Origin of the sequence: Oceanispirochaeta sp. M1, assembly GCF_003346715.1 — a bacterium.
Taxonomy (GTDB): domain Bacteria; phylum Spirochaetota; class Spirochaetia; order DSM-2461; family DSM-2461; genus Oceanispirochaeta.
Map to the genome: position 1 here is coordinate 115,343 of NZ_QQPQ01000006.1, position 87,306 is coordinate 202,648.

77 protein-coding genes, 1 other RNA gene and 3 pseudogenes (1 of these 81 running past the window's edge) are annotated in these 87,306 nt (G+C 42.3%); 51 read left to right on the plus strand and 30 right to left on the minus strand.

The genetic code is table 11. The features are described from left to right. Both DV872_RS05625 and DV872_RS05630 read left to right on the plus strand, forming a co-directional pair. A protein-coding gene (locus DV872_RS05625) for a CoA transferase (RefSeq protein ID WP_114628875.1) crosses the window boundary here: on the plus strand, positions 1 to 2,318 show its 3' portion. 214 nt of this gene lie to the left of the window's left edge; the window shows 2,318 of its 2,532 coding nt (coding positions 215-2,532); the start codon falls outside the window, past its left edge; it ends in the stop codon at positions 2,316 to 2,318. A 47-nt stretch (positions 2,319 to 2,365) separates the two neighbouring features. Beyond that, on the plus strand, positions 2,366 to 4,354 hold the full coding sequence (locus DV872_RS05630) for an FAD-dependent oxidoreductase (RefSeq protein ID WP_114628876.1): 1,989 nt from the start codon (positions 2,366 to 2,368) through the stop codon (positions 4,352 to 4,354). A 596-nt stretch (positions 4,355 to 4,950) separates the two neighbouring features. On the opposite strand, the gene DV872_RS05635 is transcribed toward DV872_RS05630, so the two are convergent. The 3 genes and pseudogenes from DV872_RS05635 to DV872_RS05650 form a co-directional block, all read right to left on the minus strand. Further along, entirely contained in the window at positions 4,951 to 5,298 is a 348-nt protein-coding gene (locus tag DV872_RS05635; RefSeq protein ID WP_114628877.1) for a hypothetical protein, read from the minus strand. A gap of 11 nt (positions 5,299 to 5,309) precedes the next feature. Next, positions 5,310 to 5,969 (minus strand): annotated as a pseudogene (locus DV872_RS26930) (FAD/NAD(P)-binding oxidoreductase). 217 nt (positions 5,970 to 6,186) lie between these two features. Further along, on the minus strand, positions 6,187 to 8,109 hold the full coding sequence (locus DV872_RS05650) for a flavocytochrome c (RefSeq protein WP_114628880.1): 1,923 nt from the start codon (positions 8,107 to 8,109) through the stop codon (positions 6,187 to 6,189). 303 nt (positions 8,110 to 8,412) lie between these two features. Between DV872_RS05650 and DV872_RS26490 the strand changes: the two genes are divergently transcribed. Beyond that, a complete protein-coding gene (locus tag DV872_RS26490; protein ID WP_158546845.1) occupies positions 8,413 to 8,586 on the plus strand; it encodes a hypothetical protein in 174 nt (57 codons plus the stop codon). Between the two features lie 95 nt (positions 8,587 to 8,681). Here DV872_RS26490 and DV872_RS26495 read toward each other — a convergent pair whose 3' ends face one another. Beyond that, positions 8,682 to 8,858: a hypothetical protein gene (locus tag DV872_RS26495; RefSeq protein WP_158546846.1), complete on the minus strand. Its 177-nt coding sequence runs from the start codon at positions 8,856 to 8,858 to the stop codon at positions 8,682 to 8,684. Positions 8,859 to 9,314: 456 nt separating this feature from the next. Between DV872_RS26495 and DV872_RS05660 the strand changes: the two genes are divergently transcribed. The 4 genes from DV872_RS05660 (at position 9,315) to DV872_RS05675 (ending at position 12,592) form a co-directional block, all read left to right on the plus strand. After that, positions 9,315 to 10,010 (plus strand): hypothetical protein, encoded by a 696-nt coding sequence (locus DV872_RS05660; RefSeq protein ID WP_114628882.1) that lies wholly within the window; start codon positions 9,315 to 9,317, stop codon positions 10,008 to 10,010. A 2-nt stretch (positions 10,011 to 10,012) separates the two neighbouring features. Then, positions 10,013 to 10,204 (plus strand): fatty acid desaturase, encoded by a 192-nt coding sequence (locus DV872_RS05665; RefSeq protein ID WP_114628883.1) that lies wholly within the window; start codon positions 10,013 to 10,015, stop codon positions 10,202 to 10,204. 101 nt (positions 10,205 to 10,305) lie between these two features. Then, positions 10,306 to 11,823, plus strand: coding sequence for a YjjI family glycine radical enzyme (locus DV872_RS05670; protein WP_114628884.1), 1,518 nt, complete (start codon positions 10,306 to 10,308; stop codon positions 11,821 to 11,823). A 1-nt stretch (position 11,824) separates the two neighbouring features. Beyond that, positions 11,825 to 12,592 carry a radical SAM protein gene (locus DV872_RS05675; protein ID WP_114628885.1) on the plus strand — a complete coding sequence of 256 codons (768 nt, stop codon included), beginning with the start codon at positions 11,825 to 11,827 and terminating at the stop codon, positions 12,590 to 12,592. Between the two features lie 35 nt (positions 12,593 to 12,627). Here the strand turns inward: DV872_RS05675 and DV872_RS05680 are convergent, their stop codons facing one another. Further along, positions 12,628 to 13,305, minus strand: coding sequence for a Crp/Fnr family transcriptional regulator (locus DV872_RS05680; RefSeq protein WP_114628886.1), 678 nt, complete (start codon positions 13,303 to 13,305; stop codon positions 12,628 to 12,630). 284 nt (positions 13,306 to 13,589) lie between these two features. On the opposite strand from DV872_RS05680, the gene DV872_RS05685 reads away from it, so the two are divergent. The 15 genes from DV872_RS05685 (at position 13,590) to DV872_RS05755 (ending at position 33,818) form a co-directional block, all read left to right on the plus strand. Then, a complete protein-coding gene (locus DV872_RS05685) occupies positions 13,590 to 14,990 on the plus strand; it encodes an amidohydrolase family protein (protein ID WP_114628887.1) in 1,401 nt (466 codons plus the stop codon). Between the two features lie 90 nt (positions 14,991 to 15,080). After that, positions 15,081 to 16,913 (plus strand): aldehyde ferredoxin oxidoreductase family protein, encoded by a 1,833-nt coding sequence (locus DV872_RS05690; RefSeq protein ID WP_114628888.1) that lies wholly within the window; start codon positions 15,081 to 15,083, stop codon positions 16,911 to 16,913. A gap of 62 nt (positions 16,914 to 16,975) precedes the next feature. Next, entirely contained in the window at positions 16,976 to 17,371 is a 396-nt protein-coding gene (locus DV872_RS27240; protein WP_114628889.1) for a 4Fe-4S dicluster domain-containing protein, read from the plus strand. A gap of 1 nt (position 17,372) precedes the next feature. Further along, positions 17,373 to 18,722, plus strand: a complete 1,350-nt coding sequence (locus DV872_RS05700; RefSeq protein ID WP_114628890.1) for an amidohydrolase family protein — start codon at positions 17,373 to 17,375, stop codon at positions 18,720 to 18,722. After that, entirely contained in the window at positions 18,722 to 19,945 is a 1,224-nt protein-coding gene (locus tag DV872_RS05705; RefSeq protein WP_114628891.1) for a M20 family metallopeptidase, read from the plus strand. The genes DV872_RS05700 and DV872_RS05705 overlap by 1 nt, the downstream gene beginning before the upstream one ends. Then, positions 19,936 to 20,850 carry a dihydrodipicolinate synthase family protein gene (locus DV872_RS05710; RefSeq protein ID WP_114628892.1) on the plus strand — a complete coding sequence of 305 codons (915 nt, stop codon included), beginning with the start codon at positions 19,936 to 19,938 and terminating at the stop codon, positions 20,848 to 20,850. The genes DV872_RS05705 and DV872_RS05710 overlap by 10 nt, the downstream gene beginning before the upstream one ends. Further along, entirely contained in the window at positions 20,847 to 22,589 is a 1,743-nt protein-coding gene (gene ilvD, locus DV872_RS05715) for a dihydroxy-acid dehydratase (protein WP_114628893.1), read from the plus strand. The genes DV872_RS05710 and ilvD overlap by 4 nt, the downstream gene beginning before the upstream one ends. Further along, on the plus strand, positions 22,590 to 23,672 hold the full coding sequence (locus DV872_RS05720) for a 4Fe-4S dicluster domain-containing protein (RefSeq protein WP_114628894.1): 1,083 nt from the start codon (positions 22,590 to 22,592) through the stop codon (positions 23,670 to 23,672). A 19-nt stretch (positions 23,673 to 23,691) separates the two neighbouring features. Next, on the plus strand, positions 23,692 to 24,738 hold the full coding sequence (locus tag DV872_RS05725) for a BMP family protein (RefSeq protein ID WP_114628895.1): 1,047 nt from the start codon (positions 23,692 to 23,694) through the stop codon (positions 24,736 to 24,738). A gap of 42 nt (positions 24,739 to 24,780) precedes the next feature. Continuing rightward, positions 24,781 to 26,307 (plus strand): ABC transporter ATP-binding protein, encoded by a 1,527-nt coding sequence (locus DV872_RS05730; protein WP_114628896.1) that lies wholly within the window; start codon positions 24,781 to 24,783, stop codon positions 26,305 to 26,307. Then, a complete protein-coding gene (locus DV872_RS05735; RefSeq protein ID WP_114628897.1) occupies positions 26,300 to 27,418 on the plus strand; it encodes an ABC transporter permease in 1,119 nt (372 codons plus the stop codon). The genes DV872_RS05730 and DV872_RS05735 overlap by 8 nt, the downstream gene beginning before the upstream one ends. Before the next feature lie 14 nt (positions 27,419 to 27,432). Next, positions 27,433 to 28,368, plus strand: a complete 936-nt coding sequence (locus DV872_RS05740; RefSeq protein WP_114628898.1) for an ABC transporter permease — start codon at positions 27,433 to 27,435, stop codon at positions 28,366 to 28,368. Positions 28,369 to 28,372: 4 nt separating this feature from the next. After that, the gene (locus DV872_RS05745; RefSeq protein ID WP_158546848.1) at positions 28,373 to 31,153 is read left to right on the plus strand and encodes a molybdopterin cofactor-binding domain-containing protein; all 2,781 of its coding nucleotides are present in this window, start codon (positions 28,373 to 28,375) and stop codon (positions 31,151 to 31,153) included. Between the two features lie 15 nt (positions 31,154 to 31,168). Beyond that, complete coding sequence (locus tag DV872_RS05750) at positions 31,169 to 32,347, plus strand: YgeY family selenium metabolism-linked hydrolase (RefSeq protein WP_114628900.1); 1,179 nt, start codon at positions 31,169 to 31,171, stop codon at positions 32,345 to 32,347. A 73-nt stretch (positions 32,348 to 32,420) separates the two neighbouring features. After that, positions 32,421 to 33,818: an amidohydrolase family protein gene (locus tag DV872_RS05755; RefSeq protein WP_114628901.1), complete on the plus strand. Its 1,398-nt coding sequence runs from the start codon at positions 32,421 to 32,423 to the stop codon at positions 33,816 to 33,818. Between the two features lie 12 nt (positions 33,819 to 33,830). On the opposite strand, the gene DV872_RS05760 is transcribed toward DV872_RS05755, so the two are convergent. The 3 genes and pseudogenes from DV872_RS05760 to DV872_RS05780 form a co-directional block, all read right to left on the minus strand. Further along, the gene (locus DV872_RS05760; protein ID WP_158546849.1) at positions 33,831 to 35,216 is read right to left on the minus strand and encodes a sigma-54-dependent Fis family transcriptional regulator; all 1,386 of its coding nucleotides are present in this window, start codon (positions 35,214 to 35,216) and stop codon (positions 33,831 to 33,833) included. 515 nt (positions 35,217 to 35,731) lie between these two features. Next, positions 35,732 to 35,995 (minus strand): annotated as a pseudogene (locus DV872_RS27245) (transposase). Between the two features lie 423 nt (positions 35,996 to 36,418). Next, positions 36,419 to 37,405 (minus strand): tetratricopeptide repeat protein, encoded by a 987-nt coding sequence (locus tag DV872_RS05780; protein ID WP_114628906.1) that lies wholly within the window; start codon positions 37,403 to 37,405, stop codon positions 36,419 to 36,421. Between the two features lie 201 nt (positions 37,406 to 37,606). Here DV872_RS05780 and DV872_RS26500 point away from each other — a divergent pair, with 201 nt between their 5' ends. The 3 genes from DV872_RS26500 to DV872_RS05790 all read left to right on the plus strand — a co-directional run bounded on the left by DV872_RS26500 (position 37,607) and on the right by DV872_RS05790 (position 40,290). Continuing rightward, positions 37,607 to 38,125, plus strand: coding sequence for a hypothetical protein (locus DV872_RS26500; RefSeq protein WP_158546850.1), 519 nt, complete (start codon positions 37,607 to 37,609; stop codon positions 38,123 to 38,125). A 141-nt stretch (positions 38,126 to 38,266) separates the two neighbouring features. Beyond that, positions 38,267 to 38,935, plus strand: a complete 669-nt coding sequence (locus DV872_RS05785) for a response regulator transcription factor (protein WP_114628907.1) — start codon at positions 38,267 to 38,269, stop codon at positions 38,933 to 38,935. Between the two features lie 5 nt (positions 38,936 to 38,940). Continuing rightward, positions 38,941 to 40,290, plus strand: a complete 1,350-nt coding sequence (locus DV872_RS05790) for a cell wall metabolism sensor histidine kinase WalK (RefSeq protein ID WP_158546851.1) — start codon at positions 38,941 to 38,943, stop codon at positions 40,288 to 40,290. 209 nt (positions 40,291 to 40,499) lie between these two features. On the opposite strand, the gene DV872_RS05795 is transcribed toward DV872_RS05790, so the two are convergent. From DV872_RS05795 to DV872_RS05810, 4 genes are all read right to left on the minus strand, one after another. Further along, positions 40,500 to 40,982, minus strand: a complete 483-nt coding sequence (locus DV872_RS05795; RefSeq protein ID WP_114628909.1) for a ferritin family protein — start codon at positions 40,980 to 40,982, stop codon at positions 40,500 to 40,502. A 453-nt stretch (positions 40,983 to 41,435) separates the two neighbouring features. Beyond that, positions 41,436 to 41,817, minus strand: a transfer-messenger RNA (tmRNA) gene (gene ssrA, locus DV872_RS05800). Between the two features lie 76 nt (positions 41,818 to 41,893). Further along, positions 41,894 to 42,364 carry an SsrA-binding protein SmpB gene (gene smpB, locus DV872_RS05805; protein ID WP_114628910.1) on the minus strand — a complete coding sequence of 157 codons (471 nt, stop codon included), beginning with the start codon at positions 42,362 to 42,364 and terminating at the stop codon, positions 41,894 to 41,896. A gap of 9 nt (positions 42,365 to 42,373) precedes the next feature. Further along, the gene (locus DV872_RS05810) at positions 42,374 to 43,888 is read right to left on the minus strand and encodes an SUMF1/EgtB/PvdO family nonheme iron enzyme (RefSeq protein WP_114628911.1); all 1,515 of its coding nucleotides are present in this window, start codon (positions 43,886 to 43,888) and stop codon (positions 42,374 to 42,376) included. A gap of 90 nt (positions 43,889 to 43,978) precedes the next feature. Here DV872_RS05810 and lepB (DV872_RS05815) point away from each other — a divergent pair, with 90 nt between their 5' ends. The 8 genes from lepB (DV872_RS05815) (at position 43,979) to queA (ending at position 50,875) form a co-directional block, all read left to right on the plus strand. Further along, on the plus strand, positions 43,979 to 44,959 hold the full coding sequence (gene lepB, locus DV872_RS05815) for a signal peptidase I (protein WP_114628912.1): 981 nt from the start codon (positions 43,979 to 43,981) through the stop codon (positions 44,957 to 44,959). After that, positions 44,959 to 45,702, plus strand: a complete 744-nt coding sequence (gene lepB / locus DV872_RS05820; RefSeq protein WP_158546852.1) for a signal peptidase I — start codon at positions 44,959 to 44,961, stop codon at positions 45,700 to 45,702. Before lepB (DV872_RS05815) ends, lepB (DV872_RS05820) begins: the two co-directional genes overlap by 1 nt. Positions 45,703 to 45,708: 6 nt before the next feature. Continuing rightward, entirely contained in the window at positions 45,709 to 46,923 is a 1,215-nt protein-coding gene (gene hemW, locus DV872_RS05825) for a radical SAM family heme chaperone HemW (protein ID WP_114628914.1), read from the plus strand. Between the two features lie 103 nt (positions 46,924 to 47,026). After that, the gene (locus DV872_RS05830; RefSeq protein ID WP_114628915.1) at positions 47,027 to 47,767 is read left to right on the plus strand and encodes a YebC/PmpR family DNA-binding transcriptional regulator; all 741 of its coding nucleotides are present in this window, start codon (positions 47,027 to 47,029) and stop codon (positions 47,765 to 47,767) included. After that, positions 47,767 to 48,246, plus strand: a complete 480-nt coding sequence (ruvC, locus tag DV872_RS05835) for a crossover junction endodeoxyribonuclease RuvC (protein ID WP_114628916.1) — start codon at positions 47,767 to 47,769, stop codon at positions 48,244 to 48,246. Before DV872_RS05830 ends, ruvC begins: the two co-directional genes overlap by 1 nt. After that, complete coding sequence (ruvA, locus tag DV872_RS05840) at positions 48,243 to 48,842, plus strand: Holliday junction branch migration protein RuvA (RefSeq protein WP_158546853.1); 600 nt, start codon at positions 48,243 to 48,245, stop codon at positions 48,840 to 48,842. Before ruvC ends, ruvA begins: the two co-directional genes overlap by 4 nt. Before the next feature lie 13 nt (positions 48,843 to 48,855). Further along, positions 48,856 to 49,881, plus strand: a complete 1,026-nt coding sequence (ruvB, locus tag DV872_RS05845) for a Holliday junction branch migration DNA helicase RuvB (protein ID WP_114628918.1) — start codon at positions 48,856 to 48,858, stop codon at positions 49,879 to 49,881. After that, a complete protein-coding gene (gene queA / locus DV872_RS05850) occupies positions 49,856 to 50,875 on the plus strand; it encodes a tRNA preQ1(34) S-adenosylmethionine ribosyltransferase-isomerase QueA (RefSeq protein ID WP_114628919.1) in 1,020 nt (339 codons plus the stop codon). Before ruvB ends, queA begins: the two co-directional genes overlap by 26 nt. A gap of 158 nt (positions 50,876 to 51,033) precedes the next feature. Here queA and DV872_RS05855 read toward each other — a convergent pair whose 3' ends face one another. Beyond that, positions 51,034 to 51,654, minus strand: a complete 621-nt coding sequence (locus DV872_RS05855) for a hypothetical protein (protein ID WP_233516411.1) — start codon at positions 51,652 to 51,654, stop codon at positions 51,034 to 51,036. 47 nt (positions 51,655 to 51,701) lie between these two features. Continuing rightward, positions 51,702 to 52,298, minus strand: a complete 597-nt coding sequence (gene tmk, locus DV872_RS05860; protein WP_114628920.1) for a dTMP kinase — start codon at positions 52,296 to 52,298, stop codon at positions 51,702 to 51,704. Positions 52,299 to 53,181: 883 nt separating this feature from the next. On the opposite strand from tmk, the gene DV872_RS05865 reads away from it, so the two are divergent. Further along, on the plus strand, positions 53,182 to 55,008 hold the full coding sequence (locus DV872_RS05865) for a DUF262 domain-containing protein (RefSeq protein WP_114628921.1): 1,827 nt from the start codon (positions 53,182 to 53,184) through the stop codon (positions 55,006 to 55,008). Further along, positions 55,005 to 57,323: a DUF262 domain-containing protein gene (locus DV872_RS05870; protein WP_114628922.1), complete on the plus strand. Its 2,319-nt coding sequence runs from the start codon at positions 55,005 to 55,007 to the stop codon at positions 57,321 to 57,323. The genes DV872_RS05865 and DV872_RS05870 overlap by 4 nt, the downstream gene beginning before the upstream one ends. Before the next feature lie 800 nt (positions 57,324 to 58,123). On the opposite strand, the gene DV872_RS05875 is transcribed toward DV872_RS05870, so the two are convergent. Beyond that, positions 58,124 to 58,375, minus strand: a complete 252-nt coding sequence (locus DV872_RS05875) for a hypothetical protein (protein ID WP_114628923.1) — start codon at positions 58,373 to 58,375, stop codon at positions 58,124 to 58,126. 828 nt (positions 58,376 to 59,203) lie between these two features. Beyond that, positions 59,204 to 60,922 carry a phage/plasmid primase, P4 family gene (locus DV872_RS05885; RefSeq protein ID WP_114628925.1) on the minus strand — a complete coding sequence of 573 codons (1,719 nt, stop codon included), beginning with the start codon at positions 60,920 to 60,922 and terminating at the stop codon, positions 59,204 to 59,206. A gap of 640 nt (positions 60,923 to 61,562) precedes the next feature. Here DV872_RS05885 and DV872_RS05890 point away from each other — a divergent pair. The 9 genes from DV872_RS05890 to brxL are packed head-to-tail and all read left to right on the plus strand — an operon-like array spanning position 61,563 to position 76,271. Next, positions 61,563 to 61,748 (plus strand): helix-turn-helix domain-containing protein, encoded by a 186-nt coding sequence (locus DV872_RS05890; RefSeq protein ID WP_114628926.1) that lies wholly within the window; start codon positions 61,563 to 61,565, stop codon positions 61,746 to 61,748. Further along, positions 61,738 to 62,349 (plus strand): DUF1819 family protein, encoded by a 612-nt coding sequence (locus tag DV872_RS05895; RefSeq protein ID WP_114628927.1) that lies wholly within the window; start codon positions 61,738 to 61,740, stop codon positions 62,347 to 62,349. Before DV872_RS05890 ends, DV872_RS05895 begins: the two co-directional genes overlap by 11 nt. Then, positions 62,346 to 62,957 carry a BREX protein BrxB domain-containing protein gene (locus DV872_RS05900; protein WP_114628928.1) on the plus strand — a complete coding sequence of 204 codons (612 nt, stop codon included), beginning with the start codon at positions 62,346 to 62,348 and terminating at the stop codon, positions 62,955 to 62,957. The genes DV872_RS05895 and DV872_RS05900 overlap by 4 nt, the downstream gene beginning before the upstream one ends. Positions 62,958 to 62,974: 17 nt before the next feature. Then, on the plus strand, positions 62,975 to 66,496 hold the full coding sequence (brxC, locus tag DV872_RS05905) for a BREX system P-loop protein BrxC (protein ID WP_114628929.1): 3,522 nt from the start codon (positions 62,975 to 62,977) through the stop codon (positions 66,494 to 66,496). After that, entirely contained in the window at positions 66,493 to 67,617 is a 1,125-nt protein-coding gene (locus DV872_RS05910) for an ATP/GTP-binding protein (protein WP_114628930.1), read from the plus strand. Before brxC ends, DV872_RS05910 begins: the two co-directional genes overlap by 4 nt. Further along, positions 67,617 to 68,117 (plus strand): hypothetical protein, encoded by a 501-nt coding sequence (locus tag DV872_RS05915; protein WP_114628931.1) that lies wholly within the window; start codon positions 67,617 to 67,619, stop codon positions 68,115 to 68,117. Before DV872_RS05910 ends, DV872_RS05915 begins: the two co-directional genes overlap by 1 nt. Beyond that, positions 68,117 to 71,668, plus strand: coding sequence for a BREX-1 system adenine-specific DNA-methyltransferase PglX (gene pglX, locus DV872_RS05920; RefSeq protein ID WP_114628932.1), 3,552 nt, complete (start codon positions 68,117 to 68,119; stop codon positions 71,666 to 71,668). Before DV872_RS05915 ends, pglX begins: the two co-directional genes overlap by 1 nt. 11 nt (positions 71,669 to 71,679) lie before the next feature. After that, complete coding sequence (pglZ, locus tag DV872_RS05925) at positions 71,680 to 74,190, plus strand: BREX-1 system phosphatase PglZ type A (RefSeq protein ID WP_114628933.1); 2,511 nt, start codon at positions 71,680 to 71,682, stop codon at positions 74,188 to 74,190. A 14-nt stretch (positions 74,191 to 74,204) separates the two neighbouring features. Next, entirely contained in the window at positions 74,205 to 76,271 is a 2,067-nt protein-coding gene (brxL, locus tag DV872_RS05930; RefSeq protein WP_114628934.1) for a BREX system Lon protease-like protein BrxL, read from the plus strand. Positions 76,272 to 76,467: 196 nt separating this feature from the next. Here the strand turns inward: brxL and DV872_RS05935 are convergent. The 3 genes and pseudogenes from DV872_RS05935 to DV872_RS26505 form a co-directional block, all read right to left on the minus strand. After that, positions 76,468 to 76,623 (minus strand): annotated as a pseudogene (locus DV872_RS05935) (nucleotidyl transferase AbiEii/AbiGii toxin family protein); the annotation flags it as partial. Beyond that, positions 76,616 to 77,398: a type IV toxin-antitoxin system AbiEi family antitoxin domain-containing protein gene (locus tag DV872_RS05940; protein ID WP_114628936.1), complete on the minus strand. Its 783-nt coding sequence runs from the start codon at positions 77,396 to 77,398 to the stop codon at positions 76,616 to 76,618. The gene DV872_RS05940 and the pseudogene DV872_RS05935, both read right to left, overlap by 8 nt. Positions 77,399 to 77,495: 97 nt before the next feature. Beyond that, positions 77,496 to 77,633 carry a hypothetical protein gene (locus DV872_RS26505; protein ID WP_158546854.1) on the minus strand — a complete coding sequence of 46 codons (138 nt, stop codon included), beginning with the start codon at positions 77,631 to 77,633 and terminating at the stop codon, positions 77,496 to 77,498. A gap of 93 nt (positions 77,634 to 77,726) precedes the next feature. Between DV872_RS26505 and DV872_RS05945 the strand changes: the two genes are divergently transcribed. Continuing rightward, positions 77,727 to 77,969 carry a hypothetical protein gene (locus tag DV872_RS05945; RefSeq protein WP_114628937.1) on the plus strand — a complete coding sequence of 81 codons (243 nt, stop codon included), beginning with the start codon at positions 77,727 to 77,729 and terminating at the stop codon, positions 77,967 to 77,969. 61 nt (positions 77,970 to 78,030) lie between these two features. Here DV872_RS05945 and DV872_RS27250 read toward each other — a convergent pair whose 3' ends face one another. After that, positions 78,031 to 78,219 carry a response regulator transcription factor gene (locus tag DV872_RS27250; RefSeq protein WP_370446652.1) on the minus strand — a complete coding sequence of 63 codons (189 nt, stop codon included), beginning with the start codon at positions 78,217 to 78,219 and terminating at the stop codon, positions 78,031 to 78,033. Between DV872_RS27250 and DV872_RS26935 the strand changes: the two genes are divergently transcribed. Then, complete coding sequence (locus tag DV872_RS26935) at positions 78,136 to 78,453, plus strand: hypothetical protein (protein ID WP_230391434.1); 318 nt, start codon at positions 78,136 to 78,138, stop codon at positions 78,451 to 78,453. The two genes, DV872_RS27250 and DV872_RS26935, sit on opposite strands and share 84 nt — an antisense overlap. An 18-nt stretch (positions 78,454 to 78,471) precedes the next feature. Here the strand turns inward: DV872_RS26935 and DV872_RS26510 are convergent, their stop codons facing one another. The 5 genes from DV872_RS26510 to DV872_RS05970 all read right to left on the minus strand — a co-directional run bounded on the left by DV872_RS26510 (position 78,472) and on the right by DV872_RS05970 (position 81,516). Next, the gene (locus DV872_RS26510) at positions 78,472 to 78,612 is read right to left on the minus strand and encodes a hypothetical protein (protein ID WP_158546855.1); all 141 of its coding nucleotides are present in this window, start codon (positions 78,610 to 78,612) and stop codon (positions 78,472 to 78,474) included. Positions 78,613 to 78,818: 206 nt separating this feature from the next. Continuing rightward, the gene (locus DV872_RS05955) at positions 78,819 to 79,235 is read right to left on the minus strand and encodes a VOC family protein (RefSeq protein WP_114628939.1); all 417 of its coding nucleotides are present in this window, start codon (positions 79,233 to 79,235) and stop codon (positions 78,819 to 78,821) included. 83 nt (positions 79,236 to 79,318) lie between these two features. Continuing rightward, positions 79,319 to 79,768 (minus strand): SRPBCC family protein, encoded by a 450-nt coding sequence (locus DV872_RS05960; protein WP_114628940.1) that lies wholly within the window; start codon positions 79,766 to 79,768, stop codon positions 79,319 to 79,321. A 117-nt stretch (positions 79,769 to 79,885) separates the two neighbouring features. Next, positions 79,886 to 80,320 (minus strand): DUF1801 domain-containing protein, encoded by a 435-nt coding sequence (locus DV872_RS05965; protein ID WP_114628941.1) that lies wholly within the window; start codon positions 80,318 to 80,320, stop codon positions 79,886 to 79,888. 248 nt (positions 80,321 to 80,568) lie between these two features. Further along, positions 80,569 to 81,516 carry a VOC family protein gene (locus DV872_RS05970; RefSeq protein WP_114628942.1) on the minus strand — a complete coding sequence of 316 codons (948 nt, stop codon included), beginning with the start codon at positions 81,514 to 81,516 and terminating at the stop codon, positions 80,569 to 80,571. Positions 81,517 to 81,622: 106 nt separating this feature from the next. Here DV872_RS05970 and DV872_RS27100 point away from each other — a divergent pair, with 106 nt between their 5' ends. Continuing rightward, positions 81,623 to 81,748: a hypothetical protein gene (locus DV872_RS27100; protein WP_255525785.1), complete on the plus strand. Its 126-nt coding sequence runs from the start codon at positions 81,623 to 81,625 to the stop codon at positions 81,746 to 81,748. Positions 81,749 to 81,968: 220 nt separating this feature from the next. Next, positions 81,969 to 82,307, plus strand: a complete 339-nt coding sequence (locus DV872_RS05980) for a type II toxin-antitoxin system HicB family antitoxin (RefSeq protein ID WP_114628943.1) — start codon at positions 81,969 to 81,971, stop codon at positions 82,305 to 82,307. A gap of 149 nt (positions 82,308 to 82,456) precedes the next feature. On the opposite strand, the gene DV872_RS05985 is transcribed toward DV872_RS05980, so the two are convergent. Both DV872_RS05985 and DV872_RS26365 read right to left on the minus strand, forming a co-directional pair. Beyond that, a complete protein-coding gene (locus tag DV872_RS05985; RefSeq protein ID WP_114628944.1) occupies positions 82,457 to 83,113 on the minus strand; it encodes a response regulator transcription factor in 657 nt (218 codons plus the stop codon). After that, positions 83,110 to 83,310, minus strand: a complete 201-nt coding sequence (locus DV872_RS26365; RefSeq protein WP_147283109.1) for a hypothetical protein — start codon at positions 83,308 to 83,310, stop codon at positions 83,110 to 83,112. The genes DV872_RS05985 and DV872_RS26365 overlap by 4 nt, the downstream gene beginning before the upstream one ends. A 293-nt stretch (positions 83,311 to 83,603) precedes the next feature. Here DV872_RS26365 and DV872_RS26790 point away from each other — a divergent pair, with 293 nt between their 5' ends. The 3 genes from DV872_RS26790 to DV872_RS05995 all read left to right on the plus strand — a co-directional run bounded on the left by DV872_RS26790 (position 83,604) and on the right by DV872_RS05995 (position 85,039). Further along, positions 83,604 to 84,365 carry an ATP-binding protein gene (locus DV872_RS26790; RefSeq protein ID WP_199563434.1) on the plus strand — a complete coding sequence of 254 codons (762 nt, stop codon included), beginning with the start codon at positions 83,604 to 83,606 and terminating at the stop codon, positions 84,363 to 84,365. 75 nt (positions 84,366 to 84,440) lie between these two features. Further along, on the plus strand, positions 84,441 to 84,842 hold the full coding sequence (locus DV872_RS26795) for an AAA family ATPase (RefSeq protein WP_255566857.1): 402 nt from the start codon (positions 84,441 to 84,443) through the stop codon (positions 84,840 to 84,842). Further along, positions 84,839 to 85,039 (plus strand): hypothetical protein, encoded by a 201-nt coding sequence (locus DV872_RS05995; RefSeq protein WP_114628945.1) that lies wholly within the window; start codon positions 84,839 to 84,841, stop codon positions 85,037 to 85,039. The genes DV872_RS26795 and DV872_RS05995 overlap by 4 nt, the downstream gene beginning before the upstream one ends. A 459-nt stretch (positions 85,040 to 85,498) precedes the next feature. On the opposite strand, the gene DV872_RS06005 is transcribed toward DV872_RS05995, so the two are convergent. The 3 genes from DV872_RS06005 to DV872_RS06015 all read right to left on the minus strand — a co-directional run bounded on the left by DV872_RS06005 (position 85,499) and on the right by DV872_RS06015 (position 87,106). After that, positions 85,499 to 85,840 carry a type II toxin-antitoxin system HicB family antitoxin gene (locus tag DV872_RS06005; protein WP_114628947.1) on the minus strand — a complete coding sequence of 114 codons (342 nt, stop codon included), beginning with the start codon at positions 85,838 to 85,840 and terminating at the stop codon, positions 85,499 to 85,501. Beyond that, positions 85,830 to 86,063, minus strand: coding sequence for a type II toxin-antitoxin system HicA family toxin (locus DV872_RS06010; RefSeq protein ID WP_199563435.1), 234 nt, complete (start codon positions 86,061 to 86,063; stop codon positions 85,830 to 85,832). The genes DV872_RS06005 and DV872_RS06010 overlap by 11 nt, the downstream gene beginning before the upstream one ends. A gap of 458 nt (positions 86,064 to 86,521) precedes the next feature. Continuing rightward, positions 86,522 to 87,106 carry a tyrosine-type recombinase/integrase gene (locus tag DV872_RS06015; protein WP_158546856.1) on the minus strand — a complete coding sequence of 195 codons (585 nt, stop codon included), beginning with the start codon at positions 87,104 to 87,106 and terminating at the stop codon, positions 86,522 to 86,524. Positions 87,107 to 87,306: the final 200 nt, after the last annotated feature.

An 87,306-nucleotide genomic window follows, 5' to 3' on the forward strand; every position in this document is an offset into this window, starting at 1 on the left:
CCGGAGACCTCATTGCTACATCAGATGTGCTTATCGAAAATTTCAGGCCGGGAGTGATGGATCGCCTTCATCTGGGAGCCCGGGAGGCTCATAATATAAATCCTCGTCTCATCTACTCTTCTCTGCCGGGTTTTGCCAGGCATGATAAAGAGAGGGCTCATCTCCAGGCCTGGGAGGGGATTATCGCGGCGGCCAGCGGTCAGTTTACCGATATGGGTCTAAACCGAGTCCTCATGGGGGTTAATCCCTCCTTCTCACCCTTGACTCTGGCATCAGCCTATGCGGCCCTCCTGGCCGCAACTTCAATTTCGGCAGCCCTGCTGGCCCGGGAAGAGAGCGGTCATGGTGACTGGATTGAGGTTCCTATTGCCGCGGCACTTATGGAAGGGCTTGTTTTTAACTCCATGTATATTGAAGATTGTCCCGAGAGGTATCTCTCCCTGAGGGAACATGAAATAAAACGAAGGGGAACGGCAGGGCAGCCTCTGGACATGTCCTATGATGAAATCCAGGAGTATATGGACCCCTTCTACCGATCTTACTTCTGTAAAGACGGCCGTCCTATCTATCTTGTGGCAACCTGTCATGTCAGCCACTGTCATAAGACTCTGAAAGCCATGGGTTTGTATGAAGAAATGAGAGAGGCGGGACTGACGGAACTGGATGACTGGTATCTGCCTATAAGCCGGTGGCCTGCAGGGGTGGAGAGCCCTCTGGGACTCTATCCCCTGAATAAGAAGTGGAGCGATATTGTTTCAAAAAGGATGAAGGAGATCTTCCTCGAAAAAACCAGTTTTGAATGGGAAGCCTTTTTGAGTAAGGCAGGAGTGCCGATTTCTGTTCACAGAAAAACACAGGAGTGGATGAACAGCGAACATCCTTACTCTGTGGGTGTTATCCATGAAGTGAATGATCCTATCCATGGCTTAAAGCGTCAGGCAGGTCCCGTGGCCTGGCTGAGCAGCTCTGCAGATCTGGCAGGAACTCCTTCTCCGGCACCTCCTCTGGACGGAGATCGTGAACAGATATTAGCTTCTCTTCAGGAAAAATCAGAGAAGAACAGAAAGGAAGAAAAAAAGGCCGGAACAGTCTCTTTTACAGATGACAGATGCTGGCTCCAGGGAGTAAAGGTTCTTGATATGACAAATGTCATAGCCGGACCTGTGGCGGGTCATACTCTGGCCCGTTTTGGGGCTGATGTGATCAAACTGGATCCCATTAAACCCACATTTGATCCCTGGAACTCCATTATCATCGGATTTCAGGTTCTCCAGGGCAAAAAAAGCATCCTCGCCGACATCAGGAATGAGGACGGAAAGGTTCTTCTCCACAGACTCTTACAATGGGCCGATGTGATTACCTTTAACGGTATAGACAGGCAGCTGAAATCCCTGGGAATAGATCCAGATTCCCTTAAGGCTGTCAATCCCCAGCTCATTCTACTTCAGCTGGACTGCTGGGGAGGGCCAAAAGAGGGGCCTCGCAGTGGAGACCTGGGTTACGATGATCTGGTTCAGGCCTCAACGGGGATAATGTCCCGTTTCGGAGGGTCTATCCAGTCTCCCGAGGAACATGCACACCTGGGAACCATCGATGTTCTCACAGGCTTTGCAGGGGCTTTTGCCGTCACAACAGCCCTCTATAAAAGAAAAAAGACGGGAGTTGCAGATGTGGCAAGAACATCTCTCATCGCCTGCGGCCAACTCCTGCAGGCACCCTTCTGCTATGATTATGAGGGAAGGGCACCCTTTGATGAGCCCGGTGGTCCCGAGGCCAAAGGGGATGGACCGTTCTACCGCTGTTATCAGGCATCAGATGGGTGGTTTTTTCTGGCAGCCCCTGGTAAGACAGCCCGGGATCTTGAGGATATAGAAGGATTAAAAGGCTGTGGTGATCTGGCAGGAAATAAGCTGGAACAATTTCTTGAATCCTGTTTTGCCGGTAAGGGCATGGACCACTGGATAAAAAGATTTACATCTGCAGATATGGGGGCCGCCGCTCTTGAGTCTCTGTCTCTGCTGCGTGAGAAGAACGGCAGCGATTATGATACTGAATCCAATAACAGCTGGACGAGGGAGTCCACTTTTCAGTTTACAAGTCATAAAAATCATCCCAGTGGTCACAGGATAGATATTTTCTCTCCCTGTTCCATACGTCCTCAATATGCCAGCCTGCTTACCCCCACACCGGCCGAAAAGATCGGGACAAAGACCAGGACTGTTTTAAAGGATTTAGGTTATTCCCCGGAAGAGACTCAAAGGCTCTTTGAAGAGGGAGTGGTCTCTGAGAGCTGGAGTGATCAGTATCTTCCGGATTAATTATTATATAGCGACATATAGCGACATAAAAACAGGAGATTATTGCAGTGAGTGATTCCAAGGTACTTTTCCAGGCTCAGATGATAGGAAATGTCAGGCTTAAAAACCGCATCGCCATGGCCCCCATGGGGGTTGAGTATATGACAGAACCCGATGGAACACTCAACCGGCGTGTGGTGGATTATTATCTGGAGAGAGCCCGTGGTGGTGTGGGTATGCTTATCTGCTCTGTTTTCAAGGTGGAGAACCGGGTGGAACAACTGGAGGACAGTACTCCCATGATTCAGGAAGCCTCCCTGAACTACCTGGGAGAACTCTGTGATGCCGCTCATAGTTTGGGATGCAAAGTTTTTGTCCAGCTCAGTGCCGGATTTGGTCGGGTTACATCTCCCTCTGTCCTCAGGGGACCCTGCCGATCACCCTCCGAAAATACCAACTTCTGGGATACTTCTATTCTCTGCAAACCCCTGTCTGTCGAAGAAATCGGAGAAATCGTCAAGGCCATGGGGGAGAGTGCCCGCCTGCTGGCACTGGCCGGAGTCGATGGCATCGAACTTCATGGTCATGAGGGATATCTCCTGGATGAGTTTTCCTCTTCTCTCTGGAACAAACGGAAAGACCACTATGGGGGATCTTTAGACAACAGATTGCGATTTCCCATAGAGTGTCTTCAGGAGATACGGAAAAACAGCGGAGACAGTCTGGCCGTTATTTACCGTTTCGGACTCAAGCATTACTTGAAGAGTCCTGATCAGGGTGCCCTCCCTGGTGAAAAATATGAAGAAGTCGGACGGGATATTGAAGAGGGGCGACAGATGGCTCAAAAACTGGAAGAAGCCGGATTTGATGCCCTTCATGTAGATGCAGGCTGTTATGAGAGTCACTACTGGCCCCATCCTCCCATCTATCAAAAACATGGCTGTATGGTGGACATGGCAAAGAGGACCAAAGAGGTGGTCTCCATTCCTGTGATTGCTGTAGGACGCCTGGATGATGCTGAGATTGCTCAAAAGACTGTTGAAGAGGGCTGTGCAGATATCGTTGCCATAGGCCGGGGACTCCTGGCGGATCCCCTCTGGGCCAATAAGCTCAAGTACGGTGACCCTGGGGATATCAAACCCTGTATCGGCTGTTATGAAGGCTGTTTTGAGGCCTATTCCCGCTTTAAGAGTATCTCCTGCGCCGTCAATCCAGCCTCTGGAAGGGAGAGTGCCTACCGGCTGCAGCGTGCAGACATAGCTAAGAATGTCATGGTCATCGGCGGTGGTGTGGCCGGGATGGAAGCCGCCAGAGTCGCTGCCCTCAGGGGACACCGGGTGACTCTTTATGAAAAAACTGATGTCCTGGGAGGCATTGCCCGTCAGGCTGCGGTACCGGATTTTAAAAATGACCTTGTTCGCCTCTTAAGCTGGTATAAACGGGAGCTGGAGCAGATGGGTATCGCCATTAAGATGGAAAGCATTGTCAATGCAGAGACTCCGGGGCATGAAAAAGCCGATGTGATTCTTATGGCCACAGGGGCCTCTCCTATTATTCCGGGCATCAGGGGAGCAGAGGGAGAGTCTGTGTGTACGGTTGTGGATCTTTTAAAATCTAAAAGAGTTCCGGGAAAACGAACCATAATCATCGGGGGAGGGCTCACAGGTTGTGAGGCGGCCCTCTGGTTGAATAACATGGGAAAAGAGGCCGTTCTGGTAGAGATGTGCCCGCAGCTCATGACAGGAGGGGCCAAGGTCCCCTTTCAGGTGAGACGGATGACCCTGGACCTCATAGCCCGGTCGGAGGTCGAAGTTCTAACGGGAACTAAGGTCAGTCAAATCACAGCAGAAGGTGTCCATGTAGTCTGCCCTGATGGGAGCATCACAGAGATTCAGGGGGATAGGGTAGCCTTTTCTATAGGTATGAGAGCCAATTCCGACCTATTTGATGAGCTGGAGAAATCAGGGATTCCCACTTACAGGATAGGAGACTGCAGAGCCCCCAAAAACATCATGAATGCCATCTGGGATGCCTATGAGCTTACCCGGTTTATTTAAGACTTGGCAAAACATGAATAAATCAGGGGAAGTCCAGTCTCATCTTTTTTATGAGCCTTTAGGTCTCGTTCAGCTCAGGACTAGTGGCCTTAGATAAACGCTGATTGAACAGTAGCAATATAGGCACAATGATTAATAGAATTGCAATCAGCATGCCAAAGTTGATAACACCTACCAATGAACCTATAACCTGACAACTCTATAAGGCTCCATACAAGCTATTAGAATAGTTAAGCTGGGTCTAAAAGAGGAGAAGGATAATAATTATAAAAATGGGCCCCAATAGGGTCATAAGCAGTAAACGACCACCTCTTCTGGGGGGGCGTTTACTTTGAAAGATAGTTTCTAAATCTGTGATGATCTTTCCGAATAAACAGCACTGGCCCATGGGAGATATATCTAAAAGGGTTCCCATGGCAACTTAATGGCGCCGGAATAATCTGGACAAACTGCCGGAAGATAAGAATGCGGAGATCATTACCTACTGTAAAAAATCATTGCGGGGGTATGAGGCAGCCTGCTGCAAGAGGAATCTGACGGATTCAACAGGCAGGGTTAAACCGGTTGTTAAACCGGTCATTTAATCCTGCCTGCTATTATGTATAACCTCTTTCAACATCCTCTGCAGAAAGGACTATGGGATAAACTCCCGGTCCGCTTGTCAGTAGAGGTTGAGTTTCATACTGCATAATTGCCAGTTCTGTTGCTGTCATGGATTTTTGAATGGCAAGACCGAGAATATTGATCATCTCCACTGTAGATTTCCCCCCGATTCTCTGGGCACCCAGGATAACACCGCTCTCTGTTGAAAAAACAGCTTTTATGCGGATTGCTGATGCATCACTGATTTTACTGGGATGACGGTCAAAACCTTCACTGAAACCTACTGTAATATCAAAATCTTCCATTCCGGCCTGCTGTTCCGTGAGTCCGGCGGCACCCATGGAAATATCGTTTAATGAGGAAGAGAATATGGCACACTGCCTTCTGCTGCCACAGTAGATGCCAGCATCAGACGGGAGGGCTTTCGGGAAAAGAAATCCTTATGTTCAATACAATCACCCACAGCAAAAATATCAGCTTTGGATGTTCTCATATATTCATCAGTCCAGATTCCTCCGGTTGATCCCAGAAGCAGCCCGGACTCCTTGGCCAGCCTGGTATTAGGCCTATATCCAATGGAAAGGACAACTTAATCTGCCGGGATCGTTGAACCGTCTGCAAGTTCAATATGCGAAACCTTTCCATCCTTGCCGGCAATACGTGAAACCATGGCAGATTTCTGAACGTTAACACCGTGGTCTACCAGTTTTTCTTCTATTATTCCGACCATCTCTCGATCAAAGGCCAGAGGCAGAATGGAGTCCATTTCTTCAATCAGTGTCACATTGCCTGCTATGCCTACCAATTCATCACAGACTTCCACTCCGATAAAACCAGCTCCGATAATAACCAGATTATCCGCGGATCGTATATCTTCCCTTAAACTTTTCAATGTCGAACCTGCTTCGAGAAGATCTCCTTTTCTGATATCCACCTCTCCCTCTGCGATTCTGTTTAACAGATATGCTCTGGCCATATTTCTCTCATAGGTTTCCATGCTCATGAAAACCATGTCGCCGTATCCATTCTTGGTTACAAAGATAGGTTCATCCTTCTCATGACAGATAGGCGTTGCGTTTGATTGAACCGTGTTTGGTAAAATCCCCACAAGGGTAGTGTGCGTTTCGCGGAACAGAAGAACTTACAGGTTTATAGTAACAATAAAGGAAAAAAAGAGTCCCGGTTAAGAAATCCTAACCGGGACTCAAAAAGTGCTTTTACACTACTATTTAATTTGCAGGAACAAAATCGGGAACAGTACCGGAGGCACAAACCTGACCGGAGATGTATCCGTGAGAAACGGCATCGGGGATGGCGTTAGAGCCGAGACGGTTGGTACCGTGAACTCCACCAACTACTTCACCGGCAGCGTACAGACCGGGAATAACATTACCCCAGATATCCTGTACTTCTGTCTTGGGAGTAATGGCCACACCACCCATGGTGTGGTGGACTGAAGGCCACTGAGGAATGGCGTAGAAGGGTCCCTGATCAATGGTCATCATGACACCCTTGTCGATTACTTTACCGAAGTCAGGATCAGAACCGTTTTTCACATATCCGTTGTGGATACGAATGGTTTCAACAAGATCCTTGCCATCCATGTTGATGGTTTCTCCCTGGTAGGTTCTTTCGTTGATCATGGCAGCAAGTTCTTCCAGAGTATCAGCCTTGTAGATACGATCATTCTTGATGCCGTTAGCCAGCTGAGAAGGGGCGATAAATCCGCCGAACTTCACGATCTTCTCATCAAAAATGGAGAAAGTACTGAATCCCTGAGTGTCCTGAGCAGCCTTGGAACATACATCCCTTCGTTCGCCTTCGTTGACGTAACGTTTTCCGTAACGGTCAACATAGACGATACCAGAGCTGGGACCGCTGAAGGGGATAACCGCATAGGCATCTAAGCCACCGGTATTGGGGTTGGCAAAGGGATAGAGCTGTATGTAGCTCATGTGCAGGGTATTGGCTCCCACTTCCTGAGCCATTTGGATACCTTCTCCGGTGGCACCAACGTGATTAGTGGTGGGGAGTGCATCGGTAAGAGCAGGAACATGCTTGGAACGCATTTCAATATTCCCGGCAAAACCTCCGGTGGTAATGATAAGACCTTTTTTAGCCTCAATGTTTTTAATACCATCTTCGGTTTCTACACGAATACCCACGACCCGGCATTCACCTTTGGTGTCACGGTAGATCTCAGTCATCTTGGTCCTAACCATAACGGTTGCACCGGACTCCTTGACCATCTTCACCTGGACCTTAACTATATCACGGCCTACGCCGTTGATGGTGGTATAGGTTCTGTAACCGTAGTGACCACCGGGGCGGGTCAGGGTTTCACGAACCTTAAGACCGTTGTCCAGAAGAAGGTTGAAGTAGAAGGGACCACCGTATACAAAGTTTTTTACAAGCTTTATATCACTCTGGTAGTCTCCACCCATCATTACGTCTTCGATATGCTTTTCTGCAGTATCGGGGACGAGGTTGAGTTCTTTCTGAAGATCAGCCGCAATATTGCTGGTATAGGAAGCGTAAACACCACCATTGATCTGTGAATTTCCACCAACAAAGGGCATCTTTTCAATCAAGAGTGTATCGGCACCACTGTTTTGAGCACTGTGGGTTGCCGCAAGACCTGCAAAACCTCCACCAACAACAACAACATCATAGCTCATATCCCATTTTTTAGGAATGCTGGGAGAACCAAGAACGGGTCGGTCGGAAGTGGCAGAAGCCGTGTCTGCTTCAACATTCATGAACTCAGCAACCTTTCCGCCTGCTTCTTCAATTGCTGCTGATACCGCTGACAAAATACCCTTACTGGTGTAAGTCGCACCAGAGATGGTATCTACGGCAACGCTCTGTGCCTCTACGATCTTTGAGGGCATCTTTTCCAGGGCAACATCAGAAACACCGTCAGTTTCTGCGTGCTTTATGATTTTTACATCTTTAATTGCATTTTCTGTCAAGGTAACTTCAACAACCAAACCTTCGTGAATACCTTTTACTGTTTCAGTATAGACACCGGCTTTCATGGGGCTGATAACCGCTTGAGCGGATTTTACTTCCGATGAAGATTGACCACATGCAATGAGAGTAAAAGCTGATACCACTGCAAGCAACAAAAACTTAATTTTTTTTGTTTTCATTTTTTTTCCTTACTATTATTTAATATTTTAATTGTTGGAATGGACAAAATTAATTTAAAGGCTCCAACAAGAATTTCAAATGATAAATTTTCCAAAAAGAGAGTAACCAGATTAAATATATTAGTCAATATGTTTTTATCGATAAAAACATTTCCATATTGTTAATGTATTGTATAGTAAGGATATAAGGGGTTATTGTGAAAGAGTATCTATGCTGTAATCTATAAAGCTCCCAAAATGTTCGACAGGTCATGAATAAGATTTTATTTCATGTACTTACAACAATTTAGGAGTACAGAATGCATGGTTTCAGATAAACAAGTGAAAGAGTTAAGAACTATGGTTAACAGCGGAAAATCAGTTTATATTGCGGCAGTGAAAACGGGAATGTGTACAAACACAGCAAAAAAGTATTTAGAGTCCTCAAACCCCACCGAGTCAGATGAAAAAGGTCCATACATGGCGGACAAGGAATGATTCCTTTGAACAGGTTTGGGATGAATTGGAAGGAAAGACACTCTTTGAATATTTACAGGGACAATATTCCGGAAAATTTCAAGATGGCCACAGTATCAGTACGAAGCACAGTTTTCCCGGCTGGCTCTGGAGGTATTTACAGCAACTTCTTCAATCCAGGAGGCTTTATTCTGCATAAATCCGAAGTATTTCAAGTCCCAGAGAGTTGTTTTTTCCGTGTACTGGGCTTCTGCTTCTTGCTGTGTGTGGGGTCGGGCTTTCCAGCACTCCACTGTTGTTTCGGCCGCCTCAGATGCCCCCTGGGCAGTCTCCGGCGTCTGCTTCGCATGCTTTCAATCCCTCTTTAGATTCGTGTGTATTGATCTTTCCAAAGCAATGGGATGAGTTTTTATCCAACTTAAATTTGTTAAGATCTTGGCTCAAATGATAGCCATCAAGGGTAGGGGAACCTGTTTTTAGCCATGAAAACAGTTCTAAAACTGGATGGTTTAGCTGTAGAATTATATAAACTTTAGCGCTCACTTAAACTCCCCCCTTTATATTTGTCCATTAATGAAGTATCTATTAGTAAATATATTTGAAATAGTATTTTTGCTACATATTTCTTCAACTAAATCTGTTGATTCCATCCAAATTCTGAGTATTGTGTCCTTTTAACTGAATCAATTCCAATATATAATAGTAAACATATATTAAATGTGTATACACAAATAATATTGGAGGTGAATATGTCTGAACAGAAGGTATTGCCCTGGTACCAGTCACCAATTGAGAAACAACTGTTCAAGGAATTGACAAAAAGAAGTGATCTAAAAGCTTTAGCTCAGCTCGTACCTCATCTACTTTTGACTATCGCCCTTGGAACCATCAGTTATAGAGCGTTTCATACGCTTCCTCTGTATCTCAGTATTCCAATATATTATGTCTTTACTAATGTCTATAATTTTCTCGGTCTAAGTTCAGGCATTCATGAGATGAGCCATGGTACAGTTTTCAAGACAAAGGCACTGAACCTTTTCTTTATGAATGTCGTCTCTTTTCTTACCTGGTCTGATTATGTTTTCTACAGGACCAGTCATTATTTTACACATAGAACTTTTATAAGTTATTTAAGAAGAGCCTTTGGCATCATCAGGGGTGAATGGGAAGAGATGATTTTTCCTGAAGATTCTGTAGACAAAAGGAAGGAACTGATTCGTTGGAATCGTATTTTGGTGATTGGTCATCTTTTGATTGCATCCCTTATCGTCCTATCGGGAAATTATCTGTTATTGCTATTCATTACATACCCCATTGCATCCAGCAGTATTCTCAGCTATCTGGTGACAAAGACACAACATACGGGATTACAGGCGGATATTGCAGATTCGAGAAAATGCTGCAGATCCGTTAAACTGAATCCACTGTATGAATTCCTATACTGAATATGAATTATCACATTGAACATCATATGTATGCAGCGGTGCCTTTTTATAATCTGAAAAAGCTGAGCAGGGCATTGGAAGAGGACATGCCTAAAAGAGGGAATCTTCTAAAAAGCTATCAGGATATCATCCGGATTCAAAAACGTCAGCTGTATGAGCCGGACTATTATTTCGATGCGCCCTGTCCTGATTAGGATAATAATGGTGGTTTTTGGACATATGTCCTCGGCAGAGATGGGTTCAACAAGGTATATTCATCGTAGAAAAGTATATTGCTTATGAGAAAGAGGTAGCTATGGAATCGACAATACAGGATGTTCTGTCCATCGTAAAGAGTCCGAATATGACAGTTCAGCAGAAACTTATCGGTCTTGGCAATACAAGTGAAAGACTGTTTTCCCCAATTGAGCTACTTGGATATACAGAAGAAGAGATGAGCTATCTGAACAATCAGATGATCTGTGACCTGAATGAAGGTTATGCTCTCTACAGACCGAGATATATTGTACCGGATTATGGTGTGTTTATCGAAAAGGGCTGTGAATTTCTTGAGATTGACCCTCCAAAGGATCTGGATGAATGCCTCGATGGCTTATTGATTCTCTATACTCATGTCCCATCCATAACGTCATTTCCAGTATTCATCGGTCATCTGGATCGTCTGATGGAACCCTTCATGAGAGATGAAACTGAAGACTATGTGAAGATTAAAAGATTTCTGAATCATATAGACAAGACCATCACAGATTCATTCTGCCATGCAGATATCGGTCCCTATGAAACTACTGCAGGAAAATTAATCCTGAAGGCTGTCATGGAACTGAAGAATCCCACTCCTAATATGACCATTCGTTATGACAAAGATAAAACATCAAGAAGCTTTGCTGAACTGGCTGCAAAATCATGTCTTCTTGTATCTAAGCCCTCATTTTCCAATGATGTTTCTTATAACAAAGATGTGGGTGACCATGCGCTGTGCAGCTGCTACAATGCTCTACCTTTTGCCGGTGGCGCCTATACATTATTACGCTTACGTCTTGGCACAATAGCAAGAGCCGCAGCTTCCCTGGAAGTCTTGTTGAAAGAACTGCTTCCTGAAGTTGCTGGTCATATGCTCTCCATGATGGACAAAAGAATCAAATTCATTGTGGAAGAATCCAATTTCTTTGAATCAAGCTTCCTTCAGGAAGAAGGCTTCATCGACAAAGATAACTTTACAGCTATGTTTGCTATCATTGGCCTGGCAGATGCTGTCAATGCCATGCTCATAGCCGAAGGTCTTGATGAGACATTCGGTCAGTCAGCCCGTGGGGATATCATCGGTCATCAGATCATGCAGCTGCTTGAAAAATTAGTGAACAGCCATAAAGGTCAGTATGTTGAAAGAACAGGCGGTCATTACCTGCTTCATGCTCAAGTTGGTGCAGCTCTTCATGAAGAGGATACTATGAACACACCTGCTCACAGAGTAAAAGTCGGTCAGGAACCTATATTGATTGACCATCTTAAACATTCAGCGCCATTCCATCAGTATTTTCCTTCCGGAACGGGAGACCTTTTTGCCTTTGACCAGACTTATGTCGATCATCCTGACGCAGTTGTGGACATCATTGATGGTGCCTTTTCCAGCGGCTACAGATATATCACTACGTATATGAAAAATACTGACCTAATTCGTGTTACAGGGTACCTGGTGAAAAAGAGTGAAGTAGAAAAACTCCGTAAGAATCAAGTTGTTCTCAGAGATACAACAGTTTTCGGTATGGGGACAGATGACAATAATCAGGTCTTTGACAGAAAATTAAGGCAATAATATGCTGACTCTACCTGTACACCGAATCATCCCATTTTCTAATGTGGAAGGGATCGGTAACCGGACCAGTATCTTTGTTCAGGGATGTAATGCAAACTGTCTGTACTGTCATAATTCAGAGACCATACCCATGACCGCAGAAGGTATCCGTAACTATACAGTGCAGGAACTGCTTGATCTCATCAAGGGAAACATGCCTTTTATCAGGGGCATCACTGTTTCCGGTGGAGAAGCGACCATCTACCATGAATTTCTCACGGAACTGTTCCGGGATGTTCATAAGCTTGGTCTCACTTGTTATGTGGATACCAATGGTTTTTTCGACAGGCAAAAGATACAATCTCTTATAGCAGAAACGGATAAATTCCTCTATGACGTCAAAGGAATCGGTGAAGGGCTTAAGAGACTGTGTTTTACAGATGTGCTGCTTAACAACGATCATCGGGCCAAAGGCTTTCAACAGAGATTCATTGAGACAGAAGAGCATATGCTGAACCTGGAACATCTATTGACTGAAGGCAGGATTGAAGAACTAAGACTCGTTCACATCAAAGGCCTTTATGATGAAAAAGCTGTTGTCAGAAGAATTGCCGAATCCCTGTCAGCATATTCAGAAATACCTCTTAAGCTGATCAGAATGCATGTAAGAGGACTGCCGAAAGAACGGATACAATTTCTAAAAGGTACAGTACCGAAGGTCAGTGAATTTGATGCCTTAGCAAAGTATGCCAAATCTATGGGCATCGCGAAAGTGCTTACCATAGGGTAGGGCTTCAGAGAATTGTGTCAGCCATATTACCATCTTTATTCCATCTCTTCATTGAGGGCTTCAAGAGATTCTGTATCAAGTAGTTTAATATGCGCCTTTGTACGTGAAATGATTTCCTCTTTTTCCAGTTCAGAAAGAACCCGTCTAAGATGCCTTGATGTGACAGCAAAGTAGTCGGCAACTTGATCCACATGTATATGAATATTTTTTGTCCCTTGTTTATCTGATTGGTCAAGTATGAATTTTGCCAGTCGGGTTTTCAGTGGAAACAGTAGAGACCGGGAAAATCTGGTAGATGTTCTTTTCATTAAACCGGCCATATTTTCACATATAAAACGGTAGAAATGAATATTGCTACCGAGCTGCCGGGTAATCAGGCTTACTGGAATGGCAAGATATTTGCATTGAGTCAGGGCAACAACATTGTGAAAATAGGGGCTTGATGAGAAATACTCCATGTCTCCCACCACATCCATGGGCAGAATATATTCCAGAAATACCTGAGTGCCTGATTCAGAAGAAGGGGCTACCTGCGCTTCACCCTCCAGAACTAAATAAAGGTATTTGACTTCTGATCCTTCTTCTATGAATCGTTCTCCTTCATCAAACTGATGTATCTGAAGGTGATTTTGCTCAGAGGTACCAAAAATATTTTCCAGATTAAGTGAGATGATGATTGCTTTGAGTTGTTCCTTGTCTGTGATGATTTTCATAATGCTCCTGCTAAAGTATAACAATTATAAACTCCCTTATTAAGAGCAATAATTATTTCCATTATGACAATTATATAATCCTTTTTTTTCATAACGATATATATGCCGCCCAAAACTTGATAAAAATATCCCCAACAATATGACTGAATGCCATAAATTAGATCTCTACCCCCCCAGAATGGTATTTTAAAATAAAAAATCTTTATTTCGAAAGAAAATTAAAGATGGCACAGTAATTGCAAAAGTATCAGCAATGTCATCAAGTTCTACTTTCGGAGGCGATTTTGCTAGATCTACTGATTAAAAACGGCACCTTGGTAACGATGAATCCCAAAAGGACCATTCAAAAAAATAACATATATATAAAAGACGGCATAATTGTAGGCATTGGTTGTGAGGATTTGCCGGCATCAAAAGTGATTGATGCAAAGAACAGCGTCGTTCTGCCGGGGTTTGTGAATTGCCATACACACCTCTATCAGGCTCTGATAGAGGGTATTGGGTATGATATGCATTTTGAACCATGGAATTGGCGGTTTCTATTTCCCATTGTATCCCAGATGTCACCTGATCATTCATACCGTAGTACACGATTGGCATCCCTGGAAATGATAAAGACCGGCACTACGACGATTTGTGATCATTGGTATATGCATACAGATTTTCAGAATATTAGAGAGGCCACAAAAGCATTGGATGAATCTGGTATACGGGCAAAAATGGTATACGGATTGTTAGATAAGACCTTCGCCGGAGAAGAGTTGGACGAAGATAAGATGACTATGATCCATTCAAGAGATGATCTGGTTATTGACTTCAGAGACTACTATAAGCAATGGCATAATAAGAAGAACACTACAGTGGCCATAGGGGCTGGATCTACCCAGGACGCTTCGGAAGAGTTGCTGATAGAGTCCAAGAAAATTGCCGACGAATTGAATATTCAAATGTGTACACATGTCGCTGGTTGGCAGGATATCCTGGCCTGCAGCTATAGCAGATATGGTATGAGAGATGTCGAGTTTACTCACTCAAGAGGAATAACAGGAGAAAATTCTGTATTCATTCATACTGTATGGCTTACACCAGAAGAGATCTCAATATTAGCCGATTCAAAGACAGGATCAGTGCACTGTCCGGTTGCGAATTCGCAGCTGGGATATGGTATCGCACCCGTTGCAGAAATGCTTCAATCTGGAGTGAAAGTCGGTCTCGGTACTGATGGAGCTGGTAGTTATACATACGACATGTTTGAGCTTATGCGAATGACTGCATATCTGCAAAAACAGAAACATCAGAGTGCTGATGTATTGACTGCGGAACAGGCTCTGGAGATGGCAACCATCAAGGGTGCAGAAGTACTTGGTATGGATGATCAAATAGGTTCAATTGAGGTTGGTAAAAAAGCCGATCTAATCATAGTTGATTTTCAGCAACCTCATTTACTCCTGAGTAACAGGATTGTAGCAAAACTTGTTTATAGCGCTCATGGCAGTGACGTCAAGACCACGATCATAGATGGAAAAGTCGTTATGGAACAGGGAGAGGTCAAGACCATAAATGAGTCAGAAGAGCTTGTCTTTGCACAGCAATCATTGGATGAACTTCTTGATAATGCGGGTGATGAGACAACTCGTCTGCTTAATGCCCCATGGGGTGCTAGACGACCCTATTGGAGATCTTAAACGACAAATAAAAAAGCATGTAAAAAAGTAATTTGAAAATATAGAAAGCTTTAGATGGAAATTGATTGATACTGTCAAGGAGAGTTCTGCATGGCCTGGTGTAAAAAATTATTACGAATTGATATGAAACGCAGCTCATTTTCTTTTGAGTCCATACCTGATGAGATACTTCAGAAATATATAGGTGGAAAAGGATTAGGAACAGCCTATTTTGTTAAAGAAGTCCCACCAAAGACCGATCCGCTGGACCCTGAAAACTCTATCTATGTTGCTCCCGGAGCCTTTTCTGGATCTCCGGCCCCAGCGTCATCCAGATTTCACGTTGTCACTAAATCACCTTTGACAAATATCTATCTCGATGGCAGTTCGGGTGGTCACTTCGGTCCTGAATTAAGAGCTTTCGGGATAGATCTACTCATAATAGAGGGAAAAGCAGAGAAACTTACGGGACTCTATCTGCAGAATGATTCAGTTACCTTTCTTGATGTTTCAGATTATACGGGATTGGGAATATATGACACGGAAAAGCGTATTCGGGAACAGTTGAAAGATAGTCGTATTCGCGTGACTTCAATTGGAGAGGCCGGAGAACGTATGGTCAAATTCGCCTGTCTGGGAAATGATTTTTCAAGGAATATTGGCCGAGGTGGAGTCGGGGCTGTCTTTGGATCGAAAAATTTGAAATTGATAGCTGTGAAAGGTGCAAAGGATATTGTTCCATCACAACCTGAATATTTTATCTCAGCCATGAAAAAGACATCACAATGGATCGCATCCAATCCCTGGGTTCCGGGAACAAGAGCGAATGGGACACCTGGAAATGTTGATGCCATGAATGAATTGGGTATCCTGCCTGCCTGGAATTTTTCCGGTAAAGAGTTCAAAGGAGCAGAGAAGATAAATCATGTAGCGATCGAAAGTAAACTGGTTCGACGATTGTCTTGTGCAAACTGTCCAGTTTCCTGCTCAAAAGGGTATAGGGATTCAACATATACAGGTGGAGAGATGGAAGGTCCTGAATTTGAGACTCTATGCCTTCTTGGATCAAATATCGGATTGGATGATCCTCAGGGAATCGCTGCTCTTAACTATCTGTGTAATCAGTTTGGTATAGATACAATCACGACTGGTGCAATATCAGGTTTGGTTTTTGATGCGATACGAAGAGGACTTGTAGACAAAAAAATATTCGGTCTCAGCGATAGTATGAATCTGACCGAACAAGGAATGCATCTGATTTCAATCATGTGTAAACGGGAAGGAATTGGGGATATTCTTGCTCAGGGATCTAAGGTTGTGGCAGAGTATCTGAACATGGCCGGAGAAGCTCCTGAAGTGAAGGGTTTGGATCTGGCAGGATATGACCCGCGTTCGTCAACCGGGATGAGTCTTGCATATCAGACTTCTGATAGAGGAGCATGTCACCTCCGTAGTTTTCCTATAGGAAGAGAGTTGTCGGGGGTACTGGAACCAGGTGACAGTACAGTCGGAAAAGCTGCATTTGTCTCGACACAGCAGAATGCCAAAGCTGCCGAAGAGTGTTTAGGTATATGTCAATTCCCATATGGTATAGGTATTAACGATAGTTGTATTACAGAAATGCTCACTGCTTTTGTTGGGTATGAATATACTGTCGAGGCTCTGGTCGAGACAGGAGAACGAATCTGGAATCTATCGAGGCTCTTCAGTAACGCTTGTGGAATCTCACGAAAAGATGACTATCTCCCTGAAAAAATCACCAATAATCCAATGCAGTATGGTCCATCAAATGGACGACGGGTCACGCAGGAAATGCAGGATCAAATGCTGGACGAATATTACGAACTGCGAGGGTGGGACAATAATGGTATTCCAACGGCAGATCGGCTGGAACAGTTACTGATGACCAAAGAGGCTGAGATCATTTATGGCTTCAGTGATTGAGACCAGAGGGCTGTTGATCATTTGGTCAGAAAGCTGTTCGTGCCAAATACGGGAGATATGAGATGAGAGAGTATTTGTTTGTAGATAAGAGTAAGTGTACAGGATGTCGACAATGCGAGTTTGTCTGCTCTTTTGCTCATATCAAGGCCTATAACCCCGGCCGAACACGTATCCGGGTAGTGCGTAATGATTGTCTGGATTTTAAGACTCTGGTTTGTAATCAGTGCCCGGATCCTGTTTGTATAAAAGTGTGCCCTCAAAATGCGATAAGCTGCGTTGATGGGTTGGTTCAAGTGGATGAAGATCTGTGTAATGGATGTGGAGAATGCGTTGAATCCTGCAATCGAATATTTATGGACGAGCTTGCTGGTAAAGCGATTAACTGCGATTTGTGCGGAGAATGTGTGAAGGAGTGTCCGGAAACGGCTCTGAAAATAAAGACTGCAGGAGTGAAATGAGATGAAGAAAGTTATAACAAACGTGATGGTTGTGACACCGGAAGTTGAGACAGAACTGATCCGTGATGGTTTTATAGAGATCACTAATGACAGGATCACTGCAATCGGAAGTATGAAAGATCTTCCAGAATACAAGAATGACGTTGAGTTGTTTGATGGTAAGAAGAAGATCGCCATTCCCGGATTCGTTTGTGCTCATAATCATATGTACAGCGCCGTCGTAAGAAGTATACCCTATTCAGGTTTTGCTGAGGAAGATTTTTCATTTGCTTCATGGATGGAACGTTTCTGGTTTCAGAAATTGGAAAATAAGGTTAACAACAAGGACGTAATGCAGGGAACCCTGATCAATGCCATAGAGCATGTGAAACATGGTTTTACCACCACGACAGATACTGTTGAAGGACCTAATGCCCTGCCGGGTACATTATTCGCAGCAGGAGAGGCTGCCGAGAAGAGCGGAATCAGAGGTTTTCTCTCATTTGAGTCTACAGGAAGAATCAGTCACGAGAATTTTGAACTTGGTCTTCAAGAGAACCTGGACTTCTATCACGCAATGAAGAAAAAGGGTGGACGTATTAATGGAAGAATTGGTATTCATACGACCTATACAGTGACACCTGAACAGGTGAAAATGGTGCGTGCCGCCGCAGATAAACATGGTTGTGGAATCATGATGCATCTGAGTGATTCTCGATATCATACAACTGATTCAACCCTGAAATATGGAAAACGACCTGTTAAATGGCTGGAGGACCTTGGTTTTCTGGGACCTGATGTACTCTTCTTTCATGCATCCTATCTGGATATTCTGAGAGATCCCGAAATTTTAGCAAAGTATGGCTGTAAGATTTCTCATCAGCCTGTAAGTAATGCGATGTTTGGATTCTGGCCAAACATGGTTCCTCTTATGGCCGCCGGGATTCCTGTCGCTTTAGGTACAGATGGTATGACACAATCAATGTTCGAGATCATGCGGACAAGTCAGATGATCCATCGTCTGAAATATGAAGAGCTGGAATTAATGCCCGATAAAGAGGTCTTTAAAATGGCAACGATCAATGGGGCAAAGGCCATTCAGAAAGAGGATGAGATCGGTTCATTGGAGATCGGAAAGAAGGCCGATATTGTTCTATTGGAGAACAACAGTCCTGTGAGGGTATTTGAGGCGAATATTTGGAATTATCTTGTAAGTGTCGCTGACAGTGCTCATGTGAAGACGGTTTTTATTGATGGTGATCTGGTCGTAAAAGATGGTGTACATCAGCTTCTTGATGAACAGTCTGTAAGGGAAGAGTGTCAGGAACAGGCTACAGATTTCTGGAAACGAAACGATTGGGTAACGGCATAATGCAACAATCTGAGCTAATCACTTTGCTTGAGAAAATGATCCGAATAGAGAGTATCAATGGTAATGAAAAGAACCTTGGTGAGTTCCTGTATTCATTTTGTGAATTACAGGGACTGGGGGTCGAGAAACAGTACTGTACAGAGAATAGATTCAATGTGCTTATAACCTATCCGCCGACACCCCTTTCTATAAAGCAGAGTGAGAACCCTCAGTTTGGGCTTTTATTACATGGCCATTACGATACAGTTCCGGGATTGGATATGACCGATCCATTTGAACCTGTCATAAATGGTGATCTTATGCATGGTAGAGGTACTGTGGATCAGAAAGCCGGTATTGCAGCCTGTATAATCGCCCTTGTCAATCTGAGACGACAGGGTGTTGTGCTGGAGAAACCTGTATGTCTTGCAGCTGTTATTGATGAAGAGTCCGAACATCAGGGCAGTATGAAACTCGTGGAAACTGGTATCCGTGCTGAATATTCGATCATTACTGAACCGACGGGGTTGAATGCGGTCCTGGGATGCAAGGGGACTCTTCCTGTAAAGATAACAGTCATAGGTAAAGCTTCACACGGCTGTCGTCCCTGGTTGGGAGTGAATGCTGTAGAGATGGCAATGCCGATTCTGCAGAGGCTTTTTTCTTTCAATTTCGAGGAGAAGGATTTTGGTGTTGGACTGGGAGTTCTGAAGAACTCCATCAATGTCGGACTAGTGCAGGCGGGTACGGCATACAACAATGTACCGGACAAGTGTGAGATTTCACTTGACTGCCGAGTCATCCCCGGTGATACCAATGAAAGCATGATGGAGTGTATTCAAAATATTCTGAATGAAGCAAAGAGTGAAAATCCGACTCTTAAGGCCTCTTTGACTGTTGATAGACCCGACTGGAATTGGGAACCTGTAAAAGAACGTGGATTACGCTCGGCACAAACCTCGCGGAAGTCTCCGCTTTTTAAACTCATGAAAGAGGTCCATACCTGTGTGACCGGCAATGATTTAGGCAGCTATATTACCGATGGGTATACCGACATGGATTTTATCATCAATGATCTTAATATTCCATGCATTGTATATGGCCCGGGAAATCCCAGATTGTGTCATACATCAGCGGAGGAAATCTCTTTACACGAGGTTGAGACTTCTATGAGATTCTATGAAGAATTTATTAAAAAACAGTGTGCTGCGGCTGAAGAATTGGAAGGGAACAGATGTGTGTAGCAGATTTTAAAATAGAGGGAGTTGTCTCAGCAATGGTTACTCCCTTTACTGGAAATGGTGAGCTGGATCTTGGAGAATTAAAAAAACTGACCGCATGGCAGGCCGGGAAGGTGGATGCTCTTTTCCCGATGGGAACCTCAGGAGAGGGGCTACTCATGTCTCAATCCGAAAGAGAGTCGGCTCTGGAAGCAATTGTCGAAACCGTAGATGGGGAAATCCCTGTTATTGCACATGTTGGTGCTGTCACAACCAGGGAAAGCATCAATCTGGCAAGACATGCTCAAGACCTGGGTGTTGCTGCTATTTCGGCTATAAATCCCTTTTATTTCAGAGTTTCCGCTGCAGAGCAGATAGAACATCTTTGTACTATTGCAGATTCGGCAAAAAAGACGCCTTTCTTCCTTTATAACAATCCTGTAACAGCGGGGAATGTTGTGACTGAAGAAGTTGTTATTGCTATTGCAGAAAGGGCTGAGAACTTTACTGGAATTAAGGATAGCAGAAAGAGTCTCGATTCATTGCGAGAATATCGAAAATTATTGAGAGAGGATCAGACTCTTCTTGTCGGAGGAGACAGGATCTTTGCTTCATCCCTGGACACAGGAGTTCAGGGAGCCGTAAGTACAATCACTAATATTTATCCAGAGGTTTTTACTGAAATCTACAGGGCATTCAAGGTCGGTGATACGGGATTAATGGCTCAGATGCAGCAGCATGTGTGTGACATTCTGGATATTTTGACCATGGGACCCTATTTTACGGTGATCAAACAGATGCTTGAGTTCAGGGGTATAGGGATGTCTCCTACGTTCTCCAGATCTCCCATAGGACGAATTTCTCAAAATCAGAATGATGATATTCGGGGACGCTTACAGAAATTGAATATATTGGAGGGATTGGTATGAATCCGGATAAAATAAATATTGAGGGTCTGCGCAGTAGAAAGGCAGTGGGTGGGACCGGTAGAATTCCCTGGGCCGTAAATCTTCGTGCCTGCGGGTATACCGGAGAAGAGCTAGAACGTCCGTTGATTGCCGTTGCTAACAGCTGGAGCGAAATGGTTCCGGGTCATATGCATCTGCGGGAGATCTCGCAAGCTGTGAAAGAGGGAATCAGAATCGCAGGTGGAACCCCCTTCGAATTCAATACCATCGCTCTTTGTGATGCTCTGGCTCAGGGTCATGAGGGTATGCACTATATTCTTCCAAGCAGAGAGCTTATTGCAAATGGGATTGAAATGACGGTCCAAGCCTATCAGTACGATGCAATAGTTCTAATTGGGTCCTGCGACAAGATTATACCAGCACAATTAATGGCACTGGCCAGATTGAATATTCCAGCAATAATGATAACCGGTGGCCCAATGATTCAGGGTACATATAAGGGAAAGAAGGTTACTCCAACGGATGTGCTGGAGACTCTGGTTGACTTGAAGAATGGTGTTGTCTCTTCAAAAGAGTTGCAGCAGATTGCCGATGCCTCTTTTACCTGTGCAGGATCCTGTGTAGGTGCATGGACAGCTAATTCAATGGCCTGTATTACCGAAGCAATGGGAATGTCTCTTCCCGGCTCAGGAACTATTCCTGCCGTCTATTCAGAGAGACGACGATTAGCAAAGAAGACTGGTATGAAGATTATGGAGCTTTTGGAGAGAGATATAAAACCAAGAGATATCATGACAGAGGGTGCCTTCAGGAATGGTATCAAGATGGCTATGGCTATTGGCGGTTCCACGAATGTGTTCCTGCATCTTCCGGCAATAGCTGCTGAGGCAGGCTTGCATATTCCACTGGAACTTTTTGATGAGTTAAGCAGAATAACTCCAAAACTATGCACCCTGAGTCCTGGTGGGGAGCATGTTATTGAGGATCTCTATCATGCTGGTGGTATTCAGGCTGTCTTACACGAGCTGGAATCACTTATAGAGACGGACTGTATGACAGTCACCGGGAAGAGTGTTAAAGAGAATATTGATATGGTCGAATATATCGATCATGACGTAATCCGTTCTGTAGAGAAGCCAGCTTCGACTGAAGGTGGACTGTTGGTGCTGAAGGGAAATCTTGCCCCCGATGGTGCTGTAGTCAGGAAAGCTACGATGCCTGGAAATATGGTTCGTTTTTCGGGTAAAGCAAAGGTTTTCAACTGTGAAGAGCATGCAACCGCCGCCATCATCGATGGTGTGATAGAGGCAGGCGATGTGTTGATAATCAGATATGAAGGACCGAAAGGTGGTCCGGGAATGCGTGAGATGCTGACGGCATCGGCCACTCTTAAGGGAGCAGGTTTTGGTGAAAAAGTAGCACTAATCACAGACGGACGATTCTCCGGTGCGACTAGAGGTCCCTGTATCGGTCATGTATCACCTGAAGCCGCAGACAATGGGCCGATCGCCTTGATTCAGGATGGCGATATAATCGAATTTGATACAGAGAAAAGAAGTATAAGCATTCTTGTTGATAAGAAAGAGCTTGATCAGAGACGTGTAAATCTGGTTCACCCAAAATCAAAAATAAACAGTGGATATTTAACTATTTATCGGGAGATCGTCTCATCAGCCGGTGATGGAGCTATCTTGCTTCCTCCCTCAAAGCTTGCAGCACGAAAATATGGTAAAGAGATCAGAGTGAGCAAGGACATTTAGATGGATATGATTGATAAGGTGAATATCGGTATAGAGATAGCCGGAGTCAAACTCAACAGTCCGCTGATTCTTTCGGAAGGACCTCTCTCTGGTAATGCAGAATTAATAAAACGGGCAGCAGAGCACAAGCTGGGTGCGATTGTTACCAAGAGTATTAGAAATGAACCGGCTGCATCTCCTTCACGATACATGATACGTGTCAAGAAAGGACTCATAAATGCGGACTGGACTGATATGGGATTCGATCGATGGATGGAAGAACTGGATACTATCGATATTGATATCCCCTTAATAGCTAATGTGGCTACCAATCATGTGAAACCGGAAAAGGCAGCGGAGTATGCAGCAATACTTCAGCATCATGGGGCAAGCATTGTGACCTTTTCCGATTATGAACCGGAAAATCTTGTGGATGCTGTACGCATGGCAAGAGAAAAGGTTGATGTACCGATTATGGTAAAGCTTCCACCCTTCTGTAAGAATGTCGGAAAATTATGCAGAGAGCTGGAAGACGCAGGAGTGAATTGTATCGCCGCTATGGATGCAGTCGGTCCTGCTATGGATATAGATATCGAGACAGGTAGACCGGTGTTAGGGAACAGGGATGGATACGGTTATTTGTCCAGTTCTCCAATATTTCCTTTAACTTTGGCTTATATAACTGAGATCTGTCGCAATGTTACAGTTCCTGTCGTTGGGGTAGGAGGTGTGACTGATTATCAGGATGTAATTAAGTTGATCATGGCTGGGGCTTCTGGTGTCGGTATTGTAGGTGGTGCGATATTACATGGTCTTGGTCTTTTTGATCGTATTCATAATGATCTTATCAAATGGATGATAGAGCGGGGTATTAGTGATTTGAGTGAGATTAGAGGGCTTGCTCAAAAGCAGGAAGATTCTGAGGTGTACGGATGGATTCCCGGAGTCGATTTGATGACATGTACTGGCTGCGGATTGTGTGCTACATCATGTTTTAAACAAGCAATCTCTATCGTAGATAAGAAAGCTGTGATAGATCATGAGATTTGTGTCGGTTGCGGAGTATGTTTGACAACATGTCCCTGCAAATCAATAACTATTTGAATTCAAGGAGATAGTAGAAATGAAAGAACTGATGAAAAAGATTCTTGTCGTATTGATGATCGCTTTGGCAACCTCTGTTGTCATAGGATGTTCAAAGAAAACTGAAGCTGTTGTTGAAAAAGAAAAAGAAATTGAAAAAGCCCCTTTCAAGATGGTCATGGTTACAAATGTCTCGGGACTTGGTGATGAAGGTTTTAACGATGCGGCCTGGATGGGATTTGAGAGAGCTAAAGCTGAATTAGGTGCAGATATCGCAGTCATAGAGTCAGGTGAGCAGTCACAGTATGTTCCAAATCTTCAAGCTGCTGCAGAACAGGGATATGATCTTATTGTTGCGGTGGGTTTTCTCCTCGTGGATTCAGTTGCAGAAGCAGCGAAACAGTATCCTGATAGTCACTTTGTTATGATTGATGGTATTGTCGATGCCCCCAATGTCGTATCAGTTCTTTTTAAAGAAAATGAAGCGGCCTATCTTTCAGGAATAATTGCAGGATTGACAACAAAGACCAATAAGGTCGGATTCATTGGCGGCATGGAGACTCCTCCTGTCATTAGATTCGAATCTGGTTGGAAAGCCGGTGTTGCGACAGTTGATCCTGCTATTGAAAATACAATCACTTTTGTAGGAAGCTTTGGAAATCCAGGTGCTGGTCGGGAACAGGCTACTATCATGTATAAACAGGGGATAGATATTATTCAGGGAGTAGCTGGACTTACCGAGGTCGGTATCATTGAAGCGGCAAAAGACATGAATACCTGGGTAATTCCTTGTGATAAAGATAAGACTGAAATGTCTGAAGGACGTCAGTTGACCTCTTCTATCAAGAAGATTGATTCTGCAGTCATGTCAGTCGTCAACGATACGATGAAAGGTAATTTTTCAGGCGGTGTAATGTCTCTTGGTCTAAAAGAGGGAACCGTCGGATTTCCTGATGCAGCCAGAGATGTTGTTGATCCTGAGATAATGAAGATAGTCGACGATATCGTAATAAGAATTATTAGTGGTGAGATTGTCGTCCCTTCCAACAGGGATGAACTTGCAGCTTTCAAAGCACCTTCAATTTAATAAAAATATTCAAATAGATTCGTATTAAGGAGCAGGGGATCGATGAATGAGACAATCTTAAGTATGCAGCATATAGTCAAGCGATTCCCCGGTGTATTAGCGAATGATGATGTATCCATAGATGTGCGAGAAGGGGAGATTTTGGCACTTCTGGGAGAGAATGGAGCAGGAAAGACTACCTTAATGAATATGCTCTATGGTCTCTATACCATGGATAATGGCGAGATCTATTTCCAAAACAAGAGAGTAGATATTTCGTCCCCAAGGGATGCAATCAATCTGGGTATCGGAATGGTTCACCAGCATTTTATGCTGGTGGAACATCTTACTGTTGCTGAAAATATGGTTCTAGGAGCAGAACCAAGACACCACGGTTGTCTTGACTATAAACGGGCAGAGGCCATTGTCATGGAATGTTCAAAGAAATATGGACTCAGTATTCAAGCAAAGTCACTGGTAGCAGATATCTCTGTCGGTGAACAGCAGCGATTGGAGATTCTAAAAGCTCTCTATCGTGGAGCAAAGATACTGATACTAGATGAACCCACTGCCGTTTTGACACCTCAAAAGGTGAAAGAGCTCTACAAGGTTCTACGTGAACTTAAGGCCAAAGGACATTCAATAATTATCATAACGCACAAGCTGCAGGAGATAAAGGAGATCAGCGATCGGGTTGTGGTGATGAGAGCCGGCAGAGTCGTGGGAATAAAAGAGACAGTAGATGTCACTAAACAACAATTGGCAGAGATGATGGTTGGTAGACCTGTCGTCCTGCAGATAGAAAAAGAGATACAGGATCCCGGTGAAGTGATTTTTGAAATCAAGGATCTTCATGTTAAAGATTATAGGGGGCTGCCTGCACTCAAAGGGGTAAACCTTTCGGTCAGAAGAGCTGAGATAGTCGGTCTTGCCGGTATTGACGGCAATGGACAGAGTGAGCTGTTGCAAGTCCTTGCTGGACTGATACAGCGTGACAAAGGTTCCATTCGCGTTTCTGGAAGCGAATTCCCAAAGAAATTTTCTCAGAAAGCCATGTCACAACATTCTGTTGCACATGTATCCGAAGACAGACAGAAATGGGGTTTGATCCTTGATTATTCTATAGAGGAAAACCTTTTGCTTGGACTAGAAGGCGAACCAGAGTATCAAAAGGGACCGTTTCTGAATAAGCAGGTCATAAGCGATAGAGCAAAGAAGATTATAAAGGATTTTGACATTCGAACACCTTCCACAGAGACTCTGGGAAGGACACTCTCCGGGGGAAACCAGCAGAAGGTGATTCTTGGACGAGAGATATCAAAAAACCCTGATGTTCTAATTGCGGCACAACCTACACGGGGATTAGATGTCGGAGCTATTGAGTTTGTCTATAAGCAGATCTTAGAACAAAGAAAAAATGGAAAGGCAATTCTTCTTGTCTCATTTGAGCTTGAAGAGATATTTACACTGAGTGACAGAATCTTAGTGATTTTTGAAGGTGAGATCATTGCTGAATTCACAAGAGAAAGTGCCACACTGGAAGAGGTCGGTCTTTGCATGGGCGGAGTAAGGAGATCTCTTCATGACTAAAAGAAGTTTGAATAAACAATTTAAAAATATAAGAACTAGTATCCTGGGTATGCTTGGAAGACTACTTGATCCTCTCACTGCAATCATACTGGCATTATTCGTTGGTGGGATTATTATTGCTCTCCTGGGAGATGATGTAGTACTGGCTATTTCATCACTCTTAAATGGATCTTTGGGGAGTTTCAGAAGTTTCGGGCAGTCATTGCTGGCCGCGACGCCTCTGATATTCACAGGTCTCTCATTTTCGGTGGCTTACAGAAGCGGACTTTTTAATATCGGAGCAGAGGGTCAATTATATGTCGGAGCTATTGTAGGTGCTATGGTCGGTACTCTATTTCCAGGACTTCCCTCAATAATTTATATCCCTCTGGTGCTGATTTCCGGTGCTGTAGCGGGGGCTTTGTGGGCCTTTCTTCCGGCATACTTGAAGGTCCGCCTCGGGGTGCATGAGGTTATAAATGTAATCATGCTGAATAAGATAGCCCTCTATTTGACAAACTGGTTAGTATCGGTGAATGGACCATTCAGGCAGGGGAGTGTCCAACCAGCGACTCCTTTTATGGATGATAATGTTCGTCTTCAGGCCCTATTCAAGGGATCTCCCATGAATAGGGCCTATGCTGTCGGTATCGTCATGGCTATCATCGTATATCTTCTCATGTGGAAGACTAAATCCGGATATCGAATGAGGGCTGTGGGCCATAATTTAAATGCCTCTCAGTTTGTTGGTATCAATACGAATAAATCCGTTATTTCGGCGTTCATGATTTCTGGTGCTTTAGCAGGTATGGGTGGGGCTATAGAAATATGCAGCGTCTATGGGCGCTTTTATGCAGGATTCTCTCCAGGATATGGTTTTGAAGGGATTGCAGTATCGTTGCTCGGGAACAATCACCCTGTCGGTATAATCATATCTTCTATCCTTTTCGGTGCATTAAAGACCGGTGCAATGAAGATGCAGATCATCGCAGGAACGAATGTGAATCTGGTCAAGGTACTTCAAGCTCTTATAATCTTTTTTGTAGCCGGTAAGTGGAGCATTATGGCTACCATCAAAAACCAAAAAGAGCAGATCATTCGGCGTCGTTTAGCAAAAAAAATCAAACATTAAGAGGACGGTGAAGTATGATTACAGGTTTTTTACAGATACTATCGGCAGATCTTATTGTCGCCTCTTTAGGCATGGCTACTCCTCTTATCTTCGGTTCTATCAGCGGGACATTCTCCGAGCGGGCTGGAGTCATAAACTTGGGAATCGAAGGGATGATGCTGATGGGAGCATTTGGTGCCGCGATGGTTTCTCTAATTACAGGGAATCCATGGCTGGGCGTTCTCTTTGGCGGGCTTCTTGGTGCTGTAATGGGTATTATTCATGCTGTCATGTGTATTCAATTCAGGGCTAATCAATCAGTCGTGGGTGTTGGTATAAACATCATGGCTGCTGGTGTTCCGGCGATTATTCTGCAATTTTATTGGGGAAATCCCGGTCGAACACCTTTGGTCGCTTCAATCAAAAATATCACCGTTCCGATTATAAGCAGGATACCGATCATCGGTCCTATCTTCGGACATCTAAATCCACTGACCTATATTGCCCTGTTATTGGTAGTCCTATCACATTACATCATTTTTCATACACCTTTTGGGCTTCGGATGCGCGCGGTAGGTCATCATCCTAAAGCGGTGGACACTGTTGGGGTGAATGTATTTAAGATCCGATATATAAGTGTCATAAGCAGTGGTTTTCTGGCAGGTCTGGGTGGAGGATATCTATCTGTTGCCCAACTGTCCATGTTCTGTAATGGAATGACTGCAGGTAGAGGGTTCATCGCTCTTGCTGCCATGATCTTCGGAAAAAGGACTCCCTTCGGTTGTCTGGCTGCGGCCTTGCTGTTTGGATTCTCCGATGCACTCCAGATGACATTACAGGCTCGAGGCGTACCTATCGCCAGTGATTTTCTTCTCATGACTCCATATATTCTCACAATGATTACCTTAGCGGGATTTGTCGGAAAGACTATAGATCCTGCCGCGAATGGTAAACCATATATTAAAGGTTAAAATAATGAATATTGATAGCATCCAATTATATGTCAATGAGATACAGACAGTATTTACAGGATCTTTATCCAGAACGCTGCTTGAGTTTCTCAGAGATGATATGGGACTTATGGGTACCAAAAACGGTTGTGGGGTCGGACATTGTGGGGCATGTACGGTTTTAGTCGACGGTGTCGCAAAACGGGCATGTTTGGTCAAGATGTCACGGGTCGATGGTGTTCATGTGGAGACAATCGAAGGACTCGCAAAGAATGGGGTCCTTCATCCGCTTCAGATCTCTTTTGTCAACTGTGGAGCCATTCAGTGCGGGTTTTGTACCCCCGGTATGATCATCTCAGCAAAAGGATTGATAGACAGGAATCCGAACCCCACTACTGAGGATATAAAGAAGGCGTTAAAACATAATATTTGTCGTTGTACCGGTTATACAAAGATCTTCGATGCCATATTTATGGCTGCTAAGGCATTAAGAGAGGGGACGACTCTTTCACTTGCCACTGAACGAAAAGGTCTTGGTACTCCAGTTATTCGGCAGGATGCAGTGGACAAGGCAATGGGTAAGGGGATCTATACAGAGGATCTTCCTGAAGAGGGCGCCCTATATGGAGAACTTGTATTAAGCACTTGTGCTCATGGAGAGATCATTTCTATTGATACTGGAAAAGCAAAGGCCATAGAAGGTGTCGTTTCTGTATTGACCGGTGAAGATATTCCCGGACCTAACCTTATTGGGATAATCTCTAAAAAGCAACCGATACTGGCAACCGATAAGGTCCGATACATGGGTGATGCAGTAGCCATGATCCTGGCTGAATCTAAAGAGATAGCCCAGAGAGCCGCAAAATTGGTAGAAGTTGTCTATCATGAACTTCCTGTTATTCTGGATATGTGCAAATCCAAAGGGAACAAGTCTGTATCTATCCATGATACAGGTAATGTTCTGTCAGAATTACATATTACCCGCGGTAATATAGAACAGGGTTTTAGAGAGGCTGATGTCATTGTTGAAGAGACCATAACTGTTCCGGCGATAGAGCATGCATATCTTGAACCTGATGCTGTTTATGCAACTCCCCATGAAGATGGATCATTGACTATAAGCACCCAGTCACAGAGTTCATTCAGTTATCGGGATGAGATAGCTGAGAATCTAGAGCTTCCTGTAGATAAGGTCCGTGTTATCACTCGTATGACCGGAGGGGCTTTTGGAGGAAGAGAAGAACCTACGATCCAGGTCCATGCAGCTCTTGGTGCAATGATTACCGGGCGGCCCGTTCATATGGTTATGAGCCGTGAAGATGTGATGCTGCGGACAATCAAACGACATGGGGAAATCCTGCACTATAGCTATGGTGCAAAGGCGAATGGGAAAATCACAGCATTTAAAGCAGATATCATTGCAGACACAGGTGCATATCCTTCTGCAGGAGAGGCTGTCATTCTGCGATCGGTACTTTTTGCACCGGGACCTTATGAAATACCAAATGCAGAAATTTCCGGGTGTGCAGTATATACGAACAAAACGCCTGCAGGAGCTATGCGGGGATTCGGTAGTAACCAGCCTGCCATAGCCTCTGAGATCCTTATGGATATGCTTGCAGAGAAATTGAAGATGGATCCCCTTGATCTGAGAATTATCAATGGTCTTGATACTGGGAAACAGACGGTCGGGGGACAAGTACTTGGTGAGAGTGTGGGGTTGATACCATCCCTCAAGATAATGCAGCAGCGATTGAAAGATGAGCAGATTACCCTGGATGATGGCCGAATCCTTGGCCTTGGAATCGCCAGTGCTATGAAGAATGTCGGTCTGGGTTCCGGGATGAATGATGCCGCTGGAGCTATCGCAGAGCTCTGTGGTGATCACCTGCTGTTAAGAATAGCAAGTGTCGATAGCGGTCAAGGCTCTGATACTATGGCCAGACAAATAGCTGCAGAAGTCATGAATTTAAATCCTTATGATATCGAATTGATTACCAATGATACGGCAGAAACTATTGATGGTGGTGTCACGACCGCTTCCAGGCAGACCTTTGTGACGGGTAATGCTGTAAGGAGTGCTGTTCAGAAACTTAAAGAGAAGATGCTGGAGCTTGTATCTGGTAAAAGTGGTCTTGATATTGATCAACTGGATTGTGTGGGCGGTTTAGTCATCTCCAGAGATACAGTTCCCTCTGATAAGTGGGTCAGCTCTTTTCAAGATCTTTACAAAGAGTTTGGAAACATGGCTGTGACACATATATATACTGCTCCGGAGACTGTTCCAGTCTCGGAGAATACTGATAATTGTGAGCGCAGTGATGCACCGTATAGACTCCATTTCTCTTACTGTTTTGGTACTCAAGCTGCTTTTGTTGCAGTGTCACCTGAATCCGGATCTGTAGAGGTTCTGAAGGTTATTGCCGTTCATGATGCAGGAAAAGTGATAAACACCCATGGGGCACAGGGTCAGATAGAGGGTGGAATCATGATGGGGCTCGGGTACGCTTTAAGTGAAGAGTTCCTTATGGATGAAAAGGGCGTTATAACTAATACATTTAAAAAGATTGGGGTCCCTACTATTGATATGACTCCAATTATCGAGACAGTCACGATTGACAATGAGCTCTCGATTGGACCATTCGGTGCTAAAGGAATGGGAGAGCTGCCAATGATACCAACAACGCCGGCCATTATAAATGCAATTTACAATGCAGTTGGTGTGCGAATACGGGATCTTCCGGCAAAACCTGAAAGAGTAAGACAAGCTTTAGCTGAACTTGCTCAGCGTAACATAACGAAGTGATGGAGAAATAAGCGTATGAATAATCAGAAAAGGGATCGTTTGATTGAATTGTGTGTAAAGTTGATCCAGACCCCGAGTGTGACCGGAAAAGAGAAGGATATTACCGATCTGCTGAGCAGAGAAATGAAGGTTCTGGGTTTTGACGAAGTCAAGATCGATGGTATAGGAAATATTATTGGAAAGATCTCAGGGACTGGAGGGGGAAGAAAAGTTCTCTTTGATGGTCATCTGGATACTGTTTCAATTGCAAATAGAAATTCCTGGACCAAGGAACCATTCGGAGCAGAGATAGAGGATGGAAAGATTTATGGGAGGGGTGCTTCTGACATGAAGGGTGCTTTAGCCGCAATGATCATGGCTGCAGTGTCAGTCAAGGAGAACGGTGGTGTGAGTGGAGATATCTATGTCTCCGGGACTGTTTTTGAAGAGGTTGCAGAGGGCTATTCTCTAGCTTCTGTAATCAAACTGGTCTCTCCCGATGTTGTTATTATAGGTGAAGCTACCGAATTGAATCTGAACATCGGTCAACGAGGCAGGGCCGAGTTGCTGATTAAGACAAAAGGAGTTCCTGCACACTCATCCAATCCGGAGATCGGGGTTAATGCTGTCTATCATATGATGAACCTGATCTCTGAGATAACAGCTTTACCAGAGGTCTCGTGTCCTCATCTGGGAAAAGGGAATCTTGTCTTGACCGATATTATTTCTTCACCATATCCGGGAGCATCTGTGATACCAGAGGAATGTATTGCAACATTCGATCGAAGACTTATTACAGGTGAGAATCCAGAAAGCGTGCTGCAGCCTATTCTTGATATTATTGAGAGAATTAAGGCCTCTGATTCAACATTCAAAGCCGAGGCAACTATAGCCAGCATGATTGTTGAGACCTATACAAGGCATTCAGGAGTGCATAAACGTTTTGCTCCGGCATGGTTGATGGATAGAGATCATGAATTTGTGAAGCTCTCTCTTGAGGCCCTTCGTAAGTCAGGAAAAACTCAGACCGAAGTCGGAACCTACTCATTCTGCACCAATGGAAGCTGCTCTGCCGGTATCTCCAATATCCCTACTCTTGGATTTGGTCCAAGCAGAGAAGATCAAGCTCATGTTATAGATGAGTATATCCTTATTGATGAATTGGAACAGGCTTGTGATGGGTATGTAGCCATTGCAAAAAGTTTAGCCGTATAGAGAATCAAATATATTGCAGTTAGAGTCTGTCTGAAAAGATATATGAAGATTTCTATTTCTTAGGATTATTAGCATGAATATGGTGATTGTAAATGGCAACGTGGTATTGGATGATACTGTAGAGCAAGTTGATATACTGGTCGAAGAGGGGCTTATAAAAGCTATACAACCAGAAATAGATATCTCTGAATATTCCTCTCAGATTAGGATCATCGATGCGAGTGGCTGCATTGTTTTTCCCGGTTTTATCGATGCCCATACACATTATGGACTGGGAGAGGGAGACGAAGCTACTGCAGACGATTTTTTTTCCGGTTCCCTGGCCGCTGTCTTCGGTGGTGTGACGACTTTTATTGATTTTTCGGATCAGATTAAGGGAATGACCCTGTTGGAAGGTGCTGAACAGCGCATCAAAGAAGCCTCCGATAGTGTCATAGACTTTGCGTTACATCAGTGTGTCTATTGGATGCATGATCGAATTCCCATTGAGATGGATGAACTTTGTAAAGCAGGTGTCCGTGTTATAAAACTGTTCACAACATATAAACAGTTTGGCTGCTATTTCGATCCTAAGGATTGGCCGCAGTTATTCATGAACTGTAATGAGAGAGAGATGCTCATAACTATGCATGCAGAGGATGATGTGGTTATAGAACAGCTCTCCGGGAAGTATGCTTCTGAAGAAGATAGGTTGTTTCCCGCCTTTCATGCACTTATAAGACCGGCAGCTGCTGAATATCGGGCTATCATAGAAGCTGGGCAAACAGCTATAGAAATGAATACGCCTCTCTATATTGTTCATGTCTCTTCTGCAATGGGATTACAGGCAATCCGTGAACTTCGGGATGCGGGGGCAGAGATTTATGCTGAGACGACTCCACACTACTTATTCCTTGATGAGTCGTATCTTACGGGCGATGATGGGGCACTCTTTACTATGACGCCTCCATTGCGGAGAGTTGAAGATAATAGAGCACTTCTTAAGGCCCTTGCTGATGGGGAGATAGGAATCGTAGCAACGGACCATTGCTCGTATACCAGGAAACAGAAGAACATGGCTCTTGATTGTAGAGATATTCCCTCAGGGGTTTCCGGAAGCGAGGAGGCATCATCTCTCATATATTCATTCACTGTTGCAAACAGTTTAATTGATTTATTGAGGATGAAGGATTTGTTATCTATGAATCCGGCTCAAGTCTTTGGGCTATACCCGGGAAAGGGGAGCCTTCACATTGGTACGGATGCTGATATAACAATTTTTTCACAAGAGAAGCGAACAGTTATAACAGCTGAAATTATGCATAGTCGATCAGATTATACTCCTTATGAAGGATTCTCTATATGCGGGGCTCCTGTAATAACGATTGCCAGGGGTTCAGTCGTGATGGAGAATGGTACATTTTGCGGTCAAAAGGGGAGGGGTTCTTTTATTCCCTGCAAGGTTTCATCGCTATATAAGAAAAGAATCTAGATATATAGAACCCTATGTGTCTAGACAAAGATTGTACTTTTTCATCTTGCGGTACAGGGTGGTAAGCCCAATACCAAGGCTTTCTGCAGCCGCATTCTTTCCCTCTGTATCCTCACCATAGAAGTCCATGGCCTTAATTATGGCATTCTTCTCCAGATTCTCTATGGTGGAGAATGCGAAACACTGAAAATTCATGTTTTCATCCAGCATATATACCGGAAGAGACTCCAGGGTCACATTTCCTTCATCATCCATCATATTGAGCATATGAATTATGACATTTTCCAATTCTCTTATATTCCCCGGCCATGTATAGCCTTTAAGGAATTCGAAAACATTTTTTTTAACTTTAAAATCCTGCACCATACGGTTCGAAATGAAAGATGAGTGCTTTGTCATGAAGTAGTTCATTAGTGGTACTATGTCATCGTAGCGTTCTCTCAAGGGAGGTAGATCTAATGGGATTACATTAAGCCTGTAGAACAGGTCGGCTCTGAATATTCCTTCGTTTATCATACTTTTTATATCTTTATTAGTTGCAGCAATAACTCGTACGTCCAGGTCTACCAATGTATTGCTGCCAAGTCTTTCTATATTTTGTTCTTGAAGAACACGTAATAGTTTTGTCTGTAGGTAGATGGGCATCTCTGTTATCTCATCAAGAAAGATAGTCCCTTTGTTGGCCATCTCAAACTTCCCGATACGGCCCTGATTGTTTGCACCAGTAAAGGCTCCTTTAACATAGCCGAAGAGTTCGGACTCTATAAGATTTTCGGGGATCGCACCACAGTTTATTGCAACAAAAGAGTTGTCACGACGATTACTTGCATTGTGTATCGCATTTGCCAACATTTCCTTTCCTGTTCCGCTTTCTCCTGAGATCATGACAGAGACATCGTTTGGAGCTACCATCTTTGCTTTTTGTATAACATGTAAATAGGATTGTGCATTTCCAATCAGATTTTCAAAAGTAATTTTTTTATGCCTGTAAACAGGTTCATTCTTCCGTAATGCATTTCGATCCAGACGTTTCTTCAGAAAGTTTTCGATCAGGAGGATGAAGTTATCGATAAGTTCCTGATACATCTCTAAATTCTGCAATATCTTTGTTCTGTCTTTTTTTGTAAATGTGATGAAACTCATGGCCCCTATAGGCTGTTCTAACAGATTTACAGGCATGCAGACTTCCAATGTCTCTTTACAGAAGGCTTTTTGTACACATGATTTACACTCTGGATCGACTTTAGGATTCTGTATGACAATTTTTGTGTTTTGGGTTATGACTTTTTTTTGTATAAGACCATTTATATTGAGAAATTGGTTCACATTGCATCGACCGGTGGCTACTATTCGAATAAGCTTCAGGTCTACAAGAGCCACACCTATTCCTGTTATCATGGTGAAAGTATCACATAATTCTTGAATTTTAGATTTGTTGATAAATAAGTACCGATATAATTCCATCAAAGGTCCTTTATTCAAAATTAGTTTTATTGTATTTGAATCAGGTTATAGTAGATTTTAATAAAGTAAATGACTATATCTCCATATTATTCTGATGTAAAATTGATAACCGACTTTTCTTTAGTGATCATCTTATATGCTTATATATTAACATAGTTCTAGTTACAATTGTGATGTAATCCTTTCAATCCCCGGGAATAAGACTCAGAGCATTTCTATAAATGAATTCAAGTGATATGGTGAGGAGAAGAGTCTGTAATTTTCCTTGTGTAACTACCTATCCTACTCATTTAAAACTCAATTTATTGCCGGATTCCACTGCCTTAGCGGCATAGTCCATTTTTGGGTAGCCTGCTGTACGGCTAAGTATACGATCTTGAAAGCGTATCTGTCATTAGAGGGAAATCCTTCGATTTTTGATGGCCTTTCTGACAACACTATTCAAGGATTCAAGGATTCAAGGATTCAATGGTATTGGTGGTGTAAATAATTTTCCTGATCTCATCTGGATAATCAAAAATGGTTGTCAGGTTCTCCAAATGTATCGTCCACATTTTACAAATGGAACCATATTGGCTGTATCATTTTTCAGCAAAATTATTAAGTTCTCGCTCTGCTTCATCCAAGGTGATTGAAGAGTCGATTGCCTTCAAATATTTCGCTGTTTCCTTACGGTCCTTGCAGGAGACAGACTTCAATGAATTCCGGACCATATGGGCAATACAACGCTGTAATGTTTTTTTTGAAAGACTGTATTTATAGTTTCTGGGAAGTCAGTGAGTCCATCAACACATGCAGTGGAAATATCTTGAACACCTCGATTTTGAAGCTCAGTCAGCATAGAAATCCCAAATCGTTCTCCTTCATCAAACTGATGTATCTGAAGGTGATTTTGCTCAGAAGGACCAAGAATATTTCCCAGATTATTTGAGTTGCTTCTTGTCTGTGATGATTTTCATAATGTCATTCTATAAAGTATGAAGTGATCAAAGTTTCCATAACTATTTAAGGTCCATCCTTTCTATTCAGCCTAAGTGAATAGATATAAATATTATAAATGGGGAAATTGCATAAATCAAAGGTTTATGCAATTTCCTATAAAAAATTCACATGAAAGAAACTTATAAGAATTGCTACTAGCCGGCTATATAGCCCAGCTTTTCAGCCTCCAGGAAATCTGTTGCAGCACCTTTCTCATCTCCCATATTATTCTTTAAAACAGCTCTTTCATAATAGGCCTCAGCGTAATCCGGCTTCAAATCAATAGCCCCATTGAAATCCTGCAGTGCTTCACCATATTTATTAAGATTAAATTTTGAAACAGCTCTGTAATAAAAAGATTCGGGGAGGCCCGGGTATTGTTCTATTACGAAATCAAGATCTGCTATTGCGCTTTCATAATCACCTGATTCTGTTTTGGCATAGCCTCTTATAAAATAAGCTTCCAGATCACCTTCATCTTCTTTTATCATGCTGTTGCAGTCATCAATTGCTTTTTCATAAGCTCCTGAGAGAACTTTTACTGTAGCTATTTTGGCTGGGATTCTCGGGTTTGCAGGGTCCAGTTCCAGAACCTTCATATAATCATTAATTGCAGATTCAAAGTTATCGACCTCAATGTAGGCATAGGCTCTGTCGTAATATATTTCAGAATTATCAGGAGCAATATTTATAGACATTGTATAATCACTGATGGCTCCACTGTAATCATCGAGCTGATACAGACAACGCGCCCTTATGGAGTAGATATCCGCATCATCACCTGCTAATTCAAGATATTTTGTGAAGTCTTCTACTGCACCCTGGTAATCATAGATGTACTCTCTCGCATAAGCTCTGGAATAATAAAGACCTGCATCAGTAGGGTCAAATTCGATTGCCTTACCATAATCTATTACAGCACTCTCTCTGTCTCCGTTCATATCTTTCGCATATGCCCTCAGGGAATAAATCTCCGTATTACCGGGATTCATTTCCTGGGCTTTGTCATACGCCTGAACAGCCTCATCATAATCCCACATATCTGCAGCGCTTTGCGCCTCGGCCATATAATCCTCAAAGGTTTGAGAATAGCCATTGATAGCAAATAATACAAAAATCAAAGTTAGATAAAATTTATTCATTCAGGAAGTTTAAAAAGAAAAGCATATAAAGTCAATTTTTAAGATTTTTTGATCTCTTTTTAAATCATCCCTGACGTATTTGTGACACAATCCTCCGCTATGATGGTAAGAGAAAGGGTAAATACCCTTCAATCTTTGAGTGAGGTAAAAAAAATGATAAACACAAGCTATTCGAGAAATATGTTATTCAGGAAAACTGCCTTGATTTTCATTATCGCCCTGGTTATTCCATACGCAGTAATGGCAAACGGCAATATGGATTCTGATAGAGATTATGAAGGTGAACTAAAGGAGACCACGGCACGGATCTGCAATTCAGTGGAAGCAAAAACAATGACTGCTGCTCAGGCAAAAACAGAGCTCAGTGAATTAAGACTGCGATATCGTAAGGAATACACCGATGAAAGCGGCAGGATGGACTCAGTCATTGATGATCTTGGAAATGGAGTGATCACAGCAGAACAAGCCAGAGACAGGTTTAATGAACTTGAAGAATTAAGATTGCAGGAACGGAAACGGGAAGAGCTTCAACTGGAAGAACAGACAAGGGAACAAGAAAAAACACAGGAAAAGCAACAAAACAAAACCAATAATCCCAATCCGGATTCAAATCCTGATCCCAGCCCCAGTCCTAATCCCAGTCCTAATCCCAGTCCCGATCCGGAACCCAATAAATCCTCCAATGCAAACAAAAATGGAAGTGGAACAGGAGGAAAATAAGAAGAATCCTGAGAATCAATTCAAAATTGAAAAGAACTACTTCAATATAAATAAATCAAAGTCCCCACTTTTTTAGCGGGGATTTTATAAATCAACTATATTTATAAGAGTTCGATCTTTGGAATTTGAAAGGACTGAAAAGTGATTCAAACGATCTTAATCATAGAAGATGAAAGGCGTATAGCTGACTGGATCAGGATATATCTTGAACGAGCAGGTTTTACTGCTGTGAACGCTTATGATGGAAAGGATGGACTTGAATCGGCCCGTTCTCTTAATCCGGACCTTATTATTCTGGATCTGATGCTGCCGGGACTCAATGGAATGGATCTTTGCCGGGTTCTTCGTCAGGAATCTGATGTTCCAATAATCATGCTGACCTCAAAAGGCAGGAAAGAGGATCGGATAAACGGATTGGATGAAGGGGCTGATGATTATATTACAAAACCCTTTGATGCGGATGAACTGGTAGGCCGGGTCAAAGCAGTTCTCCGCCGTTACCGGGGGCGTGTACAGAAGACTATTTCCTGTGGAATTCTACATCTGAATGAAACGACACAGGAAGTCAGTCTGGATGGTCAGGCTATTAAACTGAGTCAGGCACAGTTTGATATTCTATCCGTATTTATGCGCAATCCCAATATTGTACTGACTAGGAATCAGTTAATTGAACAGGCTTTCAACAATAAGTTTGATGCATATGATCGTGCTATTGATACACATATAAGACGTCTGCGGAAGCTTATACACAAAAATGAATTCAAACCAATACAGACCATTTACGGTTCAGGATATAAACTAGTATGCTGATCTATATGAAATCAATTTTCTGGCGTCTTTTAACTGCCTTTATTTTCATTATTATTGTCTCTATTTTAATAAGCACTTCAATTGAATATATGACAAGCAAATCTCAGTTACCCCATTTATTAACAGAAATCAGATCACAAACAATAGCTCAGATTCTCAGCTCATCATACACAAGAGATAAAGGATGGGAAAATCTACAGCAGGAGATCAGCAGGCTTGAAAAGGACGGCTATAGCGAATCTCCGGTAAATATCTCAATGAGAATCGTGGTAAAAGATATCAGTGGGAATACCTTATATAACAGTTTTTCAAATCTGGTTAACCTTGGAAAATTTTCGCTTATTGAAGGAGAATCGGTTCATATCCTGGATCTGGATAAATCAGAGATAATTGGAACCGTAACAATTTATATCCGCCGTGAATTTCTTAAACAGGAAACAACCCGGTATTTATATTCCCTTATTAAGCCAAGGATTATTCAGGGTCTTATCTCAATCATTATTTTAGTATTTGTAGCTGCACTCATGTCCCGGCGTATAGCCGTCCCTATCATTGCATTGACCAGGGCCACACAGAACATTTCTGAAACCGGAGAAACATCTCTTATTCCTGTCAAAACGTCCGATGAACTGGGGCAGATGACTTATTCATTCAACCAGATGATCCTCTCTCTCGGGGCTCAAAAGCAGTTGAGGGAAAATCTGATTAGAGATTTAAGCCACGAAATAAATACCCCTCTGAGTGTTATCCGTCTGGAAGCAAAGGGTTTGAATAATAAATTAGTTTCACCGGAAAAGGCATCCGCACAGATCATTAAAGAGGTAGATAAATTAAGCAATCTGGTAAATGACCTGGACTGGCTTATAGAATCCGATTCCGGTCTAATCAAATTGGATCTGGAGACCTGTTCTCCAGGACTGCTTATTCAAAGCGAAGTGGAACGATGGCAGTTAAAAGCAGAAATGGAGAGCATAAGCCTCGAATTATCAGTGCTTCCTCCTGGATTGCCGGAGATAAGAATTGATAAAGTACGAATGAGTCAGGTTCTTGGGAATCTGATTGAAAACGGATTGAAATATTCACCAGCCGGCAGCCGTCTGGTAGTGGAATGTTATGAAGAGAATAATGATGTTGTTATCTCGGTTTGTGATAATGGTTCGGGAATCGCTGCTGAGGATATTCCCTTAATCTTCGAAAGATTTTACCGCGGAGAAAAATCGGGTGAAATGAACAAAGAGGGAAGAGGTCTTGGATTATCCATAGTCAAACAGATCGTGGAGATTCATCAGGGGCGGGTCAGGGTTGAAAGCGTTGATAGAGAGGGAAGCTGCTTTTATATATATCTTCCTTCCTGAATTATTGTGATCGTAAGTTTCCGGGTCCGGTGAGTTCTGAGAAATCCTTTCTATTTTGCAGCTTCCTTGCGCTCCTCTCCCTTCGCGGTCATCTGTAAAATATCCCTATACAGTTAAGAGCTTGAATCTGATTTTAAATCAGATTCAAGCTCACAAATATGTTCTTTAAATACACTTTTAGTGGAGATTCAATATTAAGCTTATGAAAGTCAATAATAATCGTCACCCATAGGTGTAAACTCGGCATGTTCAACCCACCAAAGTGGCTTTTCCACCATTTCAATGATGTTTGCGACTGTTTTATAGTGGTAGTCTTCCTGACGGGAAAGTTTCTGAAACAGAGATTTACCTTCTTCTGTATCAAGTTCAGAAAATTTCTCTGAATAAAAATCTCTGCCTTTTTTTTCTATATCAAGAGCCTTTTTTAATTCTTCCAAAATTTCGGTGGAGGGGATCTCCGACTGATCTTTAATTTGGGAAAAAATTGTCTTTACTTCAGACATAGAACTCTTATTCTCAGTGGAGGTACTCTTTCTCTGGAGTGTTTCTACTGCTTTAGCATGCTTTGCTTCATCATCCGCCAGCATAGTGAAAATACTTTTGATTCCTTTGTGATCCGTCTTCGAGGCAAGGTTTCTATACAATAATTCAGCATCATGTTCCATTTGGATGGAAAATTCATACATATTCATTTAGTTTCTCCTGAACAAGATCGATTTAGAGCGAACTCTGTTTTAAGTATAACAAGACAAACACCTCACTACCAATTTTTTCTTTGTTTTAATGCTGCATGACTGGTAAACAAGATTTTTATTACCCCTGATCTTTTCATGGTTAAAAGCAGAGTGATGTTCGGCGTTCCGGCGTCTCTTGCCCTCCAAGTATTCGGGTCGTCATTCCAGTTCGATTCCCGCTTATAACAAAAAAAAGAGAATCATACAGCAAGCTGCACAATTCTCTTTATATGGAGGTGGCGGGAATCAGCTTCAGTCATCAGCTTCCTGCTGATTCCTTGCGCTCCTCTTCATTCGCTGGCATTCGGCATCGTGCCTCATTTCCGCCTTTCGGCGCGCTCATTTCAGTTCGATTCCCGCACATATGCAAAAAAAAAGAGATTATCACAGCAAGCTGCAATAATCTCTTTTATATGGAGGTGGCGGGAATCGAACCCGCGTCCTATTGGGCGCTGGTAAGGTCTCTACAAGTTTAGTCTCTACTTGGTATTTCAGAAATTACGAGAGGAGGAGACGACCCTGCAAAATCCTACTTCCGATTTAATGTCCCTCTTCAGTCTCGGACTAAAGAAAAGGTAAGTTCTGGTTTGTGGCGGACAGTCCAAGCCTCAGAACGGCGTCCTGGGTGCCCGTCGCTGCTATATATTAAGCTGCGAGTTTAAGTGCTGTGTTGTCGAAAGAAACGACAACAACGTCTTCTTTTTTGGCACTTAACAAAAAGAAAGTTTAAGGAGGTAACGCTCCACCTGCAACCCGACCATCGTAATCCAACAGTCGAAACCTTGACACCCCCAGGGTGTTATAGTGAAATCATCATAATGGGATAAGTACTGCTAGTCAATGACTGAGAACTTCAATTTTCAATAGACTTATTTAAGGCGGAAATCTCTTTCGGAATCTCTTCTGATATCCTTTTCCTTGATCGTGGCACGCTTGTCGTACATCTTTTTACCTTTACAGATACCAACATCCACTTTAACTCTACCGTTCTTCAGATAGAACTTGAGGGGGATCAGTGTAAAACCTTTTTCAACAACTTTTCTTTCAAGTTTTTTGATTTCCAGTTTATGGGCCAGTAACTTCCTGACTCTGTCTGCATTGTGATTATGAATGTTTCCAAAATCATAGGGAGTTATCTGGAGATTCTTGATAAAGAGTTCTCCATTTCTTATCTCACAAAATGCATCAGGGAAAGAGAATTTGCTGATCTTAAGAGATTTTACTTCAGTACCCTTCAAAACTATTCCACATTCCAGACTTTCTGAAATTGTATAGTTATGACGCGCTTTTCTATTTTCTCCCAACACATTGGATGGGGTCTTCTTTTTCTTCTTTGACATATTCCTAGTTTACCTTTTCTGCAGGATCACCGGTCTGAAGCCAGTATAGGCGGTACACCAGTTCCCCGGCTGAGATCCTCTGGTTTCAGGTTTAACCTGTCCCGGAGGATTAGCCCAGCTTCCACCCCTAACAGCATTGTCAGGAAAACTGAAACTGCTGTTATGAGAAAGGCTATTATACAAATATACATCGTTCGTGCCAAACCCGTTTTCACACCATTCCCAGAGATTTCCTTCCATATCGTATAGATCTAGTTCTCCGGGGAGGAAAGATCCGGCCTCCAGGGCTCCAAGATTCTTCTGTGAGGGTCTGTCTCTGCTGGTTAAACCGTTTGCAATGGAAATCTCTTCCCATTCCCATTCATCAGGAAGTCTTACATTCATGTCGTAGGAATTTATATATTTCTCATTAAACCAATCATTAAAGGCCTGTGCTGCAAAGAGAGAAACATAGTGCAGAGGTTCCTGACTGTATTCGGTGAGCTGATTGTCTTCCCAGTCTGTCAGATAATTATCATCAACCAGTCCATCTGCAATCAGCTTTTCTTTAGAAGCTGAAGTCCATTCTGGATTATCTGCTAAAAAGCGTAAATACCATCCCTTGGTGATTTCTCTGTCTGCAACGAAAAAGGTATATTTTTCCGATAATTCTGTATATGTGCCTACCGGAATAAAGCGGAGGGGATCAGAAGATACAGGCTGAAGTATTTCACCTTCAATATCAAAGGTAATTTTATTCTGAGCTCTTGAGGCAGGGAGTTTCAGTTCGGGGATCTCATGAAATTCTTTGAGAAGAATTAGTAATTCAGGATTTTCTGCCAGAAAGGCTGCAGAATCGGCAGCAGCAGAGAGAAGGTTTGAACTGTTTAAAGCTTTTCCTTCTGTTTCATAAAGTATAAATGCTTCAAGCCATTGCCGGTATGAATTATCATAGGCCGCTGTTCTTAAAAGTGATTTTAAATATTCTTCAAAATATTCGCTGTCAACTTCCTGTTTACGGTCACTGCTTCTGTAATAAGCTTTCATCAGATCCTGCATATCAGGCGGCAGCTTCAGAGAGGAAAATCCTTCATCTGATTGAAACCAGGAGGCAGTCATCAGGTGGTGATCATCCATAAGTTCAGGACTGATATCTGATATTAAATCTGCATCGAAGTCTCTGTTCCTTTTAAAGATCAGAGTGGCAAATAAACGTCCTTTGATTTTAACTTCAGATTCCCAGGTTTCATGGTAGGGTGATTTAATAGTTATTTTTCTTTGTCCCCTGGCTACAAAATAGCGGCCGGGTGATGCTCCCAGACGGATATCATCTACATATACGGAGGCCCCTTCAGGAGTGGTATTGAATTGATAATTGGTACCGCTTTTCATTATTCCAGGTAGAAAAAAGATAAGAAACAGTACCAACAGAGCCAACACCGCATAGACATATTTAATATAGCTTTCGGGCTGAATTCCAAAAATAGGTTTCAAGATTACTTTTTGTTCGTTCAATTCTTCTTCAGACAGGGGAATTCGCTTCATATCAGGATTATAGGAAGACTATAATGACTTGTCAACGCAGAGGCATCTGTGATAAATTTCCCCGAAGCAATCTTCCTCCAAGGAATAGGGATGAAAACACTCTCAGCGAAGCTCGTAATATTTAGCGAACAGATTCTCACAAAGAGAAAAATTAGAATATATAAAAAGAAGAAGAAACAGCAGGCTAAAAATCCCATTCTGGATTGGCTTGAGGCTTTTTTATGGGCCGCCATGGTTGTCCTACTAATCAACCAATACCTTTTTCAGGCTTATCAGATTCCTTCGGGATCAATGAAAGACACTCTGTTAATTAAAGATAGAATATTTGTTAATAAGCTCCTTTATGGACCTGAGCTGTTGCCTGGTATGGCAAAAGTACCAGGACTTATGATTCCCCAGCGGGGAGAAGTTATCATATTTGAAAATCCGACATACCTCTCTCAGGGGCCTGTTTTTGATATCATGCAGCGAGTCATCTATATGCTGACTTTATCCATGGTTGATATAGATAAGGATGAAAACGGCAATCCAAAACCACATTTCCTTATAAAACGTCAGGTCTCTCAAGACGGGGATGTGTATAGACAGTTTCAGGGGAATCTATTTCTGAAAGCCAGGGGTGAATCAGAGTTTATGGCCGAAGAGGATTTCAAGACAGTCTCCGGTATTGAATATGGAAACAAGAGGATGATTGATTCTGCAGAATATCCTGTGTTCAGAGCCTATGGTGAAGCCTATTCACTACGAGAAGAGGGACTGGCGATTTCTGCCGATATGCGATCTTCGGCTTCAAAGATAGATTCTGTTGTGTATAAGGATCCTCTTGAGATTGATATGTGGCGGCAAAAGAAGAAATTTGAGGTTCAGCCCTTTAACACGGCTGCCTCTGCCAGATGGAGAAGGGCTGCAGAGACGGGATATTTTATTCCTGAAGGCTGGGTTCTTCCCATGGGGGATAACCGTGACAATTCAAATGACGGACGTTATTTCGGCCCTGTTCCTAAAAAGAAAATTCTTGGTAAGGCTATGTTTAAATACTGGCCCGCTGTGAGAGTCGGGATTATCCGATAGTGTTCTCATCAAGTTCCAGAAGGGCAATTCCGTATAGGGAAAAGAAAGCAATAGCCTCCAGAAGAATCAGACGGACTGTTTTTCTTATTCTTGTCTTTATCACATTTCTCATTTTTACAAATTATGCATCAACGGCTCTCAAGGTTGTATCAAGCTCCATGGAGCCCGGATTGAATCCCGGTGACCGTATTCTTTTTTCCAAGCTGTTGCTGGATACTGATATCGGCGGGATGAAATGGGTCGATTTAGGCATTAAACGGGGAGATCTGGTTGTTATTTCTCCTCCCTATTTCCGAAAAAATCAACAATTTATTCAAATTGTTAATCCTCTGGTTCAGTTTATTACATTTCAGAAGATTCAACTGAGTTCCTATCCCAGATACAGTTGGGAAAAAACAAATATGATCAAGAGGGTTATAGCGGTTCCAGGCGATTCAGTTCGAATGGTGAATCACCGCGTCTATCTAAAGACTCCTAAGTCTTCAAAATTCCGTTATGAAGAGGATGTAATTGAAGTTTCCTATAATTGGAAATCTGTTGATACTCCTGGAATCTGGATTCCCGGATATCCTCTGGATGGTTCTTCTTCAGAGATCACTCTGGAAGAAGGGGAGTTCTTTGTACTCAGTGATTTCAGGGGGCAGGGCAGCGATTCATATCTTTGGGGGCCTCTGTCTTCTGATAGGATTCTGGGAAAGGTTTTTTTCAGATATTGGCCCTTCAATGCATTTTCCTTTCTGTAAAATGTGATGAACGAATCCGAGCTCAAACCCTATTCTGCCGCCCTTTATATCCATATCCCCTACTGTGTTAAAAAATGTGACTACTGTGATTTCTATTCATGTTGTGATTTAAGCAGTTCAGAATCTCTACTTTCTCAAATTCCAATACAAATTGCTGAGCTTTCTAAATCCTATTCCATTAATGGGTTTACATCTGTCTATCTTGGCGGTGGAACACCGGCCCTGGTTAATGCTGTTTATTTGAAAACTCTTCTCCATGAAATATATTCTTTTAATGGCGGAATCCTTCCGGATGAGGTTACAATGGAATGTAATCCCCGAAATGTGAATCCAGGGAATCTTGCAATATGGGCTGATGCCGGAATCAATAGAATCAGTCTGGGTGTTCAGAGTTTTCAGGATATTTTTCTGGAAAAAGCAGGTAGAAGGAGCAGCCGCAAGACTATACTTGATGCTCTTGAGATGCTTAAAGTTCACCGAGACTGCTTTGATCTTAATATTGATCTGATTCAGGGGCTGCCGGGTATGACTGAAAATAATCAGCTGAGTGATCTGGAGGAGGCTGTTAAATGGCAACCGGATCATATCTCCTGGTACAGTCTTTTAATGGAACCAGGGACTGTATTATCGAAGAACTGGAGCAGTCGTAACCAGAATACTGAAGTTGATAATGATGAGGTCTGGCTGTCAGGCTGCCGTTTTCTTGAGCAGAAGGGTTACAGTCGTTATGAAATTTCAAATTTCTCTCTATCCGGGAAAGAGAGTGTACATAACAGTTCCTACTGGAAAATGTATCCTTATCTGGGATGCGGACCGGCGGCTGTTTCTATGCTCAGGGGCACAGACGGGGCAATAAAGCGTTTCAGGACAAGAGCGGATGCTGAATCCTATTCACGGGGGCAGATTGGATATGATGAAGTTGAAGTTCTTAAGGCTTCTGATTTTCTGAAAGACTACCTTCTAATGGGACTCAGGATCACTCAGGGAATAGATTTACAGCGTTTTACAGATGTCTTCGGTGTAGAAATTACTGAAATTCTGCCTAAGTCTTTGAAGCGCTGGAGTGAACAGCATTGTCTCACTATTGATGAGACTTCTTTAAAATGTACGGAGCAGGGACTGGATTTACAAAATTCAATTCTTATCTCTTTTTTTGAGGAAATTGATGCAGGTTATCAAGGTGGAACTCTGAATTGGCCTCCTGAAGGAGCTGTCGAATAGGAGTTCTTATTCTTGACAGTCTAATTTTCATCATGCTATTTTTTACAGGATTTAACTTTAAGATTTAACTTTAAGATTTATTAATGAACATTTAGGAGATACAATGTCAGGTCATAGCAAATGGGCTTCTATAAAGCATAAAAAAGGCGCACTTGATGCCAAAAGAGGAAAACTCTTTACAAAAATTATTAAGGAAATCAATGTTACTGCCCGTATGGGTGGGGGTGACCTTGAGTCAAATGCGGCTCTGAGGACCGTAGTGCTGAAAGCAAAAGCTGCTAACATGCCCAAAGATAATATTGAAAAGGCAATCAAGAAAGGTATTGGAGAAATGGACGGTGTAGATTACGTCGAGCTCCAGTATGAAGCCTATGCTCCCGGCGGAGTCGGTCTTCTTATTTCCTCTTTGACAGATAACAAGAACAGAACTGCTGCAGATGTAAGATCTATCCTTACTAAGGGTGGAGGTTCTCTAGCTGCAACAGGTGCTGTTTCCTACCAGTTCAAAAGAAAGGGTCTCCTTTCATATGATGCTGAGAATGTAGATTTTGATGCACTTTTCGAAGCTGCTCTTGAAGCCGGTGCCGAAGATGTTACCAATGAAGACGGTGCCATTGAAGTTGTTACTGAACCCAATGACTTTGAAACTGTACTGACTGCACTGCAGGAAGCAGGTTTTGAGCAGCTTGGTGCGGAAGTTTCTATGATTTCTGACACTAGAGTTACCCTGGACAATGAACATACTGGAAAAGTACTGAGACTGATTGAGCGTCTTGAAGATAATGAAGATGTTCAGGATGTTGCAAGTAACCTGGAAGTGCCCTCAGACTTCGATATGGATTAATGCAGCCCATATTGGGAATAGATCCCGGCCTGGCACATGTCGGTTGGGGACTCATCACACATGATGGGATAAGAAGCCGGTATCTTGCTCATGGCGTAATCAAAACTGATTCAAAGTCGCCTATGGCTGACCGGCTTCTTCATATTTATGACGGATTGGCTAAAGTTATTGAAGAGTATAAACCTGGTAGTGCAGGAATTGAAACTTTATACTTTGCCAAGAATGTGTCATCCGCCATGCCCGTGGCCGAAGCCAGAGGAGCTCTACTACTCTGTATGGCCCGTCATAATCTTGTGATAGGGGAGTATACTCCTTTACAGATAAAGCAGTCGGTTGTGGGTAACGGGCGGGCCGAGAAACATCAGGTTCAGGTCATGGTGGCCCTTCTTCTGAAATTGAAAGAACCACCGAAACCGGATCACGCTGCAGATGCTCTTGCAGCAGCTCTATGTCATGCACATACAGGAGGCCTTACTTGATCAACAGCATAAGGGGAACAGTCAGTGAAAAAGGTGCCACCTGGGTCTGTATCGATAACCATGGAATGGAATATCTGCTCACGGCTTCTTCTATTACAATTTCGGCTCTGCCTCCAATAGGTTCGGAAGCCCGTGTCTTCAGCTGGCTTTATCATAAAGAAGATATGATGGCACTCTACGGTTTCTCTTCTGAAAAAGAGCGTTTTCTTTTTCAAGACTTGATCTCGGTCAGCGGTGTAGGACCCAAGGGAGCTATAAAGATTCTCTCCGCAGTCCGTGCGGATCAGCTAATACTGTATCTTGAAGAGGAAAATCTAGATGGCCTTTCTTCTTTACCCGGGCTTGGAAAGAAGACCGCTCAGAAAATACTGCTTCAGCTCAGAGGAAAACTGAGCTGGGATGATCCGGGATCACCTTCCAAAGCCTCAGGACCTGATGCAGAATGGGTTGAGTCCTTAACAGCCATGGGCTTTGATAAGAGAAAAGTCATTACCGTCGTTAAAGGGTTGATGAAAAATGAAGAGATTGCAGCTCTTTCTTCTGAAAAGAAAGAGCAGGAAATATTGAGACGGGCCATTATTGAGCTCAGTTCCTAGGAGATGATGAATCGTGTCAGATGACAGTGTATTGTCAGGCCTCCCTTCTCGGGGAGAAGAAGCTCCCGAAAATCCGATACGTCCCCGTCAGCTCGATGAGTTTATAGGGCAGGAGGATATAAAAAGCAATCTCCGGATATTTATCGAAGCCGCTAAACAGAGACAGGAACCTCTGGATCATGTTTTCCTGTCAGGACCTCCCGGACTGGGTAAGACGACTCTTGCCGGTATTATGGCCAATGAACTGGGTGTCGATGCTAAGGTGACCTCTGCTCCTGCCCTTGATAAACCTAAGGATCTGGCAGGTCTTCTGACAACAATTACAGAGCGTACCGTATTCTTCATCGATGAAATTCACAGATTGAAACCTGCCATCGAAGAGATGCTCTATATTGCCATGGAAGATTATGAGCTGGACTGGATAATCGGACAGGGGCCATCTGCCAGAACCATTCGTATTCCCGTACCGCCTTTTACCATGGTGGGTGCTACAACTAAGCCGGGAAGGGTTTCCAGTCCGCTTCACACAAGATTCGGAATCAATGTAAGGATGAATTTCTACTCTCATGCAGAGCTGCAGAAGATCCTCACAAGAAGTGCTGCCATTCTGAATATAACGGTCACATCGGATGCGGCTCATCTGCTGGCCGGTTCAAGCAGGGGAACTCCCCGTGTGGCTAACCGTCTACTCCGTCGTATGCGTGATTTTGCACAGATAGAAGGTGAGGGGATCATCACCACAGATATAGTTCATGCAGGTCTCAAACGTCTTCAGGTTGATGAAAGAGGTCTGGAAATGCTGGACCGGGAAATTTTGAAGACTCTTATTGAAAAATATGGAGGAGGTCCTGTGGGTGCTGAGACCCTGGCAATCTCTGTAGGAGAGAGCATGGATTCTCTTGAAGATTTTTACGAACCCTATATGATTCAGCAGGGTTTTCTCAAACGGACCCCCAGAGGCCGTGTTGCCACTCCGCTGGCATATAAACATTTAGGAATGGATATAACACAGAATGAAAATCAGGGAATTCTCTTTTAATTTACCCCCCGAACAGATAGCACAGCATCCCCCCGAAGAGCGGGGTACGGCAAAACTCATGGTCATGGACCGGGAAAATGGCCAGGTCAGCCACAAGAATATGCAGGATTTTCCGGATCTCATTGAACCGGGCACCCTTGTTATTTTTAATAATTCCCGGGTCAGAAAGGCGCGGGTTTTTGCATTTTCCGAGCATGGCGGCAAAGTGGAATTTTTCTTCCTTAAATCACTGGAGGAAAATCTCTGGCTCTGTATGGTTTCAAAGGCTAAAAAGCAGAAGACAGGTAAGAAATTTTCTTTTCCCGGTGACTTGAAAGGGGTTATCGAAGAAGAAGTTTCAAGCAATCACAGGAAGGTCAGATTTTCCGCTCCTGTGGATGATGATTATCTGGATATTCATGGACATATTCCCCTCCCTCCCTATATCAAGAGGGAAGATTCAAAGGATGACTCTGAACGTTATCAGTCTGTATTCTCCAAAGAGACAGGTTCGGTGGCTGCTCCCACAGCCAGTCTTCATTTTACCGATGAGATTCTCGGCCGTCTGAAAGAGAGGGGGATCGAGACAGCTTTTATTACACTTCATGTGGGACTGGGAACCTTTGAACCCGTAAGAACAGAGAGTATTCTGGATCATGAAATGCATGAAGAGCAGTTTTCTATCTCTGATGAAACAGCAGATAAGGTTGAAAAGGCAGTCCGGGAAGGAAGGCCTGTTCTCGCTGTGGGAACTACCTCAGTAAGGACTCTTGAGTCAGCCTGGGTCGACGGAAAACTTCAGCGCGGTGAAAACTCTACGGATATATTTATCTATCCCGGGTATGAGTTTAAAGTTGTTAACAGGATGTTTACTAATTTTCACACTCCCGAGTCGACTCTTCTGGTACTTGTAAGTGCCTTTGCCGGGAAGGATCATATCGATGCGGCCTATAAAGAAGCCGTTGAGAAGGGCTATATGTTCTTTTCATACGGGGATGCGATGTTGATGAAATAATGTACGGAATGGGGTCATACCCCTTTCTCAAACATGTCCTCGGCCCTCTGTTTTTTTTGATTCTACTGGAGCAATAACATTGCTCCAGCGCTCATACGAAATAGGCCTAAGGGTGTGGAACTCAACGGGCACATGCCGTTATTTCGATAGTTGGGAATTCAGTAAGTGTTTTGGTCCATGGCCTCGAAGGCTTCGCGAACTTTCTGCAAGCGGTCGAGTTCTCTGTTTATGGTTTTTTGATAGTTGAGGTCGCCGGTCTGTATACGGAAAGACTCATCTTCCCAGAATTGTATTTCTTCAATAAACATCCAGGCAAACTTATGCTCTGCCGCCTTATCTGACCACTCAATGGCATCTTCCCAGAAGTTCAGGGCGTAGCGGTAACACTCTTCGGCTGTCTCCAAGCTGTCCAGGTTTGAAAATTTCCAGGGATAGTTGTAGAAGTAGGCATTCCGCTTGTCGTATTTCATTCCAAGTTTCAGATAGGAATCAACCAGTTTCAGATTTACGTGCATATAAAACAGGTATCTGTACTTTTCCCACTCTTTTTCATTTTCAATTGTGGCAAGGGCATTCAGGGGATTGGCAAAGTCTGAACGGAGAGCCATTCCCAGATAGTGGATATTTTCCATTGTATCTTCAGGATACTGATAAAAATGCTGATGATAGAGTCTGTAGAACTGCTCTGCATATAGAATTTTATAAGCATGAAGGTCTACAGGTTTTGAGACAGAGAGCATAATAGTCAGTAATAGAAAGAATTTCAGATACTTCTTCACATCTTGAGTATCGGACGGAAACATCCTGATTCTTAAAACGATTCTCTTTAGATTGATAGAGTTTTCAGGATAGATTTGAATACTTCATCCGCAGAAGCTTCTCCATTTATTCTGTAGAGTCCTTCTGAATCGGGGTAAAAGGATTCAAAGGATTTTTCATAGTTATCAGCCACTCTTCTCTGAAGAGCCTCTTTTTCGTACAGATCTTCACTGTCCCTTCCTCCGCGTCTGGCGGCTGAAGTCTCCACAGAGCACTCCACATAAAGGCAGAATCCCGGTTTGGGGAAGTCTTTATTCAGGTCCAGAATGGTATCAAAATCAAGACTCAGGGACTGATAGGCCAGAGATGAGAATAGATAACGGTCACAGAACACCCAGTGACCCGCTTCCAGTCTCTCTCTTATTATCTTCTGGTGTTCTCTGCGGTCGGCGGCAAAAAGCTGTGCCAGTGTGAGAGGATCGGCACTCTCTCTTTTCTCAAGAACATCCCTGCAGGCTCTTCCGATAAAACCATCGGAGGGTTCAAAGGTTCTATAGCAGGAAATACTATTTTCCAGGCAGTAAGTTTCAAGTCTGTTCAGCTGAGTTGTCGTACCTGAACCGTCCAGGCCCTCCAGTACAACAAATTTATCCCATATTCCCATTACATATCCTTGCGTATTCAGATGTTTCAGATAGAATAATACATGACCGGTTACATTGCTACCCACTTCCCTGTATTTGTTTATCTTACTGTATTGTAAGGAATTACGCAATATTTAAATCTGCGTAATTCCAACATTTCTTTCAATATCCACCCGTTTCAAAGGCCCATTGCTATCAGATCTGCAACTACCCTTTCAATTAATACCCTGTCAGCAAAACATTTCCAGATTTACAATCCAAATTAAGGTAATTACTTTCAATTGCTATCAGATCTGTAACTACACCACAAACTAGTCCCTGTCAGCAAGTCCTTTATATAATCTTATATGAATTCGAGGTTATATTTTTGAATTGCTGACAGGGCGTGGTCTGAAGTTGTTTAAGCAACTTATTTTTTGCAATAAAAAGTGATGATCCATGGCGCAGCAAATCCTTTCTCCAAGAGCCATTTTGAAGGACTTGATTTTGGAGTGATAAAATCAATAAATATTTTTAGGAGAGGGACATTCAGGGGTATCCGGCACCATAAGTTTTCATAATTCTAGTAAAGTCCAATCTTGTGTGTTTAAAGAATCATTGATCATCAAGTAAATCTTCATCAGAGATAAATCCAGAAATCTCTTTTCCACCAAAAGAGAATAATACTGCTCCCTCTAATTTACTCACTAAAGTTATAAAGAAGCAGTATAAAAAAGTTATATAGATGTAAAACTGTATGAATTGTAACTTTGATAGGTGTATTTACATTTTTGTTGATATTGAGTGTTGGAGAACCTGAACAGCTTGTATTCTGAGTGCTAAAGATCAATTCTTGTGGTTGTGATAATATGAGAACTTGATTACATTTCAAAATAATTTTGAACCAGTATAAAAGAGGATTGAATGAGCAACTGTGTCACACTAAAATCAATAAGTGAGCTGCTTGGAGAGAGTTTCTATGTCCCTGAATATCAGCGTGGTTATCGATGGACTGAGTCTCAGATAAGCGATTTATTGGATGATATTCATTCATTTGCTGTAAAAGATAAAAAATCAAAAAAGGAATTTTACTGCCTGCAACCCATCATTGTGAAGTCGCATCTGACTGAAGAAGATCAAACTGTATATGAAATTATTGACGGCCAACAAAGGCTTACCACTATTCATATTTTGCTATCCTATTTGATAAAAAAACATCTGCATAACGAGCCTTTGGAAGAGGCATATGAAAAAACTCTTTATACGATTAGTTATAAAACTAGACCTGATAGTGCAGCATTTCTTAAAGACATAGATTCTGATGCAGAAGAAGACTTTATTGATTATTATTATTTTAAAAATTGCTATAAATATATAGAAACCTGGTTTGATGAACCTGGAAGGAAAAGAGACGCGAGGGAAGCCGTTATCCAGACATTGGTCAACAGTGAGGAGAATCAAAAGTCTTTTGGGGTTGTCAAAGTAATCTGGTATGAGTTGAATGATAATACGACAAATCCTATTGAAACCTTCATTCGGGTTAATTTGGGAAAAATATCGTTAACCAATGCAGAATTGATAAAAGCCCTTTTCCTGCAGGAAAGAAATTTCGGAGAAGGGGATCTGGCCCGGCTTAAGCAGCTTGAAATTGCCAATAAATGGGATCGTATTGAGAATGAACTGCAGGATGAGAATTTTTGGTGGTTTCTGAATAAGTCGGAAAATAAAAAACCATCGCATATCGAATATCTATTTGATATGATTTGCGATGAAGATGACTCCATACCGGAAAGAGTCATAGGCAACGACGAGCACAGAACATTCCGTTATTATGCGCATAGATTTGGAAAGGACCCGGATCATAGCCGTATCAAGGCGTTGTGGAAAGAGATCGAAGAGCGTTATGACGCATTAAAAGAGTGGTATACGACTCCTGAATGGTATCATTATATTGGTTTTCTGATTTATTGCGGTAAATCCGTTAGTTCTATAATGGAATGTTTAAATGATAAGACCATTCAAACAAAGCAGGACGTTACATTAAAACTTATTCAGAAAATCAGTGAAGAGTTTATCCGAGTCAAATGGACTGGAAAGGATAAAGAGCCTCATTTAGATTTATCCTTTGAATCCGGAAGCGATATACTCAGAAAATTCTATTTGCTTTTTAATTTGGAATATTTAAATCAGCAATGTCTGAATGGCAATCTTATTTCCTATTTTCCTTTCAAAGCCTTTAAAATCGGGAAACATAAGGGGGGAGTTAGCTGGGATATCGAACACATAAGTTCTTTAACGGAAAACAATCTTGAAAAAAGGAATGATCAGACCGAGTGGTTAAATACTGTATTGATGGATTTAATTTGCCCTGATAATGAGATACTGGATGAAATCGAAGATTTCAAAAATGATGAGAACAGTAGAAAATTCAATTATCTATATACAAAAATAGTTAATTTCTCAGAAGAAAATAAAATCGATGAAGAACTGAAGAATAGCATAGGGAATTTGACATTACTGGATGCTGGCACAAATAGAGGGTACGGTAATGCATTATTCACTTCAAAAAGAAGGATCATTATAGAAAAAGACAAGGATGGTGAATTAATTCCTCTTTGTACCAAAAATGTATTCTTAAAGTATTTTGATGGAAATGTTCAACCGAAGTGGATTAGTGAAGACATAAAGGCATATAGAAAAATATTGGAAAATACAATGGTTAAATTCATCCCAGTAGGCGAATCAATATGAGCAGCACCAACAAATATTCTTTATTAGACCTTCTTGACGGAACCATCGCAATTGAAAGCGAAGGAAGCCTTGTATTTCATGACATGAACGGTATTGAAATCCCGATAATTCAGAGAGATTATGCCCAGGGAAGGGACAGCGCCCGATATATCCGGAAGCGGTTTTTGAATGCCATCTTCGAAGCTCTCGAAAACCGGACAATTCTAGAACTAGATTTTGTATATGGATCCATCAAGGAGGTAGAAGATAATTCAAAAATACTCAAAACCTTTATTCCTTTGGATGGACAGCAGCGGCTGACGACACTGTACCTTCTGTACTGGTTTATAGCAAATAAGGAACTCTCTGGTGATCGGCTTCAGCAGGAACGTTCAAAGCTTAGAAAATTTTCCTACTCAACTCGCTCAACGGCACGTTCATTTTGTGAAAAACTGTCTGAAATCGGCTACTCCGGAAGCGTGAAGACTTCTATAACCTCCAGCTACTGGTTTCACAAAACATATGAAAATGATCCTACAGTAATGGGAATGATAGCTACTCTCCACGATATTCAGAATAGATATATATCGGAACAGCCTCTTTATGAAAACCTTCCGCAACTCTGTTTTTATATAATGCCCCTCGAAGGATTTGATTTAACGGATGAGCTTTATATTAAAATGAATGCTAGAGGAAAATCCTTAACAGATTTTGAAAATTTTAAAGCAGATATCCTTAGCTGGATGAAATCCGAAAAAAATCCGGAGAAAAAAGATTACGAAAGACAGGTCATGATGAGCGGAAAACTTGTCCCTAGATTCTTGGCTTTTGCATCAAAAATGGACAACAGCTGGACAGATATTTTCTGGGAAAAAGCAAAAAGTAACTCAAATGAAAAAGACAGGATCGTAGATCCCTATTTTTTCAGATTTATTAAACGGTTTTTACTCAATGATTTTATCATAACGTCTACAGAATCTAATGCGAGTATTGAAGACTCGTCTGAATTTAGGCTCCTGTACTCAACCGGCCATGAAGAGAAAACCAAGTATCTGACATTTGAAGATTATAAAGGTTTTATTGTAGAGAAAAGAATTGCAAATCTCGAAAGGATTTTCGATCTATTATCAAAAAACCAGGCCTCTATAAAAGAAATCATTCTCCCTCCCTGGGATAGGGAGGATATATGGTTTTTGTATGATGACCTGATTTCTCAACCCCAGAGACTTCTGTTTTTCGCTGTAACCCGGTATCTGGAAAACTGTACGGATTTCGATAAGGATAAGTTTTCCAACTGGATCAGAGTAGTTTGGAATATTATTGCAGATCCGGATATAAGAAGCATTTCTTCCATGATAACTGCGATGAAAACCATTGATAGGATTTCAGCTGGTTCAAACAGTATACATGCATTCTTTGAAGAGGGGAAATTTGACCGATATATTAGTGATCTGACAAATATTCATAAAGATCAATTACAGGAAGAAAAGTTAAAAATAGATTTATTCAGGACTGACGGTTGGAAGGATAGGATTCTGGAAGCGGAAAGTCATCATCTGTTTCAGGGTAATATAGGCTTTTTGCTTCAGGACATTAATGCTCCTGAAGCTTTTGCCAAAAAACTTGAACAGGCTCAAATTCTGTATTCACAAAACGACGCTAATACAGACTTCTTGTCAAATCATGAATTATTCAGATATTGCATAAGTAAAATTGAAACATGGGATAATCTAGAAAAGTTGAATCTAAGGAATGAGATTTTGAACTGGAGACTTTATTTAAGAAGAAATAGAACTTTTATGCAATCTGTTTCTGATCTCTGTTCTATGTCCAGAGATGAAATAAGCCGGACTATAACAGAGGGTTTAAAAAAGAATTCTCAGATTGAGGGTTGGAATCGGGAGCGTTTGCAATTAGTTCATTCCAATATCTATAAAAGTAAGGATTTTTTTGATTGGGCAGATCAGAATAAGCTTTCAACGATCAGATGGAGATATGAATTATATTATTTTGTCCGTCCGAATGCCTGGTATGATAAAGTGCTGATCGACGGTTACAGAAATATTGTAATACATGAATTCTGTATAATGGCTGGTCTGGATAATTCATATCACCGCTGTAATCAGTCAGATTTTTTCTGGGGAGAGCAAATTGATTTTCCCCTAGAGAATGAAGACGTAGTTGTTTCTTTTACAGGAGAAAATGTTGTAGAGATCCAAACTAGAACGGCGGACGACTGGACTACTGTTTATTCAGATATGATAGAGGTTAATAATCATGAGGATGCCAAAGATTTTGCAAAAAACATATGGACAAAATGTGATTCCTACCTATAAATTCATAATGGTTATTGTTAAAAATTTGAATGGAGATTTCATCGATTCAGAGAGACAGACTGCCCCACAAAATGTGGACACCTTTATAAGTTAGATTAAACTATTTGAAGTAGTTTCAAATGAGTAGGAAAAAGACCTAAGCGTACACAGTGGATTTTCGTAAAGAAGTAATGAAGGTTGACATTTAATGAAGCAAAAAGAAACCGATCTCCACCTCCGCAAAGGCTCCCAATTACACTCTGCAACATTTTCATTACATCTCAGGTCGCCCTTGCTCCGGCTCCGAATTCAGCACATTTGGTAAATCCCATTCTAAGTGTCTATAAAAAACCCAGCGCCCTCCAACTCCAGATGCCTGCACGCTGCGCTTAGCAGTCACCAGGAGCTTCCGGGGACTTGATCATAAACTGTTAGTAGGAAACGAAACTGATTGATTGTAGCCCCTTCAGCAGCTATCTGATGAAAATGAAAAGTAATTATCACAAACGTGCTGAATAGATTTTCTTAATATCCAAACAGTGAACTTCAATCGAAGCTGATCCTTCCACCCAGATCCGTCCGATGCAGGCTGACGCCAGCATCGGACGGACCAGGCTTCCAGGAGTCGACACCCTGATGAAGTAATTATTCTTAAAGTTTCAAATTGGCAAAGGGGCAGGGGAAGACGAGAATGAAATAGATTTGCCCCGGCTCCACAGAGGCTTGAAACAGAGAGGACCCTTTGCTTTCAACCGTTACGGACGCCCCTGTTCCGCGGTATTTTTCCCGCTAAGAAGTACTGGATAAAGCAGCGATGATTTTCATGAGAATCCCTCCGCACCCGCTCCTACAAAGTGAGATGAATAGGGGGTTCCAAGAGCCGGAGCTCCGGGGTCTTCCCCTATGGTGCTGCTCCACAGTCCGCCTGCAGTCGTGGCATACGCCACTCCTGTTCCGGCTGTCTGTTCCCGCATCACCATCGTTTTTTCCGCAAACATCCGCAAATCGCCGTTCCGGCTTTCCTTTGCGGGCCTGGTTGCACCAATATTCAGCAGGGCCCTAAATGCAAACATCCCTGTTTGCCCGGTTCTCCCTCGGGGCATCAGGGTGTGTTAGTCCTGTTCACAAGGCCGGAGGGTATTGGCCCCAGGTTTATTTTCCTGGCAAAGAGAGTAGGGCAAGGAATAGAAGCCTCATTCGCAAGGCCTACTTTCAGGCGGGCTCCACCGGACAGGCAGCGCTGCAAGGTCGGGTCTATTAATGATGCCCCCCTCCCGTCCCCCCTTGGGGGAAGCGTCCGGTTCCGCCCGCCTGAAAGAACTTCCTGCAAAGAGATGAGTTTTCCCGCTGAGGCCGGCCTGCGGGTACTGCTGCGCAGACCCCTCCGGCCGGGAGACCTTGAATCAATATTTTTTGGCTTTTAGAATTTCCCCGGGTGGGGGTGTTTTTTTACCCTGTACTGATATCATCCCGGCAATTAATGAAACAAAAAGTGAATGATTAGGAAAAAACTGAGAAGTATAAGGCTCCTATATAAATATTCTTTATCCTTGTTCTCTTTCTTACTTTCTATTCTTAAGTTCATATACTACAGAAAGAATTTAGAGGGATTATAAAAGATTAATAGAGATTATAAGAGAAAGGCCTGACAAAGGCTTATGTATCACTAAGTACTGTAGAGTCTGCTGCTCAAACCCCAGAAAGGGGGATGGAGGGAAAGATTCTCCTGTTATAGAAGAAGGAAAACTAACAGAGTTCTACGAGAAATCCTTCATTTTAAGGAGAAGCTACACTGGGACTACATTGAGAAAAACAGTGGTTTTGATTGACTATATACGGGAGTACTGGTAATCAGATTATTACATTCTTTTTACATAGATATTTACATGATTCAAAGTGGATCAGTAACTCTGCTTCTCTTCAAGCTTGATTCCGATCCAGAAGATTCCAACGGACATGCGGATCTTATCCATTCCGAGCTCAGAGAGCATCATGCTGAAGTTCCGGTTACTCTTGGCCCGTTCGTTATTCTTCTCACACCAGGTTTTGTAGGCCCCATATAAAATACTGGACTGGGTCATGCTCTCCGCTACCATCTCGCATTTTTCAGAGAGGAACATTTGGATATCGCTCATCTGGCTTCTGTATTCGTCTGTGGCTTCGTTTACGGCCTCAGAACTCCCTAAGCCCTCCTTCTGCCAGCGGAGACAGCCCTCGACCATCCAGGCAAGAATCCCGGGGAGTTCCTGTTCCAGTTTAGCGGGGAGTTTCCTGTCCTGTTTGTCCTCGGGGATGGTCACAAGGAAGGGGATCAATTTGATTCTTCGCCAGATGGCATGATCTGTCCCTCCGATACGGGGTTTATGATTTGTAGCCATTACAATCTTGAAGGTGGGGAGGAACTGAAAGTATTCACCATAGAGGAAACGGGCGCTGATCATATCATTCCCCGTGAGTCTCTTGATGACCGACTCTGCTAATCTACCATGCTCATCACTCTCCATGGCCGTCACAAAGCGGGAGCCCTTAAGACGGGCAATATCGTTGGTGGCCTGTTCCCCTTTTTTCTGCATAAAGGTCTCCGTGGGAGTCGTTGTGGCATAGTCCCCCAGGATGCGATTCACCACATTGATAAAGGTGCTCTTGCCGTTGGCTCCCGTACCGTAGAGTATAAACATGGCCTGGCAGGCCATATCCCCGGTCAGGGAGCAGCCCAGGAATTTCTGAACAAAGCGGATCAGTTCCCGATTCCCGTCAAATATATCCTTAAGAAACTTCTTCCACACAGGACAGTCTGCATCGGGGAGATAATCCACGGGAGCCAGCTTTGTGATCAGGTCATCACGTTTATGAGGTCGCAGCCGCCCGGAGCTGAGATCGATGATTCCATTATTACAGTTCAGGAGATAAATATCCTGATCAAGAGCATCCGGAGAGATCCTGGCACGAGAGTCGGACTTGACAATATAGAGCATGGATTCGATCTTCCTGGCCGTAGAACTGCGCCTGGCATGAGCAAGCATGGCCATGGACTCCTCGCCGTCTTTACACCTGATGACTTTAAGGATCATAGATTCGACACTCATCCGGCCCATCTCAATGATGGTTCCCAGTTCATCTACGGCCCAGCGCTTTTCATCCCAGATCAGCCATTTCTTCCAGGGGGCACAGTATTTGATATCACCACCCCAATCTTCCAGCATCATTCGGGCATTGAAGAAATCAGAGAAGTCCTGTCCCCGGGCATCAGTATTCAAGGAAAGAACAAGGATGGCTTCCCTCTCATGATGCTTTTCTTCACCCATGCTGGTTGATTCTGAAATCTTCCACCTCGATATTTCCTCCATATAGGCGGCCCAGCGTATGGTGAAAAACCTCTCAGAGCGCAGCTCCTGTTCTGTGAGATCTCGGGACAAGCGGCTGCAACAGTTGTACATCAATGCCAGAAGGCCATAGCGTTTGCAGAGCTGTCTTTCCTGGAGTAAAGCCATCACGGCCCGTTGGTCTTCCCCTAATTCTTCCCTACAGAAGGCAATTGTCTTATTCACCTCATTGCGTTCATCCTCTTCAAAGCTCTGGATTCTGTCGGTCATCATCTTTAGATTCGTTTTTCTAGCCATAAATTCTCCTTTTTCGAACTATGCTCAGATTGAGCCCCTGTTTTAGCCCAGGTCGAGGAAGAAGGATATGTAGTGATGAAGGGCTAATTGTTTTAATTTTGCTATGGATAATTGATTTTGGGGGGTAGGGTTTACCCTACCTTTTATAGTTGTTGTGATGAGTTGTGTTAAAACGTAAGATTAAAATTCAATATGATTTTACTCTACCTGGGCATATACTAAGTATTATTAATAAAATGATTGAATAATCTGGGAACGGGAGTATAACTTTTTGTTGGTTATGGGATTAGAGGGTAATCAGTATAACTGTAGGGATGTTGGAATTATGCTGCGCAAGTTGTATTGTTACTTGCAGATACGGAAATTATGCTATTCAGGATATAAGAATTTCTACGGACAAGAATTTTTCAAAAAAGAGAAAACAAGACATAAATAAAAAAAGATTATATTAAAAACCGCGCCTAAAAAGCCCGTCGACCATGCTGGGTTAAGATGAGTGATTACGGATAAATAATCTTATATTCTCAGATAGTGTGCTTGCAAAAACTCTCACCCAGATATAAATTAAACCTTGTTTGACCGAGTTTGTCCCTGTTACATCTTTTGTTGACCAGACTAACACAATTGAGTGGAGTATCTAATGGAAGACCGCTGGCTATCTGTTGATGAAATTGCTGAATACCTTGGAGTGAAACGTGACACGATTTATAAATGGATAGCGGAACGCGAGATGCCAGCTCATAGGGTTGGCCGGTTTTGGAAATTTCAGAAGTATGAAGTTGATAAATGGGTGAAAACAGGAGAGTCTGCTGAAAGTGGGGAATAAAAAATATACTATGGCATTCACCACAGGCGGTCTCTTTCTACGGGAATCCGTCCTTGCCGCTGAACTCTTTATATCATCAAGAGATTGGGATACTGTAAAGAAGGATATTCATGAGAACAATCTCTTTCAATCTCGTACAGCGGCAGCTCTTCACAGAATAACAAGGGAAGTTTTGAAGCGCCTGAGACTTCTGTCTGATTTAGAAACTGAATTTCTCTTAAATGCCGCACGCCCCGACCAGCAAGCTCTCCTATGGATTGCCGTATGTCGTCGATATAGTTTTGTTGCAGAGTTCGCTACTGAAGTCATCCGGGAGAAATATCTTTCCCTAAATTATGACCTGTCTTATGAAGACTTTGACTGGTTTTTTAATAAAAAAGCTGATTGGTATCCAGACCTTGAAGAGCTTACTCTGTCTACCAGAAAGAAGTTACGACAGGTCTTATTCCGGATTTTGGGTGAAGCAGATCTTCTAACTGGTGATAATAAAATCACACCACTCCTATTCAGTTCCCGATTTATTAAAATGATCCAGGAAGGTGATTCTCAGGAATTAACATTTTTTCCCATATTTGAAAAAGATTTACGAGGAATGCGATGACCCAAGATAAAAGTAAACTTCCAATGCAGGAACGTCTGCAATACCTATTTTCCGTCATTTCCAGCGAAAGATTTCTTAAGAAACAGGGGCTGGGGAATGAAGTTCCTTTCTTCATCTGTCCATACGATCCCAGGGATGGAGTTGCTTTGGAAAAAATACAGAAGCAGCTGGTGAACCAATTGGAGAAATCTGGAGTGCAGGTTCTTACCATCAATCTTTATGATCTTTCAATTGAAATAGTAAAGAAACGTGAGATCTGGGATAGAGTCCTAACAATGGAGACGACTGTTTCTAAAGATAAGCTAAAGGAATTACTTCAAGGTGTTCTTGATCCAGAAAACCATCTTATTCCCGCGATATCAGAGAAAATGGATGAGCAAGTTTTTGATGTCATGTTCATCTCCGGAGTTGGAGAAGTATTTCCTTATATTCGATCTCATAATGTATTGAATAATCTCCAAAGTGCGGCAAAAGAGAAACCAACCATAATGTTTTTCCCGGGAGTCTATGTCCACTCCCTGGAATCAGGTGCTTCTCTGGATCTCTTTGGGAAACTAAAAGACGATAAATACTACCGGGCTTTTAACATTTACCATTACGAAGTATAGAAAAGGAAGGATAACATATGTCAATGAAAAATCTGTTTCAAAAACCTGTAGACCGCCCTATTGAAGGTGTTATCAAAGCTGATGATGAAGCAACTCTTCGACAGGAACTGGAAGAGTATGTTCTAACTCGTGAAGTAGAAAAACGATTGGGTATCTTTCTGGATGCCTATAATAACTATGAAGGAGCAAACGGAGTCTGGGTTTCGGGCTTCTTCGGTTCCGGTAAATCCCATCTTTTAAAAATGCTGGCCCTTGTTCTTGAAAACCGGGAAGTTGATGGTAAGTCTGCTATGGATTATTTTCTACCCAAATGCGGTGATAATGAAATACTCAGAGGCGACTTGAAAAAAACCATCTCAATCCCCTCACGAAGCATCCTTTTTAATATCGATCAGAAAGCTGATGTGATTAGCAAAAAACAGATAGATGCTCTTCTTTCCGTATTTGTCAAAGTCTTTGATGAGATGTGCGGATACTACGGCAAGCAGGGGCATATTGCCCAATTTGAACGTGATCTGGACAGCAGAAAAAAATATGAGGACTTTAAATCAGCCTATAACAGTATATCTGGGCTACCCTGGGAGAGAGGACGAGAACAGGCATTACTGGAAGGCCCAAATATTTCGAAAGCCTATGCAGAAGTAACTGGAAGCGACTCTTCTGCTGCTGATGGTATTCTGGATAAATACCGCAGTGAGTACAAAGTATCCATTGAGGATTTTGCTGAAGCTGTTCAAGCCTATATAGAAAGACAGGTTTCCGGTTTCAGGCTAAACTTTTTAGTTGATGAAGTGGGTCAATATATCGCTGATAACATCAAGTTGATGACCAACCTTCAGACCATTGCCGAAAGTCTGGCAACCAAATGCCGGGGAAGAGCCTGGGTGATCGTCACAGCCCAGGAAGACATGGACAGCGTATTGGGAGAAATGGGAAAACAGCAGAGCAATGACTTCACCAAGATTCAGGCCCGGTTTAATAACCGTATGAAACTGACAAGCTCCGATGTTGCAGAGGTTATACAGAAACGTCTTCTTTTAAAAAATGATGAAGGTGTGGAACTTCTCTCCGAGGTATACCACAAGCAGGTAAATAATTTCAAAACACTCTTTACTTTTGTTGACGGCTCAAAAGATTACAAACTCTATAATGGCCGGGAACATTTTATACACAGTTATCCTTTCATCCCCTATCAGTTCACTTTGTTTCAGACTTCCATTCAGAACCTGTCACTTCACAGTGCCTTTGAGGGAAAACACAGTTCTGTTGGGGAACGATCCATGCTCGGTGTATTTCAGCAGGTCGCCATCCAGATTGGAGATTCAAAAGTCGGACAGCTGGCCACTTTTGATCTGATGTTTGAAGGAATACGTACAGCCCTTAAATCGCAGATACAAAGTGCTATCAGTCAGGTCGCGGAAAAGCAGCTGGATAATAAGTTTGCCGTCCGTCTCCTGAAAGCCCTCTTTCTTGTAAAATATGTAAAAGAGTTTAAAACCACAGTTAGAAACATCTGTGTGCTTATGCGTGAGAGTTTTGAACAGGATACCTCTTCCCTGCAGAAACAAGTAGAAGAAGCCCTCAATCTGCTGGAACAGCAAACCTACATTCAACGCAATGGTGATTGCTTCGAATACCTCTCCGATGAAGAGAAGAATGTAGAACAAGAGATTAAGAATACAGATGTAGAAGCAGATAAAGTTGCGGAGGAGTTGGAAAAGCTCCTGTTTGATGGAGTTCTAAAAACCCGGAAAATCCGCTATGACGACAATGGTCATGATTACAGCTTTACCCGCAAACTCGACGACAAGTTATTCGGTCGAGAATCGGAACTTTCCATACATATCGTTTCGCCTTTTCATGAAAAAGCAGGTGATGAAGAAACCCTAACTCGCAATAGCTGGGGACGAAGCGAACTGTTGGTCCTACTTCCTGCCGATGACCGTTTGATTCGTGACCTGCTCATGTACAAACGCACAGAGAAGTATATAAAACAGAATATATCTGTATCACAACAGGAAGCGGTTCAGCGGATATTAAGCGACAAAGGATACCAGAACAGGGAAAGGCTCGGAGAAATCCAGGAACGTGTGAAATATCTTATGGGTAAAGCCAAACTCTTTGTTGCCGGGACAGAGATAGAAACCTCTTCGGAAGAGGGGCAGACCCGCGTTACAAAAGGATTCCAGGTACTGGTTTCCCGTGTTTATCCGAATCTTAGGATGCTCCGGGGAGCGAATTATTCAGAAGAACAGGTTCATACGATTCTCAACGATCGCCAGAATACTCTCGACGGATTGGATGTGACATCCCTTTCCGAAGCTGAACAGGAACTGTATGCCTTTATTCAGGGGAATCAGAATGGTGGGGTCCGGACAACTTTGAAGAGCCTGATCGAAAAATTTGAAAAGAAACCCTATGGATGGTATTACGCTTCCATTCTCTGTTTGCTTGCAAAAATCTGTGTACGCGGTAAGGTTGAGCTGAAAATCGATGGAAATATACTCGATGAGAATGAACAGGAAAAGGCACTGAGAAATACACACACCAATGGAAATGTGGTATTGGAACCTCAGGAAGAATTTACAGCTTCTCAAATTCGGGCGTTAAAAGAGTTTTACGAAGACTTCTTTGATTCTCCTGCTTCATCCAAAGAAGCCAAAGCTCTGGGAAAGGAAACTGAAGAGGCATTTAGAAATCTGTTAAAAGATCTCTATCCCCTCACTGGTCAGACATCGCAATATCTCTTTCTGACTAATCTGTCAGCGGTTGTTGAGGAGCTGAAAGAAGCCGAAGGAAAACCCTATACCTGGTTTCTGAAGGAACTTGTCCGAAAGAATGATCATCTGTTGGATCTGAAAGAAGGGATAATCGATCCCATCAGAAAGTTCATGGCCGGTCCGCAAAAAGAAATTTACGATGCAGCCAGAGAGCTTCTCATAAATCAGAAACCCAACCTCGAATATGGTTTTACTGAATCAGCTGAAATAATTACAGCTATACTGCATGATACGGAGTGTTACAAAGGGAATAAAATCCAACAGCTTAAGGTAAATGTGGAAGAGCTGAAAGCAGGAATAAATGAAAAACTGCAAACAGAGATAAGTAAAGCGGTTCATGTTTTTCAGGCATTACTAATTCGATTCAAAGGGATGGATGAATTTCAACAGCTTCCGGAAGATAGGAAAAATCAGTTGATTGAATCTTTTTCTTCCTTTCAGAATTCCCTGAAATCAAAGGAATTGATAGCGGGAATCAGGGATTCCTTAAGAAGATTTGAAGAAGGTGAATATTCCCGATTACTATCCTCCCTATCAAAGCCCGAAGAGCCAACCGGTGGTTCTGCATCTCCAACAGAAGATAGTTCAGAAACACCAGATGCAATTCAAATCCAACCACAAGTCATCTCCAGAAGATCAATCCTTGTAGATTTTGATAAGGCCTGGTTGGCAGATGAGGGGGATGTGGAGAGTTATCTCGACGCCCTGCGAAAGGCGCTATTAGAAGAAATTAAAAAGGGGAAAAGGATTCAGATATGATCACAAACCTGACTCTTAAGAACTTCACAGTATTCCAAGACTCGTCCATTGATTTTTCCGCCAAGATCAATGTTATCATTGGCGAAAACGGTACTGGGAAAAGCCATCTACTAAAGGCCGCTTACAGTCTTTGTTCAGCAAATAATGGTCTAAGTAATCAAGATGAAGTATCGGACAAAGAAATAAGAGAGGCTGTAACGAATAAGCTTCTCAATGTCTTTCTCCCTCCTGATCGGAAGCTTGGAAAAATGCGCAAGATAGGGGTGGCTGAAGATGCCAGGATACGAGCCAGTTTTAATTCCGGTAACGGGATCGCACTGAAATTTCACTCGAATTCAAAATCAATAACAGTAGAAGAGAATAGAGATTATGAGCACTATAGCTGGAGTCCTATCTTTATTCCCACGAAAGAAATCCTGACATTTCTGAGTGGTTTCGGAAACATCAAGATTGATACGAGTGTCCTCAAACTCATGTTCGATGAAACCTATTTTGATTTGGCAACCAAACTTCTCAATATTTCTGACCAGGAGCCGCGAGAAAAGGAAGAGTGGTTGCTCGAGAGCCTCGTGAACAAAATGGAAGGACGATTTTCTTTGGACGATGGAGAAATGTCGTTTCAACCTGGGACCTACATTGAATATGCCGGCGGAAAGGCAAAGGATGGTAAACTTACCTATTTTTCTCAGCAAAGAAAAGATGTATTCAGCCCTAATATGATGGCAGAAGGATTTCGTAAATTGGGTGTATTACAAGGGCTACTGCAAAATTGCTCACTCATTCCTGGAGTTTCAGGTCCACTCTTCTGGGATGAGCCAGAGTCAAATCTGAATCCACAGCTGATGAAACTGCTCGTACAATCAATATTGGAGCTATCCCGTAGCAATCAGCAAATAATTCTGGCAACCCATGACTATGTACTGCTTAAGTGGTTAGATCTTCTTATGGATGAAGGGAAAGGAGACCATGTGCGCTTTCATTCCTTACACCATGATAAAGAATCTAATAATATCAAAATTCAATCTGATGATGATTACCGACAGCTGAACAGTAATGCTATCGCTAATACATTCAGTGATCTTTATGATGAAGAGATCAAGCGCTCTTTGGGAGGTGCTTGATGACAGTATTAGTTGAGAATGATCTGGAATTTGACTTTAGTCCGGCCATAGAAGCGATCAACTTTGATGATGATGCCTTACACAATCCCAGCACAATTAAGAGAGTCGACTTCATTGCAGAGTTTGATGATCGTTTCATATTTCTCGAAGTCAAAGATCCTGATATTCCTGGTTCAAGCAACCCCGAGGCTTTTAAAAAAAAACTATTAACCGGAAATCTCATACCAAATTTGGCTGCAAAGTATAGGGACAGCTATTGGTTCCGTAGCCATAGTGGTAATATAACGAAACGCATCTACTATGTAGTGTTGATATCAATGGCCAGTCTTGAGCCAGCTTTGTTGCTGTCAAAACAGGATCAATTGAAGCAGTCTTTGCCTCTCACCCATAAAGACTGGTCAGCCCCCTGTGCCGCAGGTTGCGTAATTTTGAATCTGGATCAGTATAAAAAACAGTTCGGTTCAAATTCAGTCCGGCGTTTGAGTGCAGGAGGTAAATGATGGAAACACTAAAACTAAAACGATTTGCCCAGTTCGCCCGACGCAGCCTGATAGAACAGGTCTCCACCAAGCTGAAACTGATCCTTTCAGAGAACAGCTCTGCCCGCCGTGAAAGACCCGAAACCATAAAAAAGCTGGAAGAAACAATTCAAAATAGTGATAAGGAACAAATCATCGAGCGGGTGGCATACATCTGGTTCAACCGCTTCTGTGCCCTGCGCTTTATGGATGTGAACCGCTTTAACCGGGTAAATATTGTCTCTCCCTCCGACCCTGGTCAGTTCCAGCCCGAGATTCTGGCCGAAGCCAAAATGGGACACATAGACGATGAGATGGTTAGTGAAAAGATTCGTCAGCAAATAACCTCTCTCCTCAATGGAGATACGCCCAGTCATGATCCTCAGGGTGAGGCTTACCGCCTGCTGGTGGTGGCCGCTTGTAACTTTTGGAACACGGCTATGCCCTTCCTTTTTGAAAAAATTGAAGATTATACAGAATTACTGATGCCCGAGGACTTACTATCGGGGAACTCCATCCTGGCCTATACTCGCGAGGCTATGACACCCGAGGCTTGCGAGGATGTCGAGGTGATCGGCTGGCTTTATCAGTTTTACATCTCCGAGAAGAAGGACGAGGTGTTCGACGGATTGAAGAAAAACAAGAAAATCACGCCCGAGAACATCCCTGCCGCCACTCAGCTTTTTACTCCGCACTGGATTGTTCGCTACCTGGTGGAAAACTCCCTCGGCCGGCTGTGGTTGCTCAATCGTCCACAGTCACATATTTTCAAAAATATGAAGGAGAGAGGAGAGGATTGTTACTTCATCGAGCCAGTGAAACCTGATACCGATTTCTTGAAAATTAGTAAACCGGAAGAGATCAAGATCTGCGACCCGGCCTGCGGTTCTGGCCACATGCTAACCTATGCTTTCGATCTCCTTTACGCCATTTATGAAGAGGAAGGCTACGAGTCTGCCGAGATCCCGGAGAAGATCCTCACCCACAATCTTTACGGCATTGAGATTGACGAACGCGCAGGGGAACTTGCCGCCTTTGCTCTGACCATGAAGGCTCGAGCTAAACAGCGCCGGTTTTTCAACAAGAGCATCAAGCCTAACATCTGCGTGTTGGAGAATGTTTCATTTTCTTCAGAGGTTATAGATGATTATATTAAATCTTTTGGGACTAATATTTTTACTTCTGAGATTGTTGAAACATTACATCAATTTGATGAAGCTGATAATTTCGGTTCGTTGATTAGGCCTATCGCTACAAGTGTAAAAACCGTATTAGCTACGTTGGGACAATTACAAGCAAGAATTAATGAAAAAATAGGTAGCCAGGAAGAACTACCTGATGATCAGAAATTGATGTTATCCACTCCAAATTTCAAAAAAATCCTGCAAGCCCTACGACAGGCCGATTACCTGTGTCCGAAATACCATGTGGTGGTTGCTAATCCGCCGTATATGGGTAGCGGATCGATGAATGCTGCATTAAAGAAATTCGCGTCAGCTCTGTACCCTGAGGCAAAAAACGATCTCTATTCAATGTTTATTCACCGTTGTATTGGGCTGCCAATCAAAGGTGGCTTCATGTCGATGATAGCTATGCATAGCTGGATGTTTCTTTCACGCTTCGAAAGGTTGAGGTTCTGGATTCTTAAGAACAACGCCATAGTGACTTTGGCTCACCTAGGAGCTCAAGCATTCGATTCTATAGGGGGCGAGGTCGTTTCAACTGCGGCCTTCGTGCTTAAATCATCGGTCCTCCCTGATTATAGTGCAACGTATTTTCGTCTTATAGGCTACCCCGATAGTAAATCAAAGGATCAAGCACTTCTCAACCGTTCTAATGCATTTGAGGCTTCTGCTAAAGAAATACTTGATGTTCCTGGGACGCCGCTGTCATATTGGCTCTCATCAGCTTTCCGGACTCACTTTGTTGATTCTGAAACGTTAGCTTCAAAAGTGGAAACCGCCGTCGGTCTATTCACATGCAACAATGACCGTTTCCTACGGAATTGGCACGAGGTCGGCATAAAGAAAATCGGATTCGACTGCGCAGATAGAATAGAAGCAGAAAATTCTGCTCAGAAGTATTTCCCCATTCAGAAGGGTGGAGGATATCGAAGGTGGTATGGCCTCAATTATCTTATTGTTCAATTTAATGATGACGGTAAAGAGATCCGTGACTACCGAAAAGAATCTGGGCAATCCTGGTCACTTCCGGGTGTTGACTTCTATTTTCGCGCTGGAATCACATGGTCTGGCCTGACAACAGATGCCAATAGTTTCCGATGGTGTGACAAGGGATGCATCTTTGAATCGAACAAAGGACAAATGTTGTTTTCCAAAAGTCCACTGCGCTTTCTAGGCTACATGAATTCTGTTGTTTGTGCCGAATATATTGCTTGCATTAACCCAACATTATCTGTCCAAAGTAATGAGATAAAACGATTACCTTTTGTGGAGTCGCTTCAGATTAATCAAGGAGAGGTTATTGTTAAAGATCTCGTGGAAATCGGACGGGTAGACTGGGACTTCTCCGAAACCTCTTGGGACTTCACCAGCTTGCCACTGCTGAATCCCGACTACCATCAGCCGTCCCTGAAGGCCACATACCAGAAGCTCCACGCCCACTGGCGGGAAATGACGCTGGAGATGCAACGGCTGGAACAAGAGAACAACCGCATCTTCATCGACGCCTATGGCCTGCAGGATGAGCTGACCCCCGAGGTACCACTTAAGGAAATCACTCTGACCTGCAACCCCCACTACCGCTACGGCAACAACAAGAGCGAAGACGAGCTGGAGGCACTGCTCCTGGCAGACACCATGCGCGAGCTAGTCTCCTATGCTGTGGGATGCATGTTTGGCCGCTATTCGCTGGACAAGCCGGGGCTGATCCTGGCCAACCAGGGCGAAACCATAGATGACTATCTGAAGCGAGTTCCTGAGCCCAGCTTCTCTGCTGATGACGACAACGTTATTCCCATGCTTGACGGCGACTGGTTCACTGACGACATCACCGAGCGCTTTCACAAGTTCCTGCGTGTGGCTTTTGGCGATGACTACTACGAAGAGAACCTATCTTTTGTTGAAGAGGGACTGGGTAAGGATATCCGGAAATACTTTCTCAAGGATTTCTACAGCGACCATGTGAAGCGCTACAAGAAACGCCCTATTTACTGGATGTTCTCCAGCCCCAAGGGCAGCTTCAACGCGTTGATCTATATGCATCGCTACCGCCCCGATACAGCCAGCGTGGTACTTACTGATTATCTAAGAGATTTTATAGAAAAACTCTCTGCCCATAAAAAGCACCTTGAGGCTGTTAGTATCAATACCAGGGCTTCCAAGGGAGAAAAGGCAAAAGCACTGAAAGAGATTGAGAAAATTAACAAGACGATCTCTGAACTTGAAGAGTACGAACGGGATGTTTTATATCCTCTGGCAACAGCTCAAGTGGAGATCGACCTGGATGACGGTGTGAAAGTGAATTATCCGAAATTAGGGAAAGCGTTAAAGAAAATAACTGGACTGAGTTAGAGAGGGAATTAGTGAACGAACGAATTACACAAGCCCTAAAAAAGCTTTTTGAAAGACATCGCATTGTATTCTGGTACGATTCCAAGGAAGAACTTCGCGACGATTTCGAGTCCCTTTCTCTGTCTGACGTAGATAAGATAGAGATTCAAAATAATGAATATGCCTTAAAGTACCGAATTCTCAGAGAAGAGCCCGATAAAAAATTCCTGCTCTATCACCAGGGTCCTCAGCCCGAGGCTATGGAGGACTGGCTTCTCGATGTTCAATTATCTCATGGTGAGTTTCGAACTGACCAGACAGCACTTTGGTTATCAGAATTGGAACTGGGTTTTGAATTCATTGGTGTGGTTCAGGACCATTCGGAGTTTTTTACTGCCGTTAAACGCAAAGAATCTCTGAAAAGACTTTTATCCTCTGATGATACATCCGGAATGATCCGTTTGAAAATGCTTGCTGTATGTGCAGGATCGGATTCCCGGCTTGATTCAGTCCAGGAGTACCTGCTTCAGGAGTATTCAGGCGATTCTGAGGAAAAGTACAAACTGATTGAAAGATGTAATTTACACCACGTTTTCTGGAAACTTATAAAGAAGCATTATGCCTATCAATCTGATTCCTGCGGAATCAAGGATTTTACCCTGACCCTGTTTAAATCATCCTATGCCATGGGCATTAATGGCGAACCCAGTCTGAATAGCGATGCCCTTGTATTTCTCAAGCGTTGGAAAGACAGCCGACAGTTTGAGAGCAGTTATGAGAAACTTTCAGCGGAAAGTTCCCGGATTCTGGGAATAGAACAGGATCTTGCTAAGCGGTCCATTAAAGAAGTGGTAGATCTAGACTACTTCCGCCTGATCGATCAAAAAATCATAAGCGATCTAGTCCATGCCGTAGTGAATAGAACAGAAACGCCAGGAACCATCTCTCTTTGGATACGGCAGCGTAGACAGAGTCACTGGTATCATGAGTTTAAGCATCTTTATGAGGCCATCGATTTTGCAGCACAGTATATTACCCTTTGGGAACAAACAGAGTTGAATTTGACCAGTCTCTCAGATGGGATAAAGCGCTATACTCAATCTCTTTTTAAGCTGGATCAGTACTACCGGAAATACACATATCATGTCCGCCTTTCCGGACAGGCTTCACTGATGGAGACTCTGAATGACGTCATTGAGAATCTCTATACCAATGCCTATCTTCTTTCTCTGGGAGACCGTTTTCATCCATTTCTGGAAGATATTACCGGTTGGAACAGTATCCCTTCAAACAGACAGCGTGATTTCTTCAAAACCTATGTCCTACCTTTTTTGAAAAAAGACAAGAAAGTATTTGTCCTTATCTCTGATGCCCTTCGCTATGAGGTTGGGGAAGAGCTTCTGAGTCTGATTAGAAGTGAAGACAGGTACAGCGCCGATCTGGATTCGGCGATTTCCACACTACCCAGTTATACCCAGTTGGGAATGGCGGCCCTGCTCCCTAATAAGAGCATTACTATCTCTGATAATGATTCAGCTACTGTAATGGTTGATGATCAGAGTTCCCAGGGATCTCCTAACAGGCAAAAGATTCTGCAGAACGGTCTTATCGGGAAAAACGGCTGTGTTGTATCTGCAGAAGATTTTCTGAAAATGCCCCGGGAAGGAGAGGCCGGATACAGGAATCTATTCAGTTCAAATGATGTCGTTTATATATATCACAATAGAATAGACGCAGTCGGTGATAAAAGAGAAAGTGAGGATAAGGTATTTGAAGCCGTAGAGAAAACTTTGGAAGAGTTGGTCAACATAATAAAGAAGCTTTCTAATGCCAATGCCACGAATATGCTTGTTACTTCGGATCATGGTTTTATCTACCAGAACAGAGCATTGGATGAGAGTGATTTTGCAGCAGAAGATGCCGAAGGTGATAAGATACTACAGAAAAATCGACGTTTTGTTATAGGTAAAGGCTTGAAGGAAAAACCGGGATTACATAAATTCACGTCTTCCTGGCTGGGACTTTCTGGAGATGTGGAAATTCAGCTTCCCCGTTCTATCAATCGCTTTCGATTAAAAGGAGCTGGTAGCCGTTTTGTTCATGGTGGAGCTACTCTACAGGAAATTGTAATTCCAGTGCTGAAAATCAATAAAAAACGCCAGAGTGATATCTCCTATGTAGATGTTGAGATTATCAGAGGAACAAATTCGGTAATCTCTTCCGGCCAACAGGCCGTACGGTTCTATCAGTCTCAACCTGTTTCAGAAAAAATCCAACCAAGAGTTTTACGGGCGGGGATTTTCACGGAAGAGGGGGAATTAATTTCCGATTCTCATGATTTGATATTTGATTTTACATCTGAAAATCCCCGTGAAAGAGAACTGCAGGTTCAGTTTATCTTAAGCCATGAGGCGGACAAGGCAAACAACAAAGAAGTTGTTTTAAAGCTTGAGGTAAAACATGCTGGAACCAGTTATTACAGCGAGTATAAATCTCTAAGATATACAATTCGGCGCAGCTTTACCTCTGATTTTGATCTGTAAGCGAGGCAACAGGAATGACAGAACTAGATAAGAAAATTAATGATCAATTCCCCGGCTTAGTGGTTAGAAAAGATCTTGTAAAAACCGTTAAAGGGAATGCAATAGTACCCACTTACGTTCTGGAGTATCTTCTGGGACAATACTGTGCCACCAGTGATGAAGCCACCATTCAAACCGGAATTGAAACTGTTAAAGAGATTTTGCGAAAACACTATGTACATAGGAATGAAGCCAACCTTGTCCGCTCTACAATTAAAGAACGTGGACGTAATAAAGTAATTGATAAAGTAACAGTCGACTTGAATGAGAAAATTGATGCCTATGAAGCGACCTTTGAGAACCTAGGAATCAAGAAGGTTCTCATCGACTCGGATACGGTAAAAAGAAACCCAAAGCTGCTGGTCGGCGGTGTCTGGAGTATCTGCGATATCGAGTATGAGTTCTACGATGACAATCAGAATGTCCCCTGGAAACTCTCCTCTTTAAAACCAATTCAGCTTTCTCATTTAGATTTCGAATCCTATATTGAGGCAAGGAAGAAGTTTACAACCGAAGAATGGATTGATGTGTTGATGCAGAGCATAGGTTTGAATCCTGAATCTTTTGGGCACCGCAGCAAGCTTATCCAGCTAGTCCGCCTTATCCCATTCTGTGAAAGGAACTACAACCTGATTGAGTTGGGGCCAAAAGGGACTGGAAAATCCCACATTTATTCCGAGTTCTCTCCTCATGCCACTCTGGTTTCAGGAGGGGAAGCGACGCTACCAAAACTGTTTATAAACAATACGACAAACAAAATCGGTTTAGTCGGTTATTGGGATGTTGTCGCAATGGACGAGTTTGCCGGAAGCAGCAAAAAACCAGATGTCAAACTCATCGATACCCTCAAAAATTACATGGCAAATAAATCGTTCAACAGAGGAACAGGACCTCAGGGAGCTGAGGCTTCTATGGTTTTTATCGGTAATACATCTCACAATGTCCCCTATATGCTGAAACACGGGAATCTTTTCATGGATCTTCCGGAAGCCTACCGGAACAGTAATGGACAGGCTATTCTGGACCGAATGCACTGGTTCCTTCCCGGATGGGAAATGGACAATCTTCGTAGCGAAATGTTCTCCGATGGATATGGTTTCGTCGTAGATTACCTGGCTGAAATACTTCGTTCTCTCCGATCCCATGATTTTTCTGATCGTTACAGTAGTTCATTTTCTCTTTCTTCCGATATTTCCACGCGTGACAGAGATGGAATTAATAAAACCTTTTCAGGATTAATGAAAATCATCTATCCCCATGGTGAAGCTACAAGAGAAGAAATTGAAGAAATATTGAAATTCACTATAGAAGGAAGAAAACGTGTCAAAGATCAATTAATGCGAATAGACCCGACTTATTCTCAAGTAGAATTCTCATACAAGCACTCTGGTGGAAAAAAAATCACTGTTGCTACTCTCGAAGAAGGACAGTATCCCCAGTACTATGGGACTCCCGAAAAAGGCTCCGAAGAGGCAAGTGAAAATATTGATAATACACTTATGGGGAGAAATACAGTCTCTTCAAGTTCTCCTCCTCCACAACCTGAAATTGAACTGAAAGAACACCACGTAATTATTCAGGAAAATCAAAAAGGGATTTCATATGATGATCTTTTTGGTCCCTATCTCAAAGACGCATCTCAAATCACTGTGACTGATCCCTACATACGCCATTTTTATCAGGTCAGAAATATGATGGAGCTCATTGAAACCATTGTGAAAGACAAGGATGAAGATGAGGAAGTGTCGGTACACCTTATTACAGCTACAGATGATTTTAAAATGGAACAACAAATAGGATTGCTTGAACGTATTCAGGATTCATGTAATACAGTTGGAGTCAATTTTACCTGGTCATTTGATGGAACCGGGACTATTCATGCACGGCATATAGTTACAAATCATGGTTGGAAGATTTCTCTGGATAGGGGACTGGATATTTTCCAACAATATGACCAAAATGATGATTTGATTTTTGCGAACAGACTTCAGAAGTACAGGCCTTGTAAGGCTTTTGAGGTGACATTTATTAGAAACGAATAACAACTTATTCAAGGATTTTAGATTATGGTATTATTCACAAGCACAGCTGTCCAAGATAAAATTGCCTTATAAAAAACAGCCCCATTTGACCCCATGAAAAAATATCAGGATTTGTATTAGGATCAAAGCTTTCCACAATTCTCAATCTTTAAGGACACTCTTTTCCTTTTTTCCGTGGCATTCCACATATGGCATTGATATAACTCAGATCTATATCCACAGAGAGGCGGGGGAAATCACGGATGAAGAAGTTGATCGCCGTTCCTCCCTTCAAGGCAAAGTGAGGATATTTCTTAATAAGTGGAAGGAGTTGCAAGAGAAGACGGGATTGATTTAGATACTGCTCATACATAGGATTCGTCCTCCAAAGGGGGAGTAGGTACGGTTATATTGTATTTCTTGTCCAATACCCCAGCTACCCGGATCACACGTTTTCCTGCTCCCAATGAGATAGAGTCAGGATTCAGCTTTGAGAACCAGTCATGCTGATGATATTCAGCCATATACAGAGCCAGGCGATTCACTTTTACACTGCTGCTATGTTCCAGGAGATTCTGTAATAGTGATGCCCGGAGCATCGTAAGATTCTCAGTTATATCCCTGGCTTCGGAAAAACCTATATTGCGGGGAACTTCATCCAGCATTTCAAGATAGGCCAGTTCTGGGGCAGAGATATCCAAAGAGAAATCTCCGAAACTGCGGGAGAGATAAGGCAGGTCTTTCATTTGCATGAAGTTCCGTGTTTTTATAGTCACTGCTTCATTGGTCATCATCTTCCGAAACCACTGTGGTAACTCTTTTACAGAATGTCCGTATAGAAAGATTCTCCGTTCACCCATAGAGAGATACTGACTGAAGCCTTCCTGTTCCAGGGCAAAGAGCCCTTTGGGACTGAGGGAGAGGTTCATTCCCTTTTGAAGAGCATAGAGGGCACCACTCCAATCTACAGTCTGTCCAGCAAGTCCATAGACTCCTTTAGAAGGAGAGACAAGCCAGCCGGATCTCTTATAGCGATTCAAGAGTTGGGGACGGTAACCAAGAGCTGACAGTTCCAGGCTGGTTTTATAACTGTTTTTTTCCCAGTTTTGGAGGAGTTTGTTTATGTTTGGTGCGTTAACTTCACTCATAGTTTACATCTAGCTCCAATATTAAACCATTCTCAAGATTTGCAAAGATATTTAATTGGGTGAATCTGTAATTGTAGGATTATTTTATTTGAGTTTTTCACACAGTTATAGGAATGGAGATATTTTGCTCCCCCTCTTTTTCCAACGGATTGTTTCTGAGGGGAGTATCATGGCTGTGAAGAACCTGTAAAGGCCACAGCCCTTCGGGTGCCTGCGGCAGCCTGTACAGAACCATTCACCTCCATGATAGGAGTGGGGCAAGCCGTTGGCAAAAGAGGAACGGCTTCTTTTGCCGAACTGTCTAGCCAATCTTTTAGGAGGATTCTGTATGAAAAAGAATGATAGGAAGGTGTATACCCCGCAGATAGATGAAGAATCGGTCTTCATGTTGCGCCGGGTAGCCTGGGCAGCTGAAAAGCCCATGACCAAGTCTCTGGATGCCTGTATCCAGAACATCGTGAGTAATCTGGATAGAAAGGCTGTCTGTTCTGCCTGTAAAGATCTCAGATGCCTTGAATGCCCGATTTCCTGGGAGGACCGGAAATCAGAACTCGATTGTATCTTACTTTAATTATTAACTTGGATTTATCCTGAGGGGAGGGTATCCCCGGCTTGATCCAGAGTGATGTAGTTCACATACATATGCCTTCATCCTTTTCTGTGATTCCGTTCCGGATGGCGAAGTGAACAAGCTCTGCCATGCTGTTGAGTCCTAATTTCTCTCTCAATCTGTTTTTGTGCTTTTCAACTGTTTTGAGATGGATATCCAATATCCAGCTTATCTCTTTATTGCTTTTACCCAGGGATACATGTTCCAGGATCTGGGACTGTCTTGTGGTTATCTTTGTATATTTCTGGGGACAGATCTCAAAGTCTTTGTCATCCAGAAGTTCCTGGATCTCCCCTGGGTAGGTTTTGATACACCGAGAGGTCTTTTCGATGCTGCGGCGAAAATCTTCTGGGTTGGATCTGTAATCGATGAGACCAGTTGCTCCGTTCTTGACCGCCTTGACTCCCAGAACCTTGTTCAGCCTCCGGCAGAAACAGAGGGTTAGTGGACTCTTCTGCTGCTTCTATATTTCCCTGAGAATGCTGATTCCGTTCATTCTGGGTAGAAAGAGATCCAGTACTATAAACTGGGGGTAAAATCTTTCAATATTTTGAAGGGTCGTGGGTCCGTCCCAGGATGGTTCTGGTGTTCTTATTGTGGCCATAACTGTTCTCCCCGCGTTTTTCACTCATAGGATCAGTTTAGAGCGGAATAAGCGCTTTGGGGCCTAGGGTTTACATTTGACCATTAAATCCGAGATTCCTTGAAGTATTCCTATAAAATAAAAAATAGTTACTGACTTTCAAAAATTTATTAAGTATCGACAGATCTTTCCTAATGAAAGATTTGCAATTTAAATAACAAATCTGACTATTTCGGCAATGGATATTCTAAGCCCCAACCTGTGCCAAACTTGTCGACTAAATCACCATAAATCGAACCCCAGAAAGTATTTTCTACAGGCATATTAACTCTACCATCCACAGATAGTGTATCGAATGCTTTTCGGAGTTCATCCTCGGTATCGAACACTACATGTAGGAAGACTGTATTGTTGATTGGTGTCTCTTCTATCAATGAATCTGATAAGTAGATTGTTACATTCTTATTTATAATGAGAGAACCATGCATAATCTTGTTCTGCCAATTATCACTCATCGGCATCTTTAGATTTGGAGGCATCTCACTCCAATACATGATCTCGGTCGTCCCACCAAAAATGTCTTTATAGAAGTTTATTGCTTTTTCAGCGCTACCGGGCAAATTAAGGTAAGGTGTAAGTGTCATATATCCTCCTCCTGGATTATATTACTTAAAAAAAATTCGGATTTTGTTTAACAATCAAAATCCTCAACCAAGAATCTAATTGATTAGGCTTTTGCTGTTTTGCCAGTTTCTGCAAACATTTTAAAATTCTGCATCATCTGTTTCGTTTGTGATTTAAACATGAAGGGAAGCAACATACCCATCAGTTTCATTGGAAAGCTGGTGAATTGAAAATCTGTATCTGTTACCCATCGGGTTTTATCACCTTCTGCAAAGAAATAATTCTTATTGATATTGAGCACGCCATTAGCTTCATAAGTACAGGAAAATTCGTCAGGCATATTATAAACAAGTATAGTTTCTATCATTTCCATTTCGCCTTTTCCCTGTTTATAACGTAGACGAGATTTAGCATCTTTTGTTCGTTGAATTCCCTCAACATGCTCAATTCCCAGGAAAGTTGGTTGCCATTTGTTTAGATTGTCAGGATTATCAAATATCGCTATCATTTTTTCACGAGGAATATCTATCAAAACTTCAACTTTGTAATGCATTAATAACTAACCTCCGTATTTCAATACTAATCTAAGTTTATTATACGATCTGGAGGAAAACAAATAGAGTCTTGATCTTTTAATCAAGACTCATAATTAAACTCAAATTAAAATATGTTAATTATGGCAGGTTGCAGAGTCTTTAGACTGAATTGATACTTCAAAGTCACAAGCTATAATCTCCTTTAAAACCTGTAAGTCAATATCATCGAGTTTATTAATATAAAGACAAGCTACTGATTTTTTATACTTTCCCAATCGGTTGTAAAGTTCTGCTGCTTCTTTAAATTCGTCACCAATATAATAAGTCATATTTGACTTTCTAGGTGAAAACCCGGCTATTGGCATGATTCCTTCCCGCCCGCTTTCATATTTATATCGAAGTTCCCCGAAGCCTATAATCGAAGTACCCCACATAACAGGTGGAAGCTTTGTAATTTCCTCGTAAATTTTTAAAGATATAATTGAATCTGCTTTACGTCGAGGATTATCAATATTTGAAATAAAATCATCTACTGATGCTAATGTCGGTTTAGTTTTATTTTCAGCCATCGTCTCTCCAAATACATATGCTCTTTAAGATTAATAGGATAGTCATGACTCTTTACAGTGACTCGACATGTACCTTAAAATTATCGAGAATAGCCTGCCAGCCTGCCTTTTGCATCTCCGGTGAAGCTTGATCATCGGGATCAAATGTTTCAGTAACTTTTGTAACCGCTGCTTCTGTTTAGAATAAGATTTTCACTTCTCTACCCATCTGCCAGTGAAAAGGCAATCATTTCATGTTCTAGTATCACTCATTTTTTACTCCTATGTTCATTAAAAACCCGATGTAACTCAGCAATATCCAATTTCTTCATGTTTAATAAGGCTTTTGTCACTGCCTGTTTCTGACTATCAATTCCATCATTCATCAATTTACCTAGATCCTCAGGTACAATCTGCCAGGAAACACCAAATTTGTCTTTCAGCCATCCGCATTGCTCTACTTCGGATACCGCTGAGAGTTTATTCCAGAAGTAATCTATTTCATTCTGATCTTTACAGGAAATGATAAATGACAAGGCTTCATTGAATTGAAACTTATGATCATAAGCGCTGTCGGAGACAGTTATCCAGGTCTCACTCAGTTTGATATCGGAAAACATGACAGTCCCCTCTTTATCCGGTTCCATACCGGTGGGATACCTGACCATTAAACCCTTTTCTGAAGAAGGAAATATAGATCTATAAAAAAGGCCTGCCTCTTCTGCTTTGCCACAAATATTACCGACAAACAGCATGGATGGGATAATAGGGGGTCTCGGATCACCGCCGGGATCGGTAAGTATCAGCTGCCAGGTCATACCAAAACGGTCCTTCACCCAGCCGTAAAAGGGACTGAAATCGTATTCTCCCAGCTCCATCAAAGCTTCTCCACCTTCTATGAGCCTCTTCCATATTCTGTTCAACTCATCTCTTGCAGCTTCTTCAGGATTTTCCTGTTCCTGAAAAAAAAGAGGATCGAAATTTACCATCATCGAGATAGAGGGATTTAATTGGAATTGTGGTCCTGCGCTGATCGCTTCAAATCTCTGTCCCCAGACTTCAAATATAAGAGAATCACAATCACCGGAAGGAGTATCTTCAATTATACTTCTAGAGATCATTTTTGATTTGGGAAATAAGGAACAATAGAACTTCACAGCCTCATCGGCCTGTGTATCAAACCATAAATGTGGGATAATCGCTTTATTATATTTCATTACTAACCTCTGATTAGAGTAAACAAATTGGCTATACTAACAAATTTAGTTCTCAATTATTTATTGTCAACAAAATCTTATATAATTAATTGAAGAGGATTATTGTATGGCCCTTCAGAACGTAATTTCCTTTCTATGGTTCCCTTGTTCAGGGGAATCTTCCGGAGAGGACGACTTCTTTTTTGTTGTCGATGTGGTTGATGATCTTCTGGAGGGCGTGTTTTGGTGTTGAAGCGGACTACTTCCTTGTTGAGAAGAGTATTAACAGCCCATTCCATAATGATGTGGGCTTCCTGAGGCGGGTAGAGCTGTTTTCCTGATTTCGGGTTCAAGGGTTAGGGTGAAGAAAAACAACTGCAGAGCTGTATTACATAGGCCTCAGCCAAAACAATGACCGATAAAGGGGCGGTTGTTTCTGTTCGAAAATTTTTAATAAATATAGGAATAAAGCCATGATGGAATACAAAGGATATATTGGAGACGTTCATTTTGATTCTGATGCTCATATCTTTCATGGAGAAGTTATCAATACCAAAGATGTGATCACATTCCAGGGAAAGACTGTTGATGAGTTGGAAAGAGCATTTTCTGAATCTATAGATGATTATATTTCCTGGTGTAAGGAAGACGGTGTTGAACCAGAAAAACCATACTCTGGAAAATTTAATTTACGTTTAACACCTGAATTACATAAGGAAGTGGCAATTACAGCTCGTATGATGAAGCTTTCTATTAATAAGTTTGTAGAGAAAGCGGTCAGAGATGAATTATTCCAGATAAATGTTCAATAAGAATTATTCATAGAAATACATCGTACCCAAGTCTGTCATAATCAAAAAAGGAATTCAGAGCAGGTATGATTCGGTTACACATGGTGATCAGACTTGTAGCAGACAGCTTGAATCTTTGATCTCCCCGGCTTGATCCAGAGTGATGCAGTTCACATATCTATGCCTTCATCCTTTTCTGTAATTCCATTCCGGATGGCGTAGTGAACAAGCTCGGCCATGCTGTTGAGTCCTAATTTCTCTCTCAATCTGTTTTTGTGCTTTTCAACCGTTTTGAGATGGATATCCAATATCCAGCTGATCTCTTTATTGCTTTTACCCTGGGATACATGTTCCAGGATCTGGGACTGTCGTGTGGTTATCTTTGTATATTTCTGGGGACAGATCTCAAAGTCTTTGTCATCCAGAAGTTCCTGGATCTCCCCGGGGTAGGTTTTGATACCCCGGGAGGTCTTTTCGATGCTGCGGCGGAACTCTTCTGGGTTGGATCTGTAATCGATGAGACCAGTTGCTCCGTTCTTGACCGCCTTGACTCCCAAAACCTTGTTCAGCCTCCGGCAGAAACAGAGGGACAGAGGACTCTTCTGCTGCCTCTTCATTTCCCTGAGAATGCTGATTCCGTTCATTCTGGGGAGGAAGAGATCCAGTACTATAAACTGGGGGTGAAATCTTTCAATATTTTGAAGGGTCGTGGGGCCGTCGGAGCAATAGGAGCAGATAGAGCCTATGTGTGCCTTTTCTACAATGTTCACAAGCATGGCGCCGGTGAAGGCATCCTTACTGCTGACAAGAATGGTCTTCTTTGTCACAGACGGTCCTTGGTGAGCGGCTGTTTCCTATTACTTGTTAAACCGCCCTCTGTTTTTTGATACGAAATAAAATGATCTACTGAGGTAAAATTCCATAAACGGGGGAGGAGGGTGAAATCCCAGACGCTGCTTTTTTCCAGGATGGTTCTGGTGTTCTTGTTGTGGCCATGACTTGTCTCCCCGCGTTTATCACTCATAGGATCATTTTAGAGCGGGATGAGCGGTTTGGGGCCTAGGGTTTACCCTAGGTATTTAATTGATATAAGAGAATGTATGGATAGTAATTTCTTAAACCAGAAAGACGTCATGTTTAGAGGTAGTTCCTACAGCATTGGAGTCCAAAGATGTATTCTGGTTCTTTGAGTAGAAGGATAGTCAAAGATATGAAGTAAATTTAAATAGTTGATATCAAGGAAAATTATTCAACATTCAAAGAATCTGTCAATAATGATAACATGTACTCTAGCAAAGAGAGCTAATGGAGTTTCCCATGAGTAGAATCAGAATAAAGAATTTCGGCCCCATCAAAGAGGGGCTTATCGAAAATGATGGTTGGATAGATATAAATAAAATCACTCTATTTGTCGGGAATCAAGGATCTGGTAAAAGTACAGTTGCGAAACTAATATCAACATTTTTCTGGATAGAAAAAGCTCTATATCGAGGTGATTTTAAAAGAAAATGGTTTGAAGAAGATAATCGATTAAAAAATACATTCTTACCCTATCACCGTTTAGAGCGTTATCTTAATGAGTCTGACTTGATGATTCCACAAGGTTCTGAAATAGATTACGAAGGAGATGCTTTTAAGATTAAGTATCTGAATGGAAAACTAATAATCTCTGAAAATGAAAATTATGAATATTCTTTACCTCAGATCATGTATGTCCCTTCAGAACGTAATTTTCTCTCATATATGGGTAGGGTTCGAGATTTAAAACTTAATTCACAGGCAATGAGTGAATTTCTAATTGAATTTGAAAAAGCCAGTGAATCCATAAAAAAGGAATTTGATCTTCCTATAAACAATGCCAAGATAACATATGATCGATTAAACAGAAATCTCAACATTACAGGAGAGAATTACAGAATCAGTCTCAGTCATTCATCAAGCGGCTTTCAATCTCTGGTTCCCCTGTTTATCGTGACTCACCATCTATCCCAGTCAATATTGGATCAAAAAGAACAGCCCATGTCACCAGATGCAATGAATAAGTTTAAAAGGGAAATGGAATTGATCTGGAGTAATTAAAGTTTAACCGTTGAACAGCAGAGAATCGCTATTTCATCGATTGCAGGCAGATTCAATAAATCAGCGTTTATAAATATAGTTGAGGAACCGGAACAAAATTTATCACCAGGATCGCAATGGGATTTACTGAAAAAATCTTTATTGAAAGAGAATTCACGTAAAGATAAAAATCAATTAATCATGACAACTCATAGTCCCTATATTCTTTCCTATATGAATTTGGCTTTACAGGCTAGTAGTCTTTGGGAGCGCATTGATAATAAAGATCTTGAATATACTTTGACCTCAATCATACCTAAAAATATTTCTGTTAAAGTATCAAATCTGAATGTTTATGAGTGTAATGAAACAGACGGCAGTATTAAGAAGCTCGAGCCTTATGAGGGGATTCTGCCTGATGATAATTATTTGAATAAGGGGCTTCGGGAAGGAAATGATTTATTTGATGCTCTTCTTGATATAGAAGATCAATTATGAGCCTTAATTTCTTTAAAACAGACTGTCAGGAAACGGCAAGAAAAGACCATGAATTCGGAATCTGTGATCCTCAGGACAGTACCAAGGCTTATACCTCTACAACTGACCCAAAAGATTTGATTGCAATAGTCAAAAATGAGAGTAAAAAGGAATTGGTGTTCACAGCAATAGATAAATGTGTCTTGTCTGATACTTAACTCGAAAATCGTGGACGTTGTGATGGTATGTTAACTTCCAAGGGCCTTCTCTATTTGATTGAGTTAAAGGATGCCCGTCAAAAGTGGCGGAATCATGCACTTGATCAGTTGGAATCTACGATCAATTTAATCCATGAAAATCATCCGGATATTCTTCAGACCTATGAGATTAAAAAAGCATATGTCTGCAATAAAAAGAAACGTAATGGCCCAGAAACAAGTCAAGAAATACAAAAAAAAATTGCAAAGTAAAAATTCAAAATCAATATACAGGCATCTGTCCTGGTAGTCTGATAGGATAAAGAATCGCGGGAACAGAAGAGATAATCCTTCAGGATGATACTTCCAATAACAGCGAGTAACCGGCTACGGCGACAAGCGCCTCCGCCCAAATTGCTGCCTTCGGTCGTAACTTCGGGTACTCGCGAAACGTTATGTCTAATTTTGGACTTTTATAATTTATACGGCAGCTGATATTCTAGAAAGAATATACTTATTTATTGAAATTCCTTCTTCAGCTGATTTTATAGCTAAATTCTTATGTAGTTCTGGAGGAACTCTTAATGTAAGGTTCCCTTTATACTTTTTCAAACCAAATGGCTCTGGGATATCTTCTCCATCCTCTCCCATCCACTCGATAGTTTCTGTAACAACAACTTCCATCTCATTTAGTGCCTTAACTGATGTTGCCCCATGAGCCATCAGAGATGGAAACTCCAGACATTTTGCTATATGAGTATTATCCTCTTCAGACCATTCAACTCTGTAAGTGTATTTATCAATCAATTCTCTATTTTCCATTTGTAGCCTCTAATCTTTCAATGGCTTTCAAAACCATTTTAACTTGATATGGTTTAGCATCTTTGCCATCTTTTTGGATGTTGATTCTCGGATCACCCTCCCATGGTGTCTTGAAAATATGATGACTACCCCGAATCCTTGGTTTTCCAAAAAGGTCTGTACAAATCTTGAGCAAATCACTGAATCTTACATTCTTTGGATTTGCAAGTTCTCTATATTTCATACAAAATGATAGCGTATACGGTATCATTTGTCAAACTCACAAAGCTATTTATAGAAGATAAATCGATCTCATTGAAGGTCTAAGTTCTTCTGCTAATGTCATATATTTCCTGAGCAGATGAAAAAGAGATTCTGTTCTATGAGGCTGTTGATATAGTCGATACCAGGATCTACGTTGTCATTAGCCTTTTTGATGGTTTCTTCTGAGAGGCATAGCTGTACAGGGTCTTGGTACTCAGCCGGGTAAAGTCGACAGCATCAGCAACATTTAATAATCCGTCCATTATTTCCTCCCATAGATTGCTTTGATAACACCCTCAGGCCCACTGGGATAACAAGATCTGACACTGTGTTAGCACTGTCAGATTGGGCCAATACAAGATTTCAATCTTCTCTAGAAATACTGTAATCGATTTTTTTGAAACCCGGGGGTAGGGAATACCCTACCTTTTATAAGGATCAAATTGATCCCGGTACTATCTTGGCCTGGATCTCTGCAATCTCTTTCAAGTCTTCTATTTCATAATGGGTGTAATAGTCTGTCATCTGAGCCGATTTGTGACCCGTCATCTTCTGCAGTTTACTGTCCGTGATATTGTTGCTTCGCATGATGGTATTGAAGTAATGCCGCCAGCTGTGAAAGGAGATGTTCTTCTCCTTTATTTCATCTGCCCTCATGCCCATTCTCTTTAATGCCCCTCTAAGGGCGTAGGAGCAGCTTGTGCCATGGATGGGAATCCGGGGATTATTTGCTGAAGCAAAGATGAAATCCTCCTCTGATGTATGTTCCATACTGACAAAGGCAGAGCTTATCGAAGGAGGGATGGGAATACTTCTGACCGTTTTGGTTTTTGTCGGGGTCAACCCGTATTTGGGAGAGTACTGCTTATTGACCGTAACTATATTGTTATTAACATCCTGGTACTGTAATCCCAGGACTTCTCGTAAACGCATTCCCGTACAGGCTGACAGTAGATTGGCATAATAGCTTTTATTGTTCTGCCAGAGTTCTGCTTTCCTATTTTCACTGAAAAGGATACTCACAATTTCTGTTTACCCTAGTATATAATGATCGATAAATCATTTATTTGGGTTTTTGGAATAGTTGAGATATAATTGCGCATTCCGGTGAAAGTTGCCACCTGTTCCGGACGAAAGTTGCCACTTCATAGGCATCATTCAACCTGTTAATTGTTCTTACATCAAGTGGCAACTTTCAGTCAATATTTTTTGCCCTTTTCTTC

Coding starts and splice junctions, on each gene's coding strand:
- DV872_RS05795 (WP_114628909.1), bottom strand. CDS start 40,982: ATGAATATGTATGAATTTTCCATCCAAATGGAACATGATGCTGAATTA.
- DV872_RS05995 (WP_114628945.1), top strand. CDS start 84,839: ATGAGCCTTAATTTCTTTAAAACAGACTGTCAGGAAACGGCAAGAAAA.
- DV872_RS26510 (WP_158546855.1), bottom strand. CDS start 78,612: ATGGCCACAATAAGAACACCAGAACCATCCTGGGACGGACCCACGACC.
- brxC (WP_114628929.1), top strand. CDS start 62,975: ATGTCAATGAAAAATCTGTTTCAAAAACCTGTAGACCGCCCTATTGAA.
- tmk (WP_114628920.1), bottom strand. CDS start 52,298: ATGGGAATATGGGATAAATTTGTTGTACTGGAGGGCCTGGACGGTTCA.
- DV872_RS05970 (WP_114628942.1), bottom strand. CDS start 81,516: ATGAAATATAATAAAGCGATTATCCCACATTTATGGTTTGATACACAG.
- DV872_RS06005 (WP_114628947.1), bottom strand. CDS start 85,840: ATGGAAAATAGAGAATTGATTGATAAATACACTTACAGAGTTGAATGG.
- DV872_RS05980 (WP_114628943.1), top strand. CDS start 81,969: ATGATGGAATACAAAGGATATATTGGAGACGTTCATTTTGATTCTGAT.
- DV872_RS05830 (WP_114628915.1), top strand. CDS start 47,027: ATGTCAGGTCATAGCAAATGGGCTTCTATAAAGCATAAAAAAGGCGCA.
- DV872_RS05745 (WP_158546848.1), top strand. CDS start 28,373: ATGAATATTGATAGCATCCAATTATATGTCAATGAGATACAGACAGTA.
- DV872_RS05730 (WP_114628896.1), top strand. CDS start 24,781: ATGAATGAGACAATCTTAAGTATGCAGCATATAGTCAAGCGATTCCCC.
- smpB (WP_114628910.1), bottom strand. CDS start 42,364: ATGTCAAAGAAGAAAAAGAAGACCCCATCCAATGTGTTGGGAGAAAAT.
- DV872_RS05885 (WP_114628925.1), bottom strand. CDS start 60,922: ATGGCTAGAAAAACGAATCTAAAGATGATGACCGACAGAATCCAGAGC.
- DV872_RS05960 (WP_114628940.1), bottom strand. CDS start 79,768: ATGCATTACAAAGTTGAAGTTTTGATAGATATTCCTCGTGAAAAAATG.
- DV872_RS26490 (WP_158546845.1), top strand. CDS start 8,413: ATGGTTTCAGATAAACAAGTGAAAGAGTTAAGAACTATGGTTAACAGC.
- DV872_RS05690 (WP_114628888.1), top strand. CDS start 15,081: ATGGCCTGGTGTAAAAAATTATTACGAATTGATATGAAACGCAGCTCA.
- DV872_RS05660 (WP_114628882.1), top strand. CDS start 9,315: ATGTCTGAACAGAAGGTATTGCCCTGGTACCAGTCACCAATTGAGAAA.
- DV872_RS27240 (WP_114628889.1), top strand. CDS start 16,976: ATGAGAGAGTATTTGTTTGTAGATAAGAGTAAGTGTACAGGATGTCGA.
- DV872_RS26365 (WP_147283109.1), bottom strand. CDS start 83,310: ATGAGTGATAAACGCGGGGAGACAAGTCATGGCCACAACAAGAACACC.
- DV872_RS05705 (WP_114628891.1), top strand. CDS start 18,722: ATGCAACAATCTGAGCTAATCACTTTGCTTGAGAAAATGATCCGAATA.
- DV872_RS05725 (WP_114628895.1), top strand. CDS start 23,692: ATGAAAGAACTGATGAAAAAGATTCTTGTCGTATTGATGATCGCTTTG.
- DV872_RS05965 (WP_114628941.1), bottom strand. CDS start 80,320: ATGGCTGAAAATAAAACTAAACCGACATTAGCATCAGTAGATGATTTT.
- DV872_RS05650 (WP_114628880.1), bottom strand. CDS start 8,109: ATGAAAACAAAAAAAATTAAGTTTTTGTTGCTTGCAGTGGTATCAGCT.
- DV872_RS05635 (WP_114628877.1), bottom strand. CDS start 5,298: ATGGGTGCCGCCGGACTCACGGAACAGCAGGCCGGAATGGAAGATTTT.
- DV872_RS05735 (WP_114628897.1), top strand. CDS start 26,300: ATGACTAAAAGAAGTTTGAATAAACAATTTAAAAATATAAGAACTAGT.
- ilvD (WP_114628893.1), top strand. CDS start 20,847: ATGAATCCGGATAAAATAAATATTGAGGGTCTGCGCAGTAGAAAGGCA.
- DV872_RS26790 (WP_199563434.1), top strand. CDS start 83,604: ATGAGTAGAATCAGAATAAAGAATTTCGGCCCCATCAAAGAGGGGCTT.
- DV872_RS05915 (WP_114628931.1), top strand. CDS start 67,617: ATGACAGTATTAGTTGAGAATGATCTGGAATTTGACTTTAGTCCGGCC.
- lepB (WP_114628912.1), top strand. CDS start 43,979: ATGAAAACACTCTCAGCGAAGCTCGTAATATTTAGCGAACAGATTCTC.
- DV872_RS05750 (WP_114628900.1), top strand. CDS start 31,169: ATGAATAATCAGAAAAGGGATCGTTTGATTGAATTGTGTGTAAAGTTG.
- DV872_RS05760 (WP_158546849.1), bottom strand. CDS start 35,216: ATGATAACAGGAATAGGTGTGGCTCTTGTAGACCTGAAGCTTATTCGA.
- queA (WP_114628919.1), top strand. CDS start 49,856: ATGAAAATCAGGGAATTCTCTTTTAATTTACCCCCCGAACAGATAGCA.
- DV872_RS05700 (WP_114628890.1), top strand. CDS start 17,373: ATGAAGAAAGTTATAACAAACGTGATGGTTGTGACACCGGAAGTTGAG.
- DV872_RS05665 (WP_114628883.1), top strand. CDS start 10,013: ATGAATTATCACATTGAACATCATATGTATGCAGCGGTGCCTTTTTAT.
- DV872_RS05675 (WP_114628885.1), top strand. CDS start 11,825: ATGCTGACTCTACCTGTACACCGAATCATCCCATTTTCTAATGTGGAA.
- DV872_RS05910 (WP_114628930.1), top strand. CDS start 66,493: ATGATCACAAACCTGACTCTTAAGAACTTCACAGTATTCCAAGACTCG.
- DV872_RS05945 (WP_114628937.1), top strand. CDS start 77,727: ATGAAAAAGAATGATAGGAAGGTGTATACCCCGCAGATAGATGAAGAA.
- DV872_RS05900 (WP_114628928.1), top strand. CDS start 62,346: ATGACCCAAGATAAAAGTAAACTTCCAATGCAGGAACGTCTGCAATAC.
- hemW (WP_114628914.1), top strand. CDS start 45,709: ATGAACGAATCCGAGCTCAAACCCTATTCTGCCGCCCTTTATATCCAT.
- DV872_RS05710 (WP_114628892.1), top strand. CDS start 19,936: ATGTGTGTAGCAGATTTTAAAATAGAGGGAGTTGTCTCAGCAATGGTT.
- DV872_RS05680 (WP_114628886.1), bottom strand. CDS start 13,305: ATGAAAATCATCACAGACAAGGAACAACTCAAAGCAATCATCATCTCA.
- DV872_RS05940 (WP_114628936.1), bottom strand. CDS start 77,398: ATGAGTGAAGTTAACGCACCAAACATAAACAAACTCCTCCAAAACTGG.
- ruvC (WP_114628916.1), top strand. CDS start 47,767: ATGCAGCCCATATTGGGAATAGATCCCGGCCTGGCACATGTCGGTTGG.
- pglX (WP_114628932.1), top strand. CDS start 68,117: ATGGAAACACTAAAACTAAAACGATTTGCCCAGTTCGCCCGACGCAGC.
- DV872_RS05870 (WP_114628922.1), top strand. CDS start 55,005: ATGAGCAGCACCAACAAATATTCTTTATTAGACCTTCTTGACGGAACC.
- DV872_RS26505 (WP_158546854.1), bottom strand. CDS start 77,633: ATGGTTCTGTACAGGCTGCCGCAGGCACCCGAAGGGCTGTGGCCTTTA.
- DV872_RS05865 (WP_114628921.1), top strand. CDS start 53,182: ATGAGCAACTGTGTCACACTAAAATCAATAAGTGAGCTGCTTGGAGAG.
- DV872_RS05955 (WP_114628939.1), bottom strand. CDS start 79,235: ATGACACTTACACCTTACCTTAATTTGCCCGGTAGCGCTGAAAAAGCA.
- DV872_RS05720 (WP_114628894.1), top strand. CDS start 22,590: ATGGATATGATTGATAAGGTGAATATCGGTATAGAGATAGCCGGAGTC.
- DV872_RS05790 (WP_158546851.1), top strand. CDS start 38,941: ATGAAATCAATTTTCTGGCGTCTTTTAACTGCCTTTATTTTCATTATT.
- DV872_RS05670 (WP_114628884.1), top strand. CDS start 10,306: ATGGAATCGACAATACAGGATGTTCTGTCCATCGTAAAGAGTCCGAAT.
- DV872_RS05875 (WP_114628923.1), bottom strand. CDS start 58,375: ATGTTTGCATTTAGGGCCCTGCTGAATATTGGTGCAACCAGGCCCGCA.
- DV872_RS06010 (WP_199563435.1), bottom strand. CDS start 86,063: ATGAAATATAGAGAACTTGCAAATCCAAAGAATGTAAGATTCAGTGAT.
- DV872_RS27100 (WP_255525785.1), top strand. CDS start 81,623: ATGGCCCTTCAGAACGTAATTTCCTTTCTATGGTTCCCTTGTTCAGGG.
- DV872_RS05755 (WP_114628901.1), top strand. CDS start 32,421: ATGAATATGGTGATTGTAAATGGCAACGTGGTATTGGATGATACTGTA.
- DV872_RS05740 (WP_114628898.1), top strand. CDS start 27,433: ATGATTACAGGTTTTTTACAGATACTATCGGCAGATCTTATTGTCGCC.
- DV872_RS05890 (WP_114628926.1), top strand. CDS start 61,563: ATGGAAGACCGCTGGCTATCTGTTGATGAAATTGCTGAATACCTTGGA.
- brxL (WP_114628934.1), top strand. CDS start 74,205: ATGACAGAACTAGATAAGAAAATTAATGATCAATTCCCCGGCTTAGTG.
- DV872_RS05780 (WP_114628906.1), bottom strand. CDS start 37,405: ATGAATAAATTTTATCTAACTTTGATTTTTGTATTATTTGCTATCAAT.
- DV872_RS05810 (WP_114628911.1), bottom strand. CDS start 43,888: ATGAAGCGAATTCCCCTGTCTGAAGAAGAATTGAACGAACAAAAAGTA.